This is a genomic window from Nocardioides sp. BE266 (assembly GCF_031457855.1).
Lineage (GTDB): Bacteria > Actinomycetota > Actinomycetes > Propionibacteriales > Nocardioidaceae > Nocardioides.
In genome coordinates this window covers 168,298-276,780 of record NZ_JAURTI010000001.1, presented here as the reverse complement: position 1 = coordinate 276,780, position 108,483 = coordinate 168,298, and the positions used below count along the sequence as shown (strand labels likewise).

Here is a 108,483-nt window from a genome sequence, read left to right as displayed (position 1 = left end):
CCGCGTCCGCGCCCACCACCGTGACCATCACGGTGGGGGAGAAGCCCAACGCGGCGCCGGTCGCGGTGGACAACGCCTACGAGGTCATCGCCGGTCAGGAGCTGGTGCTGGGTGCGCCGGGCGTGCTCGGCAACGACACCGACGCCGACGGTGACAGCCTCACCGCCACCAAGCTCAGCGACCCGATCAACGGGTCGGTGGTCCTGGCCGGCAACGGAGGGTTCACCTACAAGCCGGACGGTGGCTTCACCGGCAAGGACACGTTCACCTACCGGGTGAGCGACGGCACCGCCACCTCCGGCATCGCCACGGTCAGGATCACCGTGAAGCCGGCCGGCGGTTCGGGCGACGGGCCGGCAGCCTCCGCGGTGGCGGGCGCCTCGGCACCCTTCACCTACGGCACGGTCGGCTCGGTCGCGGTCGGGGTCTCCCCGGCAGCGGCGACCGGCAAGGTCGAGCTGGCGGACGGCACGCAGGTGCTCGCGTCCGGCACCCTGGCCTCCGGTCAGGCGCGTCTGGAGCTGGCGGCCAAGGGCCTCCTGCCCGGCACCCACCAGCTCACCCTGCGCTACCTCGGCGACAGTGCCCACAAGGCGTCGTCCGCCCAGGTGCAGGTGGTCGTGGAGAAGGTCGTGCCGCGGATGACCGTCAAGGTGCCCGACACCGTCAAGAAGGGCAAGAAGGCGGCCGTGAAGGTCTCCCTCACGGCTCCCGACGGCGTGCCGGTCACCGGCAAGGTCTCCGTCGCGGTCAAGGGAGGTGGGACGGTCACCGGGACGCTGGTCAACGGCAAGGTGGTCGTCAAGCTGCCCAAGGCCACGAAGGGCAAGCTCCGCCTGACCGTCACCTACCTCGGCAGCGACCTCGCCGAGAAGGTGGTCGACACGGCCACCGTCAAGGTGACCAAGAAGAAGTCGAACCGCAAGCGGTAGGCACAGCAACAGCGCGGGCCCGGAGGATGATCCTCCGGGCCCGCGCTGCGTGTCGGTCTGGCGAGAGCCGCTCAGTCGTCCGCGAGGGCGGCGACCACGCCGGCCCGGCTGTCGTCCTCGCTGGCGAGGACCCCGCCGTTGGCGACGATGTCGGCGGTGATCTCGGTGAAGACCATGCGGACGTCCTGGCGACGGGCGCCGAGGATCTCCACGGCGCTGTCGGCCACGGCCTTCGCGAAGTCCCGACGCTGCTCGAGGGTGCGGCCGCGCAGCAGCTCGACGGTGATGTTGGGCATGGGATGGATCCCTTTCTGGGGCGGCCGCTCGGTGCGCGTTCACACGCGGGACCTGGATTCAGTGACTTGAATCACCGTACGCCCAGTTCACATCCTTGACAACAGTTCGACAGGCTGGTTGTGTGAGCACGGTCACCCTCGTCACCCCCGACCTCCTCCTGACCCCCCACTGGAGCGCCCATGAACGGCACGCGCGCGAGCCTCGGCGCCGCTGCGGCCGGCGCGGTGCTCCTCGTGGTGGCGGCTCCGGCGGCGGCGCACGTGACGCTTTCTCCCTCGAGCACGACCGCGGGCTCGACCGCGCTCGTACGCCTCGTGGTGCCGCACGGCTGCGAAGGCTCGGCCACGACCGAGGTCGCCGTCCGGATGCCCGATCAGGTCAGTGAGGTCGAGGCCGCGAGCACCGAGCGCTGGGAGGCCGATCATGCCGACGGCACCCTCACCTACCGCACCGACGACCCGCTGCTCGACGGTGTCGAGGACGCGGTGCAGTTCTCCGTCCGCCTGCCCGAGGAGGCGGGCGTGACGCTCGTCTTCCCCGTCGTGCAGCGCTGCGAGGGCAGTGAGGCCGCCTGGACCGAGGTGGCCGCCGACGAGGCCAGCCGCGAGCAGCTGGAGATGCCCGCGCCGGTGATCGTGGTGACCGCCGGCGCCCGCTCCGAGCGCCTGATGACCCTGGGCGCCGTGGGGCTGGTCGCCGCCGGATGCGTGGCCAGCGGTGGGGTCCTGGCGCTGCGCCGCCGACGCGCATGACCTCCGTTGTGGTCCGGCGGGCGGCCGGGTGGCTCCTCCTGCTGCCGCTGGCGTGCGTGCTGCTGCTCGGTGCCGCTGCGCCCGCCTCCGCCCACGCGACCCTGATCGGCACCGACCCGGTGGAGGGTGCCGTCCTCGACACGGCGCCCGACGACGTCACCTTCACCTTCAACGAGTCGGTGATCGGGGTGCCGGCCGGCATCCGGGTCTTCGACGCGACGGGGGAGGAGGTGGCCTCGTCCGCGACCGTCCGCGACGCCGAGCTGGTGGTCCACCTCGACGAGGAGGTGGATGAGGGCACGCTCGTGGTCGTCTGGCGCCTCGTGTCGGAGGACGGCCACCCGATCGGCGGCTCGCTCACCTTCTCGGTGGGAGCGCCGAGCGACGTCGTCGACGTACCGACCACGAGCGCGGACGCCGACACCACCGCACCGCTGCCCCTCAGCGTGGTCCGCTGGCTGGGCTACCTCGGGCTGCTGGTTGCGACCGGGGCCGCCATCTTCGCGGTGCTGTTCCTGCCCGCCGGACGCGACGCCGACGGGTCGCGCCGGCGGCTGCGTGCCGCCGTGCGTCCCGCCGCCGGGCTGGCCGCGCTGGGGTGGCTCCTCGCCGTGCCGCTCGTCGCGCTCTACCAGCTCGGCGTGGGCGCCTCGGCGCTCGGCGACGGCTCGACCTGGTCGGCCCTGGCGCCGATGGAGTACGTCGTACCTGCCGCGGTGGTCGCTGGGCTGGTGCTCGTCGCCCTCGCCCTCCCGGTGCGCGAGCCCGACGGTGCCCGCCGGGCGCTCGTGCTCGCGGGGTGCGTGGTTGCGCTCGCCGCGCCCGCCTTCACCGGGCACACCCGGGCGGCCTCGCCGGAGGCGCTCGTGGTCGCCGTCGACGTGCTCCACCTCGTCGCCGGCGCGGTGTGGCTCGGTGGGCTCGTGGCGGTCGCGCTCGTGCTGGCCGACCTCGCGGCCCGTGACGACTCTGGCGCGGTGGCGCTGAGCCGGTTCTCGACCTGTGCGTCCGCCGTGCTGGCGGTGCTGCTGGTCACCGGCACGCTCGGCGCCTGGCGGATCGCCGGCTCGTGGGGCGCGCTGCTCGACACCGGCTACGGCGGGCTGCTGCTCGTCAAGTTCCTGCTTGTCCTGGTCGCCGTCGCGATCGCGGCGTGGAACCGGTTCTCCCTGCTCCCGGGGCTCCGTGACGCGTCCCGTCGGCGCGAGCGCCGCGACGCCGCCGGCCTCCTCGTCCGTACGACGCTCGCCGAGGCCGGCGTCCTGGTCGCCGTGCTGCTGGTGACCGGCTTCCTCGTCGACCGGAGCCCCGAGGTCGCGGTCGCGGCCGATGCCTCGAGCCCGGGTGCGGCCAGCGCGGGGGAGTCCGTCGAGCTCGGCGAGCTGACGGGTGAGGTCACCCTCGAGCCGGTCGCGGTCGGGCCGACCACGGTGACGATCGAGCTGACCGACGACGCGGGCCGCCCTGCGGAGGGCTTCGAGGCGCCGCGGCTCAGCCTGTCGACGGACGGCGTCGACCTCGGCGCGGTGTCGCTGAGCAACCAGGGTCCGGGCGTCTACTCCGGCGACGTGGTGATCCCCACCGCCGGCGCGTGGGAGGTGCAGGTCTCCCTGCGCACCACCGAGTTCGACAACCCGGTCAAGACGATCGTCTTCGACGTGCGCTGAGCCGGCTCAGCCCCGCAGCACCTTCTCCATCGGCCGCCCCTTGGCGAGCTCGTCGACGAGCTTGTCGAGGTAGCGGATGCGGCGCATCAGCGGGTCCTCGACCTCCTGCACCTTCACGCCGCACACCGATCCGGTGATCTGGTCGACGTGCGGGTTGAGGGTGGCGTCGGCGAAGAAGCCTTCGAAGGTCGTCCCGTTGTCGAGGTGCGTCTGGAGCGCCCCCTCGTCGAAGCCGGTGAGCCACTCGATGACCTCGTCGAGCTCGGCCTGCGTCCGGCCCTTGCGCTCCACCTTGGCGACGTAGTGCGGGTAGACCGACGCGACGCTCGTGGTGAAGATCCGGTGCATCCTCAGAGGATAGGCGGCTCGTAGGTCAGGGCAGGCGCGAAGTAGAGCTCCACGCCGTCCGGTGCTTCTGTCATGGCGGACGCTTGTCGGTCCGTGAGCCTGGTCGTGCCGGAATGGTCCACGAGGTAGGCCAGCCCGTGCGGCGTACGCCAGAGGTGGCGCCCGGGACCGACCACGCGGGTGGTGAAGCCGCCCAAGGTCTTGGTGCGGTGATGTCGTCGCCGAAGCGGTCCGGAGTTGTGCGGCCCCGTCTGACCCGGCGGGCCGGTGTCGTCGTACGGCACGGCGTGGTCAAAGTCCACCGTGTCACGGGTCGCCGATCGCGGGGTGAACGGGAAGCAGTCACCGCCTGACTGGGACCAGACGTGGTCCTTGATCATCTCCGGGTGCTCGTAGGCGTCGGAGCGTCTGCGCAAGCGGAGGTCGAGCACAGGGGTCACGGAGACGTGTGCATGACCGAGGACGTCGGCCAGCGCGGTGACGTCGATGGGGCCGACGCCCTCGATGCGGGCGACGCCCTCGCGAGCGCGCAGGGCTTCTTCGGTGACGTGGACGAAGAGTCGGCCACGACCACGGAGCCGCGCCAGCTGAGAAGCGGGGAGCGCGCAGAGTCGCTCGACGGTGTGGGCGAGGTGATCGGGTGCCCAGGCCGGCTGGGTCGACTCGGTCGTGTTCGGGTCGGTCTTGGGCTGGGTGTGCTCGAGGAGCAGCTTCAGCAGCTCGACGGGACGGGCCAGCCACCCGAGGGCGAGCGACCTGAGCTCGTCGTGGTTGTGGTCGTGACCGTGCTCGAGGGCGAGGATGTCGGCGACTCGGTCGACCATGGCGTCGATCCACGCTGCGTCGCCGGCTGTCACGCGGGCGATCACGTGGCGGTAACCGAACTCATCAGCGCGCGAGAGTCGCACGTAGCGCTCGTGCCGCGACCGCTCACGCTCGCCACGGTGGGTCTCCGGGTCTGCCTCGATCGTCTTCGCGCGGGCGATCTCCAGCACGGTCGAGGGTGCGTGACCCGCGACGGCCCGTGCTGTCGCTCGATCGACGCGGGCGACCTGGTCGGACAGCAGCCCACGACTGATCACGGCGACCTTGCGCGCCACCCACGGCTCGCAACGGCCGGCCTTCACGACCTGCCAAGTGAGCGGGAACCGGTGGACCAGGTCGAGTCCGTCGGCGATGAGAGCACGCGTGGTGGCGGGATGGGTCTCTCGCGCCATGGCGAGCTCGGGGATCGAATGGTCGCGGACCGACGGCGTGCCGTCGCCGCCCGGAGTGACCATCGGGTCGCGCTCATCCCTTGGGTGTCCGTTGACCACCGCCCACTCGATCGCGAGCTCCAGCTCCGCCACCTCCGCCAGGCGGCGCGTCCGCAGCGCCTCGGTCGCGAAGTCCAGCAGGTCCCTCCCCGTCGCCCCACGAGGCGCCTGGCGTGGCTCGGCTCGGAGAGTGGTGATGGACATGCTTCATTGTATCGAACACATGTTCGAACATCAATGGCTGATGGTGGTTGTGAAGACTGGTCTGCTCGAACTGTTCGGGACACGCCGCTCAGAGGATCAGGCCGCGTTGCCGGCGTTGCTCCTCGAGCTGTTCGATGGCGGCGTCGAAGGCCCACTCGGCGATCACCATTGAGCCTGCCTCCCACAGGTGATGGTGCTCGTCTGAGTTGGGATCGCTGGTAACGACGTACCTCGCCGAGCTGAGCTCCTCGGTGGGGGTGAGGCCGGCCCCGGTCGCACGTTGGTGCCACGCGGGGACTTCGGTGCCGAGGGGGTCTGCAAATCCGATTCGATCGCGCGGCGTCAACCCCAGCCCGGCGACGAGCAGAGGCGGCTCGATGTCACGCGCCGTCAGGACGAGCTCGATCGCTTCGGGCATGGGGATCGCCAAGGCCGCGGCGACCATCGTCAGCTGAGCCTCCTCGTCGAAGGTGATCTGTTTGTCGGCCCAGGCCGTGACAGCCAGAGCAACGAAGTAGCCGCGATGAATGTGGTCGAGCCGATCCGCAGGCAGGTTCAGCTCGGTCGCGACCGCCGCAAGTTTGGAGCGCTCGAAGGAGGCAACGAATCCATCCACCAGGGCGGCGTCGAGGTGGTCGACATACGCCGCGACGCGCATGCTCGGTTTCATGTCCGGCATGGTGGCACGCTCGTCGGACAGAATCCGCCGAATCATGGATGGCCTCTCCGCAACGCGTCGGTCCGGATGAGCCGGATGCAGTTGTCACTCACCGAGTGAGCATGGCGCAGGTCGGCCGGGAGTGAACGCTGATCGGGCTGAGCGGGCGGTACGCGACGCAAAACCCCGGTCAGACCGAGTCCTCCCGCAGCAGCCACCAGCCGGCGAGCCAGGCCGCGGCCGCCGCGACGAGCTCGAGGTGCAGGTCGTTGATCGCCATCGCGATCATCGAGGTGGCGGCGACGGATGCGAACGCGTCGTTCGCGATCACCGGGCGACCGCCTGGGAGGACTGCACCGCCGCCCGCCGCCGCGCGTCCAGAGCCGAGGACCGCCGCGACAGCCGGCCGTCGAGCACGGCGGCGGCCTCGGCGTTGCGCCCGGCCATCGCCAGCGCGTGGACGAGGGTGTCCTCGACGACCTCGCGCTGGGCCTTGCTGCCGCCCAGCGGGTCCATCGTCGCGACGACCGAGGTCAGGGTGGCCGAGGCGGCGTTCCAGCGCTCCTCGACGACCGAGACGAGCCCGGTGCACAGCGGTGCGACCACGTCGCGGAAGACCCGGTCCTCGCTGCGCGCGGCGTGCTCGCCGAGCCGGGAGAGGCCCGCGGCGTCGCCGGCGGCTGCGAGCAGGACCGCGCCGTGCGTCGCGGCGAACGGCGTCGTCGGGGCGGTGAGCCACTCCTCCGGAGCCGCAGCGCGTACGGCGTCCACGGGCTGGTCGTCGGTCCAGGCGCCGGTGACCCGGCCGCGCCACAGCAGCGCGCCGCTGTCGACGACGATCCGGCTGCCGCTGACGACGGACGGCGCGAGCTCGCGGGCGTAGCGACGTCGTACGGCATCGACGTCGTCCTGCATCAGCTCGTGGAGGGCGGCGTGCCACGAGAAGTGCGAGCGGTGGTTGGCCTCGGGGCCGCGGGTGCGGATCCACTCGTCGAGCCACGCCAGGCCGGCGGCGTGCTGACCGGTTTCGTAGAAGACGTGGGCGCGGGCGTGGACGGCGTGGCCGGAGGCCGGCTCCACGGAGAGGGCGTAGGAGGCCAGGTCCTCGGCCTCGGACCAGCGCTCCTGGTCCTGCCGGACGAACGCGAGCTGGCCGGCGTACCACCAGTCGTCGCCGTAGGAGCGGCCCAGCGACTCCACCAGCTGGGCGGTCTGCGAGCCGCTGGTGAGGCCGCCGAACGCGACGGTGGGTACGGCGACGCTGACGGCCAGGGCGTCGCGCGGGAAGAGGCGCACGTGGCGCAGCAGGGCTGCGGCGCCGGTGGCCTCGTCGGTGCGCAGCCGTGTGGTCACGGCGTCGAGGAAGGAGGACTCGCGGTCGTCGAGGTGCCGGTCGGCCGCGGCGCGGTGCGCGGCCCGCAGCGACGCCTGCCAGTGGGTGTTGGTGCCCCACTCGTGGCCGAGGAGCGCCAGCGCCGCGTGCGCCTGGACGAAGCCCTCGTCGGCGGCGACGGCCTCGGCGAGACCGTCCTCGACGCCGCCCTGGAGCCGCAGCAGCCGGCCGAGCGCGTCGTTGTAGAGGTCCGCGGCACCCGTGCTGGTCGAGAGGGTGAGGCCGTAGGGGTCGACCGGACGGCGGTGCGACTCGCCGTGCATCGACCGGCTGACGATCCGCGCGACGTCGTAGGCCTGCTCGCGGATCTCGGGCATCGCGGTCGACTCCCAGAGATTTCCCCGCCGCAGGGAGCCGACCGCGAGGAACGGGAGCGCCTCGGGGAGCGTGCCGACGATGCGGCCGTCGTCGGCGGTGTCGATGCCCAGGCCGGCGGGGCCGGGGCGCACCAGGCCGGTCTGCGCGAGGCGGGTGAGCAGCGGGTCGGCGGCGATGGAGCCGACCGGGCCGGTGCAGTTGACCACGGCCGCCACCCGCAGGGTGGTGCCGTCATCGAGGGTGACGCGCAGGGCGCTGGGGTCGGCCTGCACGGCCGCGATGGTGCCGCGGTGGCGCTCGAGGCGACCCTCGGCCGCGATCGCGTGGAAGCGGCGCGCGGTGGCCGGGGCCATGCGGTGGCGGTGCACGTCCCAGGCGCGGGCGTCCTCGCCGATGAAGCGGCGCTTGTCGGCCTCGGAGAGACCGCGCCAGAGCTGGGCGGTGACGGGACGGAGGCCGTCGATCGCTGCCCGCCAGTCGCCGGTGGCCTCCACGGTCTCCTCGACGTGCGCGGCCAGCGTGGAGCGCAGTGTGTCGAGGTCCTGGGTGCGGGTGATGCCCGGCGGCGGCGGGACCGGGGGAGTCGTCGGCAGCACGTGCGGGCGGGGTACGGCGTCGTTGCGCGAGACCACGTGGACCGTGCGGTCGGGCCGGTCGGCGCTGATGGCGAGGTCGACCATGGTGAGGCCCGAGCCCAGCATCAGCACGTCGCCGACCCCGGGGATCCCCTGCGTCCACGGGTCGGCGACGAGTCGGGGGTCGGCCGCGAGCTCGGGCGGCGCCCAGCCGGTGCCGGGGCGGCTGCTGGTCGCGAGCACGACCGCGCGCGCCTCGATGGTGTCGCCGTCGGAGAGCTCGACGACGAACCTGTCGCCGGAGCCGGCGATGTCGACGACCTCGGCGCGACGTCGTACGAGCCGGGCGTTGCCGGGGAACTCCGTCGCCGTCGTGAGCAGGCTCTCGAGGTAGCGGCCGAAGACGGCACGGGGTGCGAAGTCGTGGGGCTGGAACCTCGGGTCGTGGTGGTTGCGCAGCCAGCGGAGGAAGTGCTCGGGGTCGCGGGGGAACGCGCTCATGCCCGAGGCGGGGACGTTGAGGAGGTGGCGCTCGTCGGTGGTGGAGTACGCCTGGCCGCGCCCGGTCGTGGGGGCGGGGTCGACGAGCTCGACGCGGAAGCGCGAGGAGAGCGCGGTGACCAGGTGGGTCGCGACCAGCGTGCCGCCGGCGCCCGCTCCGACCACCACGACCCGACAGTCGCCCTCGTTCGTCCTCATCGCCGACCTCCTACTTTTAGTACAGTGAATTACTGGACTAAGGTAGCAAGATGTCGGCCCGGAGCACGAGTCGGCGCCGGCGTGTCAGGTGTTCGTGCGCATGATCACGCGCGGGAAGCCCGCCGAGGTCGCCTCGGTCGAGCCGGCCAGCTCGAAGCCGGCGTCCTCGAAGAGCTTGCGGGTGCCGACGTAGGCCATGGTGAGGTCGACCTTCTCGCCCCGGTTGTCGACGGGGTAGCCCTCCACGACGGGCGCGCCCCGCTGCGCGGCGTAGGCCACCGCTCCGTCGAGCAGGACGTGGGAGATGCCGCGGCCACGGTGCCCGGGCCGCACCCGGATGCACCACACGGACCAGGCCGGCTGGTCGTCGACGTGGGGGATCTTCGTCGAGCGCGCGAACGGCAGGTCCGCACGGGGCGCGACCGCGGCCCAGCCGACGACCTCGTCGCCGTCGTAGGCGAGCACGCCGGGCTTGGTGCGCTTGCGGGTCAGGGCCTCGACGAAGGCACCGCGCTCAGGACCGGCGAGCGACGTGTTGTCCTTGGCGGGGATGCGGTGGCTCAGGCACCAGCACACGCTCGACGTGGGGTTCTTCGGCCCGACCATGGTGCGGACGTCGTCGAAACGCGCGTGGGTCGCCGGGAACACCCGGATGCCGTCAGACTCCGCCAGGGGCTTGGTGGCCATGGCTCGCACGCTAGACCGGGTCACCGACACCTCGCCGTGTTCAATGGCGGACATGAGGAAGATCGGTCTGCTGGGCGGGATGAGCTGGGAGAGCACGGCGCTCTACTACCGGCTGCTCAACGAGGACGTCCGCGAGCGGCTGGGCGGCTTCCACTCCGCCCGGATCGTGATGGCGTCGGTCGACTTCGCCGACATCGAGGCGATGCAGGTGGCCGGCGACTGGGACACGGCCGGCGTCGCGCTCGCGGAGGAGGCCCGCTCGCTCGAGGCGGCCGGTGCCGAGTGCGTGGTGCTCTGCACCAACACGATGCACAAGGTGGCGGACGCGATCGAGGCGGCCGTGACGATCCCGCTGCTCCACCTCGCCGACGTCACCGCCGATGCAGTGAAGGCCGCTGGGCTCGACCGGGTCGCGCTGCTCGGCACCCGCTTCACGATGGAGCAGCCGTTCTACGCCGACCGGCTCCGATCCCACGGCCTCGAGGTGCTCGTCCCCGAGGGCGACGACCTCACCCTGGTCCACGACGTGATCTACGACGAGCTGGTGCTCGGCGCGGTCCGCCCCGAGTCCCGGACGTCGTACGTCGACGTGGTGCGGCGGCTCGTCGAGCGGGGCGCCGGGGGAGTGGTCCTCGGCTGCACCGAGATCGAGCTGCTCATCGGCCCGGACGACGTCGACGTCCCGGTCTTCGCGACCACGGCGCTCCACGCGCGGGCCGCCGTGGACTTCGCCCTCAGTTGAGGCGGCCGACGACGAGGTCCAGCCACTCGTCGAGGCCCTCGAGCTGGTCGGGCCGGCCGAACATCGGCGGCCTGCCGGGTGGTGGGAGGTAGCCGACGGCGTCCATCACGAGCCAGTGGGCGTCGTACGGACTCGCCGCGACTTGGGCGTAGGCCTCGAGGAACGACTCGCCGCGCGCGGTGTCGGACATGATGGCGAGGTTGGACGCCGCGTGCGCCGCGTCGAGCCACGCCGGCCCGGTCGAGGTCTCCACCCAGTCCACGACCCCGCTGATCGCGCCGTCGAGCCACAGCAGGTTGCGGTGGCCGAAGTCGCGGTGCAGGAACGTCGGCTCGTAGGCGGGCGCAGGACTCGCGAGCACCTCGAAGGCGCGGCGCCACGAGCCGGGGTGGCGGGTCCACGACGGGACGACCCACTTCGCCTCCCACGCCCACGACTGGAAGGTGCGGAACGGCGGGTCCGGCCGCTGGGCGTGCAGGGTGGCGAGCAGGTCGGCCATCGCGCGGAGGGCGTCGTCGTCGAGGTCGGCGAGCGGTGCGCCCGGGAGCCGGGACATCAGGTGGGCCGCGACCCCGGCGACCGCGCCCTCGGCGTCGAGTGCCAGGCTCGTCGGCGCCGGGACCGGGGTGCCGGCCATCGCGCGCTGGGCGTCACGCTCGCGCGTGGTCAGCTCGGCGCCGTGGGTGCGCCACGGCTCGTTGGTCATCAGCCGCAGCACGGTGTCGGACCCGTCGTCGTGCTGCAGTCGGAGGATCGTCGAGGTCGCCCCGCCGTCGAGGGGGTCGTGGGTGGTGACCGGCGAGCCGACCGCCGAACCGGCCCACGCGAGCGCAGAGGAGAGGTCGACCACGCCGCGAGGCTAGCGATCGGCGACGCGAGGCGCAGAGCTGCACACGTGTCCGGGATGTCGCCCCGCGGGCCTGGTCCTGAGGGCCATATCGCGGACACGTGTTGATGGACGGGCCCCTCGACAACCGCTCAGAAGGAGTAGGGGCCGAAGCGACCCCACGCCACGAACGCCGCGAGCGCGAGCAGCACTGCGTTGACCACGACCATCTGCGGCTCCTTGCGGCGCAGGTGGGTCACCGCGGCGAGCGCCATCGTGACCGCGAGGCCGGTCGCGGCGAGCGGGGTGAGGATCTCGGCGACACCGACGAGCGGCGGCAGCACGAGCCCGATCGCGCCCAGCAGCTCCATCGCGCCGATGAAGCGGATCACGGGCTGGGAGAAGTCCTCGGCCCAGGCCAGGCCCTGCTCGACGATGGCCTCCTTCGGCTTGGTGGACTTGAGCACGCCGGCCATGGCGAAGGCGCCGGCCAGCAGGATGGCGACCACCCAGAGGGCGATGTTCATGAGGACTCCAGATGTAGAACTTGACGGTTCAACAATCATGACGCCACAAACTTGAACCGTCAAGTGATCGGCTACGATGCCGCCATGAGCGGTGAGGAACAGGTGCGCTGGCTCACGCCCGACGAGCGTGCGGCCTGGCTCGCCAGCGCGGCGCTCATGGTCAAGCTGCCGGCCACGCTCGACGCGCGGCTGCAGCGTGCGGCCGACCTCAGCCTCTTCGAGTACATGGTGCTCGCCGTGCTCTCCGAGCAGGAGGGCCGCACGATGCAGATGAGCGAGATCGCGGCCGCCTCGTCCGCCTCGCTGTCCCGGCTCTCACACGCGGTGAAGCGCCTGGAGAAGCTCGGCCTGATCGCTCGATCGCGCTGCGCCGGCCGCGGTCGGCGGACCAACGCGACCCTCACCGAGGCCGGCTACGCCAAGGTCGTGGACGCGGCGCCCGCCCACGTGGCCGACGTGCGCGACCTGCTCATCGACGTCATCACGCCCGAGGAGCGCGAGGTGCTCCGCCGTGTGGGGGAGAAGGTCGTGTCCCGGCTCGACGGGGGCTGCCCGGGCGGGTGAGCGCTCAGCCCTGCGCCGGCCAGAGCGAGTGGTAGGCGTTGATCGCCGGCTGCCCGCCGAGGTGGGCGTAGAGCACGTGCGAGTCGCGCGGGATGTCTCCGTCCTTGACGAGGTCGATCAGCCCGGCGAGCGACTTCCCCTCGTAGACCGGGTCGGTGATCATCGCCTCGAGCTGGGCGCCGAGCGCCATCGCCTCCATCGTGGAGTCGACCGGGACGCCGTAGAGGTCGCCGGCCCAGCCCTCGAGCACGGTGACCTCGTCGTCGCGCAGGTCGCGGCCGAGCTCGATCAGCTCGGCGGTGTGGCGCGCGATCCGGCCGACCTGGTCGCGGGTCTTCTCGAGCGTCGCGCTCGCGTCGATGCCGATCACCCGGCGGCGTACGCCCGTCAGGTCCTCGAGCGCCGCGAAGCCCGCGATCATGCCCGCGTGCGTCGAGCCGGTGACGGTGCAGACCACGATCGTCTCGAAGGTGAGCCCGAGCGCCTTCTCCTGCTCGGCCACCTCGAAGGCCCAGTTCGCGAAGCCGAGGCCGCCGAGGCGGTGCTCGCTGGCGCCCGCCGGGATGGCGTACGGCGTCCCGCCGGCCTCCTCGACCTCGCGGATCGCGTCCTTCCACGAGTCGCGGATGCCGATGTCGAAGCCGTGGGGGTCCAGGCGCGAGTCGGCGCCCATCATCCGGCTGAGCAGGATGTTGCCCACCTGGGTGTTGGTCGGGTCGTCCCACGGCACCCACTTCTCCTGCACCAGTCGGCACTTGAGGCCGAGGTGCGCGGCGACCGCGGCGACTTGGCGGGTGTGGTTGGACTGGTAGCCGCCGATCGAGACGAGCGTGTCGGCGCCGGAGGCGAGCACGTCGGGGACGATGTACTCCAGCTTGCGCACCTTGTTGCCGCCGAACGCCAGGCCGCTGCTGACGTCCTCGCGCTTCGCCCAGACCGTGGCGCCGCCCAGGTGCTGGGTCAGCCGCTTGAGCTCGTGGACAGGGGAGGGGCCGAAGGTGAGCGGGTGGCGGGGGAACTGATCGAGGATCACGGGGTCTCCTGGGAGTCGGGCTGGGAGTCGGGCTGGGTGTCGGGGATGAGGTCGGCGAGGTTCTGCCAGGTGCGGTAGGCCACCTCGGCGGCGGCGTCGGCGTCGCCCGCGGCGCAGGTCTCGACCAGGCGGTCGTGCAGGGCGACCGACTCGGTGCCGGCGAGGGAGGCGAAGCGGAGCCGCTCGAGGCGGCGCACGACGGGGCTGAACTGGTCGAGCACGGTCGCCAGCGCGCGGTTGCCGGAGACCTCGACCGCCACAGCATGGAAGTCGTCGTCGGCGGCGAGGGCGGCGTCGGTGTCGGTGGCAGCGATCGCGGCGGCGAAGCGCTGGTTGGCCGCCCGCATCGTGTCGAGGTGCGCCGGCGTGAGCCGGGCGACGGCCTCCGCGACCGCGAGCCGGTGCATCGTGACGACCACGGCGTGGGCCTCGCGGACCTCGGCGAGGTCGATCTCGGACACGACCGTCGAGCGTCCGGGTGCAGCCCGGACCAGCCCGGACTCGCCGAGGCGCAGCAGCGCCTCGCGCACCGGCGTACGACTGACGCCGAGCCACGTCGCGAGCTCGGTGTCGCGCACCACCTCGCCCGGCGCGAGCGTGCCGTCGACGATCAGGTCGCGCAGCCGGTCGTGGACGGTGTCGCGCAGCAGCGAGGTGCGGATGGGAGCGTGGTCCACCGGGATCGGCATGCAATATATTGCACATCGGAGACGGTCGCGCGTCAAGGCCCGGGCTGGCAGGCTGGACACGTGCTCACCGTCGTCATCGCGCTGGCCGCCAACACGATCCTCGCGATCCTGAAGAGCGTCGTCGCGGCCGTCACCGGATCGGCGTCGATGGTCGCGGAGGCCGCGCACTCGTGGGCAGACGCCGGCAACGAGGTCTTCCTCGTGATCGCCGAGCGCCGGGCCGAGAAGCCCGCCGACGCCGAGCACCCGCTCGGCTACGGCCGCGAGGCCTACGTCTGGTCGATGATCGCCGCCTTCGGGCTCTTCGCCGTCGGCGCCGCGGTCTCGGTGATCCACGGTGTCCAGTCGCTCGGTGCGGAGGAGGAGGAAGCCAACTACCTCTGGGCCTACGTCGTCCTCGGTGCCGCGTTCGTCCTCGAGGGCATCTCGTTCGCCCAGGCCCGCCGGGAAGTACGACGCGGGGCGCGCGACGCCGACGTCAGCCGGGCGACGTTCCTCGACACGACCTCGAACCCGACCCTGCGGGCGGTCTTCTTCGAGGACGCCGCCGCGCTCGTCGGCATCGTCATCGCCGTGAGCGGGCTCGCGCTGCACCAGGCGACCGGGCAGCCGGTGTGGGACGCGATCGGCTCGATCCTGGTCGGCCTGCTCCTCGGCTTCGTCGCGGTCTACCTGCTGCGCCGCAACATGGCCTTCCTCGTCGGCCAGGTCGCCGACCCGCGGGCGTACGACACCGTGCTCGGGTGGCTCCAGGGGCGGCCGGAGGTGCAGACGGTCAACACCCTGCACCTGGAGTACGTCGGCCCCGACAAGCTGTTCCTCGTCGGGTCCGTCGACCTGGTCGGCGACGACCCGGAGAGCGAGGCGGCCGAGGAGCTCCAGCGGCTCGAGGACCACCTCGAGGAGCGGCCCGAGATCGCCCGGGCAGTGCTGTCGCTGGCCGCGCCCGGGAGGCCGCCGAGCGTGGGCAGGGTCATCGGGAACAACCAGAGTGGTTGAGCGTTGAACCAGTCATGAAGAAGATCGGGTTCCTGAACTTCGGCCACTGGACCGACTCGCCGCAGTCGGCGGTCCGGACCGCGTCCGACACCCTCCTGCAGTCGATCGACCTCGCGGTCGCGGCCGAGGAGCTCGGCGCCGACGGGGCGTACTTCCGGGTGCACCACTTCGCGCGCCAGCTCGCCTCGCCGTTCCCGCTGCTGGCCGCGGTCGGTGCGCGCACGAGCCGGATCGAGATCGGCACCGGGGTGATCGACATGCGCTACGAGAACCCGCTCTACATGGCCGAGGACGCCGGCTCCGCCGACCTCATCTCCGGCGGCCGGCTCCAGCTCGGCATCAGCCGGGGATCACCGGAGCAGGTCGTCGACGGCTGGCGCTACTTCGGCTACCAGCCCGCCGAGGGCGAGGACCAGGCCGACATGGCGCGCCGCCACACCGAGGTCTTCCTCCAGGTGCTCGAGGGCGAGGGCTTCGCCCAGCCGAGCCCGCGGCCGATGTTCCCCAACCCGCCAGGCCTGCTGCGGGTCGAGCCGCACTCCGAGGGCCTGCGCGACCGGATCTGGTGGGGCGCCGCGTCCGACGCGACAGCCCGCTGGGCGGCCGAGCGTGGCATGCACCTGATGAGCTCGACCCTGAAGGCCGACGAGACCGGTGAGCCGTTCCACGTCCAGCAGCGCAAGCAGATCGAGGTGTTCCGGGAGGCCTGGCGCGAGGCCGGCCACGAGGGCGAGCCGCGCGTGTCGGTGAGCCGCTCGATCATGCCGATCACCACCGACCTGGACCGGATGTACTTCGGCCACGAGGGCCAGAGCTCCGACCAGTTCGGCCAGATCGAGGCCAACCTGCGGGCGGTCTTCGGCCGGACGTACGCCGCCGAGCCGGAGATCCTGGTCAAGGAGCTCGCCGACGACGAGGCGATCGCCGCCGCCGACACCGTGCTGCTCACGGTGCCCAACCAGCTCGGCGTCGACTACAACGCCCACATCCTCGAGTCGGTGCTCACCGACGTGGCGCCAGCCCTCGGCTGGCGCTGAACCCTCAGGGAGCGGCCGCCCGCAGCTTGTCGAGCAGCGGGCGGGCCGCCTCGGCGAGGAAGCGGTCCTGCCCCTCGTCGCCGATCTGCACGAGCGCGACGTCGGTGAAGCCCGCCTCCCAGTAGGCCGACACCGCCTCGACGATCTTGTCGAGGTCGGGCCCGCAGGCGATCGACCCGGCCACGTCCTCCGGCCTGACGTACGTCGTCGCCCCCGCGAAGCCGGCCGGAGTGGGCAGGTCGGCGTTGACCGACCAGCCGCCGCCGAACCACCGGAACTGCTCGTGGGCGCGGGCGATCGCGGTCTCCTCATCGGGGTCCCAGCAGATCGGGATCTGGCCGATCCCGCGGGCGTCCTTGCCGACCTGCGCCGCTCCGTCGACGTCGTTCCAGGTCGCGATGATGTCGGCCTCCGGCTCCACGGCGATGCAGTGGTCCGCCAGAGGAGCGAAGCGCTCGATCGCCCGGTCGCCGGCGACCGCGACGCCGATGTCGACGCCGTCGTCCGGCAGGTCCCAGATGCGTGCGGAGTCGACCTGGAAGTACTCGCCGCGGTGGTCCACGAGCTCGCCGGTGTGCAGCGCACGGATCACCTCGATCGCCTCGGCGAGCAGCTCCTGCCGCTCCGCGATCGCGGGCCAGCCCTCGCCGACGACGTGCTCGTTGAGGTTCTCGCCGCTGCCGAGGCCCAGGGTGAAGCGCCCCTCGGCCAGCAGCTGCAGCGTCGCGGCCTTCTGGGCGACCACGGCGGGGTGGTAGCGCAGCGTCGGGCACGTCACGTAGGTCATCAGCCCGACGTGCGAGGTGGCCTGCGCGACCGCGCCGAGCGTCGTCCAGGCGTAGGGGGCGTGCCCCTGCTCGGTAAGCCACGGCGAGAAGTGGTCGCTCATCACCTCGAAGTCGAAGCCGGTCCGCTCGGCCGCGACGGCGTACTTCACCAACTCGCGCGGGCCGCTCTGCTCGGTCATCAGGGTGTATCCGAAGCGGGTCATCCCTCGACCGTAACCACGGGCTGACGCAGGCCCACCACCCGTTGAGGCGGGTTCGCAGGAGCGTCCCGCTCGGGTAGAACAGTCGCCATGAGCAGACCAGTGATTCTCGTGGTGGGTGCCGGTCCGGGCGTGAGCGGCTCGGTGGCGCGCAGGTTCGCCGACGAGGGGTACGACGTCGGGCTGCTGGGCCAGGACCAGTCCGTGCTCGACGACCTGGTCACCGACCTGGAGGCCAGGGGCGCCGCGGTCGGCCACGCGGTGGTCGACATCACCGACGAGGCGGCCGCCCGCGACGCCGTACGACGCATGGGCGAGCACACCGGGCGCGTCGACGTGCTGCACTTCAACCCGAGCGCCTACCGCGAGAAGGACCCGCTGTCCCTGACGGTGGCCGAGCTCCTCGAGGACGTCGCGCTCGGGGTGGGCGCGCTGCTGACGGTGGTGCAGGCGGCCCGGCCGTTCATGTCGGCCGGCGGCCGGATCAGCGTCACCGGCAGCATGGCCGCCGACCAGCCGTGGGAGGGCGCTGCGTCGCTGGGCGTGCAGAAGGCTGGCGTGCGCAACCTCGTGCACAGCCTCGACAAGACGCTGGCCGACGACGGCATCCGCGCGGTGTCGGTGACGGTGCGGGGCACGCTGTCGCGCGAGGGCGCCTTCACGCCCGACCGGGTTGCCGACGCGTTGTGGGACGCGGTCACCGCCGACGAGTCGTCGTGGCGCAGCGAGGTGCCCTACGCGGGCTGAGGCCTCAGGCCGACACCGTCTCCCGCAGCGTCAGGAACACCACGCCCAGCGCGAGCACGGGGACCACGATCGTCCACGCCGTAGCGATGATCCCCATCAGGCTCCCGACGCAGACGAGCCCGCGCCCGACGTGCGGCTGGCGGGTGGTGAGCGCCAGGCCGATGAGCACCAGCGCACCGGCGGTGACCAGGGTGCCGAGGGCGAGACCGCCCTCGCTCGACGAGGCCTCCGCGACCTTCCCGATCCCCGCAGCGACGTAGAGCGCGCCGAGCGACAGGGTCGCGATCCTGGTGAGGCGCTCGAGGGCCATGCGCAAATGTATGGGCGCACGGGGCTCGTGCGCCTCGTGCTCCAGACCAGCAGTCAGGCGCCGCCGAGTCCGTTGAGCAGGAACCAGAACACGGCGATGCCGGCGAACGAGGCCAGCAGGCCCCACCACGCGCCCGTGAGCGCGCGCCGGCCGGTCGACGCACCGGCGCGCGCGAGAGCCGGGAGCCCGATCGTCGCCGCCGCGCCGATCGCCATCGCGGCGAACAGGCCGATCGGGATGAGCCAGTTCTCGTGGTCGTCGAAGAAGAAGGCCGTCACCGGCCACACCAGTCCGCCGAGGACCAGCAGGACCACGATGCCGACGACTCGTTGTGCAGCAGGCGTCATGGCCAGACGCTAGTGCTCAGGCCTCCTTCTTGTCCTGCTTGGCCACCAGAGTCAGCACGTCGTAGGTCGCGACCGGCTCGTCGTCGCCGTTGGTGACCAGCGCGTCCCAGCGGACCTCGCCGTAGTCGGCTGACGAGCGCGGGGTGATCTGCTTGACCGTCAGCGTCACGCGGATCGAGTCGCCGGCCTTGACCGGGGTGAGGAAGCGGAGGTGGTCGACGCCGAAGTTGGCCAGCACCGGACCGGGCGCCGGGTCGACGAAGAGACCGGCGGCCATCGAGACGATCAGGTAGCCGTGGGCGACGATCCCACCGAACAGCGGGTTCTGTGCCGCAGCCTCGGGATCGGTGTGGGCGTAGAACGTGTCGCCCGTGAACTCCGAGAAGTGGTCGATGTCGTCGAGGGAGATGACCCGCGGCTCCGACGCGATCGTGTCGCCGACCTTCAGCGTCGCGAGCGAGTGGCGGAACGGGTGCTCGGGAGTCATCGTGCGCTGCGAGCCGCGCGTCCAGCGACCGGTGATCGCGGTGAGCATGTCGGGGGAGGCCTGGATCGCCGAGCGCTGCATGTGGTGCAGCACGCCGCGCACGCCGCCGAGCTCCTCGCCGCCGCCGGCCCGGCCCGGGCCGCCGTGGACGAGCATCGGCAGCGGCGAGCCGTGACCGGTGCTCTCGGGGGCATCGTCGCGGTCGAGCACCAGGATGCGGCCGTGCCACGGCGCGAGGCCGAGCACGAGGGTGCGGGCGACCTGCGGGTCGTGGGTGACCACGGAGCCGACGAGCGACCCCTTGCCGCGGGCGGCGAGCGCGACGGCCTCGTCGAGGGTGTCGTACGACATCACGGTGGAGACGGGGCCGAAGGGCTCGACGTCGTGGGGCTCGACCGCACCGGCCCGCGCCTTGAGCAGCACCGGCGCCATGAACGCGCCGCGCTCGCCGTCGCCGGCGATCGTCGAGATGTCCGTGGGGTCGCCGTGCACCACGTCGGCCGAGAACCGCAGCGCCTCGACGGCCTTGCGGACCTCCTCGCGCTGGCCGAGCGAGGCCAGCGGGCCCATCCGGACGGACTCGTCGCCGGGGTCGCCGACGGTGATGGTGGCCAGCTTCGCGGCGATCGCGTCGGTCATCTCGTCTGCCACGGCAGCAGGCACGATGACCCGGCGGATCGCGGTGCACTTCTGGCCGGCCTTGGCGGTCATCTCGGTGACGACGCCCTTGACGAAGAGGTCCCACTCGGGGTCACCGGCCGCGACGTCGGGGCCGAGCACGGAGCAGTTGAGCGAGTCGGCCTCGACCTGCAGCGTGACGCCGCCGTGCAGCACCGACGGGTGCTGGCGCAGGATGCCGGCGGTGTGGGCCGAGCCGGTGAAGGCCACCGAGTCCTGGACACCGAGGTGGTCGAGCAGGTCGCCGGCGGAGCCCGACAGCAGCTGCAGCGAGCCCTCGGGGAGGATCCCCGACTCGATGATGCGGCGGACCACCAGCTCGGTGAGGTAGGCCGTCTGGCTGGCCGGCTTCACGATCGAGGGGAGGCCGGCGATGAAGGCCGGTGCGAGCTTCTCGAGCATGCCCCAGACCGGGAAGTTGAACGCGTTGATCTGTACGGCGACGCCCGGGCGCGAGGTGTACACGTGCTGGCCCAGGAACACCCCGGTGCGGCCGAGCTGCTCGAGGTCGCCGTCGCACACCACTGTGTCGTTGGGCAGCTCGCGGCGGCCCTTGGAGGAGAAGCTGAACATCGTGCCGAAGCCGCCGTCGATGTCGATCATCGAGTCGCGTCGCGTCGCGCCGGTGCGCAGGGAGACCTCGTAGAGCTCGTCCTTCAGGCCGGTGAGGTGGGTCGCCAGCTCCTTGAGCAGCAGCGCACGCTCGTGGAACGTCAGCTCGCGGATCGCCGGGCCGCCCACGGAGCGGGCGTGGTGGGTCATCGCACCGAGGTCGAGCCCGGCGCTGGAGATCCGGGCGACCTCCTCGCCGGTGGCGGCGTCGAGCAGCGGGTCGCCCTCGGCAGGGGCGGCGTACCAGCGGCCGGCGGCGTAGCTCTCGAGCAGACGGGTCACGGTGGTCTCCCTAGTGGGTCGAGCGGTGGGTCGAGCTGGTGGATCGGTGGCTGTTTGCGTGCCAGAGTGACTGGTGACACACTAATACCAGACCGATCGGTCAGTAAATGTGGTGAAGGGGTGCCCATGACGCTCACGGAGACCGCCCTCGACCCGCAGTCCGAGGAGGCGCTGCAGGGTCATTTCGAGGCGACGATCGCGCGCAACGACCGGATCGAGCCGCGTGACTGGATGCCCGAGGGCTATCGCAAGACGCTGGTGCGCCAGATCGCCCAGCACGCGCACAGCGAGATCATCGGCATGCAGCCGGAGGGCAACTGGATCACCCGTGCCCCGAGCCTGCGCCGCAAGGCGATCCTGCTGGCGAAGGTGCAGGACGAGGCGGGCCACGGGCTCTACCTCTACTCCGCCGCCGAGACGCTCGGCGTCTCCCGGCTCGAGCTCACCGAGCTGCTGATCGCGGGCAAGCAGAAGTACTCCTCGATCTTCAACTACCCGACGTTGTCCTACGCCGACGTCGGCACGATCGGCTGGCTGGTCGACGGTGCCGCGATCTGCAACCAGGTGCCGCTGTGCCGCACCTCCTTCGGCCCCTACGGCCGCGCGATGATCCGGGTCTGCAAGGAGGAGTCCTTCCACCAGCGCCAGGGCTACGAGCTGCTCACCACGATGATGCGCGGCACCGACGAGCAGCGCGCGATGGTGCAGGAGTCGGTGGACCGCTTCTGGTGGCCCGCGCTGATGATGTTCGGCCCGCCCGACGCCGACTCGCCCAACACCGCGCAGTCGATGGCGTGGGGGATCAAGCGCAACACCAACGACGAGCTGCGCCAGAAGTTCGTCGACATGTCGGTCCCGCAGGCCGAGGCGCTCGGCGTGACCTTCCCCGACCCGGAGCTGAAGTGGAACGAGGAGCGCGGCCACTACGACTTCGGCTCGCCGGACTGGGAGGAGTTCATGGAGGGCGTGAAGGGCAACGGCCCCTGCAACGCGCAGCGGATGGCCCACCGCCGCCGCGCCCACGAGGACGGCGCATGGGTGCGCGAGGCCGCGACGGCGTACGCCGCCACGCAGCAGGCGGCGATCGCATGAGCACCGTCGAGCCCCACCTCAGCCCCGAGTGGCCCCTCTACGAGGTCTTCGTCCGCGGCAAGCGCGGCCTCAACCACGTCCACGTCGGGTCGCTGCACGCCGCCGACGACCGGATGGCGCTGCTGCACGCGCGCGACGTCTACACGCGCCGCAACGAGGGCGTGAGCATCTGGGTGGTGCGCGCCGACGCGATCACGGCCTCGAGCCCCGACGAGAAGGACCCGATGTTCGCGCCGAGCGGCGACAAGGTCTACCGCCACCCGACCTTCTACGACATCCCCGACAACGTCCCCCACATGTGATGAACGACCACGTGCACACGACGGAAGAGGACGAGCACGAGAGCGCCTACTCGGGCCTGCTCGTCAACGACGCCCACTGGGCCTTCGGCACCGACTTCGAGGACCCCCTCGCCGGTGTCGACACGACCATCCCTGAGGGCGTCGACGCGCCCGCGCTGGCGGCGTACGCCCTGATGCTGGGCGACGACGCGCTGGTCATGTCCCACCGGCTCTCGGAGTGGACGAGCAACGCGCCCGACCTCGAGGACGACATCGCGCTGTCCAACATTGCGCTCGACCTGCTCGGCCAGGCGCGGCTGCTGCTGGCCCGCGCGGCGAAGGCCGACGAGTCCGTGGTGCCGGTCCTGCCCGAGGGCTCGCCCGCGCCGCCGGAGGACGCGCTCGCGTTCTTCCGCGAGGCCCACCAGTTCCGCAACGTGCGCTTCGCCGAGGTCGTGAACGGCGACTTCGCCGAGGCGACCGTGCGGGTGCTGCTCTTCTCGATCTGGCGGCTCGCGACCTTCGAGCGGCTGCGTGCCAGCCGCGACCACGTGCTGGCGGCCGTGGCCGCCAAGGGCGTCAGGGAGCTGGCCTACCACCGCGACTACGCCGCCCGCTGGTTCGTCACCCTCGCGCAGGGCACGGACGAGTCGCGGCGCCGGCTGGTCGCCGCGCTCGACTCGCTGTGGCCGCTGTGGCCCGAGCTGTTCGACACCCACGCGGTCGAGGCGGCCGCCGCCGAGGCCGGCGTCGGCGTCGACCCCGCGTCGGTCCGCGAAGCCGCCGAGGCGACGCTCGACCAGGTGCTCGCCGCCGCCGAGGTGCCGCGGTCCGAGGCCCCGCGCCGGGCGGGCGTGCTCGGTCGCCACGGACGCGACGGGATGCACGGTGAGCCGCTGAGCCGGATGCTCGCCGAGATGCAGTCCGTCGCCCGCGCCCACCCGAGGGGCCAGTGGTGAATAAGAACGCGAGTCGGTTGTCGAGTAGTCGCGAGGGACGAGCGATGTATCGAGACACCTCACGGGCTACTCGATCACCGGGTCCCCGGGTGACCGAGCGGGCGCGGGCAGTTGCTGCGCGGGTCACCGACCCCGAGCTGCCGATGCTCACGCTGGTGGACCTCGGTGTGCTGCGCGACGTCGACGTGGTCGCCGACTCCCACGTGGTCGTCGACATCACCCCGACCTACTCCGGCTGCCCGGCCATGGCCGCGATGCGCGACGACCTCGTCCGCGAGCTCACCGGCGCCGGCTTCGACCGGGTGGACGTCCGGGTCAGCCTGCATCCCGCCTGGACCACCGACTGGATCACCCCGGAAGGCCGGGCCGCCCTGGCCGAGGCCGGCATCTCACCGCCGGGCCCCGCACCGTCGCACGACGGGCCCATTCCGCTGACGCTGCTGCCCACCGCCCGCCAGGTGCGGTGCCCGCAGTGCGACTCGCCCGCCACCGAGCTGGTCTCGGAGTTCGGCTCGACGGCGTGCAAGGCGCAGTACCGCTGCACGTCCTGCCTCGAGCCCTTCGACCACGTCAAGGAGATCTGATGGCTGCGACCTTCCATGCGCTGAAGGTCCGCGACGTCGAGCCGCTGACCGACGACTCCGCGGCGGTCACCTTCGACGTGCCCGACGACCTGCGCGAGCTGTTCGCCTTCGAGCCGGGGGAGTCGCTCACCCTGCGCCGCGTCGTGGACGGCGTCGAGCACCGTCGTACCTATTCCATCTGCGCGCCTGCCGGCGCCGCGCCGCGCATCGGCGTGCGCGAGATCCCGGGCGGGATGTTCTCCTCCTGGCTGATCCACCAGGTCGCGCCGGGGGAGACCGTCGAGGTCGCCGAGCCCTCGGGCAGCTTCCGCGCCGACCCCGCGCTCGCCGGCCGGCACCTGTGCATCGCGGCCGGTTCGGGCATCACCCCGATGCTCTCGATCGCCGCGTCCGTGCTGGCCAACCCGGACAGCTCGGTGACGATGCTCTACGGCAACCGCGAGACCACCTCGGTGATGTTCGCCGAGGAGCTCAGCGACCTGAAGAACCTCCACGGCCCGCGCTTCGACCTCGTCCACGTGCTCTCCCGCGAGCCGCGCGACGTCGAGCTGTTCTCCGGTCGCCTCGACGCCGACCGGTTGCGCCGCCTGCTGCCGGTCAAGGTGCCGCTCGCCGCGGTCGACCACGTCTGGCTCTGCGGCCCGCTCGGCCTGATCCAGGACGCCCGCACCGTGCTCGAGGAGCTCGGCGTGCCGAAGGAGAAGGTCCACTTCGAGCTGTTCTTCGTCGACGAGCCGCCGCCGACGCTGCGCCACGCCGACCGCGTGGTCGAGGGCGTGACCAGCGACGTCACGGTCGTCCTCGACGGCCGTACGACGACGACGCCGATGCCGCGCGACACGACCGTGCTCGACTCTGCCCAGGCGGTGCGCAGCGACCTGCCGTTCGCCTGCAAGGGCGGCGTGTGCGGCACCTGTCGCGCCAAGGTCACCGACGGCGAGGTCGAGATGGTGCGCAACTACGCCCTCGAGCCCGACGAGGTGGAGCAGCAGTTCGTGCTCACCTGCCAGACCTTCCCGGTGAGCGCCGCCGTCACCGTCGACTTCGATGCCTGAGCCCGTGACCGATCCCGCGCTGGTCATGTGGTCGACCGACCGCGCGAGCGCCCTGCTCGGGATGCAGGTCGTCTCGACCGGTCCGGGCGTCGCCCGGGTCTCGATGCTGGTGCACTCCGGCATGGTCAACGGCCACGACCTGTGCCACGGCGGCCTGATCGCCAGCCTCGCCGACTCTGCCTTCGCGCTGGCGTGCAACTCCCACGGCACCGTCACCGTGGCGGCCGGCTTCACGGTCGACTTCGTCGCACCCGCCCGCCTCGGCCAGACGCTCTACGCCGACGCCCGCGAGGTCTCGCTCCGCGGCCGCTCCGGCGTCTACGACGTCACCGTCCGCGCCGACGACCCGGAGTCCGGCGAGGTGGTCGCTGAGTTCCGCGGCCGCAGCCGCTCGCTGGGGCGGCCCATCACCGGGACCTAGGGCCCTTCCCGCGCGCCCCGCGACTCCCTACCGTCGGAAGGCACACGGTTGCCCGCCCCAGGGAGGTACGTCATGAGGACTCCGCGACTCCTGGTCCCGCTGCTGGCGCTCGCGCTGGCACCCGCGCTCGTCACCGCACCGAGCGGGCAGGCGGCGTACGACACCTCGGCACCGCCGGGCAACCCGGTGCTGGTCGCCGTACGGGCGCGGCACGTCGGTGCCGTGGACCGCGTGGTCTTCGAGTTCCGCGGCGGGCTGCCCGCCGACCGTCAGGTCGACTTCGTGGACCGCCTCTTCGCCGACGGGTCCGGCCGTCGCGTGCACGTCGCCGGGCAGGCACTGCTCGAGGTGCGCTTCCGGCCGGCGCAGGCGCACGACGACGACGGGTCGTCGACGGCCGCGCCGCGCCGCGTGGCCTTCCGCCTGCCCAACGTCCTGACCGCGGTGCGCACCGGCGACTTCGAGGGCGTGACGACGTACGGCATCGGGCTCGCGAGGCGCACCAGCGTCCGCGTGACGACCCTGCAGGCCCCGCCGCGCGTGGTGGTCGAGGTGGGCGCGGGCTTCCCGACCGTCGAGCGCAAGGTGTGGTTCTTCCACCGCCAGCGCTTCGTGGACAACCGCCCACCTTTCTTCGTCCCGGTCCGGCGACTGATCCGTGCCGGCGCGCCCGCCACCGGCGTGATGGACCGGCTGTTCGCCGGCCCGCTGCCCGGGGAGCTCGCTCGCGGGCTGCGGCTGTTGCGCTCGGGTGCCAACGGCTACGACGACCTGTCCGTGTCCGGCGGCACCGCAGACCTGCGGCTCACCGGGCGCTGCTCCAGCGGGGGCTCGACGGTCACGATCGCCGGCGAGGTGCTGCCGACCCTCAAGCAGTTCGCGACCGTCGACCGGGTGGTGCTCCGCGACGCGGCCGGCGGGACGCTCGACCCGGGTGGGACGGGGGACTCGACACCGGGCTGCCTCGAGCCCTGACGGCCGGGTGGCCTAGCTGTCCTGGCGGGCCAGCCCGTCGAAGCCGAGCGCGGTGACGGCGTCGGCCAGCGCCTCGGCGTCGAGGTCGGTGCGCACCCACTCGGTCAATGAGTTGACCATGCCGAAGAGCAGGCGGCTGATCACGAGCGGGTCGAGGTCGGAGCGGACCACGCCGTCGTCGACGGCGAGGCGGACCATGTCGGCGAGGCGCTGGTCGATGGCGCGGCGACGGGCGAGCGCCGCCTGCTCCACCGGGGTGTTGCCGTGCACGCGCAGCAGCAGGGTCACCGCCGGCAGGTGCTCGACGAGCACGGTCACGCTGCTGCGTACGGCGGCGCGCAGGCGCTGTCCGGCATCGAGGTCGGTGGCCGCCGAGACCTCGTCGAGCGCCGCGGTGAGGGCGTCGAGCGCCTCGTCGATCGCGCTGCGGAGGAGGTGCTCCTTGCTCGGGACGTGGTGGTAGATCGCCGACTTCGTCAGGCCGAGCTCGCGGGCCACGTCGCCGACGCTGGTGGCGTCGTACCCCTGGCGGTTGAAGAGGTCGACCGCGACCCGCAGCACCGCACGCTGGTCGTGGCCGGGGCGGCCGCGTCGCGCGCCGGTCTCGGTGCCTGCCTCCACAGCCCCCTGCGTGCCGCCCTCCATGGGGACACCGTCTCACGCCGACCACGCCGATGTGGGGAACAGTTACCGGCTCGGGACGACCGGGGGTTACAGTGGACGCAGCGTCCAGACGCCGTGCCCCACTGATCGCCCAGATCCACCGGCCACGCCACCGACGCCCGCTCCAACCTCCACGCCGTGGTGTGCAGGTCAGCGCCGACACAGGCTCGCCTGCTCCGCGACGCGTATCCAGTCAGGCCCAGTCCGGGAGGACACCTTGGCCCAGCGCCAACGCCAGCGCGGCAGTCGCCGCACCCCTGCGCATGCCCGTCACAAGGACAACGAGGGCATCGTCCCCGTGCTCGCCCGTGCCGTGCGCGAGCTCGAGTCCGCCGTCCAGCGCGGACCGCTCGCCCCGGGCCAGCGCGTCCGCTTCCAGGTCGTCGCGCTGCTGGCGCGCGAGCACCGCAGCGACGTACGCGCCTCGGCCGAGCTGACCGACGCGCAGAAGGCCGACGAGCTCAAGCGCCTCGACGGCATCGCGACGATCCTCGCCAAGACCGCGACCCGCGACCCCTCGCTGTTCGGCCTGCTGTCCGAGGAGGCGATGGTCACCGACAGTGCCCGGGACCTCCGCCTGGAGATGCTCCGCAAGGCGGGCATCGAGGCGCCGGTCGAGGAGCCGAAGCCCGACGACGAGGCCGGCCCCGGGCTGGGCGAGCGCCGGGTCATCCCGCAGTCGGTCGCGCAGCACCAGCTCGCCAACCCGTTCCTCGTCCCCGACTTCGAGATCGGCCGCGAGCGCCGCAGCACCCACGGCCGGCTGACCACCTGGGAGCTGCTCGGCCCGCTCTTCCGCTCCTTCGAGCTCGGCGGCTCCTCGTCCTGCATGGACCTGCCCGAGGCCACCTCGCTGAACGCCCCCGGCAAGCTCGAGCTGATGCCGCACCAGGCCCGGATGATCGCCTCGGCGGCCGAGGGCCACCGCACCTTCCTGCTCGCCGACGAGCCCGGCCTCGGCAAGACCGCGCAGGCGCTGCTCGCCGCGCAGGCCGCCAACGCGTTCCCGCTGCTCGTGGTCTGCCCCAACGTCGTGAAGACCAACTGGGCCCGCGAGACCGAGCGCTGGACCCCGCGCCGCCGCGCGACCGTGATCCACGGCGACGGCGACCAGGTCGACGCCTTCGCCGACGTGATCATCGTCAACTACGAGATCCTCGACCGCCACGTCGACTGGCTCGGCACGTTCGGCTTCCGCGGCATGGTCGTCGACGAGGCGCACTTCATCAAGAACAAGACCTCGCAGCGCTCGCGCCACGTGCTCGAGCTCTCCGAGCGGCTCCGCTCGCGCACCGCGCGCCCGCTGCTGATGGCGCTGACCGGCACGCCGCTGATCAACGACATCGAGGACTTCCGCGCGATCTGGCAGTTCCTCGGCTGGATCGACGACAAGAAGCCGATGGCCCGCCTGATGGAGGCGCTCGAGGAGACCGACCTGACGCCGGCCGACCACGCCTTCTACCCCGCGGCCCGCAAGGCCGTGATCGACATGGGCATCGTGCGTCGCCGCAAGGTCGACGTCGCCGAGGACATCCCCGCCCGCCGCATCGCCGACATCCCGGTCGAGCTCGACGACGAGGACACCCGCTCGATCCGCGCGGCCGAGCAGGAGCTCGCCCGCCGGCTCGTCCAGCGCTACAAGGCCGCCCTCGAGACCCGTCGTACCGGTTCCGTCGTCGACGGCATCGACCACGAGCTCGTACGCCGCGTGGCGACGTGGGAGCGCGAGGAGATGGACACCGGCACCTCGGGCGAGAACGTCTTCTCGATGTTCCGCCGCATCGGCCAGGCCAAGGCCGGGCTCGCCGCCGACTACGCCGCGCAGCTCGCGCGCAACGTCGGCAAGGTGGTCTTCTTCGCCCGCCACGTCGACGTCATGGACATCGCCGAGGAGACCTTCACCCGTCGCGGGCTGAAGCACACCTCGATCCGTGGCGACCAGACGCCCAAGGCGCGCGAGAAGGCCATCCACGGCTTCGTCAACGACCCCGACGTGCAGGTCATCGTCTGCTCGCTGGCCGCGGCCGGCGTCGGCGTGAACCTCCAGGTGGCCTCCAACGTGGTGCTCTCCGAGCTCTCGTGGACCGACGCCGAGCAGACCCAGGCGATCGACCGTGTGCACCGCATCGGCCAGAGCGACCCGGTCACCGCGTGGCGCATCATCGCCGCGCAGACCATCGACACCCGGATCGCGGAGCTCATCGACTCCAAGGCCGGCCTCGCCGCCCGGGCACTCGACGGGTCCGACGAGGAGGTCTCGTCCTCGGCCAACATCCAGACCGAGGCCCTGGTCGCGCTGCTCACCGACGCCCTGGAGCGCGAGCTCGGCCTCGCCTGACACGCCGGGGTCCTTCGCCCCTTGTCCTGACGTGCCCTGATCGGTACGAAGGAGGCATGAGTGAGGACCGCGAGTACTACGGCGACCAGTCGATCGACGACGAGGACCAGCTCCAGCCGGGGGACACCCTGGACGACGGCGACCTCGACGACGTGCTCGACCGCGGCTACTCGCCGCCCGACCGTCCGCCGAAGGGCTACGACGACTACCCGACCGAGGCCGAGCGCCGGCAGGGCGAGTCGCTCGACGAGCGGCTGTCGGAGGAGGAGCCCGACGTCGACCCCTACGCCGACGACGACGAGGACGACGACCACGAGGACGAGAACGCCCTCGACGAGGAGCTCGGTCTCGACGAGCCCGACGCGCGTGCCGGGCGGCTGATGGCCCCGGACGAGGGGCTCGGTGAGGACGTCGACAAGCAGGAGCTGGCCGTCGACGTCGGCATCGACGGGGCCGGCGCCTCCGCCGAGGAGGCAGCGATGCACCTCACCCGCGAGCCCGAGCCGGAGTCGGGGGACGACTACTGACCCGCAGGGGTGGCCGCGTGGGCATCCTCCACTGACCAGTGGGTACCCCCTCAGTACGTCCGCGTGAGAGCCATGGACCTCATGCCGACGAGGCCCGGGCGGTCAGGAAGCGGCCGTCCGGGCCGACCTGTGCGTGAGGCTTGGGCTGATGCACGCCCGGGACATGTGCACCGAGGCCACACGCGACCACTGAGCACGTCGACCCCCTCTGGTCCAGACCGCCGGAAACGCTGCGTGACCCCTGCGCCCGCGGCGTCGTTGGCCAGACGTCCGGAGCACGAGGCTCTCGACGGGGGAGGACACCATGACAACGACGCACACCCTGCCCGGCAGCAGGATCGAACCGCTGGCGCTCCGGCGGGTGGGGCAGGAGCGCCGGCGGCTGCTGGCGGATAGGTCCACCGACACGACGGTGTACGTCCCGCGGCACCGCGCCGACGTACCGGTCGACTCGGCCGCCTGAGACCGGGCGCGGGCATGATCGACATCGGCCCGGACTGGTTCCAGCCGAGCGGTGCCACGGGCCAGGCCGACGCCGACCCCTCGGACTCGTGTGGCGGTTCTCGCCCCGACACCGCGGATCTGGGGTCCAGGACTCGGACACGTGTGGCGGAGGCGGCCCTGACGCAACGTCCGGAGCCCCTACCGTTGCCGCGTGGACACTCACTCCGGGCCGGCTGACGACCAGCGGACGGCACCCGGCGTACCGCCGCTGCGGGTCCACCAACGTGAGGCGCTCGACGCGCTGGCGGCGGCGTGGGAGGGCGCGGACCACCCGCGAGCGTGGGTCGTGCTGCCCCCGGGAGCCGGCAAGACCCGCGTCGGCCTCGATGCGGTCGCGGCCCAGCTCCGGGCCGACGCCGACACGCGGGCGGTCGTGCTCGCGCCCAACACCGCGATCCAGTCCCAGTGGGTCGCCGAGGCGCGCGCGATGGGGCTCGAGGCGGGCGACGACCGGTCCCTCGCCAGCCCGCTCACGTGCCTGACGTACCAGTCCCTGGCGGTCTTCGACTCCGAGGCTGCCGACGACGCCGACTCCACGACGACGGTCGTCGACCGGCTCCACCCCAACGGCGCCGCCCTCTTCGACCTGATGCGCACCCAGCCGCGCCTGGTGCTCGTCCTCGACGAGTGCCACCACCTGCTCGAGGTGTGGGGACGGCTGCTCGCCGAGCTGCTGCAGGCGATCGAGGGCGCCCACGTGCTGGCGCTCACGGCCACGCCGCCCGACAGCCTCGCGGGGGAGCAGCTGGCCCTCGTCGAGAAGCTCTTCGGGAGCATCCTCTACCGGGTCTCGGTGCCGGCCGTCGTCCGGGAGGGCCACCTCGCGCCGTTCGACGAGCTCGTCTGGCTGACCACGCCGACCCCAGTCGAGGAGGACTGGCTCACCGACGAGGCGCTCCGCTTCACCGAGCTGACCACCCTGCTGACCACGCCCGGCTTCGGGTCGGTCGGGTTCTACGAGTGGCTCACGGCCAGGTTCGTCGCACCGGTCCCGGCCACGACCACCTGGGCTGGCCTCGACGCTCGCGAGCCCGACCTGTGCGACGCCGCTCTGCGGATGCACCACGCGGGCCTGCTCGAGCTGCCGTCCGGAGCCCGGCTGCGCGAGGAGCACCGGCACGCTCCGTCGGCTGAGGACTGGGTCGCCCTGCTCGGCGCCTGGCTGCTCAGCCACGTCGCGGTCTCCGAGGACCCGGGCGACGCCGCGGTCCTGGCGGTCGTCCGGAAGGCGCTGCCGTCCGTCGGCTACCAGTGGACCCGTCGAGGCGTACGACGCGGCCGGTCGACCGTCGACCGCGTCCTGGCCCGTTCGGCCGCCAAGCCAGTCGCTGCCGCCCAGATCGTCGGTGCCGAGCACGCGGCCATCGGCGACCGGGCCCGTGTGCTGGTGCTGTGCGACCACGAACGTGCATCAGCCACTGTGCCGGTGTCCCTCGACGGTGTCCTCGACGCGGAGGCCGGGTCCGCGCTCGCCGCGCTGGACACGTTCCTCACCGACCCCGACGCCGCCGTCCTCCACCCCATGCTGGTCACCGGGTCCGTCGTGGCCTCGTCCGAAGCCACGCTGCTCGACCTCGTCGACTTCGTCGCCACCCGCGACCCGGACCTCGCGGCCGGGCTCGTCGTCGAGACCGGCGACGGCGCGATCGCGACCTGCACGTCCGGCTGGGCGTCGCGCACCTGGGTCGGGCACGTCACCGCGTTCTTCGAGGCCGGTCGGACCCAGGTCCTCATCGGCACCCGCGGTCTCCTCGGCGAGGGCTGGAACGCGCGCAGCGTCTCCACGCTGATCGACCTCACCACCGCCACCACGCTGACCGCCGTCGTGCAGACGCGGGGTCGGGCGCTGCGCACGGATCCGACGTGGCCTGACAAGGTCGCCACCAACTGGACGGTCGTCTGCGTGTCGGAGGCGCACCCCAAGGGCGACAACGACTGGACCCGCCTGGTCCGCAAGCACACCGGGTTCCACGGCGTGGACGCCGACGGCGACATCGTCGACGGCGTCGCCCACATCGACGCGTCCTTCTCGCCCTTCGCGCCGCCTCCGGTCGCCGACTTCGACCGCCTCAACGTCCGCATGCTCGCCGCTGCCGGCGACCGGGACGCCATCCGCGACGCGTGGGCCGTCGGGACGCCGTACGACGACCTCACGCTCGCGTCGCTGCGGGTACGACGCGCGCCCGGCGCCTCGGCCGCCGTCGAGCCTCGGCCCGTCGGACCGATCACCCCCGTCGCGCCGACGTGGCGGCTGACGCCCACCGGCATGACCACGGCCGACGAGGTGCCGTCGATGAGCTGGCGCTCGTCGCTGTCGCTGGGTGCGGGGACGTTCGGCGCCGCTCTGGCTGCCGCCGTCGCCGCGGGCGAGGTCGCGGCGGTGTCCGCCGGTGTCGTCGGCGGTGTGGCGACCCTTGCCGGGGCGCTCGTCACGGGCCGACGCAACCGGGACGAGCTCACGCGGTGGGTGCACGAGCAGCTGACCGCGACCACCGGCACGCCGCCACTGGAGGCGGTGGCGGCGGCGGTCGCGGACGCGCTCGAGGCGGCCGGGCTGACCAGCATCGGCGCCGCCGGCCTCGCCGCCGAGCTGCACCCCGACGGCGAGTACCGGTTCCGGCTCGTCGGCACCGAGGACGACGCCACGACGTTCGCGGTCGCGTTCGACGAGGCGATCGGACCGGTCGGCGCTCCGCGCTACGTCGTGTCCCGCTACGCCGCCGCGCAGCTCGCCGACCCCGACGCGTCCGTCCGGACGCGCGCCGGCGCACGCAAGGCGCTGGCGGCCGTCCGCCCGGCCGCCGAGGCATGGCACCCGGTCCCGTCGGTCCTCGGCCGCAACGCCACCCGCGCCGGTCACTACGTCCGCGCGTGGAGCGCCTGGGTCGGGGACGGCCGCATGCTCGCCACGGCCACCCCGGAGGGCGCCGGGGTCGTGGTCGCGGTGTCGGGGGAGGACCCGTTCGCCGCCATGACCCTGATGCGGCGCCAGTGGTCCTGACCGAGCGGGTCAGCCCATCCGGCGCAGCACGCCCACCGGCACCCGCTTGACCACGAACCCGAGCGGCGCCCAGGGCCAGGCGGGCACGCGGGCCGAGGCCTTCTCCTTCTCGATCGCCGCCACCATGGCGCGCACACCCTTCTCGGTCGAGGTCATCAGCGGCGTCTTCGCGGACGTGCCGGACATCTCGGAGACGATGTAGCCCGGGTAGAGCACGGTCACCTTGATCGGCGTGCCGTGCACGTCGGCGCGGAAGCCCTCGGCCAGGTGCGCGACGGCAGCCTTGGTGGCGGCGTACGTCGTGATGTTCCTCGGCATCCCGCGCAGCGCGGAGAACGACGACACCATCACCAGGTGGCCTGCATTCTGCCGCCGGAAGATCGCGGCGGCGGCCTCGGTCTGGGCCAGCGCGCCGATGAAGTTGGTCTCGGCGGTCTGCTTGTTGGCGTCGAAGCGGCCGGTGCCGAGCGGCTGGCCCTTGCCGAGGCCGGCGTTGACGACGACGCGGTCGAGCCCGCCGAGCTCGTCGGCGAACTCCTCGAAGACCCGGAAGACGGCGTCGTGGTCGTTGACGTCGAGCGCCTTCACCGCGACCCGCGCGGTCGGGTTGGCGGCGGTGATCTCCGCGGCGAGCTCGTCGAGCCGCTCGGTGCGGCGCGCGCAGAGGGCGAGGTCGTGGCCGAGGGCGGCGAACTGGCGGGCCATCTCGGCGCCGAGGCCGCTGCTGGCGCCGGTGATGAGGATCGTGGACATGCGGGTCCTAGCGGTAGGTGATCAGGTCGGGGGAGAGGTGGTCGTGGGCGTTGAAGGCGACGAGCGTGGTGCCGCGCGCGCCGCACACGACCGTCGACGTCCCGGTGTTGACCGAGACCGGGTTGAGCCGCAGCCACAGGTCGGTCCGCGCGTCGGGACGGTCGGCGAGCAGCGCCGCGCAGGCCCACGCGATCGGGCCGCCGCTGGTGAGGACGACGGCCGTGCCCTTGCGGGGGAGCGTGTCGACGAGTCGAGTCATGGCCGCCTCGACGCGGGACGTGAAGGCGCCGAAAGACTCGTCGTACGACGCGTCGTGCTCGCCGGACGTCCAGCGAAGCGTCGCCTCCTCGAACCACCGCTGGAAGGCCGCCTTCTCCGACTCGCCCTCGGCGGTGGACGGCTGGTCGTGGACGGCCAGCACCTGGAGGTGGTCGAACTCGTTCCAGCCGTTGTCTAGGTCGACGTCGGCGCTCCAGCCCGCACCCTCGAGGACGCCGGCGGCCGTCTGGGCGTGGCGGCGCATCTCGCCACCCACCACGACGTCCGCCATCACGCCACGAGCGGCCAGGGCCGCGCCCAGCACGCGCGACTGCTCGTGGCCGGTCGGGGAGAGGTTGTCGTAGTCGGCCGCACCGAACGACGCCTGGCCGTGCCGCACCAGCAGGATGCTGCTCATACGGGGTCCCCGCGGCGTTGTGTGGAGGAGCGCAGCGGGGGAGCAGAACGTCGTGGGGTGTTCACGCGAGCAGCTCCGCGATGCGGCGGTCGAGGATCTGCACGCCCGGCCCGAAGAGGGCGAACATCTCGTTGGTGGTCTGGCCGTGGAAGTAGCGGTAGTAGATCTGCTGGGCGATCACCGCGTTGCGGAAGAGGCCGAAGACCTCGTAGAAGCGCCACCGCTCGGGCGTCATGTCGAAGCCCATCCGGTCGCAGTAGGCCGCGACGAACTCCTCGCGGGTGATCATCCCGGGCAGGTCGGTCGGCACCCGCTTGGTCATCTTGAGCTCGTCGGAGTCGTCGGCCTGGATCCAGAAGGCCAGCGCCCCACCGACGTCCATCAGCGGGTCGCCGAGGGTCGCCATCTCCCAGTCGAGCACGCCGACGACCCGGGTCGGGTCGTCGTGCGCGAAGACCATGTTGTCGACCTTGAAGTCGTTGTGGATCACGCACGTCGTGACGTCGTCCGGCTGGTTCGCCTCGATCCAGGCCATCACGTCGACGAAGTCGGGGTTGTCGGGCGTCTGCGCGTTGCGGTAGCGCGTGGACCAGCCCTCGACCTGGCGCCGGACGTAGCCGCTGCCCTTGCCCAGGGCGCCCAGTCCCGCCGCGTCGGCGTCGACGCTGTGCAGCTCGGCGTAGACCTCGACGACGTTGAGGCACAGCTGCCGCGCCTGCTCGGGTGTCAGCGGCACGTCGGCGGGCCACGTGCTGCGCGGGATGAGCCCGTCGATGCGGCCCATCGCGTAGAAGTCGCCACCCACCACGGAGGCGTCGTCGCAGAAGCCCACCATCGGGGCGACGTAGGGGAAGACCGGCGCCAGCGCGGACTGGATCGTGTACTCCCGGCGCATGTCGTGCGCGCCCTTGGCCTTCGTCCCGCTGGGTGCGCGCCGCAGGATCAGGTCGCGGTTCGGGTAGCGCAGGAGGTAGGTGAGGTTCGAGGCGCCACCCGAGAACTGCCGCACCTCCGGCTCGTCCTCCAGTCCGGCCGGTTCGTCGGCGTTCTCGCGCAGCCACGCCGCCACCCGCGCCACGTCGAAGGCGTCCTCCTCGCGCACCTCGCGGGCGCCCGGCACGGCGGTCACAGGGCGTCCAGCTTGGCGGCCTGGTCGCGCATCACGGCGTCGTACGCAGGACGGTCGGCCCACTTCAGGAAGTACGCCTGGCGCGCGGCCTCGTCGGGCACGATCACGTCCTCGCCGGCGTCCATCCCGGCCAGCACCGCCGCAGCGATGTCGTCGGCGGTGACCTGCGAGCGCTCGACGAGTCCCGCGACGACCTGGCCGACGACCTCGTCGGTGCCCTGCATGGAGTCCATCAGGTTGGTGCGGAAGTACGACGGGCACACCACGCTCGCCCGGATGCCGTACGACGACAGCTCGTGGCCGCACGTCTCGGTGAACGCCACGACGGCGGCCTTCACGGCGTTGTAGGAGCCCATCCCTCCCGGGTGGACGAGGCCGGCGAGCGAGGCGACGTTGACCAGGTGCCCGGAGCCCTGCTCCTTGAGCATCGGCACGAAGGCCCGGGTGCCGCGCACGACGCCGAAGAGGTTGATGTCGGTGATCCACTGCCACTCCTCGAGCGTGCAGAGGTCGACCCGACCGCCACCGGCCACGCCGGCGTTGTTGACCAGCACGTCGAGCCCGCCCCACCGCTCCTGCACGGCCGCCACCGCGGCCGCCCAGTCGGCGTCGGAGGTGATGTCGAGGACGAGGTCGATGCCGTCGGCGTCGACGCGGTCGGTGGCCAGCACCTCGTCGCCCCGCGTGCGGAAGGCCGCGACGAGCGCGGCGCCGAGCCCGGATGCGGCGCCGGTGACCAGCACCCGGTTCACCGGGTGTACTTCCCGAGCTCGATCTTGGCGATCACGTTGCGGTGCACCTCGTCGGGACCGTCGGCCAGCCGCAGCGAGCGGGCACCCACCCACGCACCGGCGAGCGGGAAGTCGTCGGTCATGCCGGCGCCGCCGTGCAGCTGGATCGCCATGTCGATCACGTCGAGCGCCATCGCGGGCACCTCGACCTTGATCTCGCTGACGGCGGAGTAGGCCTCGCGGCTCAGCCCCTGGTCGAGCAGCCACGCGGCATGCATGACCAGCAGGCGGGAGCGGTTGATCGCGATCCGGGCGTCGGCGATCCGCTCGCGGTTGCCGCCGAGGTTGGCGATCGGCTTGCCGAAGGCGGTGCGGGAGACCGCGCGGGCGCAGGCCAGCTCGAGCGCCCGCTCGGCCAGGCCGATGGCGCGCATGCAGTGGTGGACCCGGCCCGGGCCGAGCCGGCCCTGGGCGATCTCGAAGGCGCGACCCGGGCCGAGCAGCACGTTGGACGCCGGCACGCGCACGTTGTCGAAGGACACCTCGCCGTGGCCGAGCGGCTCGTCGTAGTAGCCCATCGTGGTGAGCATCCGCTCGACCTTCACGCCCTCGGCGTCGCGGGGGACCAGCACCATCGTGTGCCGCGAGTGGCGGTCGGCCTCGGGGTCGGAGAGCCCCATGAAGACCAGGATCTTGCAGTCGGGGTTGCCGATGCCGGTGCTGAACCACTTGCGGCCGTTGATCACGATCTCGTCGCCGTCGACCTGCGCGGTCGCGGCCATGTTGGTCGCGTCGGAGGAGGCCACGGCCGGCTCGGTCATGCAGAACGCGCTGCGGATCTCCGCGCGCAGCAGCGGCTCGAGCCACTGTTGCTTCTGCTCGTCGGTGCCGTACTTCAGCAGCACCTCCATGTTGCCCGTGTCGGGCGCGTTGGAGTTGAAGACCAGGGGAGCGAGGAAGGAGCGACCCATCGCCTCGGCCACCGGCGCGTAGTCGACGTTGGAGAGGCCCTCGCCGCCGTCGGTGCCGAAGTCTGCGGCGTACGAGCCCGCGTGGGCCGCGGGGAGGAACAGGTTCCACAGGCCCTGCGCCCGCGCCTTGGCCTGGAGCTCGGCGATCACCGGGTCCGGCGTCCAGCTGTCGCCCCCCGACTCCCGCAGCCGGGTGATCCGGTGGTGCGCGGCGGTCTCGATCGGCTCGATCTCGTCGGTGACGAACGCGCGCACCCGGTCGCGGAGGTCGGCGGCGCGCGGGGAGAGGGAGAAGTCCATGTGATTGACCTTCGCACACTGTTGAGCAATGCTCAATAGTGTGCCCGACCACACCGCCCCTGAAGCCGCGCCGCCCGTTCGACGCCGGCTGAGCGCGCAGGAGCGCCGCCGGCAGCTGGTGGGCATCGGGCTCGCGAAGATCGTCGAGAAGCCGATCCAGGACCTCTCCATGGACGACATCGCCGCCGAGGCGGGCATCTCACGGGGCCTGCTGTTCCACTACTTCCCGACCAAGACCGACTTCTACCTCGCCTGCATCGCCGCCGCCGGGCGACGGATGCTGCGGACGACGGCCCCCGACGAGGACCTGCCGGGGGAGCAGCAGGTCGAGATGGTGACGCGCCTGATGGTCGAGCAGATCGAGCGGCGGCGCGACTTCTACCTAGCGCTCGTGCACGGGCACGGCGTGGCAGACCCGCGGGTCAGCGAGGTGATGGACTCGGTGCGCGACGGCAGCACCGAGCGGGTGATGGTCGCGCTCGGTGTGCCGGAGTCGCGGCGCGACGTCGTACGTGCCTGGTGGGCCTACACGGAGGACCGGGCGCTCACCTGGTCGGCAGTGCCGACCGGCGAACGCCCGGTCCCGTTGTCCGTGCTGGTCGAGGAGTGCGTCGCCGCGCTCCACGCGCTGGTGGCCCTCAGGCCGTGACCGTCAGCGCTTGACGACGCTCCCGGTCACCGAGAAGCGCTCCTTGTCGTCCTTCGGCAGGCCGCCGCAGGCGAGCACGGTGCGCTTGTTGCAGGTGTAGCGCGTCGAGCCATTGACCAGCGTCACGGAGACCGCGGCCACCTTGCGGCTGTCGAAGCTGACCTTGGCCCGGCCGTCGCCACCGCGGTTGAGCTTGACCAGCTTGGTCTGGCGCTTGCCGTTGGCGAGGTGGACCACGACCACGGCGTACGGGGAGGTCGCCTTGACCGGGCCGTTGACCGCGACGGAGAGCTTCCACTTCTTGGCACCGACGCCCTTGCCGGGGACGTAGACGTAGGAGGCCGAGGACAGGTGGTTGATCTTCACCGCGAAGCGCTTGTGCTTGCCCTTGTTGAGCTTCTTGCCACCGCGCACCTTCGGGAACGGGTATTCCGCACCCTCGGGGAAGTTGGCGGCCGGGGTGAGGTTGCCGGCGGCGTACTTGGCGTAGACCTTGCCGAAGCCACCCTTCTTCTTCAGGACCTTCTGCAGGGCGGTGATGGAGTACTTGCCACCGTCCTTCTTGAGCGAGCCGGCCTGGTCCCAGGCCTTTTTGACGATGCCGGTGCCGTACTTGTTGGAGAGGTACTCCCAGAAGACCCAGTTGCCGTACTGGTAGCCCTCGTTGCGGCTGAACAGGTCGAGCGGCAGGTAGGGGGCGTAGATCTGGCTCCAGGGGAAGTACTGGCGGTTGTCGTTGACCGCCGTCGCGATGCGCTCCTCCATCCACGTCGCCGTGGACTCCATCATCCAGGGGTCCTCGTTGAAGTCGTAGGCGTACTGGATGGCATGGAAGAACTCGTGGGCCGCGGTGACCGTCAGGTTGTCGGTCGGCGTGCCGTTGGGGAACTGGGCCGCGGCGAAGTCGTTGTCGAGGACGCAGTAGCCCGAGCCGGTGCTCTTCTTCACGCGCGTCTCACCGGCGCAGAAGCCGTAGATGTCGCCGCCGAGGTCCTTGAGGTAGACGTCGAAGAGCGGGCTGCCGCCCTTGACGCCGTCGGTGAGGGGCGCGCGGTAGCCGAGGCCGTCGATCTCCTGGCTCCACACGGAGTCCATGACCGCCAGGTTGGTGGCCGGCCAGTCGGGCGACGGCGGGGCGTCGGCGCCGGTGGCGACGTAGTGGATGCACAGCCGCGTGTTGCAGATCGGCGCGGCCTCGGGGACGGTGTAGCCGAAGCCCTGCGGGTCGCCGGCACCGTCGGTGGGGCGGGCCAGCAGCCGGTCGGCGAGGCGCCGCTCGCTGCCGCGCAGCTTGGTCTTGTTGAGCCAGAGGTCGCGCAGCGCGAGCGTGGCGGAGGGGTCGCGTGGCAGCGCGTTGCCCGTCATCACCCGGCGCGCGGTGGCGAGCATGTCGGACGGGGTGGCCTCGCCGAACTCGGGCAGGGCCGGCTCGGGAGCGAGCTCGAGGGCCTCGGCCGGGGACGGCACGGACAGGCTGCCCGGGCCGGAAGGACGGTGGGAGCCGCCGGTCTGGTCGGCAGCGACGGCGGGGGCGGACAGTGCCGCGCCACCCATCAGTGCCACAGCCACAGCGGTGGTGACGATTCTGCGCATGTTTCCCCTCGTGGTTGTCATCTCGGATGTGACCCTAACCCAGCGCTCGGACGCCGAAACCCGTTACCGCTGGGCGGGCAGGACGCTCAGAGGTCGGCGATGTGCTCGATGATCGCCGTGGTGGAGATGGCCGGCGTGCGCTCGAGGTAGACCACCTCGCACACGTCGCCGAACTCGTCGAACTTCCCGGCCCAGTCGTCGCCCATCACCAGCACGTCGGCGCCGTGCTCGACGATGTAGTCGCGCTTCTGCTCCAGGCTCTCCTCGACGAAGACCGCGTCGACGACCTTGAGCGCGCCGACGATGGCCAGCCGCTCGCGCTGGGTGAACACCGGCACCCGGCCCTTCTTGCGCTCGTTGAGCGCATCGGCCGAGACCCCGACGACGAGTCGGTCGCCCAGCGCCGCCGCGCGCTCGAGCACGCGCAGGTGTCCGACGTGGAACACGTCGAACGTTCCGAAGGTGATCACGGTGCGAGGCATGCGCCGCATTCTGGCATGGTCGGGGAGGATGGCTGACATGCCCGATCAGGCCACAGCCACGTCGCCGACGATCTCCCTCATCACGCCCGATCCCGGGGCCGACGAGGCGCGCCGACGCGGCCTGCGGCGGATGCGCACGGTCGCGGTCGGCCTGCTCCTCCTCGCCGCCTGTGTGTACGTCGCCACGCTCGGGCGCGACGGCTTCTGGGGCTTCGTCAACGCGGGCGCCGAGGCGTCGATGGTCGGCGCGATCGCGGACTGGTTCGCGGTGACCGCGCTCTTCAAGCACCCGCTCGGCCTGCCGATCCCGCACACCGCGCTGATCCCGAAGCGCAAGGACGAGCTCGGCAAGGGCCTCGAGGAGTTCGTGGGCGAGAACTTCCTGCAGGAGGACATCATCCGCGAGCGCGTCGCCGCGGCGACGATCTCGGCCCGGGTCGGCGACTGGCTGGCCGACCCGGCCAACGCGCGGCGCGTCGTCGACGAGGCGTCCGAGGTGGCGGCCATTGCGCTGGGCAAGGTGCGTGACGACCACATCGCCGACCTCGTCACCGAGGCGCTGGTGCCGCGGTTCCGCGAGGAGCCGATCTCACCGCTGCTCGGCACCACGCTGATGGAGGTGCTGCGCGACGACCTGCACCACGGCGTGGTCGACCTCGCCGTGGAGGAGATGCACCGCTGGCTGATCGACAACCCCGAGACCTTCTCCCGGGTGCTCGAGGAGCGGGCCCCGTGGTGGGCACCGCCGCGGCTCAACGACGCCGTCACCTCGCGCCTGCACGTGCAGGCGCTGGCCTGGCTGGAGGACATCCGCGACGACCCGCACCACCGCGCCCGTGAGGCGCTGGACTCGATGCTCGGCCAGCTGGCGCACGACCTCCTCAACGACGCCGAGACCCAGGAGCGGGCGGAGGGGTTCAAGAACCGGCTGCTGGAGCACCCGCAGGTCGTCACCACCGCCATCTCGCTGTGGAAGGCGATGCGCTCGGCGCTGCTCGGCTCCATCCAGGACCGCGAGGGCGCCGTGCGCCAGCGCCTGCTCGTCGAGCTCAACCTGTTCTCCGAGCGGCTGCGCGACGACGCGGCCCTGCGCGAGCGCCTCGACCGGATGGCCGCCGACCTGACGGTGTTCATGGTCGAGCGCTACGGCGCCGAGGTCACGACCGTCATCACCCACACGATCGAGCGCTGGGACGGCAAGGAGGCCGCCCGGCGCATCGAGCTCCACGTCGGCCGCGACCTCCAGTTCATCCGGATCAACGGCACGATCGTCGGCGGGCTCGTGGGCGTGCTGATCCACGCGGTGAGCCTGCTGGTGTCCTGACGAGTGCTGGTCAGCGGCAGGGCTTCATCACGGGCATGACGCCCGAGCGGCTCTGGTGGCTGTGCGCCCACGCGTCCTCGAAGTGGGCGACGTACTGGTCGTGGACCCACCGGTTGTCCACGACGCGCACCATCACCTCGTCGTTGTAGAGCAGCCCGCCGCACGTGGTGTTCGACGTGCCGGTCACGGTGAGGAAGGTCGGCTTCCCGCGGAACCGGGCATGCACGGCGAGCATCTTGTCGTGGGTCAGTGTCGTCCGGACCGCCGACCTCGGGAGCCGGCCCTGGGGGAGCTTCGCCTCGAGCCAGTTCTCGACCGTGTCGCGGGTGGTGATGATCCGCACCCGGCAGCCCTTCGTGGACAGCCGCACCAGCTCGGCTCGTACGTCGGCGCGCTGGATCACCGCGAACATCGCCGACACGTCGCGCGCGCCCGGCCGGCAGGAGATGTCGCGCAGCGTGGAGAGCAGCAGGTCGCGCCGTGTCGGGTAGACGGTGGCGGTGACGGAGCCGGACGCGAAGGTCTTCCTCCGGTCGTTCCACGTGCGCCCGCCGACGGTCAGGCTCTGGTCGAAGAGCCGCGCGAAGTACTGCGTGCCGAAGCGGTAGAGCGCCGGGTCGTCGATCTTGAGGAACGAGTTGTACTGCCGGAACTGGCGGTCCTCGAGGTTCGCCGAGCTGGTGATGAACGACTGCACCCCGCCGATCTCGGTGACGTAGAACTTCAGGTGCTGGACGTTCTGGCTGTCCGGGAACGGCCCCGGTGCGCGCCACGGCAGGCAGGCGCCGCGGCAGATGGTGACGTTCTTGCGGGCGGGGTCCTGGGCCTCGATCTTCTCGATCAGCCGCCGACCGCGGGAGTTGAGCCGGAGGTCGTCGTCGCCGACGAGGTAGACGGTGGCGCCGCGGCGCTGGGCGGCGATCAGCGCGGCGGTGGGCGCCTGGATGTCCCACCGGAACATCGCGACCCGGATCGTGTCACCGGGCCCGGCGGAGTCGAACAGCTTGCTCGGACGGGCGAGCACGGTCGGGTCGTCGCGCCGCGTGGGAGGCGACGAGAAGCAGACCTCGATGCCGCCGCTCGCCTCGCAGCCGGACTTCCCGGCCCGTCCCGCCGACCGGGTGTCGTACGCCGCTGCCGGCAGGGCCAGCCCGACGGCGAGCAGCAGCGCGAGCAACAGCAACGGACGGCGCATGCGTGGATCTCCCCCTGAGGTCGGCCGCGGACGGCGCGGTGGTGGTGCCCACCTTGGCATGCCCGGGCGCGGGGCGGGGACGGACGGTGTTCACTGGACCCATGCCTCCCGCCAGCGAGCCCATCGACGTGCCGATCCGCGACGAGTCGATCCGGCTCGGGCAGTTCCTCAAGCTCGCCAACCTGGTGGAGACCGGTGCCGAGGCCAAGCCTGTCATCGCCGACGGCGCCGTCACCGTCAACGGTGAGGTCGAGACGCGACGGGGCCGCCAGCTCGCCCCGGGTGACGTGGTCACGTTGGGCGGGCTGGCGGCCAGGGTCGCGACCGGAGAGGTCGAGATCGACGTCCCCTGGTGAGGGGGCGACCCCCGAGGTGAGGCGTCCCCCGACTACTTCACCTCGCGCTTGAGGACCCGGTAGGTGCCGATCGTCAGCGGCAGGAGCACCCACACCGCGACCGCGGTGCCGAGCTGGGCCCACTCCTTGCCGCCCATCTCGCCGGCGAACAGCGGCGTGGTGACCGAGTCCAGGTTCAGCCACTCGCCGGCGTCCTGCAGGGCGGAGATGGCCGCCGTGGCGATCGACCACGCGGTCGGCAGGACCAGCACGGAGACGATCGCGACCGGGGTGTTGAGGAACAGCAGGCCGAACGCCACGCCCTGGAGGACGTAGATCAGCAGCGCCAGCACGAGACCGGCTCCTGCGGCGGCCGTCAGGTCCCACTCGCCGGTGCCGCCCACGACGTTGGCGAGCGCCGACGCCGCGACGGCGGCGGCGAGCACGATGACCGCGAGCGCCAGGGCCGCGAGCGCCTTGGCCAGCACCACCCGGCCGCGGCGCGGCTCGAGGGTGAAGGTGACCAGTCCGGTGCGCTGGGTCCACTCGGCGGTCGCGGCCATGATGCCCAGCACCGGCAGCAGCATGGCGAGCGGCAGGGTGGCGAGCTCGAGCAGTCCCTGGAACGAGGCGTCCTCGGCGGGACCCCAGATCACGAAGGCGGCCAGCACCAGCACCGCGATGGCGGCCATCACGATGACCATCCAGCGGCCGGCACGGGTGTCGACCATCTTGCGCAGCTCGGCCTGCAGCGTGCGACCGAAGGGCACGCCCGGTCGACCGGGGAGGGCGGTCACGGTCGGTACGTCGTCGGTGCCGCCGACGACGGGGGCGAGGGTCTGGTCGGTGCTCATCTCCGTGCTCATGCGGCGTCTCCTTCGCGCGAGGTGGCGGCCGTGAGGCCGAGGAACATCTCTTCGAGGCCTTCGGAGCCCCCGGACCGCAGCTCGAGGAGCACGACGCGCTCCTCGGCGGCGACCCGGCCCACGACGCCGGGCTCGGCGTCGACGACCAGTCCCGAGCCGGTCCGCGTGACCGGCACGTCGGCGGCCTCCAGCAGGCCGGCGAGGCGGGCGTCGTCGGTCGAGCGGACGGTGGTGCCGCCGCGGCTCAGCAGCTCCTCCTTGGAGCCCATCGCGACGATGCGGCCGCGGCCGATCATGACGAGGTCGTCGGCGACGATCTGCACCTCGTGCAGGAGGTGGCTGGACAGGAGCACGGTGCCGCCGCCGTCGGCGAAGCGGCGCAGCAGGCCACGCATCCAGTGGATGCCCTGCGGGTCGAGGCCGTTGGCCGGCTCGTCGAGGATCAGCACCTGCGGCTCGCCGAGCAGGGCCGCGGCGATGCCGAGGCGCTGGCGCATGCCGAGGGAGTAGTTGCGGACCCGGCGGCCCGCCTCCTCCTCGGTCAGCCCGACGAGGGAGAGCACCTCCGCCACCCGGGCCTTCGAGACGCCGACGGAGACCGCGGCGACCATGAGCACCTCGCGGCCCGTACGACCGGGGTGCTGGGCCGACGCGTCGAGCATGACGCCGACCTGGCGGCCGGGGTTGTGCAGCTCGCGGTAGGGCTGGCCCAGGATCGTCGCCCGGCCGGAGGTGGCCGGGGTCAGCCCGGTCATCATCCGCATGGCGGTCGACTTGCCCGCGCCGTTGGGGCCCAGGAAGCCGACCACGCTGCCGGGACGCACCTGGAACGAGATGTCGTCGACGGCGGTGAACCCGCCGTAGCGCTTGGTGAGGTTCTCGACTGTGATCATGGCTCCAGCCTCCGGGGGAGGACGGGGCCCGGGCATCGGGCACAGGGGTCGCCCGCATCCGACTCCGGTATCGGCTGCGAGCCGACGGCGACACCTTGGTCTGACGCGGCGGCGACGTCGGTACCTCTAGCCTCGGGGCCATGCCCCCGGAGCCCGTGACCGTCGAGGGAGGAGCGCCGCCTCCCACGCGGATGGCCTCCCTGTGGCGCTACGCGCTCGCCCTGGCGATCACCCTCGTCACCTGGGTCACGCCGCTGGTCGCGGTCGCCGACACCGACATCTCCGACCGCGCGATGGCCTGGTTCCTGTTCGGCGACCCGGCCCTGGGCCTCCTCTCCTTCGTGCTGATCCGCTGGCGCCACCGCCGGCCCGCGCTGGTCGCCGCCGTGCTGGGCGCCTTCGCGTTCGTCTCGGCGTCGAGCTCGGGCCCGGGGTCGTGGATCATCGGCTCGGTCGCCTCGCACCGGCGGTGGCGGCTGCTCGCCGTGGTGGCCCCGCTCAACGTGGTCGCCGGCGTCGTCCACGAGCGCATCGGCCCCAGCGAGGACACCCTCCCGCTCTGGGCGTCGTCCGCCTTCGGCGCGCTCGTCGTCGGCATCCTCGTCGCGACGGGGTACGCGATGGGCTCCCAGCGCCAGCTCGTCGACTCCTACCGCGACCGGGCCGAGACGGCCGAGCGCGAGCAGCGGGCGCGGGTCGCGCAGGCGCAGGCCGCGGAGCGCAATCGGATCGCGCGCGAGATGCACGACGTGCTGGCCCACCGGATCTCGCTGGTCGCGATGAACGCCGGGGCCCTCGGCTACCGCACCGACCTGTCCGCCGACGAGCAGACCGCTGCCGCCAAGGCCATCGAGGAGAACGCCCACCGGGCCTTGTCGGACCTGCGCGCCGTGCTCGGCGTGCTCCGCGACCCGACCCGCCCGACGGAGAGCGACCCCGAGCGACCGCAGCCCGGCCTCGACGACGTCGCCGGCCTGGTCGCGGAGGAGTCGGCGGGCGGGATGCGCGTGCGCCTGTCCAACCGCGTCGACGACGACCTGCCCGCCGGCACGGGCCGGACGGCGTACCGCATCGTGCAGGAGGCGCTCACCAACGCCCGCAAGCACGCCCCCGGCACCGCCGTGACAGTCGACATCGCCGGCACTCCCGAGGACGGCCTCGTGGTCGCGGTGCGCAACGCGGCGCCGGTCGGGCCGCCGGCACGCGCGACGCTCCCGGCCTCCGGGCTGGGCCTCCTCGGCCTCGCCGAGCGGGCCGCGCTCGCCGGCGGTCGCATCAACCACGGCGTCGACGCCGGTGGTGGGTACGCCGTCCGGGCATGGATACCGTGGCAGACGTGACCAGCCAGGACACCGTCTCGCTCGCCGTGGTGGACGACGACCCGATGGTGCGCGCGGCGCTCGGGATGATGCTGGGCGGCGCGTCCGGGATCACCGTCGTCGCCGAGGCCGGTGACGGCGAGGAGGCCCTGACAGTGGTGCCGCGCTCGGGCGCCGACGTGGTGCTGATGGACATCCGGATGCCGGTGCGAGACGGCCTGAGTGCGACCGAGGCGCTGCTCGCGGCGCACCCCGAGCTGAAGATCATCGTGCTGACGACGTTCGACACCGACGACATGGTGCTGCGGGCCCTGCGGATCGGCGCCGCCGGCTTCCTGCTCAAGGACACGCCGCCGGCGCGCCTCGTCGAGGCGATCCGGACGGTGGCCTCGGGCCAGCCGATGCTGTCGCCCAGCGTGACCGCCCAGCTGATCGCCGCTGTCACCCGCGACGAGCAGGCGGCCGGGGCGGACGAGCGGGTGCGTACGGCGCGAGCCGCGCTGGCCGGGCTCACCGAGCGCGAGCGCGACGTGGCCGACGGGGTGGCGCGCGGCCAGAGCAACGCCGAGATCGCGGCCGAGCTCTTCATGGGGGTGCCGACGGTCAAGACACACGTCGGGCGGCTCTTCACCAAGCTCGGCGTCGAGAACCGGGTGCAGGTCGCGATCCTGGTCCACGACGCGCAGGGCTAGTGCCTGTCTTGGGAAGAACCGCCCGACGTCAGGTGGTGCTGCTGGTCAGCGGACCTCGATCAGGTCGACCACGAAGATCAGCGTCTCGCCGGGCTTGATCACGCCGCCCGCACCGCGGTCGCCGTAGCCCAGGTGCGGCGGGATGACGAGCCGGCGGCGGCCGCCGACCTTCATGCCCTGCACGCCGGTGTCCCAGCCTGAGATGACCTGGCCGATGCCGAGGCGGAACTGCAGCGGGGCACCGCGGTTGTAGGACGCGTCGAACTCCTCGCCCGAGGAGTGGGCGACGCCGACGTAGTGGACCGAGACGGTCGAGCCGGCCGTGGCCTCGGCACCGTCACCCTCGACGAGGTCAGTGACCTCGAGGTCGGCGGGCACCTCGCCCATGTGCGGGTCGACGTCGGGCTTCTCGCTCACTGTGTTGCTCCAATCAGGTGGATCAGGGGTCAGGTCTGGTGGACGTAGCTGTCGAGCTGGTCGCGCTCGAACTCGAGCTCGCCGATGCGGTTCTTCACCACGTCACCGATGCTGATGATGCCGGTCAGCTTCTCCTCGGCCACCACCGGGACGTGCCGGATGCGGTGCTCGGTCATCAGCTGCATGAGGTCGGTGAGGTCGTCCGAGCCGGCGCACGTGCGCACCTCGGCGGTCATGATCGAGCTGACGGCGCTGTCGAGCACGGCCTCGTCGGCGTGCAGGCGGCGTACGACGTCGCGCTCGCTGACGATGCCGGTCACGCTCTCGCCGTCGTGGCTCACCACCAGGGCACCGACGTTGTGCTCGGCGAGCAGGGCGATCAGCTCGCGGACCGTGGCGTCGGGGCTGATGGTGACAACGGCCTGCTGGGCCTTGTGCTGGATGACGTCCTGGATCCTCATGGGCTCGACCTCTCCTCCGGCGACACTACGGATGAGTCACCGTAGCCAAGCCGGGCCGTGAGGGACAGGGCCGAACGGCCCCTCGCCCACCCTTCGGGTCCGGTCTCAGTCCAGGACGGGCGGGCCCTGGCGGTCGCGCAGGTTGCTCACCGAGCCGGGTCCGCGACGCGGCACGTCGGGGTCGAGGTCGTCGTCGGGCATGGCCCCGAGGAAGGACAGCGCGGCGTCGTGGAGGTGTCCGTTGCTGGCCAGCGCGTTGCCGCCCCAGGGGCCGTCGGTGCCGTCGAGGGAGGTGAAGCGACCGCCGGCCTCGCGCACGATCACGTCGAGCGCCGCCATGTCGTAGGGCGCGAGCTCGGGCTCGGCGGCGAGGTCGACCGCGCCCTCGGCGAGCAGCATGTAGGACCAGAAGTCGCCGTAGGCACGCGTACGCCAGCAGCGTCGCGTGAGCGACACGAAGTCGTCGAGCCGGTCGCGCTCGTCCCAGCCCGACAGGGAGGAGTAGCTCAGCGAGGCGTCCTCGAGGCGACGTACGTCGGAGACCTCGCACTTGGTCGCCTTGAGCAGCGAGCGGCCGGTCCAGGCGCCGTTGCCGACCGAGGCCCACCAGCGGCGCTGGAGCTGGGGTGCGGAGACGACGCCGAGGACGACCTCGTCGTCGACCGCCAGCGCGATCAGCGTCGCCCAGACAGGCACGCCGCGGACGTAGTTCTTCGTGCCGTCGATCGGGTCGACGATCCAGCGGCGCTGGCTGTGCCCGGTGGTGCCCTGCTCCTCACCGATCACCGCGTCGCGCGACCGCACCCGCGAGAGCGTGCGGCGGATGCCCTCCTCGACGGCCTTGTCGGCGTCGGTGACCGGGGTCAGGTCGGGCTTGCTCATGACGTGCAGGTCGAGGGCCTTGAAGCGGGCCTGCGTCAGCGAGTCGGCGTCGTCGGCGAGGACGTGGGCCAGGCGCAGGTCGTCGGTGTAGTCGGCGGTGCCGCCGGTGATGGGCATGTCCACAGGCTATTCCCAGCAACGCCCCCTACCCTGCACGCATGGAACTCAACGGTGTGCCGTTGCACCCGCTCGTCGTCCACGCCGTGGTGGTCCTCGGACCGCTCGCGGTCCTCACCGGTCTCGTGTACGCCGCCGTGCCGAAGTGGCGGTGGCTGCTCCGCTGGCCCCTCGTCGTGCTCGCCGTGCTCACTGCGGTGACCGCGTTCATGGCCACCTTGTCGGGAGAGAACCTCCTGGAGTCGCGGCCCGAGCTCGAGCCGCTGGTCGAGGAGCACGAGGAGCGCGGCGAGCTGCTGCGCAACGTCGCTCTGGGCTTCGTCCCCGTGTCGCTGCTCGCCGCCTGGGCGCTCGGCGGGGTCTCCGCCCTGGCGTCCGGGCGCGGTGCGCGCGAGTCGCGGTGGCAGGTGCCGGTGGCGCTCCTGCTGGTGGCGGGATCGATCGCCCTGGCAGTGGCGCTGTTCCTCGCCGGGGACTCCGGCGCGCGGGCCGTCTGGGGCTGACAGCCCTACCAGTCGCTCGCGCCTTCGCGGGCGGCCAGCAGCCGCCGGAAGGAGTCCACGCGGTCGGGGTCGGCCTCGCCGGCCGCGATCGCCTCGTCGAGCCCGCACTCGGGCTCGCCGGTGCCGTGCGTGCACCCGCGCGGGCAGTCCTCGGTCATCTCGTCGAGGTCGGGGAAGGCCTCGATCAGCCGCTCCGGCTCGACGTGGGCGAGCCCGAAGGAGCGGATGCCGGGAGTGTCGATGATCCAGCCGTCGCCGTCGGGGAGCTCGAGGAGGTAGGCACTGGTCGAGGTGTGGCGGCCGCGGCCGGTGACCGCGTTGACGATGCCCACCTCGCGCTTCGCGTCCGGAACCAGGGCGTTGACCAGGGTCGACTTGCCGACGCCGCTGTGCCCGACCAGGACGCTCGTGCGCCCGCGCAGGCGCTCGCGCAGCTCGGTCAGGTCGCCGGCGCCCTCGCCCTTGAGCTGGGTCACGACCCACGGCACGCCCAGGGAGCGGTAGGTCGACAGCAGTGTCTCGGGATCGGCCAGGTCGGCCTTGGTGAGGCAGAGGAGCGGCGCCATCCCGGCGTCGTACGCCGCCACGAGGGCGCGGTCGATCAGGCGCGGGCGCGGCTCGGGATCGGCCAGCGCGGTCACCACGACCAGCTGGTCGGCGTTGGAGACGATGACGCGCTCGACGGGATCGTCGTCGTCGGCCGTGCGCCGCAGCGTCGTGCTGCGCTCGACCACCTCGACGATCCGGGCCAGCGACCCGTCGTCCCCACTCGTGTCGCCGACGACCCGCACGTGGTCGCCGACCACCACGCCCTTGCGGCCGAGCGGACGTGACTTCATCGCCATCACCCGGCGGCCCTCGAGCAGGAGGGTGAACCGGCCACGGTCGACCGTGACGACCCGCGCGTCGACGGCGTCGTCGTAGGTCGGTCGGTCCTTGGTGCGCGGGCGGGTGCGGCGGCGTGGTCGCTCGTAGTGCTCGTGGTCGTGCTCCGAGTAGCGACCGGTCACTGGACGGCCCCGGCTGCCCGCCCGTGCACCGCGGTGCTCCACGCGGTCGCGAAGTCCGGGAAGGTCTTCGAGGTGGTGGCGATGTCCTCGACGAGCACGTCGTCGACGGCCAGGCCCAGGATCACGCCCGCGTGGGCCATCCGGTGGTCGGCGTAGGTGTGGAAGGTGCCGCCGTGCAGGGCGGCCGGCCGGATCGAGAGCCCGTCCTCGCGCTCGGTGACGTCGGCGCCCAGCCGGCCCAGCTCGGTCGCGAGCGCGGCGAGCCGGTCGGTCTCGTGGCCCCGGATGTGGGCGACCCCGCGCAGGTGCGAGGGGGAGTCGGCCAGTGCGCACAGGGCCGCGATCGCCGGGGTGAGCTCGCCGACGTCGTGCAGGTCGAGGTCGACGCCGCTGAGCCGCACCGGGCCCACGACGGTCAGGTCTCCGTCGGCGAGGGTGACCTCGCACCCCATCCGGGCCAGGATCTCGCGCAGCTCGTCGCCGGGCTGGGTGGTCTCCGACGGCCAGTCACGCACCGTCACGCGACCACCGGTCGCGGCGCCGAGGGCGAGGAACGGGGCGGCGTTGGAGAGGTCGGGCTCGATCTCGTGGTCGACCGCGGCAACGGGTCCGGGGCTCACGGCCCAGCGGTTGGCGTCGCCGTCGTCCACCTCGACACCGTGCCGTCGCAGCATCTGCACGGTCATCTCGATGTGGGGCAGCGACGGCACCGGCTTGCCGACGTGGCGTACGTCGACGCCGTGGTCGTAGCGCGCGCCGGCGAGCAGCAGCGCCGAGACGAACTGCGACGAGGCGCTCGCGTCGATGGTGACCGTGCCGCCCGGCACCGCGCCGTCACCGTGCACCGCGAACGGCAGCGCCCCGCGCCCGCCGTCGTCGATCCGCACGCCCAGCGCGCCGAGCGCGGCCAGCATCGGCCCGACCGGCCGCAGCCGCATGTGGGGGTCGCCGTCGAAGGCGACCGTGCCGCGCGCCAGGCCGACGACCGGAGGCACGAAGCGCATCACCGTGCCGGCGAGCCCGCAGTCGACCTCGGCGTCGCGGTCCCAGGCTCCTGGGGTGACGGCCCAGTCGCCGTCCTGGTCGGCCACCTCGGTGCCGAGCGCCGACAGGGCGGCGGCCATGAGCAGGGTGTCGCGCGAGCGCAGCGGACGTCGTACGACACTCGGTCCGTCGGCGACGGCTGCGAGCAGCAGCGCCCGGTTGGTCAGCGACTTGCTGCCGGGCAGCGAGACGACGCGGTCGACCGGGTCGAGGGGGCGCGGCGCCGGCCACAGGTCGGTCGGCGGCACGTCGTGCGTCGCGGGCTCACTCACCCGCGCACCCTATCGAGAGAACCGCCCTGGCTCAGGTGAGCTGCGCTCGCGCGAGCTTCGCCTCGCGGCGGGCGTCCTTGGCGACCTGCTTGGCCTCACGTCGTACGTCGGCGGCGGCGCGGCGGGCCCGCCACGCCAGGCCCGGCTGGCCCTCGGTGTCGACCGCGGCGAGCAGGAGGCCGCCGAGGACGGAGGTGTTCTTGAAGAACTGGAGGCGCTGGGTGGCCTTGGCCTGCGGGTCGGACTCGTCCCAGAAGGCGTGCCCGGCGAAGGTCGTGGGGACCAGCGACGCGGCGAGGACTGTGGCGCTCAGTCGTGGAGCGCGGCCGGTCGCGAGCGCGGCTGCGGCGAGGAGCTGGGCGCCGGCGTTGATCCGCACCAACGTGGCCGGGTCGCTCGGGATCGGGGCACCGGGCGCGGCCTGCTGGGCTAGCGGCACGACCCGGTCGGTGACCTTCTTGGCCTTGGCCGCGTGCGACTCGGTGTTGCGGAGGGCGTTGATGCCTCCGGCGACGAAGATCGAGGCCAGCATCGGCCGGGCGAGCAAGCGGGTGATCGTCATGCCTCTTGTCTACACGATGGGCCGAGGCAGGCGCCTCGTCCGCAGGGGTGCAGGGCTCAGTCGAGTACGGCGCGCCAGGTGTTGTTGCTGAGGTCGGGGTCATCGGTGACCGGGACGAGGCGGGCGCTCAGGGTGGTGCCCCTCTGCGCGAGCACGACCAGGCGGACCCGGGTGTTCGAGGCCGAGACCTGGCAGGTCGCACCGCCCGTGTGGATGTCGCACCGCGGGTCGCTGACGATGGGGACGATCACGCCGTCGACGTCGACCTCGATGCGGGCCGCGTCACCGCTGGCGAGGCCGGCCGCCCGCACCACCACGAAGAAGATCTGGTCCAGGCTGCTGACCGAGCCCGTGAGCGACGCGTCGGCGCTCGTGGGGGTCGGGTCCGTGGGCGTCGGATCTGTGGGCGTCGGGTCCGTCGGGGTCGGGCCCGTCGGGGTCGGGTCCGTCGGGGTCGGGTCCGTCGGGGTCGGGTCCGTGGGCGTCGGGTCGGTCGGCGTCGGGTCCGTGGGCGTCGGGTCCGTGGGCGTCGGGTCCGTGGGCGTCGGGTCCGTGGGCGTCGGGTCCGTGGGCGTCGGGTCCGTCGGGGTCGGGTCCGTCGGGGTCGGGTCCGTGGGCGTCGGGTCCGTGGGCGTCGGGTCGGTCGGGGTCGGGTCGGTCGGCGTCGGGTCGGTCGGCGTCGGGTCCGTGGGCGTCGGGTCCGTGGGCGTCGGGTCCGTGGGCGTCGGGTCCGTGGGCGTGGGGTCGGTCGGCGTGGGGTCGGTCGGCGTCGGGTCGGTCGGCGTCGGGTCGGACGGGGTGGGACCCGTGGGCGGCGGCCCCGTGGTGGGGGGCGACGGGGTCGGAGTCGACGAGTTCGTGGTCGTGGGAGTGGGTGTCGGGCTCTGCGTGGGGTCCTGGGTCGGGTCCTGCGTCGGGTTCGAGGTCGGGTTCGACGTCGGGCTCGGGTCGTCGGTCGGGTCGTCGGTCGGGTCGTCGGTCGGGTCGTCCGTCGGAGACGGGTCGTCGGTGCCCTGGGTCGGATCGGTGCTGGGGTCGGTCGTCGACGCGGTCGTGGGGTCGGTGGTCGGCGCGAGGGGTGGGGCGACGACGTCGTCGGGCGCGTCCGTCTCCACCGTGTCGTCGGTGGCGTCGGAGCCATCCCCCGAGCCGGAGCCGGAGCGCAGCGAGCTGCCGCCCGGGTCGGCGGGCGCGCTGACGCCGGGGTTCTTCACGGGTGGGTCGGCCACGGTGCGGTCGGCGTTGTTGAGCCCGACCACGATCGCACCACCCACCACGGTGACGGTCGCGGCGACGCCTGCGACCGCGACGGCCCCAGTGTTGCCGACCACGAGGTCGCGGATCCTGCCCACGACCGCACCCACGCCCACCGGGACGGACGCGCCGCCGGCCGCGGCAGCGCCGACGTAGGTCGCGGCGAGCCCGCCGAGCAGAAGAGGCGCCAGGATCGCGCCGAGGTTGGAGTTGACCTCGGTGAGCTCGAGGTAGATCGCCATGCAGGACCGGCACTCGCCGAGGTGGCTCTCGACCTTCGCCCCGTCGCGGCGCGAGGTGGCGTTGCGGATGTAGGCACCGAGCTGGCCGTGCGTCCAGCGGCAGGTGTCCTCCTCGAGCTCCGTGACGTGCTGGGTGAGGAAGGCCTGGCGGAGGCCCTCGCGGGCCCGGTAGGCGAGCGCGGAGACCGAGTTGGCGCTCATCCCGAGCAGGGGAGCGATGTCGGCGGGCTTGTCGCCCTCCACCTCCATGTGCCACAGCACCAGCTGCCAGCGCTCGGGGAGCGAGGCGAACGCGCGCGCAGCCGCGGCGCTCTCGAAGCCCTCCACGGCGGTGTCGCGGAACGGCACCCCGGGGTCGAAGGCCTCCATGTCGTCGGTCGTGTGGAGCTTGGCGTTGGCGCGGAAGCGGTCGACCTGGAGGCGTCGTACGGAGGTGAGCAGGTAGGCGCGGAAGGCGACGTCCGGGCCGCCCCCGCGCTGGAGCACCCCGAGCACCTTGATGAAGGCGTCGGAGACGAGGTCCTCGGCGTCACCCGCGGGCACGAGCTGGCGGGCGAGGCGCCGGGCGGCGTCGGCGTGGCGCTCGAAGAGCGTGCCGTAGGCGTCGACGTCCCCACCGCGGACCGCCGAGATCAGCTCGGCGTCCCCCAGTGGTTCGACGCTGGTGGCAGTGCTCATGTCGAGGCTCCGGACGCGCGCCTGACCCGGGTGCCAGGCAGACGTGACTCTAGACCTCGGGGGTGGCATCGCGGCCGCGAAGCAAATAAATCCAAATTCCTGGTCTGGTCCGCGTCATGGGGTGGCATGAGCCGCGTCACATCGGTGAGCAGGACGACCAGTGAGGGGTATGCCGTGAAGATCTTCGCCGCACGCGTGCGACGGATCTCGGCGTCCGATCCTGGGGCGAGCAGGCCAGAGTCTCCCGAAGCGCGGTTGGGGTTGCCGCACCGGTTCGAGGCTGTGGGGGAGGCGCTCGCCTCAGGGTCGGGTCTCGTGGACGCGTGCGCGGTCGCCGGGCAGGACCTGGCCCGCGACGGCGCATCCGTGCAGGAGGCCCTGGAGTCGCTGCGCGCCACGTCGCACCGGATGGCGGGTGGGGATCCGTCGTTCGATGCGGTGGCGGCGCTGCTCACCGCGTGGAGCGAGACGACGCTGGGCTACCTGCACCAGCTCTCCTGCGACGACCCGCTCACCGGTCTCTCCAGCCAGGCCCACCTCCGGAGCCGGCTCTCGGAGCTCCACCGGCTGCCGCTCGCCGAGGGGGCCGTCGCGGCCCACGCGCTCGTCGTGTGCGCCCTCCCGTTCGGCGACGACCCGTCGGAGCAGCCGGTCGACCACTTCACCCGCGCCATGCGCCTGGCCCGCGCCGGCGAGATGGCGCGCACGGTCTTCGCCCGCGACGAGACCGTGGCACGGGTGGGCATGCACCGCGTCGTGGTCCTCACTGCTCGCGACGACCGGCTGGGTCGGCGCGTCCGGGTGCTGCGCACCCTCCTCGACGGCGCCGAGGGCGGACGCTCCGGTGCTCCGCCGGTCCGGGTGTGGATCGAGGGGCTGCCCGACTCCGACCCGGCCACCGGGATGCTGCTCGACGAGCTCGCCCGCGGCTGACGCCCGAGCCGGACGTCGTACCCGACCCCTAGGGTGGGCGCTATGTGCGGCCGCTACGCCTCCTCCCGGAGCCCCGACGACCTCGTCGACGAGTTCGAGGTGGTCGAGAGCCGGGTGAGCGGGCCGCTCGCCGCCGACTACAACGTGGCCCCCACCAAGGAGGTCTACGCCGTCGTCGAGCGGCCGCCCTCGCGCGAGTCGGAGGAGCCGCCCCAGCGCCAGCTGCGGGTCTTCACCTGGGGCCTGGTGCCGTCGTGGGCCAAGGACCCGTCCATCGGCAACCGGATGATCAACGCCCGGATGGAGACCGTCGCGGAGAAGCCCGCCTACCGCAAGGCCTTCGCCTCGCGCCGCGCGCTGCTGCCGGCCGACGGCTACTTCGAGTGGTACCCGACGTCCCAGACCAACTCGAAGGGCAAGCCGGTCAAGCAGCCCTTCTTCATCCGTCCCAAGGACGGCGGGGTCCTCGCGATGGCCGGGCTCTACGAGATCTGGCGCGATCCGACCAAGGCGGAGGACGACCCCGACCGGTTCCGCTGGACCTGCACGGTGCTCACCACGCAGGCCGAGGACTCGCTCGGCCACATCCACGACCGGATGCCGCTGATGGTCGAGCGCGAGCGCTGGCACGAGTGGCTCGACCCGACGACCGGCGGCGACACCTCGCTGCTCGTCCCCGCCGCCCCGGGCCGGCTCGAGGCGTACGCCGTGCCGACCCTGGTCAGCAACGTCCGCAACAACGGTCCCGAGCTCGTCGAGCCACTGGAGGCGACCTCGTGAAGGAGCGCTCGTGAAGAAGGCCACGGTCCGCAGCATCGACACGCCCCACGGCGAGGGTCGGCTGCACACCCGCCGCGCGACCAGCCCGATGGCGACGCTGCTGCTCAGCCACGGCGCCGGAGGCGGCGTCGAGTCGCGCGACCTGTGGGCGCTCGCCGACGCGCTGCCCGCCCAGGGCGTCTCGGTGGTCCTCTTCGAGCAGCCGTGGCGGGTCGCCGGCCGCAAGGTCGCGACGGCGCCGCCCACGCTCGACGTCGCGCTGCGGTGCGCGGCCGACGTGATGCGGGTCCGCACCCCGCTCGTGGTCGGCGGACGCTCGGCCGGAGCCCGCTCCGCAGCCCGTACGGCGAAGTCGCTGGGCGCGACCGGCTGCCTGGCCCTGTCGTTCCCGCTCCACCAGCCCGGCAGGACCGAGCCGACGCGGCTCCCGGAGCTGATGGGCGCCGGCCTGCCGACGCTCGTGGTCCAGGGCGAGCGCGATCCCATGGGCCGGCCCGAGGAGTTCCCGGGCGACCTGCCCGACCTCGACATGGTCGTGATCCCCGCCGGCGACCACGGCCTCAAGGTGCCGGCACGGGGCGAGGTGACGCAGGACGAGGCGATGGGGATCGTGGTCGAGTCCACGCTCGAGTGGCTGGTGCGCGAAGTGGTCGGGAATCCTCCGGCGGGGTGAGGTGTTGGGGTCTGTGTGCAGGCAATGACCCTCGAAAGACCCACGGCGGTACTGTGGGAGGCGATGACTGAGTCGCTCAAGGACGAGATGTCCGACCACGAGACCGTGCCCGCGGAGGAGACCTCCGAGGAGCGGTCGGCGCGCTTCGAGCGCGACGCCCTGCCCTTCCTGGACCAGCTCTACGGCGCGGCGATGCGGATGACCCGCAACCCCGCCGATGCGGAGGACCTGGTGCAGGAGACCTTCGCGAAGGCCTACAGCGCGTTCCACCAGTTCAAGCCCGGCACGAACCTCAAGGCCTGGCTCTACCGGATCCTGACCAACACCTACATCAACTCCTACCGCAAGAAGCAGCGCCAGCCGCAGCAGTCGATGTCCGAGGACGTCGAGGACTGGCAGCTCGCGCGCGCCGAGTCGCACTCGTCGACCGGCCTGCGGTCGGCGGAGATGGAGGCGCTGGAGCACCTTCCCGACTCCGAGGTGAAGGACGCGCTGCAGCGCCTGCCAGAGGAGTTCCGCCTCGCGGTCTACCTGGCCGACGTCGAGGGATTCCCCTACAAGGAGATCGCCGAGATCATGGACACGCCGATCGGCACCGTGATGTCCCGCCTCCACCGCGGACGCCGCCAGCTGCGCGACATGCTCGCCGACTACGTCCGGACCAACGACCTCCTCCCGGCCAGCTCGCTGCCGGGCGCGACCGAGGGGAGCGGATCGTGACCACCCACGAGCACGACAGCCACGAGCACGGCAAGGACGACTGCGTCGACTACATCGAGCGCATCGTCTACCTCATCGACAACGAGCTCGACCAGGCCGACTGCGCCGTCGTCGAGCTGCACCTGCGCGAGTGCGGTCCCTGCCTGGAGAAGTACGACCTCCAGAAGGCCGTCAAGCAGCTCGTCGCCCGGTCCTGCTCCGAGTCGGCGCCGGAGTCCCTGCGTGACCGCGTACGCCTCCAGCTGCGCGAGGTGCGGGTCCAGATCACCGAGGGTGGCAGCTGAGCCGATTCGCCGCGCCCCGGCGATTTTGAGACACTGCTCCGAGCACCGATTCCAGGAGGACGACCATGGGCAAGACCGGACGCAAGCGCCGCGCTCGCAAGAAGAAGGGCGCGAACCACGGCAAGCGCCCCAACGCCTGACCGTCACCGACGCGTCACGCCGCCGAAGTCCCCGCCAGTGGCGGGGACTTTTGCATGTCCCGGGGGCCTGCGCGGCCCGTGCGTAGGGTGTGGCACGTGGCCGACAACGTCCTGTGGATCGTCACCGACGACCAGATGCGCTCGACCCTGCGATCGATGAACCGCACCTGGAAGCGGCTCGTGCGCAAGGGCGTGCACTTCCGGCAGGGCTACAGCGCGATGCCGTTGTGCGGGCCGGCGCGCGCCTCGATCCTCACCAGTCGCTATCCGCACAACCACGGGTGCGACACGAACATGACCCACCAGCCCTTCGTCGCGCGAGGACTCGACCAGGACACCGCGGCGACCAGGATGAAGGCGGCCGGCTACAGCACCGGTTACTTCGGGAAGTACATGAACGGGATCGCCCAGGACCCGACGTACGTCGCCCCCGGGTGGGACCGCTGGGTGACCCTGCTCGACGGCATGATCGACGACCCGAGGGTGAACGTCGACGGCACCGTCCGGCGGGTCGCCTCGCAGAGGAAGTTCGACGCGTTCGCCGCCAGGCGGCTGCGCCGCTTCATCCGTCGCAACGAGGACACCGGTCCGTGGTTCGCCGTGTTCTCGCCGACCGCGCCCCACGGTCCCTACACGCCGAGCCCCGAGCATGCCGACGACTTCGACGGCGAGCCCTGGGACCCGCCGGCGTTCAACGAGGCCGACATGAGCGACAAGCCCGCGAAGCTGCGTGACCTGCCGAAGCAGGACCGTCGCCGGATGCGGAAGATCCACGAGGGCAAGCTCGAGGAGCTGCAGGACGTCGACGACCAGGTCGAGAAGGTGCTGGACGTCCTGCGGCGGACCCGGCAGCTCCGGAGGACGTGGATCTTCTTCGTCTCCGACAACGGCTTCCTGCTGGGCGAGCACCGCCTGTTCTCGAAGTCGCAGCCCTACGAGGAGGCGGCGGGCGTCCCGTTCGTCGTACGCGGGCCCGGGGTCGCGCCGCGGACGGTCGACGCGCTCGTCTCGCAGGTCGACCTGATGCCCACCACCCTCGACATCGCCGGTCTTGATCCCGACGCCGGGCGCGAGCTCGACGGCCGGTCCATGCTCGGGCCCCTCAGGTCCGGCGAGTGGTCCTCGTGGCGGCGTCGACTGATCATCGAGAACACCCACCTCGACTGGTCGCTGCTCCGCGAGGGCTCCCACGCCTACATCGAGCACCAGCGCACCGGCGAGTTCGAGCTGTACGACCTCGAGCGCGACCCGCACCAGCTCACCAGCCTGGGCGACGCCGACGTCTCGGACTGGGCGCGGAAGACCAGCGAGCTCACCCAGACCCAGGGCCGCGCCCTGCGCCGGTTCGAGCAGTAGTCGGCAGTCCACGGTCTCTTGTTTCATCGTGCGTGCCGGCGGGATGATGGATCCTTCACGAGCAGCCTCCCGGTAGCTCTCTGGGGGCGATCCCATGTCAGACACCCACCCAACGGCCCCGTCAGGGCTGCCGTGGATCCGTCGGCCGGGCGCCCTCGGCCTCACCCTCGGCACCGTGGTCGCCGTGGCGAGCGGGCTCCCGACGCTGATGCTCGAGCAGGCGCCGCTCGGAGTGATGCTGATCCTGCTCGCCCTCGACGTCCTCGCCCTGTACGCGATGGTCGAAGGATTCCTTCGGCTCCGATCCACGAGTGAGCAGGCGGACGCGGCCGCCGCCCAGGGCCGCGGCTGGTGGCGGTGTGAGCTGCCCGTCTTCGAGCACCGCTACCGGCACGTCCGCGCGAGCGAGGGCCAGACCGAGCAGTGGATCTGCCGGCGATGCGGCCACCGTCGGTACACGGCGCCGAAGTCCTTCGCCGACACCGTGTCGCAGGGCGCGGCCGAAGGCAGCTGGGTCCGCCGGGACCACGAGCTGTAGCAGGGGCGGCGTCGTACCGGGACCTAGTCGATCGGTTCGCGGTGCATCCAGTCGATGAGCTCGACGGAGGCGAGGGTCCGCACGCGGGTCGCGTACCGGGCCCGGTCGGCGTCGTCGAGCAGCTCGTGCCACTGGCCGCTGACGCCGCGGTGGAAGAACGCGGCGGGGTCGATCCAGTGCTCGCGCCCGCCGGCGGGCGCGGTCGTCTCGGCCCTGCTGCGCATCGACTCGAACGTCGCCGCACCGACGAGGCGCGGCCATCGGCGCTCGTCGACCTGGATGTCGAGGCGCACGGCCAGCTGTCGCATCTGCCGCTCCAGGTCGTCCTGCAGGTCGTCGTAGTGCAGGTGTACGACGTCGAGGTCGGCCGCAGCGTCGCGGAAGGTCTCGACGTGCTCCAGGGTGCGCCGCAGCGACGACCCGACACGCGTCGCTGGCGTCTCGTCGTCGACCCACTGCCAGAACCGGTCATGCGCGCCTTCGGGGCGCGGCGACCCTCGCAGCACGGCCTCGAGCTCGATGCCGTCGATCGCTGCCGCCCGTTCGCGCGCTGCCAGGAAGGCGTCGACGTCCGTGTTGTCGATGTGGTGGTCGATCGACAGTGCAACGTCGCGGGGATCACGCCCGACACAGATGTAGGTGACCGCAGGATCGTGGGGCAACCCGTCGAGCGGCGTGTGGGTCTTGAGGAAGCGGCGATGCGTCTGGGCCCGCAGGTCGGCGAACACCTCGGAGCGGGCGCGGGTGACCATGTCGATCCACGGCGAGAGCCTGTCCAGGGGGAGCGGGAGCTCCGGTTCCTGCAGGACGAGCAGCGCGCAGATCATCTGCGTCCACGTGGTCCCGCACTTGGGCGGCGGCGCGATGATGATGTCGCCGGGGCGAAGCTCGAAGCCGTCCCAGCGGCTGCTGTCGTAGACAGTCCCCTCATAACGACGCATGGCGCTCGCGACCCAGGGGGTGGTCCCAGCCCACAGCGATCTGCACCTCGGCCAGCTCGATCACGGCTTGTTCCTCGTCAGGCGATGCTCCCGAACCTACAGCGAGCACCGGTCATCGGGCCTGGCCTATCTGCGTCGATGGAAGCGGAGCTTCACCGTTGTGGCGCACTGCCTCACCCGGTGCGGCCCGGACTGCCGGAGGCACTGACGTCGAGAGTCTCGACGGTCTGCCGGACCAGTCGTTCGCTGAAGCCCGCTGGTATCGCCGCGAGGATGGTCCAGGCCTGCCCCGCGTCTGCCAGGGTGGATTGGGCCGCGGCGACCACCAGGACGCCCGATGATGCACCGATCGCCAGCCGCGCCGCCGGCACGGCGACGTGCGCGAATGCCAGCTCGTAGATGCGCCGCCCCACCAACGAGGCGCTGTTGGTGTCGAGCGTGATGCTCAGCATGGATCCAAAGGCTCCCAGCACCATGGCGCCGCCGAGGAGTCCCCGGTCCGTGAGCACGAAATCGGCGCGCTCGCCTTCCAGGCTGGCGAACCAGCCATTCCAGACGGCGACAATCAACAGCGCGAGGATGACGGACAGCAACCCCGCCGCGATGGGTAGCGCCACGCCGCCCATGCGGAGCTTGAGGTAGACGTTGGCACTCTCCTCGTCCATCAGTCGGATGGCCTCGATGAGGCTTTCGCGAGACACGGTCGGAGTGGTCGGAGTAGTCGCGGGTTGCGCCGACGCCTTGGGCAGCAGGTCGGTGACTGCTTGGCGCCGCCACCCAGTGAGCTTCTTGTCGGCTTCGAGGCGTCGAGACGCCGCAACGGTCTGCACCTCGTCGTCCGACAGGTCGAGCAGCGCCAGCCTCTTGGAGGCGTGCAGTGTCTCCCACGCGGCGTCGATGTCCTCCTTCATCGCGAGCTGCTTCGAGAGCTCCAGGAGACGGTCTCCCGGAGCTCGCCACGCCGCCGCCCTCGGGTCGACAGTGGATCGTCCGCGAACCGCAACCATCTCGTTGGCGAAGACGTCGATGGCGGTGGAGATACGTTCCAGGCGTGCCGCTCCCGGACGGAGGGTCGCAAGACGGCGCCGCTTCAAGGCGATGGCCAGAGGTGAGGCCGGGGACACGTTCGGGGATGGCTTCGTCACGGACAGGAAGAACTCACGAAGGTCGTCGTGGGTGAGGAGCTCGCCGGCGAGCTCGCGCGGCAGCCATCGTGTCTGGAGGACGCCATCAAGTGCGTGAGGTGGATCGACGGCTCCGGCGTAGGTGCCCATGAAGTAGTGCACCTGACGCGCGTCACTGTCGGTGCGGTAGCTGAAGACGCCGACTGGGGCCATGGCCGTGACGTGGATGCCCGCCTCTTCGTCGAGCTCGCGGATGGCGGTCGCCTCCAGGTCGACGTCCGTGTCTTCCCGATGCCCCTTCGGCAGGGTCCAGTCGTCCGCGCGTTGGATCACCAGGTAGCGCGCGACCCCTTCGACATCTCTCGCCACCGCGATGACGCCTGCTTCTACTGCGGAAGCTGCCCGTTCCACCTGCTCAAGCATCCTCTGACCGGATTGTGGTGCCAAGGGTTGCCGGAGCCGCCTAGACCAATCGGTGCGAGGATCGCGGCATGGCAGACGACGGCTCGCTGGCGATGACGTTCGACTCGGCGGCGGACCTCTACCAGCAGGCGCGACCCGACTACCCGGAGGTGATCTTCGACAGCCTGGTCGAGGTGGCCGGTCTGGAGCCTGGAGACCGGCTGCTCGAGGTCGGGTGCGCCACCGGCAAGGCGACCCTGCCGCTGGCGCGCAGAGGGTTCGCGATCCACTGCATCGAGCCGGGGGACGCGCTCGTCGAGGTCGCGCGGCGCAACCTCGCGGGCTTCCCCGTCGAGGTGAAGCACGGCAGGTTCGAGGACCTGCTGGCGGCCGACCACGAGCCGTACGACCTCGTCCTCGCGGCGACCGCCTGGCACTGGATCGACCCCGACGTCCGCTACCGGCGCGCGTGGGAGCTGCTGCGGCCGGGCGGCCACCTCGCGTTCTGGAGCGCGAGCCACGTCTTCCCGGACGGTGGCGACCCGATCTTCAGCCAGCTCCAGGAGGTCTACGACGAGATCGGCGAGGGTCTCCCCGACGGCGTGACGCAGCAGCGGCCGGGCGAGCTGCCCGACCAGCGTGACGAGATCGAGGCGACCGGGCTGTTCGAGGACGTGCAGGTGCGACACGTCGACTGGGAGGTGGCCTACGACGCCGAGCGCTACCTGGCGCTGCTCGACACCTTCTCCGGCCACATCGCGATGCAGGCGTGGCAGCGGGACCGGTTGTACGGCGAGGTCCGGCGGCTGCTCGCCGAGCGACCAGACGGTCTCCTGCGTCGCGGGTGGGGCGCCGTCCTCCACGTCGCCCGCAGGCGCGACGACGCGAGCTAGAGCCGGGACAGGAAGCGCTCGGCGTCGACCACGACGCGGGTGATCTCACCGGCGCCGAGGACCTTGCCGGAGGAGGCGTCCCGGGCGCTGACGGTGAAGCGGTGCAGCCGCCCGTCGACGTACGCGCTGGACGCACTGACCTCGACGGAGGCACCGACGGGGCTGGCGGCGAGGTGCTCCACCTGGACGCGGGTGCCGACGCTGGTCGAGCCCTCCGCGAGGTCGGGCGCGAGGCTCGCGCACGTGGCCGCCTCGAGCCAGGCGAGGAGCCGTGGGGTGCCGAGGACGGGCAGGGACCCGCTGCCCAGGGCCGCCGCGGTGTCGTCGTCGGTGACCGTGAAGGTCAGGGTCACGGGGTTCGGCATGGCGCGGCCTTCCGAGAAATCGGCGGGGGAGTGAGGCAACCTGAGTGGTCCCCACACGTCTACCAGACATGAGCACGAGGACCATCGGCATGGAGCCAGCAGTGGACATCACTGAGCTCTACGCCGCCCACCGCCTGTCGCTGGTACGGCTCGCGGTGCTGCTGGTGGACGACTTCGCCTCGGCCGAGGACGTCGTGCAGGACGCGTTCGCGGCCCTGGCCCGGCGCCCGGAGGCGGTCCGGGACCCCTCGAAGGCGCTGGCCTACCTGCGGGTGTCGGTGGTCAACACGGCGCGCTCGGCGTTGCGGAGACGTCGTACGGCGCGGGCGTACTCGCCACCCCACGACCTCTCCCCGCCCTCGCCCGAGGACGCCGCGGTGCTGGCGGAGGAGCACCGCGAGGTGATCGTCGCGCTGCACCAGCTCGCGGCGCGGCAGCGCGAGGTGCTCGTGCTGCGCTACTGGTCGAACCTGTCCGAGGCCGAGATCGCCCAGACCCTCGACATCAGCCAGGGCACCGTGAAGTCCACCGCCAGCCGCGCGTTGGTGGCGCTCGAGAAGGCCATGCAGAAGAGCAGTCCGTCGAGCTCGGGGAAGGAGGAGCGATGAGCACGCCCGACACCATGTCCGCGATGGAGGACCGCCTGCGCGCGGCCCTCGCTGCCCGCGCCGAGCTGGTCCGGCCCGAGGACCTCGCCCCGCTCGCCCCCGTCGTGCCGCTGCGGCCCCGCTGGCAGTCGCCGTGGGTGCTGCTCGCCACCGCGGCGGTGGTGCTGCTGATCCTCGGCGTGGTCTTCCAGGGCGTCACAGGCCGGCAGCGGTCCGACGACGTCGCCCCGAAGCCCGATGCCCCGCAGGTCACGCTGCCGGCCGACGTAGGCCGCGACTGGAAGACAGACGACCTCTCCTCGACGCCGCGCCTCGACCTCGACGGTGACGGCATCAAGGAGAAGGTCGCGTTCCTCGCCGAGCCCACGAAGGAGCACGACGGCCGGATCCGGCTCCAGACCACGCTCAGCAGCACGGGGGAGGAGTCCTGGGGCATCGCCCAGCTGCAGTCCACGATCGGCACCTACACGCTCGACCCGATCGACGCCGACGGCGACGGCGACCAAGAGCTCGTCCTCCCGTACGACGACCTCCAGGGTGGGCCGGATGCACCCGGGCACCCGCTGGTGTTCGACCTGCGCGACGGGCTGCTGGTGCAGCTCGGGGTCGACCAGCCCGAGCTGCTCCAGCTCGGCAACGTCCAGGTGCCCGGCAGCGAGACGGAGTTCTACGACCTGGTCCGCAACTTCAGCTACGGCGTGGAGGACGGCCGACTGGTCTCCACGCGCTCGGTGCGCTCCTTCGCGCGGGGCAACATGACCGTGCTGCGGCCTGGGACCATCGTCCGCGACTCCTGGACCTGGTCGCTCGACGAGGCCGGCGTGCTGCACCCGGAGCCCGCGGGGTGCCTGCTCGAGACCCCCGACGGTCGTACGACGCCGTGCCCGGACGGCGCCCGCGACGGGATCCCCGACCTGGCGCCGGCGTCCACGTCGACCCTGGGCGTCGGTGAGACTGCCGACTTCACCGAGGGCTACCGGTTCAGCGCCCGCATCCAGCCGGGCGACCCGATCCTGGCGGTCGACGGTTCCGACGGGCGTGCCATGGCCACGGTGCTCGACGTCCCCGACCCGCGGCTGGCGACCGTGCAGCCGACCGCGGTGTTCTACGACGGCGCCTCGGTCGTGGTGACGTCCGCCTCGGACCCGTCACGCGTCGAGGTACTGGCCCAGCGCGGGAACTTCATGCCCGAGCTCGACCGGGCCGGCGACATCCCGCTGGAGAACACCGCCGACAACCGCACCTGGCTCGCCGAGGACGGCACCCTGCTGACCGCGACGGCCGCCGGGGACGGCACGTGGGAGCTGTGGCAGTGGCAGCTGGTGTCCGGCGACCGGATCACGGCACTGCCCTGGGGACCGGTCTGCTTCGACGACGTCGAGGACCCGTCGACGGGCCACGCCTGCTGATCCTCAGAACACCTTGTGGAAGGCGATCAGGTCGACGCCCGGCAGCGGCGACCAGTCGCGGGACGGGTCGCGCGTGTAGCCCAGCCGACCGTAGACCCGGTGGGCCGACGTCATGGCCGCCAACGACGACAGGGCCATCCCGGTCGCGCCCTCCGCACGGGCCCGCTCCTCGCACAGCCGGGCGAGGGCGGTGCCCGCACCGGCACCCTGGGCAGCCGGGTCGACCGCCAGCATCCGGAACTCGCCCTCCTCGTCGCGTGCGATCTCGCGCCACGGCGTCCCCGGACGGCAGAAGGTGACGTTGCCGAGCACGCGGTCGTCGTCGACGGCCACCCACACCTCGGCCTCGGCGTCGCGTCGCGCCACGTCGTGGAGCCGGTCGCGGTAGTCGTCCTCGGCACCGGTCAGGAACGGCTCGTAGGCCGCCACGCAGACGTCGCCCGCGGCGGCGTACTCCTCCGGGTGGATCCGGCGCAGCTCCATCAGATGGTCAGATCCCGAAGGTGTTGCGCGGGTAGGCCGCCTCGACGTCGGTGATCACGTTGACGAGGTAGGGCACGCCGGAGGCGTAGGCGCGGTCGAGCGCCGGACCGATCTGCTTCGGGCCGGTCACCGTCTCGCCGGCGCCGCCGAGCGCCTTCACCACGTCGTCGTACGGCGTGCGCTGGGCGAGGTCGGCGGCGACGTCGTAGCCGTAGAGCATCTGCATCGGGCCCTTCTCCAGGCCCCAGGCGGAGTTGTTGCCCATGACCATCACGACGGGCAGGTCGTGGCGGACCAGGGTGTCGACGTCCATCAGCGAGAAGCCCGCGGCACCGTCGCCGAGCAGCAGGGTCACCTGCGCGCTCGGCCGGGCGATGCGGGCCGCGATGGCCGCGCCGAGCCCGGCGCCGAGGCAGCCGTAGGGGCCGGGGTCGAGCCAGCCGCCGGGCCGCTTGGGCTCGACGTACTTGCCGGCGAAGGAGACGAAGTCGCCGCCGTCGCCGATGACCACGGAGTCGTCGGCCAGGCGGGGGACCAGCTCGCCGTAGATCCGGGCGGGGTGGATCGGGTCGGCCTCCGCGGTCAGCAGCTGCGCGTCGCGCTCGGCGGCGGCCTTCACCTGGTCGGCGAGCTGGTCGGCCCACGCCGTCCAGTCCGGCTTCGAGCCGCGCTCGAGCGCCGCCTGGAGGCCGTCGAGGACCGTGGTGAGGTCGCCGGAGACCGAGCCGGCGAGCTCGGCGTGGCCGGACACCTGGCCGGGGGAGTCGGCGATGTGCACGACCCGGGCGAAGGCGCCCTCGGGGTTCTTGTCCGGGCCGCCGAACACGCCGTAGCCGAGGCGGAAGTCGAGCGGGGTGCCGACCACGACCACGAGGTCGGCGCCGGAGAGCGCGGCGCCGCGGGCCTTGGTCACGAGCGAGCGGTGGCCGCCGGGGATGACCCCGCGACCCATGCCGTTGGTGAGCGTGGGGATGCCGAGGTCCTCGACGAAGCGGAGCGCGGCGGCCTCGGCGTGGTCGGCCCAGACGTCGGTGCCGAGGATCAGCACCGGGCGCTGCGCCTCGGCGAGCAGGCGGGCAACCGCCTCGATCGCGTCGGCGTCGGGCTCGATGCGGACGCCCTCACCCGAGCCGGCGACGCCGGTCGAGGAGTTGAAGAACTCGTCCATCGGTACGTCGACGAACACCGGCCCGCGGTGGCTCGACCGGGCCAGCGTGAACGCCTCGTCCATCCCCGCGGCGACCTCGCCGGCGGTCATCAGGGTCTTCGCCGACTTGGCGACCGGCGCGATGATGGGCGGCTGGTCGAGCTCCTGGAGCGAGCCGCTGCCCCAGCGGTTCTGCGGGGCGCGGCCGCCGACGACCACCATCGGCGAGCCCGCGAACTGCGCCTGGGCGATCGCGCTGATGCCGTTGGTGACGCCCGGACCGGCGGTCAGCACGGCCAGGCCGGGCACGCGGGTCAGCTTGCCGGTCGCCTCGGCGGCGAAGGCGGCCGTCTGCTCGTGGCGCACGTCGAGCAGGCGCATCTGCGGGTCTGCCTTGACCGCGCCGTCGTACATCGGGAAGACGTGGGCGCCCGAGAGGGTGAACATGGTCTCGACGCCGTGCGCGCGGGCGACGTGGACGGCCAGCTCGCCGCTGTGGCCTGTGATCAGGCTCATGCGCGTACTCGCTTCGCTCCGTGCGCACATGAGGCACTGGATCGGCTGTGCTCGTTGATTCGCTCGCTGCGCTCGCTCATGGAGGGAAGGCTAGTCGGTGGCTACTCGCAGGTAGGGAAGGTTGGTCATGCGGAGGGCCTCGATGACCACCAGGAGCAGGTCGGGCCGGACCGTGGGTGGCCGCGGCCCGAGCGAGAGCTGGAGGAACAGGGCGCGCAGGAAGGCCTGCGGCGCGGCGGTCGGCGCGTAGGGGTCGTGGTCGACCGGTCCGCCGAACGGATTGCCCGCGGCGCCGAGGCGGTGGACCCACGGCTCGAGCGCGTCGGTGCCGAGCGTGTTGCGGCGCAGGATCTGCATCACGGCGGCCGCCATCCGGTCGGGCTCGCCCGCGTCGAGGGGGATCTCGGCCGGCTGCGACAGGAGCCGCTCAGCCAGCACGTCGAGCAGGACTGCGTGCTCCGCGCCGGCGAGGTGAGGCGACTCGCCCAGGGCGCCGATGGCGTCCGCCCCGTGGGCGATCGCGTGCGCCCAGCCCTTGTCGACCACGAACCCGCGGGTGTCGCGCTCGGTGAGGAACCACGTGGCGAGGCGGTCGCCCCACTCCATGATCTTGCCGCCGGGCAGCAGGTGCTGCGTGTTGTCGCGCTCGAGGCAGACGCCGAGGATCAGCGAGCTGAAGCTGCGCCGGAAGACGGTGTCGGTGCCGACCTCGCCCAGGCCCACGGCGAGCCCGGCGACCATCCCGTCGCCGAGGCCGGCGAGCAGGTCGTCGTAGACGCCGCGCTCGATCCAGGTCGCGAGGGCCGGGAACGCGGTGCCGTCGCGCACCTCCGGGCGGGTGGAGCCCAGCATGGTCGTGAGCTCGGCGGTGAGGTCGTCGAGCGGGCGGTCCGAGGGGACCTCGAACCCGGCTGCTTGCACCTGGTCCCAGTACCCGAGCGACATGAGGGCCATCCTGCCAGCCGCCCCTGACACCACTCCAGCCCGGGCCGGGACAGCCCCTAGGCTGGCCGCGTGCCGTCACTCCACGAGCTCGTGAGAGCCCACACCGACCTCGTGGACGACGACGTCGCGTGGCTCCAGCTGCTGATGGCGGACTGGCAGATCCTGGCCGACCTCTCCTTCGCCGACCTGGTGCTCTGGCTGCCCGACCGCGAGGGCAAGGGCTACTGGGCGGGCGGCCAGATGCGCCCCACGACGGGTCCCACCGCCCTGGTGGACGACGTGTTGGGCACCTTCATCCCGGCCGGGCGTCGCCGGATGCTCGACGAGGCCTTCCTGACCGGGCGACTGGTGCGCGAGGGCGACCCCGAGTGGCGCGACGCCGTGCCTGTGCGCGTGGAGGTGATCCCGGTCCGGCGGGCCGGCCGGGTGATCGCGACGATCGCCCGCAACACGAACCTCCTCGGCATCCGCACGCCGAGCCGGCTCGAGCTGAGCTACCTCCAGACCGCCGCCGAGCTCACCCAGATGATCGCCGGCGGCTACTTCCCGTTGCCCGGGCAGCGCGGCGACCACGCCGACTCCCCGCGCGTGGGCGACGGGTTCGTCCGCCTCGACCCGGCCGGCAAGGTCGTCTACGCCAGCCCCAACGGGCTCTCGGCCTACCGCCGACTCGGCCTGCAGGGCGACCTCGCCGGGCTGGTCCTGGCGGACCTCACCCGCGACCTGGTCCCGGCCCGCAAGCGCCCCGACGAGGAGACGCTCAGCGCCGTCCTCGGCGGCCGCGACGGCCGCGCGACCGAGGTCGGCACCGACGAGGTCACGTTGATCGTGCGCAGCATCCCGCTCCGGCCGCAGGGCGACCGCAGCGGCGCACTGCTGCTCATCCGCGACGTCAGCGAGTTGAGGCGGCGCGATCGCGAGCTCGTCACCAAGGACGTCACGATCCGCGAGATCCACCACCGCGTGAAGAACAACCTCCAGACCGTGGCCGCCCTCCTGCGCCTGCAGGCACGTCGTACGCATGCCGAGGACGCCAAGGCGGCGCTCGAGGAGGCCGTGCGCCGCGTCGGCTCGATCGCGATCGTCCACGAGACGCTCAGCCACGCGGTCGAGGAGACCGTCGACTTCGACGAGATCGCGGACCGCCTCGGCTCGATGGTGGTCGACGTCAGCGGGGTGGAGGTGCCCGTGCGGGTGGTGCGCGAGGGCTCCTTCGGCAAGCTCTCCTCGGAGGCCGCGACACCACTCGCGATGGTGCTCACCGAGGTGCTGCAGAACGCCGTCGAGCACGGGTACGCCGACCTGGCGGAGGACGCCGAGCCGCGCACCGGTCGCGTCGTGGTGACCGCGCGCCGGATCGTGGGCCGGCTGCACGTGGTCGTCGAGGACGACGGCCGCGGCCTGCCCGAGGACTTCGACGTCGACGGGTCGACCCAGCTCGGCCTCTCGATCGTGCGCACGCTCGTCGAGTCCGAGCTCGGCGGCGTCTTCGAGATCGGCCCCGGCGTGCGTGGCACGCGCGTGCAGGCCGACGTACCCCTGGACTGAGGGATCAGACCGTCCTGATCAGGTTGATCAGGCGGTGCGGATGCGGGCGCGGGCGTTGCGCCGCTTCAGCGCACGCCGCTCGTCCTCGCTGAGGCCACCCCAGACGCCGTGGTCCTGTCCGGCCTCGAGCGCCCAGGCGAGGCACTGCTCGCGCACCTCGCAGCGTCGGCACACCTGCTTGGCCTCCTCGATCTGGAGGATCGCGGGGCCGGTGTTGCCGATTGGGAAGAACAGCTCGGGGTCCTCGTCGAGGCATGCAGAGCGGCTGCGCCAATCCATGGGGTGGGGGATCCCTCTTTCTCATTCACAGGCAGGTGCTGTTGTCGGACGTCTCAGCTGGCCCGGGCACCACGCGGCAGTACCAACGTGGGCAGCGACAAGACTCGCAAGACTTGAACGTTCACACAACCCCAAACCGCCGCAAATGATCGTCGTGTCCGTCACAACTAAACTACCTCCGTGCCTGTTACGCCCTCCGGTCCTGACCGTGCCGTCCCGCCGCCGCTCGTGGTCGCCGCCTCGCTGGCGGGCCTCGAGGCCTTCGTCCTCGCCGCACTCGGCCTGCTGGAGGTGGCCAACCTCCGCTCGGCCAGGCTCACGATGGGCGTCACGACGACGCTGTTCTTCCTCGCCGCGGCCGCCGGTCTCGCGTGGTGCGCCTGGTCCCTGTGGAAGGTACGACGCTGGGCCAGGGGCCCGGTCGTGATGGTGCAGCTGATCCAGCTGGGGCTCGCGTGGAACCTGTGGGCCGGCTCCACCAAGCCGCTGTCGATCGGCCTGGCGGTGGTGGCGCTCGTCGTCATCGCCGGCCTCGTGCACCCTGCCAGCACCGCGGTGCTGGAGGAGGACGCGCGGGTATAGCGCTCAGTCCTGCTCGAGCGAGGTGCGCAGCTGCGCCAGCGTGCGGGTGAGCAGCCGCGAGACGTGCATCTGCGAGACGCCGATCTCCTCGGCGATCTGCGACTGGGTCATGTTCTTGAAGAAGCGCAGCAGCAGGATCCGCTTCTCGCGCTCGCCGAGCCCCTCGAGGAGCGGCTTGATCGACTCGCGGATCTCCACGTGCTCGATGTTGCTGTCCTCCACGCCGAGCGTGGCGAGCATGGCCGGAGGCCCGTCGTCGGAGTCGTCGGAGGCGTCGAGCGACAGCGTGGCGTAGGCGTGGCTGGACTCGATGCCCTCCATGATCTCCTCCACGCTGCAGCCGATGACCTCGGCGAGCTCGCGCGGGGTCGGGGAGCGGCCCAGCTTCTGGGTGAGCTCGCCGGTCGCGCCGCCGATCTGCATGCGGAGCTCCTGGAGGCGCCGCGGCACCCGGATCGCCCAGCCCTTGTCGCGGAAGTGGCGCTTGATCTCGCCGATGACCGTCGGCGTTGCGTAGGTGGAGAACTCCACGCCGCGGTCGGTCTCGAAGCGGTCGACGGCCTTGATCAGGCCGATCGTGCCGACCTGGACGAGGTCCTCGAAGGGCTCGCCGCGGTTGCGGAACCGTCGGGCGCAGTGCTCCACCAGCGACAGGTGGAGGTGCACCAGGTCGTCGCGGGCCACCGACCGTTGGGCGTCGCTCGCGTCGTCGCCGCGCAGCACCCTGAACAGCTCCGCGCTGCGGGCGCGCACGTGCTCGAGCCCGCTGGGCCCGACCTCGTCGGACCCGCGGTCCACGGCGGCCCCCGCCGCCTCGTCCCCCGTGTGTGCGCTCATGTCAGGCGCTCGGCACCTGTCGATCCCGCAGCGACCTGCGAGGTCACCGTGAACCGGACGCGGAAGCGCCCGTCCTCGGATCCTGCGGCAGCGTCCTGCGCCATCGTGTCCAACACCTGCCAGGCGAAGCTCTCGGTGTCGAGCTGCGGATTGTCCATCGCCTCGGTCTCCAGGGTCACGGTCATCGTGCCGGGGCCGAAGTAGAAGCAGGCGACCAGGTCCGTGCCCGGGTCGGCCTCGGGGATCGCGAGGGCCGAGGCCTCGCCGATGGCGATGCGCAGGTCCTCGATGTCGTCGATCGTGAAGTCCAGGCGCGCGGCCAGGCCGGCGGCGGTGGTGCGGACGACCGTGGCATAGGCACCCTCGGCTGGAAGTCGGAGCTCGACGTCGGCGCGGCCCCCGTGCTGATCTGCCATCTGCGTCAACGTCTCCGTCCTCCGAGTGTGTGCTCGCCACACCCTAGGCCATCTTTTCGGACGGACCGGGAGGGTCAGCTGAACCAGGGGCAGACCTGGTCGCGCGTGCGCAACGCGTGCCGGTGCACGGGGTCGCGCAGCATCGGCGCCGGCCGACGAGCGTGCGGCACTGCAGTCGTGGGCGGCGCGACCGCACCCGTCTGCGGCAGCTCGACGACGACGCCACACACGCCGTACCCCTCGTCCTCGACGGTCGTGGGGCCGAGCCGGCGCAGCATCCGCAGCGACGCGGGGTTGTCCTTGAGCACCTCGGTGACGATGCGTACGACGCCCGCCGGCCGGTGCCGCATGAGCACCTCGAGCAGCACGGTGGCCACGCCGCGACCCTGCCAGGCGTCCTTCACCGTGACGGCGAGGTCGGCGGCGTCGGGGACGTCCTGGTAGCGCACGATCCGGGCCAGCGCGACCGGGTCGTAGACGTCGGGAGCCGTCTCGACGCACAGCACCAGCGCGACGTGGTCGACGCCGTCCACGTCGTCGACGAGGTGGTGGAGCATCGCGTCGCTGAGGTGCACCACGGGGGCGAGAAACCTCCGCCGCCGCGACTCGGGCGCGAGCGTCTCGAACTCCGCGACCAGCGCCGCCTTGTCCGTACGCCGCAACGGCACCACGAACGCGTCCGTGCCGTCGGGCAGCCGCACCTGCTCGATCATCCGCATCCCTCCCGGTCAGGATTCAAGCAGGCCGGACGCAGCAGGACCCGGCCGCCTCGAAGGGCGACCGGGTCCTGGCTGTCCGGGGTTCAGACGCGAAGCCGCAAGCGGCTCAGGAGAAGTCCTGAGCAACCGCGGCTGCGCCGCGTCTGTTCAGGCCTTCTTCGTCTCCCAGAAGATCTCCGCGATCTCGTCGATCTTGGCGAGCAGCTCGTCGGCCTTGGCCGCGTCGAGCTCGCCCTTGGTGCCGCTCGCGCCGGCCAGCTTGGTGGCCTCGTTGACGAGCGTGTGGAGCTGGGGGTACTTCTCGAAGTGCGGGGGCTTGAAGTAGTCGGTCCAGAGCACCCACAGGTGGTGCTTGACCAGCTCCGAGCGCTGCTCCTTGATCAGGATGGCGCGGGTGCGGAAGTCGGGGTCGTCGTTGTCGGCGACCTTGGCGATGATCGCCTTGATGGACTCGGCCTCGATGCGTGCCTGGGCGGGGTCATAGACGCCGCAGGGCAGGTCGCAGTGGGCGGAGACCTCGACGGTCGGGGCAAGCAGGTGGCGAAGCATCGGGTTCCTCTCGATCGGGACGATGAGCGTCTGGCTGCGACACTACTCCGCGTGCAACGGCGTCGGCAGCGGGGTCTCGCCCGGTGGGGTGAGGGCTCCCGCGCGCCCTTCGGGACCGCTGTCGTGCGTGGTCGCTCGATGCTCCCGACGCTGCGTGAGGGCGACCTGCTGCTCGTGCGGTACGCCGCCCGGCCCCGGCCCGGCGATCTCGTCGTCGCGCGGTTCGCGGACGGCACGCTGACGGTCAAGCGGGCGGCGGAGGAGCGTCGTACGCGCACGGGCGGGGCGGGGTGGTGGCTGCTGAGCGACAACCCCGGCGAGGGCGTCGACTCGCGCCACCGGGGCGTGGTGCCGGTCGACGCGGTGCTGGGCGTCGTACGGCTGCGCGTGTGGCCTTCCCCACGTGTGGGACGGCGGCTCCGACACCCCTGAGCTGTGCCAGTATCGCCCGCATGGCTTCGCACCCGCACTCCGGCGATCCTGTGTTCGACCTGCACGTCGGCGGCAAGATGGAGGTCGTCTCGACGGTCGCCCTCCACGGCCCCGATGAGCTCTCCCTGGCCTACACCCCCGGCGTAGCACGCGTGTGCGAGGCGATCGCCGCCGACCCGTCGCTGACCCAGCACTACACGTGGGTGCCCAACACGGTCGCCGTCGTCACCGACGGCACCGCGGTGCTCGGCCTCGGTGACATCGGGCCGGCCGCCGCGATGCCGGTGATGGAGGGCAAGGCGGTGCTGTTCAAGCAGTTCGGCGGCGTCGACGCCGTGCCGATCTGCCTCGACACCACCGACGTCGAGGAGATCATCGAGACCGTCGTACGGCTCGCGCCGAGCTTCGGCGGCATCAACCTCGAGGACATCTCCGCCCCGCGCTGCTTCGAGATCGAGGCGCGGCTCAAGGAGCGGCTCGACATCCCGGTCTTCCACGACGACCAGCACGGCACTGCCGTCGTCGCGCTCGCCGCGCTGACCAACGCGCTGCGCCTGACCGGCCGTGACGCCGCGACCGCCCGGGTCGTCGTGCAGGGCGCCGGTGCCGCCGGCGTCGCTGTCGCGCGCATCCTGCTCGAGGCCGGCGTGCGCGACATCGCGGTCCTCGACCGTCAGGGCGTGCTCAACTCCGAGCGCGCCGACCTCACCGAGGTCAAGGCGGCCCTGGCCCGCGACACCGCCGACGTGTTCGGCCGCCGCGGCAGCCTGGCCGACGTGATGGCCGGCGCCGACGTCTACATCGGCGTCTCCGGCGGGCAGGTGCCCGAGGAGATCGTCGCCTCGATGGCCGCCGACGCGATCATCTTCGGCCTGGCCAACCCGACGCCGGAGGTGCACCCCGACCTCGCGCACAAGTACGCCCGCGTCGTCGCCACGGGTCGCTCCGACTTCCCGAACCAGATCAACAACGTGCTCGCCTTCCCCGGCATCTTCCGCGGCGCCTTCGACGTGCACGCCACGGCCATCACCGAGGGCATGAAGGTGGCCGCCGCCACCGCGCTCGCCGAGCTCGTCGGCGACGACCTGCGCGAGGACCTCGTCATCCCCTCGCCCTTCGACCCGCGGGTCCCGGGTGCCGTGCGCTCGGCCGTCGCCGAGGCCGCCCGCCGCGACGGGGTCGCCCGCCGCTGATCGCCCGGCGCGTCCGACGACCACAACCTGTGTCCGTACGTCGCGCCCACGCTGCGGCCGTCTGCCGGCCCGTACTTCTGGTCGTCCGACGCGCCGACAGCCTCGTCGGGGTCGTGCGGCGGTCGGCCTAGTCGCCGAGCTTGGCGCCCGGCGTGGTGCCGAGGCGGGCCGTGAGGCCGGCGAGCGCGGTGTCGAGGTCGTCGGCCACCACCACGTCGTCGAGGACCTCGGGCCGGATGAACCCGGCGTCGACCAGCCCGCGCAGCGAGTCGAGGAACGGCGTCCAGACGCCGCCGAGGTCCAGGAAGGCGACCGGGTCGTCGTTGAAGCCGATGTAGCGCCAGCTCCACACCTCGATCACCTCCTCGAGGGTGCCGAGGCCACCGGGGAGGGTCAGGAAGGCGTCGGCCAGCTCGGCCATCATCGCCTTGCGCTCGTGCATGGTGTCCACGACGTGCAGCTCGGTGAGGTCGTCGCGACCCCACTCGCGCTCGATCATCGAGCGCGGGATCACGCCGATGACCTCGCCACCGGCGTCGAGCGCTCCCTGCGAGACCTCGCGCATCAGGCCGTGGCCGCCACCGCCGTAGACGAGCCCGATGCCGCGCTCGGCCAGCCCCCGCCCGACGTCGTACGACATCCGGGGGAGGGTGGGGTCGACACCCGGGCTGGAGGCGCAGAAGACGGCGACGCGGCGCAGGGTTCGGCTCACGACCCGCAGTCTAGGAAGCCGGGTGGACGGGGCTACGCGAAGAGCGGCCGGAGGTGTTCGTTGAGGAAGACGCCCTCGGGATCGAGCTCGCGGCGCAGGGCGATGAAGTCCTCGGCCCGGGGGTAGAGCGCGTGCAGCCGCTCCGGCGTCATGAAGTGCAGCTTGCCCCAGTGCACGCGGGCGTCGTACTCCGACAGGAGGGCGTCGACGGAGCGCAGGTAGGCCCAGTAGTCGGTGCCCGGCGTGCCGGAGACCGAGATGACCACCGTCGGCATGCGGTACTGCGGGGACAGGAACGCCTCGTCCGGGCCGACCGTGCGCACCTCGAGCGGGTAGACGGAGTCCGGGAGGCTGCGGAGCATCAGCTCGCGCATCGCGCGCAGCGCCTCCGGCGCCCGGTCGAGGGCGACGAAGTACTCCAGCTCGTGGAAGTTGGGGTCGTAGACCATCGGGAAGATCCGGTAGCACCGATCGACCCGACGGCCCACGGTGTCGTCGTCGGGCACGTCGGGACCGACCTCGTCGAAGACCTTGACGTAGCACTGGTCCTCGAGCCGCTCGCCGTGCCCGTCGAGGTTGTAGAGCGCGCCCGACTCCTCGGTCGGCAGCCAGAACATCCCGAAGTGGCGGTGCTCGGCGACGAGCTGGTCCCAGCGCTCCATCACGTCGTCCCAGGCACGCAGGCTGACGTGCTCGCGGAGCCGGTAGGCGTCGGTGACCTCCAGCTCGAGCTGCGTCATGACGCCGAGCATCCCGACCGAGACCTGCGCAGCGTGCAGGAGATCGGGCTCGTCCTCGCCGATCTCGCGCACCTCGCCGCGTGCCGTCACGAGGCGCACGTCGCGCACGACCCCCGACAGGCTGGTGTAGCGGGTGCCGGAGCCGTGCGTGCCGGTGGCGACGGCGCCCGCGATCTGCTGGGTGTCGATGTCGCCCTGGTTGCGCAGCGCCAGCCCGTCCGCCCAGAGGGGCTCGTAGAAGTCACGGATGAGCGTGCCGGGGAGGGCGGTCGCCCGCTTGGCGGCGGCGTCGGTGCCGATGACGCCTCGCATCGCGGACACGTCGAGCAGCAGCCCGTCGGTCCGGACGACCGGGGTGAAGGAGTGGCCGGCGCCGGCGACCCGGACCCCCTGCCCTCGCTCGGCGGCCGTTCGCACCAGGGCGGCGACCTCCTCCTCGTCGCGCGGTGCGGCGGTCGAGGCGGGGGAGAAGGACTGGTTGCCCACCCAGTTCGTCCACGTCATGGAGGTCAGCCTGACCAGCGCGACGTACGCCGTCAACGGCTCGGCTCAGAAGCCGATCGAGGGCTCCGGTGCGACGAGCGTGCGCATCGACCGTGCGAGCTCGGCGTAGGCCCCGGGGCGGTGCTCGGCGACGAGCCCGGCGCGCAGGCGGGCGCCGATCGGGTGGCCGAGGTAGCCGGCACCGAGGACGTTGACGTCGAGGGTCAGGTCGGCAGCGTCCTCGGTGCGCTCGGCCGAGCCCGCGCCGGCGGAGACGGAGAGGCGCCAGCGGCCGGCGTTCCATGGAGCGTGGCGGTCCTCGACCTCGACGACCACCTCGCAGTCGTCCTCGTAGCGGCGCAGCGCCCAGGCGGCCTCGAGGTCGACGAGGCGGATCCAGGTGCTGTCCCACGTCTTGAGGTCACCGGTGCCGCGCGGCCCGCCGACCCATGCCAGCACCGGGTCGTCGACGCCGACGTTCTCCAGCTTGGTGCTGCCCATCAGGTCGAGGTCGACGAACCGGCGGGCGAGGGCGAGCCGGGCGGCCGGCCCGCCGCACAACGTGCCGACGGTGACGGTGCCGGAGGGGCGGGCGTTGTCCCACTTGTGCTCGCGGCGCAGCCCGACGAAGCCGACGTCCTCCCCGTCGCGCCGTGCGAAGAGGATCCGGCGCGGCTCCTTGTCGCGCAGCTGCTCGGCGGTCTCGTGGCCGAGCAGCTCGAAGAAGTCGGCGGAGCCGACGATCGTGCCCGGGAAGGCGGGGGCCTGTGCCAGCTGGCAGGCGCGCATCCGCTCGCGGACGCCCGGAGCGGACATGGTCACGAGCTGGGTGGTGATGCCGGCGACCTCGTCCTCGAGGTGCGGCGCGGTGAACGTCGTACCCCGTCCGAGGTCGACCTGGTGGGTGATCACGGCGAGGCCGTAGCCGAACCGGCCGTAGATCGCCGCCTCGCTGGCGTGCAGCGCCGAGATCGCCGTGCCGGCGTCGCGGCTGCGGGCGAGGTGGTCGGTCATCATCGCGGTCAGCACGCCGCGGCGCCGCGCGTCAGGGTGTACGCCGACCCACGTGAGGCCCGCGATGGGCACGAGGTCGCCGCCGGGGAGCGCCATCTCCATGGGCCGGACGCCGTAGATGCCGCTGTGCAGGTCGTCGGGCCCGTCGGGCAGGTCGACCGCGAACCGCTGGTCCTCGGGCAGCCCGAGCCGCAGGTGGTCGGCGTCGGCGTCGGTGACCTCGCCGAACCACACGAGCTGGTCGGTGGCGAGGAACTTGTCGGCGTCCTCCGAGGGACGTACGTCGATGCTCACCGAGCCAGCCTTTCGTCCGTGCTGGGGACGTGCAACCGGATAACGGAGCGGCCCTCGCTAGGGTCGTCAGCATGTTCGCCGTCTATGCCGAGTCCTTCTCCTCCGACGACCCGCTGAGCGGCCTGGTGGTGGGGGAGCGCCCCGACCCGGAGGCCCCCGACGGATGGGCCACCGTGAGCGTCAAGGCGGCCAGCCTCAACCACCACGACCTGTGGTCGCTGCGTGGCGTGGGCCTGCGCCAGGAGGCACTGCCGATGATCCTCGGCTGCGACGCCGCGGGCCTCGACGAGGACGGCAACGAGGTCGTGGTGCACGGCGTCATCGGCGACCCGGCGTGGACCGGCGACGAGGCCGACGACCCCGGCCGGTCGCTCCTGTCCGAACGCCACCAGGGCACGTTCGCCGACCAGGTGGTCGTGCCGCGCCGCAACCTGGTCCCCAAGCCGGCGTCGCTGTCGTTCGAGGAGGCCGCCTGCCTGCCGACCGCGTGGCTCACGGCCTACCGGATGCTCTTCGTGCAGGGCGCGTGCCAGCCCGGCGAGACCGTGCTCGTGCAGGGCGCCGGCGGCGGCGTCGCGACCGCTCTGATCACCCTGGGCCGCGCCGCCGGCCTCACGGTGCTGGCCACGAGCCGTGACGAGGCGAAGCGCGCCCGCGCCCTCGAGCTCGGCGCCCACGAGGTCTTCGAGTCCGGCGCCCGGCTCCCGGTCAAGGTCGACGCCGTGATGGAGACCGTCGGCAAGGCGACGTGGGACCACTCGATCCGGTCGCTGCGACCCGGCGGCCGCATCGTCATCAGCGGCACCACGTCGGGCCCCGACGTCGCCGACGCCGGCCTCACCCGTGTCTTCTTCCTCCAGCTCTCGATCATCGGCTCGACGATGGGCACCCGGCAGGAGCTCGACCAGCTCGTGAAGTTCCTCCACGCCACCGGCACCAAGCCGCTCATCGACCACACGCTGCCGATGGAGCAGGCGCGCGACGGCTTCGCCGCCATGGCGGGCGGCGAGGTGTTCGGCAAGATCGTCTTCACCCGATGAGGCACGTCGTCACCGGCGCCGGGTCGGGGATCGGCCTCGCGCTGGCCCACCGGCTCGCCGACCGCGGCGACGACCTCGTCCTGCTGGCGCGCAGCGACGCCCGGGCGGCCGAGCTGGGCGCCCTCTTCCCGCAGGCCCAGCTGCTGGTCGCCGACCTCGCCGACCCCGGCACGCTCAACGGCCTCGGCCGGCAGGTGGATGGCGCGGTCGACACGCTGCTCCACGTCGCCGGGGTGGTCGACCTCGGTCGGGTCGAGCGGCTGCGCCTGGCCGAGTGGGAGGAGCAGCTCGCCGTGAACCTCACCGCGCCCGCCGTGCTGAGTCGCGAGCTCCTGCCGCACCTGCGCGCGAGCCGCGGCACGATCGTGTTCGTGAACTCCTCGGCCGGCCTGTCCGCGAGCCCCGAGTGGTCGGCGTACGCCGCCTCGAAGTTCGGCCTTCGCGCCTTCGCCGACGCGCTGCGCGCCGAGGAGGTCGAGCACGGCGTGCGGGTCAGCACGGTCTACCCCAGTCGCACCGCCACCCCGATGCAGGAGAAGGTGCACGAGCAGGAGGGCAGGGCGTACGACGCCTCGCGCTGGATCAGCCCGGGGACGGTCGTCGACACGATCCTCCACGTCGTCGACCTGCCCGCCGACGCGACGATCCCCGACGTGACGGTCCGGCCGGTGGTGCCGCGGCCCGGCACCTGACCGGCGGCCTCAGGTCTCGAGCATGAACGCCCGCACCCTCCGGCTCTCGCCGATCCGCTCGCGGTAGTTGAGGTAGCCGGGGTAGAACTCGCCGGCCAGGGCGAAGATCTCCTCCGCCTCGGCAGGCGTCGCGGGCCGCGCGGTCACCGCGCGCGTGACGTTGCGGTAGGTCACCTCGGCGTGCGGGTCGGCCTCGAGGTTCAGCGCCCACGCAGGGGTCGAGGACTGCCCGAAGTTGGTGCCGAGCAGCGCCAGCGTGCCGGCGTAGGGCGTCGCGATGAGGTGGCTCGTGCGCCGCTGGCCGGACCTGCGTCCGGTCGTCGTGACGTCGAGGACCGCCAGCCCGGCGAGCAGCCCCGGCGCGCTCTGCCTGCCCTTGCTGGCCCGGCCGACGACGTCGTCGAGGTGGCGCAGGACGCGGGAGAAGACCCAGCCGCCCGGGCGGGTGCCGGCGCCCCACCGGACCACCCGGTGCAGGGGGTTGGCCGAGGAGTGCGCGTAGCCGAGGTCGTCCGCGAGACCCATCGTCCTCACGCCCTCTCCGCGGGCTCGCGCGAGCGCCAGTTGAGGGCACCGACCAGCAGCATCCGCAGCTGGGTGCGGGCCTGGGCGAGGGTGCGGGCCTCGGAGTCGGGGTCGTCCACGAGCCGCTCGGCCATGGTCACCACGAACGACACGATCAGGTCGGCGAGCAGGCCGATGTCGGTGCTGGAGTACTGCTGCGCGGCGCCGCTGCGGGCGATGTCGGTGGCGAGCTCGCGGGTGATCAGCTCGATCTCGTGGCCGATCGCTTCGCGGACGCGCGGGGGACCGGCGGTCCGCTCGCGGGCGATGAAGGCGTAGTGGGAGCGGTTCTCGCGCACGTGCTGCGCCACGATCGGGAGCGAGCCGTCGATGAAGTCGGTGTACTCCGGGGCGTGGCGCCAGACGTCGAGCAGCATCTCCCGCAGCGACCGGAAGCTCTCGTCGACCAGGGCCAGGCCGAGCAGCTCCAGCGAGCCGAAGTGCCGGTAGAACGCGGTCGGCACGACCCCGACCTGCTTGGCGACCTGGCGCAGCGAGATCGCCGCCAGGTTGGAGTCGGCGGCGAGCGCGAGCGCGGCGTCGAGGATCGCGCGGCGGGTGCGCTCCTTGCGCTCGGCGCGCGACTCGCCGTCCTCGGGCTCGGTGGGCATGGCCCGAGCCTAGGGCACGCCGACTGCCCGCGAGGTGCACGAGTGTTCACGGAAAGTGCCCCGCATCACGTGGGTGACCGTTGACGTGCGGCCGCGCCCCGGGGATAGTTGAGTGCACAAGCGTTCACTAAACGAACGGAGGCAGCGATGATCGTCCTCGACACCATCGCCCGCTCACGCACCGTCGCCGCGCTCGCGTCGCCGCACGGTGTCGACCACTACCTCTCCCGGATCAACCCGATGTGGGCGGCGCACGAGGTGCGCGCCCGCGTCGTCGACGTACGCCGCGAGACCCGCACGCCCGGCGCCTCCGTCGCCACTCTCACTCTCCAGCCCACCAGCACGTGGCGCGGCCACCGCGCCGGACAGTACGTCCAGGTGGGCCTCGACCTGCCGGGCTCGGCCCGACGGATGACCCGGTGCTTCTCGATCTCGTCCGCCGCCTCGGGGGCGGGGGAGGAGATCACCCTGACCGTCCGCTCCCACGCGGAGGGCCAGGTCAGCAAGTACCTCGTCGACGCCGAGCCCGGCCAGGTGCTCCACCTCTCGCAGGCGCAGGGGGAGTTCACGCTCCCCGTCAGCCCGGCCACGCCGGGCATCGACCCGCTGCTCTTCATCACCGGCGGCTCGGGCATCACGCCCGCGATGTCGATGGTGCGCACGCTCCTGCGCGACGGGTACGACGGCCGCGCCGGGCGCCCCGTCACGTTCCTCCACTACGCCCGGTCGCCCGAGGACCAGATCTACGCCGAGGAGCTCGCCCGGATCGCTGCGGACGACAACGACGTCACGGTGCACCTGCGCCACGGCGACGCGGTCTTCAACGAGCTCGAGCTGCAGCGCCTGGCCCCCGGGTTCCGCGACACCGACACCTGGGCCTGCGGCCCGGCCGGGATGATCGACCTCGTCCGGGCGGCGTACGACGAGAGCCCGAGGCTGCGCCTCGAGCACTTCAAGCCGCCGAGCACCGCGACTGGCAGCGCCGAGGGCGACCTCACGTTCGCCGGCAGCGACCGGCAGGTCGCCAACAGCGGCGCCTCGATCCTCGCGCAGGCCGAGCAGCTCGGCCTGAAGCCCGAGTTCGGCTGCCGGATGGGCATCTGCTTCTCCTGCACGACCCGCAAGTCCGAGGGCACCGTCCGCAACGTGCTCTCCGGCTCCGAGTCCTCGCTCCCCGACGAGGACATCCAGATCTGCGTCTCTGCTCCCGTCGGCGACTGCGTCGTCGACCTCTGACAGTCGCCAGGTTTCGAGGCTCGCCCCGCTCGCACCTCAACCAGCGACGAGAAAGGACTCTGCATGACCACCACCAAGCTCACCCCTGACCAGCTCGACGAGTTCGGCAAGGAGATGGACGCGCTGCGCCAGCGCATCCGGGCCGACCTCGGCGAGGACGACGCGGCCTACATCCGCGGCATCGTCAAGCGCCAGCAGCAGCTCGAGGTCCTCGGCCGCGCGCTGTTCTACCTCCCGCCGGCCTGGCCGCTCGCCGTCGCCGCGCTCTCCGCCTCCAAGATCCTGGAGAACATGGAGATCGGCCACAACGTGATGCACGGCCAGTACGACTGGATGGGCGACCCGCACCTCAACTCGCGCATCTACGAGTGGGACAACGTCTGCCCGAGCGAGCAGTGGAAGTATTCCCACAACTACATCCACCACACCTTCACCAACATCCTCGGCAAGGACCGCGACATCGGCTACGGCATCCTCCGCATGGACGAGGACCAGAAGTGGCACCCCTACTACCTCGGCAACCCGGTCTACGCCTTCTTGCTGATGGTCTTCTTCGAGTGGGGCGTCGCCCTGCACGACCTCGAGGTCGAGAACATCGTCAGGGGCACCCGGAAGCTGGAGGAGAACAAGGCCCTCCACGCCGGCATCATGCGCAAGGTCCGTCGCCAGGCGCTCAAGGACTACCTGCTGTTCCCGGCGCTGACCGGCCCGAACTTCTGGCTGACCTTCGTCGGCAACGCGACCGCCAACCTGGTGCGCAACATCTGGGCGTTCAACATCATCTTCTGCGGTCACTTCCCGGCCGGTGCCGAGACCTTCAGCCAGGAGGAGTGCGAGGACGAGTCGCGGGGCCACTGGTACTACCGCCAGATCCTCGGCTCGGCGAACATCTCCGGCGGTCGGCTGTTCCACATCATGTCGGGCAACCTGAGCCACCAGATCGAGCACCACCTGTTCCCCGACCTGCCGGCCAAGCGCTACCCCGAGATCGCGCCGGAGGTGCGCGAGATCTGCGCGAGGTACGGCATCGAGTACACGACCGGCCCGCTGCGCAAGCAGCTCGCGAGCGTCGCCCGGAAGATCTGCCGCCTCGCCCTGCCGGACCGCACGGCGCCGCAGCCGGAGCGGCCCGAGGCCGTCCGACCGCTGGCTGCCTAGTCCTCCGGGTCGTCGAGCCTGGCCAGCCAGGTGGCCAGCCGCTCGACCGGGACCTCGAAGTCCGGGTGGGCGTCGACGAAGGCCTGGAGCTGCTCGGCGAGCCAGGCCAGGGTGACCTCCTCGTCACCCCGGCGCTTCTCGAGCTCCTCGATGCCCCGGTCCGTGAAGTACAACCGCGGACCTCAGTAGTCGTGGCCGCCGGCGCGCGGCGACTCGAACGCCGCGTCGAGGAGCGTCTTCTGCTCCTCGGTGTGGCGCTTGACGGTGCCGACCGACGGGGAGGCCGACGACGGGCGGGTGATCGGCTCGACCGGACGGTCCAGCTGGGGCCAGACGTTGAGCTGGTAGTGCGGCCACGGGCCCATGTTGCGCGGCTCGTCCTGCACCCAGCGGATCGCCTTGAGGTTGGGGTACTTCGCGACCTCGGCCTTGATCTCCTCGACCGGGTTCGGGTAGAGCCGCTCGACGCGACCGATGGCGAACTTCGCGCCGTCCTCGCGCTTGGAACGCTCGACCATGAGGTCCCACGTCACGCGGCCCGAGCACATGATCAGGGTCTCGACCTGCGAGGCGTCGGCGGCGTCGTCGCCGATGAAGGCACGGAACGTCGTGTCGCCCACGAAGTCGTCCGGCTGCGAGGCCGCCTCCTTGCGCTTGAGCATCGACTTCGGGGTGAAGACGATCAGCGGGCGGTGCTCCTCGCCGAGCGAGTGGCGGCGCAGCAGGTGGAAGTACGACGCCGGGGTCGAGGGCTGTGCCACGACCATCGCGTCCTCGGCGCACATCGTCAGGAACCGCTCGATGCGGGCCGAGCTGTGGTCGGGACCCTGGCCCTCGTAGCCGTGGGGGAGCAGCAGCACGACGCCGGACTGCTGGCGCCACTTGGTCTGGCCGGCGGAGATGAACTCGTCGATCACGGTCTGCGCGCCGTTGACGAAGTCACCGAACTGCGCCTCCCAGAGGACGAGCGCCTCCGGCCGCGCCACGGAGTAGCCGTACTCGAAGCCGAGGGCGGCGTACTCGGACAGCAGCGAGTCGTAGACGTGGAACTTGGCCTGGTCCTCGGTGAGGTTGGTCAGCGGCGTCCACTCGTCGGCGTTGGTGCGGTCGATGATCGTCGCGAACCGCTGCACGAACGTGCCGCGGCGCGAGTCCTGGCCGGCCAGGCGCACCGGGCGACCGTCCATCAGCAGCGAGCCGAAGGCGAGGATCTCGCCGGTGCCCCAGTCGATCGGGCCCTCGGTGATCGCGGCCGAGCGGCGCTGCAGCTGCGGCATCACCTTGGGGTGGACGGTGAAGCTGTCCGGCGGGGTGACGTAGCTGTCGGCGATCCGCTTGAGCACCTCCGGCGTGACCGCGGTGGAGAACTCGCCGGCGGGCTTGTCGGGGTAGTCCGGGACGGTCGTCCACTCGGTCGGCGCCTCGGAGCTGGCCTCGCGCACCTCGGTGAAGACCCGCTCGAGCTGCTGCTGGTAGTCCTTGAGGACCTGCTCGGCCTCCTCGATCGTGATGTCGCCACGACCGATGAGGGACTCGGTGTAGAGCTTGCGCACCGAGCGCTTCTGCTCGATCAGGTCGTACATCAGCGGCTGGGTGTACGACGGGTCGTCACCCTCGTTGTGCCCGCGGCGGCGGTAGCAGACGAGGTCGATGACGACGTCCTTGTTGAACGCCTGGCGGTAGTCGAAGGCGAGCCGGGCGACGCGGATGCACGCCTCCGGGTCGTCGCCGTTGACGTGGAAGATCGGCGCCTGCACCATCCGCGCCACGTCGGTGGCGTACAGGGAGGAGCGAGACGAACCCGGTGCGGTGGTGAAGCCGACCTGGTTGTTGATCACCACGTGCACGGTGCCGCCGGTGCGGTAGCCGCGCAGCTGCGAGAGGTTGAGCGTCTCGGCCACCACGCCCTGGCCGGCGAACGCGGCGTCGCCGTGGACCAGCAGGGGGAGGACCGGGAAGTTCTCGCCCTGGTCGAGGAGGTCCTGCTTGGCGCGGGCGATGCCCTCGAGGACCGGGTTGACCGCCTCGAGGTGCGAGGGGTTCGCGGCCACGGAGACCTTGATCTTGTCGCCCGAGCCGGCGACGAACTCGCCCTCGGCACCGAGGTGGTACTTCACGTCGCCGGAGCCCTGGACGGTGCGCGGGTCGATGTTGCCCTCGAACTCGCGGAAGATCTGGCTGTACTTCTTGCCGACGATGTTGGCCAGCATGTTGAGCCGGCCGCGGTGGGCCATGCCGATGGTGACTTCGTCGAGGCCCTGCTCGGCGGCGGCCTCGCAGATCTCGTCGACCAGCGGGATGGTCGTCTCGCCGCCCTCGAGGCTGAAGCGCTTCTGGCCGACGAACTTGGTCTGCAGGAAGGTCTCGAAGGCCTCGGCCTGGTTGAGCTTGAGCAGGATGCGCAGCTGCTCCTCGCGGGGCGGCTTCACGTGCGGCTGCTCCACGCGCTCCTGGATCCACTTGCGCTGCTCGGGATCCATGATGTGCATGTACTCGATGCCGGTGGTGCGGCAGTAGGAGTCGCGCAGGATGCCGAGGATGTTGCGCAGCTTCATGAAGCGCCGGCCCTCGCCGCCGAACGAGCCGGTGGCGAACTCGCGGTCGAGGTCCCACAGCGTCAGGCCGTGCGACTCGACCTCGAGGTCGGGGTGGCTGCGCTGGCGGTACTCCAGCGGGTCGGTGTCGGCCATCAGGTGGCCGCGGACCCGGTAGGCGTGGATCAGCTCGAGGATGCGCGCCTGCTTGACGATGTCGTCGTCGTGGCTGGCGACGATGTCGCGGGCCCAGCGGATCGGCTCGTAGGGGATGCGCAGCGAGCGGAAGATCTCGTCGAAGAAGTCGTTCTCGCCGAGCAGCAGGCTGTGCACGCGCTTGAGGAACTCACCCGACTGCGCACCCTGGATGACGCGGTGGTCGTAGGTCGAGGTCAGCGTCATCGCCTTGCTGATGGCGTTGCGGTTGATCGCCTCGTCGGAGGCGCCCTGCCACTCCGGCGGGTACTCCATCGCGCCGACGCCGATGATCGCGCCCTGGCCGGCCATCAGGCGCGGCACCGAGTGCACGGTGCCGATGCCGCCGGGGTTGGTCAGCGACATCGTGGTGCCCTGGAAGTCGGCCACGGTGAGCTTGTTGTCGCGCGCCTTGCGGACCATCTCCTCGTAGGCGGTCCAGAAGGCGGCGAAGTCCATCGTCTCGGCGCCCTTGATGTTGGGGACGAGGAGCTGGCGGGTGCCGTCGGGCTTCTGCATGTCGATCGCGAGGCCCAGGTTGATGTGGGCCGGGGTGATCAGGTTCGGCTTGCCGTCGACGACCTCGTAGCCGACGTTCATCTCGGGCATCGACTTCAGCGCCTTGACGAGGGCGTAGCCGATGATGTGGGTGAACGAGACCTTGCCGCCGCGGGCGCGGGCGAGGTGGTTGTTGATGACCGTGCGGTTGTCCCACAGGAGCTTGACCGGCACCGAGCGCACCGAGGTGGCCGTCGGGACCGCCAGCGAGGCGTCCATGTTGGCGGCGGTGCGGGCCGGGGCTCCGCGCAGCACGGTGTAGGTCGGCTCGTCGCCGACCTGGGCGGGAGCCGCGGGCTTCGGGTCCTTCGCGACCGGGGTGCTGGTGCCCTTGGCGGGCTCGTCGGCGGCGGCGGCCGGGCGCGGCGTCGACTTCGGCGCGGGCGACTCGGCGGGCTTCGCGGGCGCGGCCTGGGTGGCGGCCGGAGCCGCGGCGGCGGGGGCGGCGGGGGCCTTCGCAGGCGCCGCTGCCGGGGCCTTGGTGGCGGTGGCGGCAGGCGCCGCGGCCTTGGCGGGGGCAGCGGTGGTGGCGGCCGGAGCCGTCCCGTTGCCGAAGTACGCCGCCCACTCGGGGCCGACGCTCCCGGGGTCCTTGTCGTACTGCTCCTTCATCTCCTCCACGAGCCACTCGTTGGCTCCCAGGTCGGATGATGGTGCAACCGGGGACTGGTTGCCGGACTGCCCGTTCGGGGACTGCGCCACGCTTGTTTCGCCTCTTCCAGATTCATCGCGCAAGGGTTGGACACTGTGCCGGTCTAATGGCGCCTTCAAGGCTAGTCGCACACGCGCGCAAATGCAGGGGCGGGCCCGTCCTTTGAGGCATGGTGTCGACCACACCCGTCACCGCCCGCTCAGACCACCTGCTGGAGTCGTCATGCCACGCCCCTCACCGGGCCGCACCCCGCGGGCCCGCCTCGCTGCTCTCGTGCTCGTCCTCGTCCTGCCCCTGTCCGCCGCCTGCTCCTCGAGCTCCGACCCCGAGGCCGCGCCCGAGCGCCTCAGCCGGGGTGACGACCAGGTCTCCCTCGCCTCGCACCCGGTGCAGACGAAGACGAAGATCCACCGGGTCTACGGCCGCCTCGGCGACGCCAAGCGCAAGGCCGTACGACGCCAGGTGGGCAAGGCCGTCGACCGCTGGTGGGAGGCCGCCTACCTCGGTGGCACCTACCCGCGTAGCAGCTTCCCCTCGGCCTTCCCCGGCTTCACCAAGGGCGCCGAGAAGCGCGCGCGGTCCGACAAGGCGCTGCTGACCAACGAGACCGGCGGCCACCGCATCGACGCGGTCGAGGCCAAGCACCGCGCGGTCACCCTCGACATCCTCGCCACGCGCAGGCAGGCCCGGTCGGTCACCGCGCACTTCACGCTGCGCTTCGACACCCGCGGCGACAAGACCGGCACCACCACGGTGCGCGGCCGGCTGTTCCTCGTCCGCAGGCAGGGCGCCTGGCGGATCTTCGGCTACGACGTCGCGAAGGGAGCCCGGTGATGACCGAGCGCACCCCCACCCCCCACGTCGTACGTCGTGCGCGTCGCGCGGTGAAGGCAGTGGTCCTGGCCGGCGTCCTCGCCGTCACGGCGCTGGTCGTGCCGCAGTCGGCCGTCCAGTCGACCGAGGTGAGCCTGGTCAAGATCCGCCATGCGCAGGGCGTCTCCGTGGGCGACGACGTCGTCTGGATCCTGGCGGTCGGCTCCGACGCCCGCCCGGGCCAGGACATGACCCGCTCGCGCGGCGACGCGCTCCAGCTGGTCGGCATCAACACCCGCACCGGCGCGGCGACCGCGATCGGCGTGCCCCGCGACTCGTGGGTCGCGATCCCCGGGCACGGCCGGGAGAAGATCAACTCGGCCCTCTACTTCGCCGGCCCGCGCGGCATGGCCGGCGCGATGCGCAACCTGGTCGGCATCGAGCCCGACTACGTGATGGTGACGCGCTTCCCGTTCTTCGAGGACATGGTCGACGACATCGGCGGCATCACCGTGACCAACCCGCGCCGCTTCTACGACCCCTACCTGAAGAAGGAGGGGTTCCGGAAGGGCCGCATCCACCTCGACGGCTACAACGCGATGGCGTTCTCCCGGATCCGCAAGGGCCTGGCCGGTGGCGACTTCGACCGCTCGGCCAACCAGCAGCGCACCCTGCGCGGCATCCAGGCCCGGATCCGCTCGCAGGCCGACCGCCCGGGCTTCATCGAGCGCGGCGTGATGACGGTGATGGCCCACATGGCGACCAACGCCGACCCGGGTGAGCTCTACGAGCTCGCGCAGGCGGTGGCGCAGGTGGACCCGCGCAAGATCACCACGTGCGTCGTGCAGGGCCGGGTGGGCTTCGTCGGCGCCGCCAGCGTGGTCTTCCCCGACGTCGCGCAGGCCCGTCGCCTGGGTCGGGACGCCCGTTCGGACGCCCACCTCAACCGCTGCTGAGACGACGCGACGCCAGGTCGAACCCCATGGCCGACCCGGCGTCGCTGACCGTGAGCGTACTCAGCGTGGGTAGATGCGTCCCGACGTGCGGGCGAGGTCGATGACCACGGCCTCCGAGTAGAGCGTGATCCGCAGGGCGATCACCTGCGAGCCGCGATAGCCGGTGTCGACCAGCTGGCGCTGGATCTCACCGACCCCGTTGGGCAGCTCGACGACGCCGCCCGGTGCCGGTACGGCGATGGGCTGGCCCGCGACGGTGATCGACCCGACGCCCGTCGAGACCTTCGAGCCGACCCGCTTGCCGGCCTTCTGGCGCATCGCCGCGCGGGAGGAGACGTCGGTGATGACGAGCTGGGCGCTGGGGACGGTGAACGAGCCGATCGCGGTGCGCGACCAGCCCTTGGCCACCGACTTCTTCCGGAACTGGTCGCCGTGGACCTGGTAGACGACGCCGTCGAGGGTCACGGGCACGGGCACCAGCTGGCTGGCGTGCGGGACCTTGTAGGTCTGGGTGCGGCCGCGCGAGCCCTGGCAGGGGAGCGCCTTGTGCTCGACGTTGCCGAACTTCAGCGCGCCCTCGAGCGCCTGGTAGTCCATCGCGGTGCCGCCGGAGCGGAAGACGCCGACGGGGGCCGGACCGCCCATCCGGACCCGTGCGGTGCCGAGCTCGACGAGCTGGCGGCGGTCGCCGGCGGTCACCTCGATGCGGAGCGCCGAGGCCTGCGACTGGGCGTTGTTGCCGTTGGCGCGACCGTTCTCGTAGCCGAGCGCGATGCTGCCCAGGCCGGGGATCTGGATCGGCTTGGTGACGTCGCTGAGCACCTGGAACACCTGCTGGGCGACCTCCTGCGTGCCCGTGAAGACCGTGTCGGTGACCTGGTCGAGCGGGGCGAGCAGCTCCTGGAGCTCCGGCGGTAGCTGCTGGACGACGGTGTTGTCGAGCAGCTCGAGGGAGATGCTGGCGAAGGTGAAGTCCTCCGCGTGGCCGTAGCCCTGCGGGGTGTTGAACGCGTTGGCCGTCGTCTGCAGGCCCTTGATCACCAGCTTCGGGGTGGTGAGCGTGCCGACGGTGCCGCCGATGCTGATGTCGCCGATCGTGCTGGTGCCGCGCACCCCGTGCGTGCTGCCGTCGGTGTAGGTCTCGGTGCGGCTGGTGCTGGCCGAGACGTGGATCAGCGGGTTGTCGGGGACCGACGCCACGGACTGCCGCTCGACGACCTGCCCGACGGCGCGGGTGCACAGCTGCTGGGCGTGCGCGTCCTTGAGGTTGAGCGCCTCGACGCTGTCGGTCACCAGCTTCACGCCGTAGACGTCGCCGCGGTAGCCGAAGTCGGTGAGCTTGTCCTGGGCGCGGGCCTGCGTGGAGCCGGTCGCCTGCGCCGGTGCGGCGAGCGCGGCGGACAGCGCCAGCCCCGCCGCGAGGACGACGCTCGTCGCGGTCGTCGTACGGCGCCTGGTGGTGCGGTGCATGGGGTTCCCTCCCGAGTCGCGGGGAGCCGACCAGGAGCCGATCCCCTCAGACCGGCGCGTGCTCCCTCGAGCGCTCAACGAGACGGTCGCCACAGGGTTACGTGCCAGTAGCAACGTCCGCCGGAAATGACGGACGGACCCCCACTCGTGCGAGTGGGGGTCCGTCCGGTGGCGCCTCCGGCAGGATTCGAACCTGCGGCACCTGGTACCGGAAACCAGTGCTCTATCCCCTGAGCTACGGAGGCCTGCCCTGTCCCCGTACGACGCCGGGGCTGGTGCGCGGTGAAGACTACCGGTCCCCCGACGAGGTCGTGAAACCGCCCGAGGTTCAGCGCAGGGCGAGGGAGCCGGAGGTCGCGGCAGGGAAGGGGAGGCCTGCGTGCTCGGCGATCCGGGCGTCGAGCTTGCTCGCCACGTCCTCTGGCCAGGGCGCGGTCAGGCGGGTCGAGAGGTCGATGTGCAGGAAGATCTCCTCCACGACGCACGCGACGGCCTGCTTGGTCTCGTCGAGCACGTAGACGAGGGCGTGCGCGGCGCGCTCGGAGCGACCGAGCAGGCGGACCCGCGCCGACATCGCGTCGCCGGTGCGCAGCTCGCTGAGGTAGGTGACGTGGTGCTCGGCGGTGAAGCAGGCGTGCCCGTGGGTCAGCGGCCACATCTGCGGGATCCCGACCTCGACCAGCGACTCGTCGAGGCCCTCGCTGGCGATGCCGATGTAGTGGCGCACGTTGAGGTGGCCGTTGATGTCCTCGAAGGGCATCGGGACCGGCTGCTCCACGTAGGCCGGGAGGTCGATGAGCTGGGCGTAGGTGGGGTGGGTCGTCACAGGCAGGACCTTAGGGCAGGTCGAGCACGCGGCCACGGCGTGAAACCGGTTCGAGCAGGTCGACCGGCCGCCGATAGGCTTGCCCGGTGAATCCTGAGCAGCTCTCCGCGACCATCGTCGATGCGCTGGCGGCCCTCGTGGCCGACGGTGCGATCACGCTGCCTGACGGCGTGCCGACCCAGGTCACGGTGGAGCGACCCCGGCAGAAGGGTCACGGCGACTACGCCACCAACGTCGCGATGCAGCTCGCGAAGAAGGCCGGCACGAATCCCCGTGCCTTCGCCGACCTCGTGGCCGAGCGGCTGCGCGCGTCCGACGGCATCTCCGAGGTCGAGGTCGCCGGTCCGGGCTTCCTCAACGTGAGCGTGGAGGCCGGTGCCCAGGGCCAGGTCGCGGCCGACATCGTCGCGGCAGGGTCGTCGTACGGCTCCGCGGGGACGCTGGCCGGGCAGAAGGTCAACCTCGAGTTCGTCTCCGCCAACCCCACCGGCCCGCTGCACCTCGGCGGCACCCGCTGGGCCGCGGTCGGTGACGCCCTCGCGCGGGTGCTCGAGTTCTCCGGCGCCGAGGTCACCCGGGAGTACTACTTCAACGACCACGGCGCGCAGATCGACCGGTTCTCCGGATCCCTGCTCGCCCAGGCGCGCGGTCGCGACGTGCCCGAGGACGGCTACGGCGGCGACTACATCAAGGAGATCGCCGACCAGGTCATCGCCCAGCGGCCCGACGTGCTCGACCTCTCCGACGAGGACGCCCAGGAGGTCTTCCGCGACGTCGGGGTCGACCTGATGTTCGAGGAGATCAAGTCCGACCTGCACGACTTCGGGGTGGACTTCGACGTCTACTTCCACGAGAAGTCGCTGCACGACTCGGGCGCGGTCGAGAAGGCCATCGCGCGGCTGACCGAGATGGGCAACACCTACACCGAGGACGGCGCGCTCTGGCTGCGCACCGAGAAGTACGGCGACGACAAGGACCGCGTGATCGTCCGGTCCAACGGCACGCCCGCCTACATCTCCGGCGACCTCGGCTACTACCTCGACAAGCGCGAGCGGGGCTTCGACCGCTGCTTCATCCTGCTCGGCGCCGACCACCACGGCTACGTCGGCCGGATGATGGCGATGTGTGCCGCCTTCGGCGACACCCCCGGCGAGAACCTCGAGATCCTCATCGGCCAGATGGTCAACCTGCTCCGCGACGGCCAGCCGCTGCGGATGTCCAAGCGCGCCGGCACCGTGATCTCCATGAACGACCTCGTCGACGCCATCGGCGTCGACGCGAGCCGCTACGCGCTGGCCCGCTACACCAACGACACCACGATCGACATCGACTTGGATCTGTGGGCCAAGGCGTCCAACGACAACCCGGTCTACTACGTCCAGTACGCCCACGCCCGCACCTGCCGGATGATCGGCAACGCGACCGACCTCGGGATGAAGCTGCCCGACGACTTCGACCCGTCGCTGCTCGCCCACGAGAGGGACGGTGAGCTGCTGCGTGCGCTGGCCGAGTTCCCGCGGGTGGTCGCCAGCGCGACCGACCTGCGCGAGCCGCACCGCATCGCGCGCTACCTCGAGGACACCGCCTCGGTCTTCAACAAGTGGTACGACACCAAGGAGTGCCGCATGCTGCCGATGGGCGACGAGCCCGTCACGCCGACCAACGAGGCCCGCCTGGTGCTCGTGCACGCCACGCAGACGGTCATTGCCAACGGCCTGCGCCTGCTCGGCGTCACCGCTCCCGAGAGGATGTGATCGGGCGTGCCGACTGCGCACCCGTCCGGCTGGGCGCACGCGGACGGCGCGCTGCGGGGCCCCCACTGGCTGCGTGAGCCCGCCGATCCCAACGCCCTCGTGGCGCACCTCTGGTCGCGGACGGCCAGCAAGACCGACGGCGTGCTCGCCGTCGGGGGAGTGCCGCTGCCCGAGCTGGTCCGCGAGCACGGGTCGCCGGCCTACGTCCTCGACGAGGACGACTTTCGCACCCGGGCCCGCGCCTTCCGTGACGCGTTCGCGGCCTACGACGTCTTCTACGCCGGGAAGGCCTTCCTCTGCACGACGGTCGCCCGTTGGCTGGCCGAGGAGGGGCTCTCGCTCGACGTGTGCTCCGGCGGCGAGCTGTCCGTGGCCGTGCGCGCCGGCTTCCCGATGGAGCGGGTGGGCTTCCACGGCAACAACAAGACCCTCGGCGAGCTCGAGCGCGCCGTGGAGCTCGGCGTCGGCCGCGTCATCGTCGACTCCTTCCACGAGATCGAGCGGCTGGCCGGCATCACGACCGAGCTCGGCCGCACCGTCGGCGTCATGGTGCGCGTGACCGCGGGCGTCGAGGCCCACACGCACGAATACATCGCCACCGCCCACGAGGACCAGAAGTTCGGTTTCTCCATCGCCAGCGGCGACGCCCTCGACGCCGTACGACGCGTGCACGAGGCACCGGGCCTGCGCCTGCTCGGCCTGCACTCCCACATCGGCAGCCAGATCTTCGACACCTCCGGGTTCGAGGTCGCGGCCCGCCGGGTCCTCGCCCTGCACGCGCAGGTCAGCCAGGAGGTCGGCGTCGAGATGCCCGAGATGGATCTCGGCGGCGGCTTCGGCATCGCGTACACGACCCAGGACGACCCGTCCGACCCCTCGCAGCTGGCCACCGAGATGACCAAGATCGTCGAGCACGAGTGCCGCGCCCTCGGCGTGGCCGAGCCGCGGCTCTCGATCGAGCCCGGCCGGGCGATCGTGGGTCCGGCGATGTGCACGGTCTACGAGGTCGGCACCGTCAAGGAGGTCGCGCTCGACGGCGGCGCCCGGCGCACCTACGTCTCGATCGACGGCGGGATGAGCGACAACATCCGCACCGCCCTCTACGACGCCGACTACTCCGCGACCCTCGCGTCCCGTGCCTCGGAGAGCGGACCCGCCCTGGCCCGCGTGGTCGGCAAGCACTGCGAGGCCGGCGACATCGTGGTGAAGGACGAGTTCCTGCCCAGCGACGTGCGTCCCGGCGACCTCGTCGCGGTGCCCGGGACCGGCGCCTACTGCAGATCCATGGCGTCGAACTACAACCACGCCCTGCGTCCTCCGGTGATCGGAGTTCGGGACGGGAAGACTTTCACCGTCCTTCGACGGGAGACTGAGGCCGACCTGTTCGCGACCGATGTGGGTGTTCTCTGATGAGCGAAGGTGACAAGCGCACCTTGAAGGTGGCGGTGCTCGGCTGCGGTGCGGTCGGCTCGCAGGTGGTGCGGCTGCTGACCGAGCAGCGCGACGACCTGGCCGCGCGGGTCGGCGCGCCGGTCGAGCTGGTCGGTGTCGCCGTACGACGCCTCGACGCGCCCCGCGAGGTCGAGGTCGCCGACGGGCTGCTCACCACCGACGCCGCCGGTCTCGTCGCCCGCGACGACGTCGACCTGGTCGTCGAGGTGATCGGTGGCATCGAGCCCGCGCGGTCGCTGATCCTGTCCGCGCTCGAGAACGGTGCGAGCGTCGTCACCGCCAACAAGGCGCTGCTCGCCGAGGACGGCCCGACGCTCTTCGAGGCGGCCGCCAAGGCCGAGCGCGACCTCTACTACGAGGCCGCCGTCGCCGGCGCGATCCCCATCCTGCGGCCGCTGCGCGAGTCCCTCGCCGGTGACAAGGTCACCCGGGTGCTCGGCATCGTCAACGGCACCACGAACTTCATCCTCGACAAGATGGACACCTCCGGCGCCGGCTTCTCCGAGGCGCTCGAGGAGGCCCAGGAGCTCGGCTACGCCGAGGCCGACCCGACCGCCGACGTCGAGGGGTTCGACGCCGCGGCGAAGGCCGCGATCCTGGCCAGCCTGGCCTTCCACTCGCGGGTGACCGCCTCCGACGTCTACCGCGAGGGCATCTCCGAGGTCACCGCCGCCGACGTCGCCAGCGCCCGCGACATGGGCTCGGTGGTCAAGCTGCTCGCCATCTGCGAGCTGCGCGGCGACCAGGTGGCCGCCCGCGTGCACCCGGCGATGATCCCGCGCTCGCACCCGCTCGCGAGCGTGCGAGAGGCCTACAACGCGGTCTTCGTGGAGTCCGAGGCCGCCGGCCAGCTGATGTTCTACGGCCCCGGCGCCGGTGGCGCGCCCACGGCCAGCGCCGTCCTCGGCGACCTGGTGACGGTTGCCCGCAACCGCCTCGCGGAGGTCCGCGGCGCGGGGGAGTCGGCGTACGCAGACCGGGCGGTGCAGCCGATGGGGGAGACCCGCACCCGCTACCACGTCGCGATCGACGTCGACGACCGCGCGGGCGTGCTCGCCGCGGTGGCCAACGCCTTCGCCGACCACGACGTCTCGATCCAGACCGTGCGCCAGGAGGGCCGCGGCGCGGACGCCCAGCTCGTCGTCGTCTCGCACGCGGCGCCCGACGCCGCGCTGAGCGCCACGGTGCAGCAGCTGCGCAACATGGACATCGTCCGCGAGGTCACCTCGGTGATGCGGGTCGAGGGAGGCGACGAGTGAGCGCGCTGACCCACCAGTGGCGCGGAGTCATCGAGGAGTACCGCGACCTGCTCGACCTGCCCGAGGGCCTCGAGGCCGTCACCCTCCGCGAGGGCGGCACCCCGCTCGTGCACTCCGAGTGGCTCTCCGGCGTCACCGGCGCCCAGGTGTGGCTCAAGGTCGAGGGCGACAACCCCACCGGCTCCTTCAAGGACCGCGGCATGACCGCGGCGATCTCGCACGCCAAGCACCTCGGTGCGCAGGCGGTCGTGTGCGCCTCGACCGGCAACACGTCCGCCTCGATGGCGGCCTATGCCGCGAAGGCCGGGCTCAAGCCGCTCGTGCTCATCCCCGAGGGCAAGATCGCGGCCGGCAAGCTCGCCCAGGCGGTCGTGCACGGTGCGCAGGTGATCATGGTGCGCGGCAACTTCGACGACTGCCTCGCGATGGCCATCGGGCTGTCCAAGGACTATCCCGTCGAGCTGGTGAACTCGGTCAACCCGGTGCGCCTGCAGGGGCAGAAGACCGCGTCCTTCGAGATCGTCGACTTCCTCGGCGACGCCCCCGACTTCCACCTCCTGCCGGTCGGCAACGCGGGCAACATCTCGGCGTACTGGCTCGGCTACCAGCAGTACGCCGAGCTCGGCCGCGCCACGAAGCGGCCACGCATGCGTGGCTTCCAGGCCGAGGGCGCCGCACCGCTCGTGACCGGCGAACCGTTCCCGCACCCGGAGACCAAGGCGACCGCGATCCGCGTCGGCAACCCGGCCTCCTGGCACCTCGCCGAGCAGGCGGCCAAGGAGTCCGAGGGCGGCTTCGCGGCCCTGTCCGACGAGCAGATCCTCGCCGCCCAGCTCGAGCTCGCCCGCAACGACGGCGTCTTCGTCGAGCCGGCCTCGGCCGCGGGCGTCGCCGGCCTGCTGGCGGCGATCGCCGGCGGTGAGTCCTTCGCCGGCTCGACCGTCGCGATCACGGTGACCGGCCACGGACTCAAGGACACCGCGACCGCGCTCGAGTCGTGCGGCGACATCGTCGACACCGTCGTGGACGCCGACGTGGCCACCGCCGCCGCGGCTGCCGGACTCGCCTGATGCCCCAGTTCGTCGACGGCCCGGTGCGGGTCACCGTCCCGGCGACCTCGGCCAACCTCGGGCCGGGCTTCGACTCGCTCGGGCTGGCGCTCTCGCTGCGCGACGAGCTCGAGGCCGAGGTGCTCCCCGGGGGCCTCGTCGTCGAGGTCGAGGGTGCCGGCGCCGACGGCGTGCCCCGCGACGAGTCGCACCTCGTGGTCCGCGCGATGCGTGCTGCCTTCGACCTGATGGGCGCGCAGCCACCCGGCCTGCGGCTGTCCTGCCACAACGTCATCCCGCACGCGCGCGGGCTCGGCTCGTCGTCCGCGGCGATCGTGGCCGGGGTGGTGCTGGCCCGGGCGCTGGTCGCCGGCGGCCAGCTGCTCGCCTCCGACGACGCGCTCTTCGACCTCGCCGCCGACCTCGAGGGCCACCCCGACAACGTGGCACCCGCCTTCTACGGCGGCTTCGTCATCTCCGGTCGCGAGGACGAGCACTGGTACGCCGTCCGCGTCGGCGTCGACCCCCGCATCACGGCGGTCGCCTTCGTCCCGCCGGACGGGGTCGAGACGACGGTCGCCCGCGGGCTGTTGCCGGCGACCGTGCCGCACGCCGACGCCGCCGCCAACTCGGGCCGGGCCGCGCTCCTGGTGGCCGCGCTCACCGGCCAGCCCGAGCACCTGCTCGCGGCGACCCGCGACTGGCTCCACCAGGACCAGCGCGAGCCCGCGATGCCCGCGACGCTCGCGCTCGTACGCCGCCTGCGTGCCGACGGCGTACCCGCCGTGGTGTCCGGCGCAGGCCCGACGGTGCTGGCCTTCGGGTCGACCGACACCACGTCGTTGACCGCCCGCTGTCCCGACGGATGGGTGTGTCACGACCTCGTGATCGAGCCGACCGGGGCTCTCCTCGCCTGACACCCGCCCTGAATGAACTTCCACGCGCTCGGGTGGAAGTTCAGGACGCAGACGAGCGGTTCACGCTCAGCTCGGGATGAACTTCCACGCGCTCGGGTGGAAGTTCAGGACGCAGACGAGCGGTTCACGCTCAGCTCGGGATGAACTTCCACGCGCTCGGGTGGAAATGCATCGGCTGCCCGGTGTGCAGGTGCACGCCTGCTAACCTGACGGCGCGCCGTTCGGCGCACCCGCCCGCCCCGACGTCCCGTCGAGCGCAGGGCGCCACCATCCGCCTCGCGGACCGCTCGACCGGTCACGCAGGCGACGCAACGTGCGAAGGATCCACGTGACCGAGACTCCCTCCGCCACCGCGGAGAACGCTGCCCCCGAGGCAGCCGAGACCAGCAAGCCGGCCAAGAAGGCCGCCGCGAAGTCGGGCGGCCTCAGCTCGATGCTGCTGGCCGACCTCAAGTCCATGGCCGGCGGCCTCGGCATCGCCGGCGCCGGCTCGATGAAGAAGGCCCAGCTCGTCGACGCGATCAAGGCGGCCCAGTCGGGCTCGTCCGGCGGCGGCGCGAAGGCCGAGAAGACCCCCGCCCCGGCCGCCGAGCCTGCTGCCGAGCCTGCTGCCGAGACCCGCTCCGACGAGCCGGCTGCCCAGACGACGGTGCGCACCCGCACCCGCAAGCAGCGCCAGGCCGAGCAGGCCGCCGACCGCGCGGCGGACGGCGACAGAGCTGACCAGAAGTCCGAGCAGAAGCCTGACCAGAGGGCTGACCAGAAGGCCGACCAGAAGGCCGACCAGAAGCAGGCCCAGCGGGGCGAGCAGAAGAACGAGCAGAAGCAGGCCCAGCGGGGCGAGCAGAAGCCGGACCAGAAGCAGGACCAGCAGAAGCAGGGCCAGCAGAACAAGCAGGGCAACCAGGGCGGCCAGCAGGGCAACCAGGGCGGCCAGCAGCAGAACCAGAACCAGCAGAACCAGAACCAGAACGTCCAGGACGACGACGAGGACGGGGAGGGCGGCAGCCGCCGCAACCGCCGCCGGCGTGGTCGCGACCGCACGACGGCCCGCACGGGTGGGCGCAACGAGCCCGACACCACGATCCTCGAGGACGACGTCCTGGTGCCCGCCGCCGGCATCCTCGACGTGCTCGACAACTGCGCGTTCGTGCGCACCTCGGGCTACCTGCCCGGCCCCGAGGACGTGTACCTCTCCCTCTCGATGGTCCGGAAGTACCACCTGCGCCGCGGCGACGCCGTCGTCGGGCAGGTACGCCAGCCGCGCGAGGGCGAGCGTCGGGAGAAGTTCAACCCGATGGTCCGCATCGACAGCGTCAACGGCACCGAGGCGGAGGGTGCCAAGGAGCGTCCCGACTTCGCCGCCGCCGTGCCGGTGCACCCGCACCAGCGCCTGCGCCTGGCCACCGACGACGCGAACCTGACCGGCCGCGTGATCGACGTCGCCGCTCCGGTCGGCAAGGGCCAGCGCGGTCTCGTGCTGACCCCACCGCGTACCGGCGCCACGTCGCTGCTCCAGTCGATCGCCCAGTCGGTCACGGCCAACAACCCCGAGTGCCACGTGATGGTGGTGCTCGTGGACGCCCGTCCCGAGGAGGTCACCGACTTCCAGCGCGCGGTGAAGGGCGAGGTCGTCGCCTCGACCTTCGACCGGCAGCCCGCCGACCACACCCTGGTCGCCGAGCTCGCCATCGAGCGCGCCAAGCGACTGGTCGAGCTCGGCCACGACGTGGTCGTGCTGCTCGACTCGCTGACCCGCCTGGGCCGGGCCTACAACCTCGCGGCGCCGGCCAACGGCCGCGTCCTGGGCGGGCTCGTCGACGCCTCGGCGGTCCACCCGACGAAGGAGTTCTTCGGCGCCGCTCGGAAGATCGAGGACGCCGGCTCGCTGACCATCCTGGCCACCGTGGCGGTGGGAACAGGATCGGCGACCGACGCGTTCTTCCTGGAGGAGCTGGCGGGCACCGCCAACCTCGAGCTCGTGCTCAGCGCGGACCGCGCGGCCAAGGGCATCGTCCCCGCCGTCGACGTCGCCGCCTCGGGCACCCGCCACGAGGAGAAGCTGCTCGCCCCGGCCGAGGGTGCCGTGGTCGGAGACCTGCGCAAGCAGCTCGCCGCCGCGGACTCCCAGCAGGCCGTGGTGAAGGTCGTCGGCGGCCGCTGACCCCTCGCCGGATCCCCGGGTTCCCAGGCGGGAATCTGGGGATTGGCGTCGTTGTTCACACCGGTGGCACACTTGTGCGTCGGTTCCGGTTCACGTCACATGCGATCCACGCGGACGACCCGGAGCAATTCGAGAGGACACCCATGAAGAAGGACACTCACCCCGAGTACGTCGAGACCCAGGTCACCTGCACCTGTGGCGCGTCGTTCACCACCCGCAGCACCGCGACCTCCGGCTCGATCCACGCCGATGTCTGCTCGCAGTGCCACCCGTTCTACACCGGCAAGCAGAAGATCCTCGACACCGGCGGCCGCGTCGCCCGGTTCGAGTCCCGCTACGGCAAGAAGGCTGCTGAGAGCAAGTAGCCCACGTCAGGCGCCGGTCGCCCGCATCCCGCGGGTGGCCGGCGCCTTGTCGTCTGTCCGGGTCGTGGTGAGCAGGAGGAGGAGCGATGTTCGAGGCCGTCGAGGGCATGCGCGAGGAGCACGCCGAGCTCGAGCAACGCCTGGCGCTCCCGGAGACCCATGCCGACCAGCGCCTGGCCAAGCAGCTCAACCAGCGCTACGCCGAGCTGACCGCCGTCGTGACCACCTGGCAGGAGTGGCTCCAGCTCGGTGACGACATCGAGGCCGCCCGCGAGCTCGCCGCCGACGACCCGGCCTTCGCCCAGGAGGCCGACGACCTCGCCGCGCGCCGCGAGGTCGCCGGCGAGCGGCTTCGCCGCCTGCTGGTGCCGCGCGACCCCGCCGACGGCAAGGACGCCCTGCTCGAGATCAAGTCCGGCGAGGGCGGCGAGGAGTCGGCGCTGTTCGCCGGCGACCTGCTGCGGATGTACTCCCGCTACGCCGAGCGGCGCGGCTGGAGCGTCGAGGTCCTCGACGCCACCGAGTCCGACCTCGGCGGCTACAAGTCGGTCACCGCGGCGGTCAAGGCGAAGGGCACCGTCGAGCCCGGCCAGGCGCCGTACGCCCTGCTGAAGTTCGAGGGCGGCGTGCACCGGGTGCAGCGGGTGCCGGTCACCGAGTCGCAGGGCCGCGTGCACACCTCCGCGGCCGGCGTGCTGGTGATGCCCGAGGCCGAGCAGGTCGACGTCACGATCGACGACAACGACCTGCGCATCGACGTCTTCCGCTCCAGCGGCCCCGGCGGCCAGAGCGTCAACACCACCGACTCGGCCGTGCGGATCACCCACCTGCCCACCGGCATCGTGGTGAGCTGCCAGAACGAGAAGAGCCAGCTGCAGAACAAGGAGCAGGCGATGCGCATCCTGCGCGGGCGCCTCCTCCAGGCGGCCCAGGACGCCGCCGACGCCGAGGCGAGCGACGCGCGGCGCTCGCAGGTGCGCACGGTCGACCGCTCCGAGCGGATCCGCACCTACAACTTCCCGGAGAACCGGATCTCCGACCACCGCACCGGATACAAGTCCTACAACCTCGACCAGGTGCTCGACGGCGACCTCCAGCCGGTGCTCGACTCCTGCGTCGAGGCCGACATGGCGGCACGCCTGGCCGCCCTGGAGGGTTGAGTGCGCGCCAGTGCGGCACGCCGCCAGGGTGCCGCCCGGCTGCGCGAGGCGGGCGTCGCCTCGCCCGAGCGCGACGCCGACCTGCTCCTCGCCCACGTCCTCGACGTCCCGCTGGGACGGCTGCCCCTCGTTGACGACCTCGGCACGGGGGAGGAGGAGCAGTACGACGCCCTCGTCGCGCGGCGCGCCGCCCGCGAGCCGCTCCAGCACCTGACCGGCACGGCCGCCTTCCGGCACGTGGAGCTGGCCGTCGGTCCGGGGGTCTTCGTGCCCCGCCCGGAGACCGAGCTGCTCGCCGGCTGGGCGATCGATGCCGCGCTCGCCCTCGGCCGACCCCCTGTCGTCGTCGACCTCTGCACCGGCTCGGGCGCGATCGCCAAGGCAGTGGCCGACGAGGTCCCCGAGGCCGAGGTCCACGCCGTCGAGCTCGACGAGGGCGCGCTGGCGTGGGCCGAGCGCAACCTCAGCGGCACCGGCGTCGACCTGCGCCACGGCGACCTCGCCACGGCGTTCGACGACCTCCGTGGCACTGTCGACGTCGTGGTCTGCAACCCGCCCTACATCCCGCTCGAGGCGTGGGAGTCCGTGGCCGCCGAGGCACGCGACCACGACCCTCACCTCGCGCTCTTCTCCGGCCAGGACGGGCTCGACGCGATCCGCGTCCTGGAGCAGCGCGCGGCGCTGCTGCTGCGGCCCGGGGGAGCGGTGGGCGCCGAGCACGCGGACGTCCAGGGGGAGTCTGCACCGGGCGTGTTCGCTGCCTCCGGGCGCTGGCTCGACGTGGCCGACCACCGCGACCTCGCGGGTCGACCCCGCTATCTCACCGCGCGGCTGGCACGATGAGCGCCGTGGACAGGCTTGCGACCTCGACCGAGGAGGAGCGGGAGGCGGCGGTGACCGCCGCGGCTGCCGCCGTACGACGTGGAGAGCTGGTGGTCATCCCGACGGACACCGTCTACGGGATCGCCGCCGACGCCTTCTCCCATGACGCCGTGAAGGGTCTCCTCGAGGCCAAGGGACGCGGGCGCGACATGCCCCCGCCCGTGCTGGTCTCGGCCGCCACCACGCTCGACGCGCTCGCCGAGGGCGTGCCCACCTGGGCGCGCACGCTGGTCGAGCAGTTCTGGCCCGGCCCGCTGACCCTCGTCTGCCGCCAGCAGGCCTCGCTGATGTGGGACCTGGGGGAGACGCGGGGCACCGTCGCCGTACGGATGCCGGACGACGAGGTCGCGCTCGCGGTCCTCGAACGGACGGGCCCGCTGGCCGTCAGCTCGGCCAACCTCACCGGCCGACCCGCCGCCACCGACGCCGACCAGGCCGAGGAGATGCTGGGCGACGCCGTGGCCGTCATCGTCGACGGGGGCACCTCGCCGGGCGGCGAGGCCTCCACGATCATCGACGTCACGATCCCGGAGGGTCGTGTGCTGCGGCTCGGCGCCCTCTCCCTCGACGCGCTCAACGCCGCGATCGAGGAGCACGGCGTCGTGCTGGCGGACGAGGGCTAGGTCGCGTGCGGGAGTACCTCCTCGTCTTCCTGGTCGCCGTGTCGGTGACCTACCTCCTCACCGTCATCGCCCGGGAGATCGCGCTGCGCACCGGTGCGGTCGCGGCGGTCCGCGACCGCGACGTGCACGCCGAGCCGATTCCCTACCTCGGCGGCCTCGCGATGCTCGGCGGCCTGTGCGCGGCCTACGTCGTGGCCCGCGAGCTCCCGTTCCTCGGTGGCCGCAGCGAGGTCTTCGTCTTCAAGGACGCCGGGGTGGTGCTCCTCGCGGGCGCGCTGGTGTGCGCGGTCGGCGTCATCGACGACATCTTCGAGCTCGACGCGCTCACCAAGCTCGGCGGCCAGGTGCTCGCCGCCGGCATCCTCTACGCGCTGGGTGTGCGGTTCTACTACTTCCCCAGCCCCGACGGGACGCTGTTCTCGCTCGACGACGCCCAGAGCGCGGTCCTCACCCTTGTCGTGGTGATCGGGACCATGAACGCCGTCAACTTCGTCGACGGCCTCGACGGCCTGGCAGCCGGGGTGGTCGGCATCGGCGCCGCGGCCTTCTTCCTCTACTGCTACACGCTCTCGGCGACCAACAACCTCAACCTGGCCACGACCGGAGCGCTGCTGAGCGCGGCCCTCGCCGGCGCGTGCGCGGGGTTCCTCCCGCACAACTTCCACCCGGCGCGCCTCTTCATGGGCGACTCCGGGTCGATGCTGATCGGTCTGGTCCTGTCGGCGAGCGCGCTCACGCTCACCGGCCAGTTCTTCGGGATGCCCAGCACCGAGGGCAACAGCCTCTTCGTCACGGTGCTGCCGCTGCTCCTGCCGATCTCCCTGCTGATGGTGCCGATGACCGACATGGTCCTCGCGGTCGTACGACGCACGCGCGCGGGCCGGTCGCCGATGAGTGCCGACAAGCAGCACCTCCACCACCGGCTCCTGGAGATCGGCCACTCGCAGCGCCGCGCGGTGCTGATCATGTGGATGTGGGCCTTCACGCTCGCCACCGGCGCCGTCATCGTCAGCCTCTCCGACGACCCGCTGGTGTGGGTCGGTCTCGGCACGATGCTCGCCCTGACGATCCTGCTGACCTTCGTCCTGCCCAAGGTGCACCGGCCGCGCAAGACCGGCCTCGGTGACACGGGCCTGCCCGAGAACGCCGCCCTGGAGGGTCGCGCTGACAGCCCGGATGCGGCATGGTCGGAGGCGCAGCACGAGCCCGAGGAGCAGGTCCCGGGACCCTGATTGGAGGGGGTCCGGGACTTTGTGATAGTTTTCACGAGCAGTCAGAACTGACCCACAACGGACAGGCCGCCGCCATGACGACCGAGTCGAAGCAGGACACCCGCAGAGGGTTGTCGCCGCTCCTCGGTGCGTTGGGCGCAGGTGCGGTCGCCGTCCTCGTCCTGGTGCTCGCCGCTGCGCTCGCCTCCGACCGCGCCGCGGTCGCCGGTGCCGCCGGCGGGGGAGTGCTGACGCTCGCGGTGTTCGCGCTCGGGGTGGCGGTGGTGACCGTGGTCGCCCGCCTGATGCCGTCAGCGTCGCTGCTGGTCGCCCTCATGACGTACGCCCTCCAGCTCCTCGTGCTGGGCCTCTGCATCGCTGCCATCGAGCGGGCCGACGTGGGCGCCGAGGACCTCTCGCGCGGCTGGTTCGCTGCCGGCGTCATCGCGGTGACGCTGCTCTGGGTCACCGGCCAGCTGGTGGCGGCCACGCGCCAGCGGATCCCGGCCTACGAGCTGCCCTCCGGGACGGCTCGCGACGCTGCCCCCGGCACCGCTCCCAGCACCGCTCCCAGCGACGAGTTGGTGGACCACCCCGGGGGTGAGCGATGACCGATTCCGCTGCTAGTGTGCGGACCGCGATGGCTCGACAGCTTCCCCCGACGGCCGGACCCGACGACACCCCCAAGGGCGACCCCTGGCACGCCTTCGGCTACGTCGTGTCGGGTGTGGCCCTCTACGGTCTCGCTGGCTGGGCACTCGATCGGTGGCTCGGTACGGAGTTCCTCGTGGCGATCGGCATCCTGATCGGTGCCGGCTTCGGGATCTACATGACATACGCACGGTTCAACAAGGCAAGCCAGTAGGAGACTGACTCGATGTTCGGCACCACGATGGCTGCGTCCGGCGACGAATTCGTCGCCCCGGGACCCAACAGCTTCGACTTCTCCGAGGTCGCGCTGTTCCACATCGGTGACACCGCGGTCACCAAGCCCATGGTCCAGCTGGTCCTCGGCGCGGTCGTGGTCTTCGTCTTCTTCTACGCGGCGTTCCGCCGCGCCACCCTGGTGCCGGGCCGCCTCCAGTTCGCCGGCGAGAGCGCCTACGGCATGGTCCGCAACTCGATCGGCCGCGACATCATCGGCAGCCACGACTTCATCAAGTTCGTCCCCTACCTGGTGACGATCTTCTTCTTCATCCTGGTCAACAACGCCTTCGCGTCGATCCCGGGCATCCAGTTCCCGACCTTCTCGCGCGCCTCGATGGCCTACGCGCTGGCCGCGCTCAGCTGGGTGATCTACAACGCCGTCGGCATCAAGAAGCACGGCCTCCTCGGCTACCTCAAGCTCCAGAGCGTCCCGAGCGGCGTGAGCCCGGTGATGTACCCGCTCCTGGTCCCGCTGGAGTTCTTCTCCAACATCCTGGTCCGACCGGTCACGCTGGCCCTCCGTCTCTTCGCCAACATGTTCGCGGGCCACCTGCTGCTCATCCTGTTCTCCACCGGCGGCCTCTTCCTGCTGGAGTACGGCGGCATCGGCTACGTCGCCGGTCCCCTCGCCTGGGTGCTCGCGATCGCGATCTCGTTCCTCGAGCTCCTGGTCCAGTTCCTGCAGGCCTACGTCTTCACCCTGCTCAACGCGATGTACATCTCCGGCGCCCTCGCCGACGAGCACTGAGCGCCGAGCACCACCCCGATTTCCCACTTCTCCACCCAGAGCCCAATCAGGGCTCGAGCAGAAACAACCGAAAGGAAAAAGCCGTGGAAGGCTCCCTCAACATGGTCGGTTACGGTCTCGCTGCGATCGGCCCCGGTGTCGGTATCGGCCTGATCTTCGCCGCCTACATCTCCGGTGTCGCGCGTCAGCCCGAGGCCCAGAGCCGCCTGCAGTCGATCGCCATCCTGGGCTTCGCCCTGGCCGAGGCGCTCGCCATCATCGGTATCGCGCTCGCGTTCGTCCTCTGACACGACCCGCTTGCACGACTGACGAAGGACTGCCATGCAGAATCTGATCTTCCTCGCGGAAGGAACCGAGCCCACCGAGGGCGGCCACGCCCCGGAGAACCCGCTCGGCTTCGTGCCCGTCGAGGCCGCCCTGTCGCTGGTCGTCTTCGGCCTGCTGCTGTTCCTCATCTGGAAGTTCGTGGCTCCGCGCTTCGAGCAGACCTTCGCCGAGCGCACGCAGGCGATCGAGGGTGGCATCGCCGCAGCCGAGTCCAAGCAGGCCGAGGCCGACGCCAAGCTCGCCGAGCTCGAGAAGCAGCTCGCGGACGCCCGCCACGAGGCGGCGCGCATCCGCGAGGAGGCGCGCGAGCAGGGCGCCCAGATCGTCGCGGAGATGCGGGAGGCGGCCCAGGCCGAGTCCGCCCGCATCGTCGAGCACGGCAAGACGCAGATCGAGGCCGAGCGCCAGCAGGCGGTCACCTCGCTCCGTGCCGAGGTGGGCTCCCTCGCGACCGGCCTGGCCGGTCGCATCGTGGGCGAGAGCCTCGAGGACGAGGCTCGCCAGAGCCGCGTGGTCGAGCGCTTCCTCGCCGACCTGGAGGCCCAGGGCGGCGCCACGTCGGGGAGCGTCAACTGATGATGCGAGGTGCGTCCGCAGACGCCTACGCCGCGGCGGCCCAGGTGCTGCCCGGCACGGGCGACCTGCGCAAGGTGGGTCAGGACCTGTTCGGCACTGCGGACCTGTTCCGCGCCGAGCCGGGCCTGCGCCGCGTCGCCACCGACGTGTCGGTCCCCGGTGAGGCCAAGGCCGGACTGGTCCGCGACGTGCTGAGCGGCAAGGTGGCAGACGAGGCCCTCGAGGTCGTCACCACCGCGGTCGCCCAGCGGTGGACCGCCGCCCGCGACCTCGCCGACGCGCTCGAGCAGCTCGGCGTGGTCGCCGTGGTCCGGTCCTCGGCCGACCAGGCCGACCGCCTCGAGGACGAGCTCTTCGCGGTGGGCCAGCTGGTCCAGGGCAGCCCGGAGCTGCGCGAGGCGCTCTCCGACCCGGCTCGCAGCCGGGAGGACAAGTCCGGTCTGGTGAGCGGACTGCTGGCCGACAAGGTCCTGCCGGCGACGGTCTCCCTGGTGCAGCAGGCGCTCTCGGGCAGCCACCGCACCGTCGGGGTCGCGCTCGGCGAGTACCAGAAGGTGGCCGCGGAGGTCCGCGAGCAGCGGGTCGCCACGGTGCGCGTCGCCCGGCCCCTGGCCGAGGCCGACCGCGAGCGGTTGCAGGCGGTGCTCTCGCGCACCTACGGCCGCACGGTGCACCTCAACGTCGTCGTCGACCCCGAGGTCATCGGCGGCATCCGGGTCGACATCGGTGACGACGTCATCGACGGGACGGTCGCGAGCCGCCTCGACGACGCCGGGCGCAAGCTCGCCGGCTGACCCACCAGATCCACAGACCCCACAAGTTCTTTCGAGCAGACCCAGAGAAACAGGTGAGTGAAATGACGGAGCTGTCCATCCGTCCGGACGAGATCCGGGACGCGCTGCAGCGCTTCGTGTCGGACTACAAGCCCGAGTCGGCGACCACGGAAGAGGTCGGCACCGTCGCGGAGGCCGCTGACGGCATCGCCCGCGTGAGCGGACTGCCCTCGGTCATGGCCAACGAGCTGCTCGAGTTCGAGGACGGCACGCTGGGCATCGCCCTGAACCTCGACACCCGCGAGATCGGCGTCGTCGTCCTCGGTGACTTCGACAAGATCGAGGAGGGCCAGTCGGTCCGCCGTACGGGCGAGATCCTCTCGGTCCCCGTCGGCGACGGCTACCTCGGCCGCGTCGTCGACCCCCTCGGCAACCCGATCGACGGCCTCGGCGACGTCGAGACCACCGGTCGTCGTCCCCTGGAGCTCCAGGCCGCGACCGTGATGGAGCGCAAGTCGGTCCACGAGCCGCT

General features: G+C 71.8%; 117 protein-coding genes and 1 tRNA gene (2 of these 118 cut by a window edge). 64 read left to right on the top strand and 54 right to left on the bottom strand.

The window, feature by feature from the left end; translation table 11 throughout:
* A protein-coding gene (locus J2X46_RS01400; RefSeq protein ID WP_310245967.1) for a LamG-like jellyroll fold domain-containing protein crosses the window boundary here: on the top strand, positions 1 to 932 show its final stretch. 4,873 nt of this gene lie to the left of the window's left edge; 932 of the gene's 5,805 nt are visible here — the last part of the coding sequence; the start codon falls outside the window, past its left edge; the stop codon is at positions 930 to 932.
* Positions 933 to 1,003: 71 nt separating this feature from the next.
* Here the strand turns inward: J2X46_RS01400 and J2X46_RS01395 are convergent, their stop codons facing one another.
* The gene (locus tag J2X46_RS01395) at positions 1,004 to 1,228 is read right to left on the bottom strand and encodes a tautomerase family protein (RefSeq protein WP_310245964.1); all 225 of its coding nucleotides are present in this window, start codon (positions 1,226 to 1,228) and stop codon (positions 1,004 to 1,006) included.
* A gap of 180 nt (positions 1,229 to 1,408) precedes the next feature.
* On the opposite strand from J2X46_RS01395, the gene J2X46_RS01390 reads away from it, so the two are divergent.
* Together J2X46_RS01390 and J2X46_RS01385 are read left to right on the top strand one after the other, a co-directional pair.
* Positions 1,409 to 1,981: a DUF1775 domain-containing protein gene (locus J2X46_RS01390; protein WP_310245962.1), complete on the top strand. Its 573-nt coding sequence runs from the start codon at positions 1,409 to 1,411 to the stop codon at positions 1,979 to 1,981.
* Positions 1,978 to 3,648 (top strand): CopD family protein, encoded by a 1,671-nt coding sequence (locus J2X46_RS01385; RefSeq protein ID WP_310245960.1) that lies wholly within the window; start codon positions 1,978 to 1,980, stop codon positions 3,646 to 3,648. Before J2X46_RS01390 ends, J2X46_RS01385 begins: the two co-directional genes overlap by 4 nt.
* Positions 3,649 to 3,654: 6 nt before the next feature.
* On the opposite strand, the gene J2X46_RS01380 is transcribed toward J2X46_RS01385, so the two are convergent.
* From J2X46_RS01380 to J2X46_RS01355, 6 genes are all read right to left on the bottom strand, one after another.
* The gene (locus tag J2X46_RS01380) at positions 3,655 to 3,996 is read right to left on the bottom strand and encodes a DUF2200 domain-containing protein (protein ID WP_310245958.1); all 342 of its coding nucleotides are present in this window, start codon (positions 3,994 to 3,996) and stop codon (positions 3,655 to 3,657) included.
* A gap of 2 nt (positions 3,997 to 3,998) precedes the next feature.
* Positions 3,999 to 5,456 (bottom strand): hypothetical protein, encoded by a 1,458-nt coding sequence (locus J2X46_RS01375; RefSeq protein ID WP_310245954.1) that lies wholly within the window; start codon positions 5,454 to 5,456, stop codon positions 3,999 to 4,001.
* Positions 5,457 to 5,544: 88 nt separating this feature from the next.
* Positions 5,545 to 6,171, bottom strand: a complete 627-nt coding sequence (locus tag J2X46_RS01370) for a hypothetical protein (protein ID WP_310245951.1) — start codon at positions 6,169 to 6,171, stop codon at positions 5,545 to 5,547.
* A gap of 133 nt (positions 6,172 to 6,304) precedes the next feature.
* Positions 6,305 to 6,445, bottom strand: a complete 141-nt coding sequence (locus J2X46_RS01365; protein ID WP_310245948.1) for a hypothetical protein — start codon at positions 6,443 to 6,445, stop codon at positions 6,305 to 6,307.
* Positions 6,442 to 9,099 carry an FAD/NAD(P)-binding protein gene (locus tag J2X46_RS01360; protein WP_310245946.1) on the bottom strand — a complete coding sequence of 886 codons (2,658 nt, stop codon included), beginning with the start codon at positions 9,097 to 9,099 and terminating at the stop codon, positions 6,442 to 6,444. The genes J2X46_RS01365 and J2X46_RS01360 overlap by 4 nt, the downstream gene beginning before the upstream one ends.
* 84 nt (positions 9,100 to 9,183) lie before the next feature.
* The gene (locus J2X46_RS01355; RefSeq protein WP_310245944.1) at positions 9,184 to 9,786 is read right to left on the bottom strand and encodes a GNAT family N-acetyltransferase; all 603 of its coding nucleotides are present in this window, start codon (positions 9,784 to 9,786) and stop codon (positions 9,184 to 9,186) included.
* A gap of 52 nt (positions 9,787 to 9,838) precedes the next feature.
* Here J2X46_RS01355 and J2X46_RS01350 point away from each other — a divergent pair, with 52 nt between their 5' ends.
* A complete protein-coding gene (locus J2X46_RS01350; RefSeq protein WP_310245943.1) occupies positions 9,839 to 10,528 on the top strand; it encodes an aspartate/glutamate racemase family protein in 690 nt (229 codons plus the stop codon).
* On the opposite strand, the gene J2X46_RS01345 is transcribed toward J2X46_RS01350, so the two are convergent.
* The gene (locus J2X46_RS01345; RefSeq protein WP_310245940.1) at positions 10,521 to 11,378 is read right to left on the bottom strand and encodes an aminoglycoside phosphotransferase family protein; all 858 of its coding nucleotides are present in this window, start codon (positions 11,376 to 11,378) and stop codon (positions 10,521 to 10,523) included. The genes J2X46_RS01350 and J2X46_RS01345 overlap by 8 nt on opposite strands.
* Before the next feature lie 128 nt (positions 11,379 to 11,506).
* Positions 11,507 to 11,881, bottom strand: a complete 375-nt coding sequence (locus J2X46_RS01340) for a DoxX family protein (protein ID WP_310245938.1) — start codon at positions 11,879 to 11,881, stop codon at positions 11,507 to 11,509.
* A gap of 84 nt (positions 11,882 to 11,965) precedes the next feature.
* On the opposite strand from J2X46_RS01340, the gene J2X46_RS01335 reads away from it, so the two are divergent.
* Positions 11,966 to 12,445, top strand: a complete 480-nt coding sequence (locus tag J2X46_RS01335; RefSeq protein ID WP_310245935.1) for a MarR family transcriptional regulator — start codon at positions 11,966 to 11,968, stop codon at positions 12,443 to 12,445.
* Positions 12,446 to 12,449: 4 nt separating this feature from the next.
* Here the strand turns inward: J2X46_RS01335 and J2X46_RS01330 are convergent, their stop codons facing one another.
* Complete coding sequence (locus J2X46_RS01330; RefSeq protein ID WP_310245932.1) at positions 12,450 to 13,478, bottom strand: 1-aminocyclopropane-1-carboxylate deaminase; 1,029 nt, start codon at positions 13,476 to 13,478, stop codon at positions 12,450 to 12,452.
* Positions 13,475 to 14,167 (bottom strand): GntR family transcriptional regulator, encoded by a 693-nt coding sequence (locus J2X46_RS01325; RefSeq protein WP_310245930.1) that lies wholly within the window; start codon positions 14,165 to 14,167, stop codon positions 13,475 to 13,477. The genes J2X46_RS01330 and J2X46_RS01325 overlap by 4 nt, the downstream gene beginning before the upstream one ends.
* Before the next feature lie 60 nt (positions 14,168 to 14,227).
* On the opposite strand from J2X46_RS01325, the gene J2X46_RS01320 reads away from it, so the two are divergent.
* Positions 14,228 to 15,166, top strand: coding sequence for a cation diffusion facilitator family transporter (locus J2X46_RS01320; RefSeq protein WP_310245926.1), 939 nt, complete (start codon positions 14,228 to 14,230; stop codon positions 15,164 to 15,166).
* 14 nt (positions 15,167 to 15,180) lie between these two features.
* Positions 15,181 to 16,203 carry an LLM class flavin-dependent oxidoreductase gene (locus tag J2X46_RS01315; RefSeq protein ID WP_310245923.1) on the top strand — a complete coding sequence of 341 codons (1,023 nt, stop codon included), beginning with the start codon at positions 15,181 to 15,183 and terminating at the stop codon, positions 16,201 to 16,203.
* A 4-nt stretch (positions 16,204 to 16,207) separates the two neighbouring features.
* Here the strand turns inward: J2X46_RS01315 and J2X46_RS01310 are convergent, their stop codons facing one another.
* Positions 16,208 to 17,194, bottom strand: coding sequence for an LLM class F420-dependent oxidoreductase (locus J2X46_RS01310; protein ID WP_310245920.1), 987 nt, complete (start codon positions 17,192 to 17,194; stop codon positions 16,208 to 16,210).
* Positions 17,195 to 17,281: 87 nt separating this feature from the next.
* On the opposite strand from J2X46_RS01310, the gene J2X46_RS01305 reads away from it, so the two are divergent.
* Positions 17,282 to 17,938, top strand: a complete 657-nt coding sequence (locus tag J2X46_RS01305; protein WP_310245917.1) for an SDR family oxidoreductase — start codon at positions 17,282 to 17,284, stop codon at positions 17,936 to 17,938.
* A gap of 4 nt (positions 17,939 to 17,942) precedes the next feature.
* Here J2X46_RS01305 and J2X46_RS01300 read toward each other — a convergent pair whose 3' ends face one another.
* From J2X46_RS01300 to paaZ, 3 genes are read right to left on the bottom strand one after another with little or no spacing between them, the layout of a single operon-like run.
* Entirely contained in the window at positions 17,943 to 18,248 is a 306-nt protein-coding gene (locus tag J2X46_RS01300; protein WP_310245915.1) for a hypothetical protein, read from the bottom strand.
* 53 nt (positions 18,249 to 18,301) lie between these two features.
* Positions 18,302 to 18,595, bottom strand: a complete 294-nt coding sequence (locus tag J2X46_RS01295; protein ID WP_310245913.1) for a hypothetical protein — start codon at positions 18,593 to 18,595, stop codon at positions 18,302 to 18,304.
* 16 nt (positions 18,596 to 18,611) lie between these two features.
* A complete protein-coding gene (gene paaZ / locus J2X46_RS01290; RefSeq protein ID WP_310245910.1) occupies positions 18,612 to 20,654 on the bottom strand; it encodes a phenylacetic acid degradation bifunctional protein PaaZ in 2,043 nt (680 codons plus the stop codon).
* 126 nt (positions 20,655 to 20,780) lie between these two features.
* Here paaZ and paaA point away from each other — a divergent pair, with 126 nt between their 5' ends.
* The 7 genes from paaA (at position 20,781) to J2X46_RS01255 (ending at position 26,021) form a co-directional block, all read left to right on the top strand.
* Entirely contained in the window at positions 20,781 to 21,746 is a 966-nt protein-coding gene (gene paaA / locus J2X46_RS01285) for a 1,2-phenylacetyl-CoA epoxidase subunit PaaA (protein ID WP_310245907.1), read from the top strand.
* The gene (gene paaB / locus J2X46_RS01280; protein ID WP_310245901.1) at positions 21,743 to 22,048 is read left to right on the top strand and encodes a 1,2-phenylacetyl-CoA epoxidase subunit PaaB; all 306 of its coding nucleotides are present in this window, start codon (positions 21,743 to 21,745) and stop codon (positions 22,046 to 22,048) included. The genes paaA and paaB overlap by 4 nt, the downstream gene beginning before the upstream one ends.
* Before the next feature lie 11 nt (positions 22,049 to 22,059).
* Positions 22,060 to 22,986, top strand: a complete 927-nt coding sequence (gene paaC, locus J2X46_RS01275) for a 1,2-phenylacetyl-CoA epoxidase subunit PaaC (RefSeq protein ID WP_310245899.1) — start codon at positions 22,060 to 22,062, stop codon at positions 22,984 to 22,986.
* A gap of 89 nt (positions 22,987 to 23,075) precedes the next feature.
* Positions 23,076 to 23,570 (top strand): 1,2-phenylacetyl-CoA epoxidase subunit PaaD, encoded by a 495-nt coding sequence (paaD, locus tag J2X46_RS01270; RefSeq protein ID WP_310245896.1) that lies wholly within the window; start codon positions 23,076 to 23,078, stop codon positions 23,568 to 23,570.
* Complete coding sequence (gene paaE, locus J2X46_RS01265) at positions 23,570 to 24,625, top strand: 1,2-phenylacetyl-CoA epoxidase subunit PaaE (RefSeq protein WP_310245895.1); 1,056 nt, start codon at positions 23,570 to 23,572, stop codon at positions 24,623 to 24,625. Before paaD ends, paaE begins: the two co-directional genes overlap by 1 nt.
* Complete coding sequence (gene paaI / locus J2X46_RS01260) at positions 24,618 to 25,046, top strand: hydroxyphenylacetyl-CoA thioesterase PaaI (protein WP_310245893.1); 429 nt, start codon at positions 24,618 to 24,620, stop codon at positions 25,044 to 25,046. Before paaE ends, paaI begins: the two co-directional genes overlap by 8 nt.
* 72 nt (positions 25,047 to 25,118) lie before the next feature.
* Entirely contained in the window at positions 25,119 to 26,021 is a 903-nt protein-coding gene (locus J2X46_RS01255; RefSeq protein ID WP_310245890.1) for a hypothetical protein, read from the top strand.
* Between the two features lie 12 nt (positions 26,022 to 26,033).
* Here the strand turns inward: J2X46_RS01255 and J2X46_RS01250 are convergent, their stop codons facing one another.
* Positions 26,034 to 26,666, bottom strand: a complete 633-nt coding sequence (locus tag J2X46_RS01250; protein WP_310245889.1) for a TetR/AcrR family transcriptional regulator — start codon at positions 26,664 to 26,666, stop codon at positions 26,034 to 26,036.
* A gap of 235 nt (positions 26,667 to 26,901) precedes the next feature.
* On the opposite strand from J2X46_RS01250, the gene J2X46_RS01245 reads away from it, so the two are divergent.
* From J2X46_RS01245 to J2X46_RS01230, 4 genes are all read left to right on the top strand, one after another.
* Positions 26,902 to 29,022, top strand: coding sequence for a DEAD/DEAH box helicase (locus J2X46_RS01245; protein ID WP_310245885.1), 2,121 nt, complete (start codon positions 26,902 to 26,904; stop codon positions 29,020 to 29,022).
* 56 nt (positions 29,023 to 29,078) lie between these two features.
* Entirely contained in the window at positions 29,079 to 29,549 is a 471-nt protein-coding gene (locus J2X46_RS01240; protein WP_310245883.1) for a DUF5709 domain-containing protein, read from the top strand.
* A gap of 304 nt (positions 29,550 to 29,853) precedes the next feature.
* Positions 29,854 to 30,012 (top strand): hypothetical protein, encoded by a 159-nt coding sequence (locus tag J2X46_RS01235; protein WP_310245880.1) that lies wholly within the window; start codon positions 29,854 to 29,856, stop codon positions 30,010 to 30,012.
* Positions 30,013 to 30,204: 192 nt separating this feature from the next.
* Complete coding sequence (locus J2X46_RS01230) at positions 30,205 to 33,054, top strand: DEAD/DEAH box helicase family protein (RefSeq protein ID WP_310245877.1); 2,850 nt, start codon at positions 30,205 to 30,207, stop codon at positions 33,052 to 33,054.
* A gap of 9 nt (positions 33,055 to 33,063) precedes the next feature.
* Here J2X46_RS01230 and J2X46_RS01225 read toward each other — a convergent pair whose 3' ends face one another.
* The 5 genes from J2X46_RS01225 to J2X46_RS01205 form a co-directional block, all read right to left on the bottom strand.
* Positions 33,064 to 33,807, bottom strand: a complete 744-nt coding sequence (locus J2X46_RS01225) for an SDR family oxidoreductase (protein WP_310245875.1) — start codon at positions 33,805 to 33,807, stop codon at positions 33,064 to 33,066.
* A 7-nt stretch (positions 33,808 to 33,814) separates the two neighbouring features.
* The gene (locus tag J2X46_RS01220; RefSeq protein WP_310245873.1) at positions 33,815 to 34,483 is read right to left on the bottom strand and encodes a histidine phosphatase family protein; all 669 of its coding nucleotides are present in this window, start codon (positions 34,481 to 34,483) and stop codon (positions 33,815 to 33,817) included.
* 61 nt (positions 34,484 to 34,544) lie between these two features.
* Complete coding sequence (locus tag J2X46_RS01215) at positions 34,545 to 35,612, bottom strand: phosphotransferase family protein (RefSeq protein ID WP_310245871.1); 1,068 nt, start codon at positions 35,610 to 35,612, stop codon at positions 34,545 to 34,547.
* Positions 35,609 to 36,364 (bottom strand): SDR family NAD(P)-dependent oxidoreductase, encoded by a 756-nt coding sequence (locus J2X46_RS01210; protein WP_310245869.1) that lies wholly within the window; start codon positions 36,362 to 36,364, stop codon positions 35,609 to 35,611. The genes J2X46_RS01215 and J2X46_RS01210 overlap by 4 nt, the downstream gene beginning before the upstream one ends.
* Positions 36,361 to 37,614 carry an acyl-CoA dehydrogenase family protein gene (locus tag J2X46_RS01205; protein WP_310245867.1) on the bottom strand — a complete coding sequence of 418 codons (1,254 nt, stop codon included), beginning with the start codon at positions 37,612 to 37,614 and terminating at the stop codon, positions 36,361 to 36,363. The genes J2X46_RS01210 and J2X46_RS01205 overlap by 4 nt, the downstream gene beginning before the upstream one ends.
* Before the next feature lie 40 nt (positions 37,615 to 37,654).
* Between J2X46_RS01205 and J2X46_RS01200 the strand changes: the two genes are divergently transcribed.
* A complete protein-coding gene (locus tag J2X46_RS01200) occupies positions 37,655 to 38,263 on the top strand; it encodes a TetR/AcrR family transcriptional regulator (RefSeq protein WP_310245866.1) in 609 nt (202 codons plus the stop codon).
* A gap of 3 nt (positions 38,264 to 38,266) precedes the next feature.
* Here J2X46_RS01200 and J2X46_RS01195 read toward each other — a convergent pair whose 3' ends face one another.
* Entirely contained in the window at positions 38,267 to 39,856 is a 1,590-nt protein-coding gene (locus J2X46_RS01195; RefSeq protein ID WP_310245864.1) for an MXAN_6640 family putative metalloprotease, read from the bottom strand.
* Between the two features lie 86 nt (positions 39,857 to 39,942).
* Positions 39,943 to 40,338 carry an adenylyltransferase/cytidyltransferase family protein gene (locus J2X46_RS01190; RefSeq protein WP_310245862.1) on the bottom strand — a complete coding sequence of 132 codons (396 nt, stop codon included), beginning with the start codon at positions 40,336 to 40,338 and terminating at the stop codon, positions 39,943 to 39,945.
* Between the two features lie 37 nt (positions 40,339 to 40,375).
* On the opposite strand from J2X46_RS01190, the gene J2X46_RS01185 reads away from it, so the two are divergent.
* Entirely contained in the window at positions 40,376 to 41,662 is a 1,287-nt protein-coding gene (locus tag J2X46_RS01185) for a DUF445 domain-containing protein (protein ID WP_310245860.1), read from the top strand.
* A gap of 10 nt (positions 41,663 to 41,672) precedes the next feature.
* Here the strand turns inward: J2X46_RS01185 and J2X46_RS01180 are convergent, their stop codons facing one another.
* Positions 41,673 to 42,857, bottom strand: a complete 1,185-nt coding sequence (locus J2X46_RS01180) for a phospholipase D-like domain-containing protein (RefSeq protein ID WP_310245858.1) — start codon at positions 42,855 to 42,857, stop codon at positions 41,673 to 41,675.
* Positions 42,858 to 42,958: 101 nt separating this feature from the next.
* Between J2X46_RS01180 and J2X46_RS01175 the strand changes: the two genes are divergently transcribed.
* Positions 42,959 to 43,213 (top strand): RNA-binding S4 domain-containing protein, encoded by a 255-nt coding sequence (locus J2X46_RS01175; RefSeq protein ID WP_310245856.1) that lies wholly within the window; start codon positions 42,959 to 42,961, stop codon positions 43,211 to 43,213.
* 32 nt (positions 43,214 to 43,245) lie between these two features.
* On the opposite strand, the gene J2X46_RS01170 is transcribed toward J2X46_RS01175, so the two are convergent.
* The gene (locus J2X46_RS01170; RefSeq protein ID WP_310245852.1) at positions 43,246 to 44,058 is read right to left on the bottom strand and encodes a hypothetical protein; all 813 of its coding nucleotides are present in this window, start codon (positions 44,056 to 44,058) and stop codon (positions 43,246 to 43,248) included.
* Entirely contained in the window at positions 44,055 to 44,951 is an 897-nt protein-coding gene (locus tag J2X46_RS01165) for an ABC transporter ATP-binding protein (RefSeq protein ID WP_310245850.1), read from the bottom strand. Before J2X46_RS01165 ends, J2X46_RS01170 begins: the two co-directional genes overlap by 4 nt.
* Before the next feature lie 140 nt (positions 44,952 to 45,091).
* Between J2X46_RS01165 and J2X46_RS01160 the strand changes: the two genes are divergently transcribed.
* Both J2X46_RS01160 and J2X46_RS01155 read left to right on the top strand, forming a co-directional pair.
* Positions 45,092 to 46,291 carry a histidine kinase gene (locus J2X46_RS01160; protein ID WP_310245849.1) on the top strand — a complete coding sequence of 400 codons (1,200 nt, stop codon included), beginning with the start codon at positions 45,092 to 45,094 and terminating at the stop codon, positions 46,289 to 46,291.
* Entirely contained in the window at positions 46,288 to 46,962 is a 675-nt protein-coding gene (locus tag J2X46_RS01155) for a response regulator transcription factor (RefSeq protein ID WP_310245846.1), read from the top strand. The genes J2X46_RS01160 and J2X46_RS01155 overlap by 4 nt, the downstream gene beginning before the upstream one ends.
* A gap of 45 nt (positions 46,963 to 47,007) precedes the next feature.
* Here the strand turns inward: J2X46_RS01155 and J2X46_RS01150 are convergent, their stop codons facing one another.
* From J2X46_RS01150 to J2X46_RS01140, 3 genes are all read right to left on the bottom strand, one after another.
* Complete coding sequence (locus J2X46_RS01150) at positions 47,008 to 47,349, bottom strand: FKBP-type peptidyl-prolyl cis-trans isomerase (RefSeq protein WP_310247315.1); 342 nt, start codon at positions 47,347 to 47,349, stop codon at positions 47,008 to 47,010.
* A 59-nt stretch (positions 47,350 to 47,408) separates the two neighbouring features.
* Positions 47,409 to 47,840: a CBS domain-containing protein gene (locus J2X46_RS01145; protein WP_310245843.1), complete on the bottom strand. Its 432-nt coding sequence runs from the start codon at positions 47,838 to 47,840 to the stop codon at positions 47,409 to 47,411.
* Between the two features lie 105 nt (positions 47,841 to 47,945).
* Complete coding sequence (locus J2X46_RS01140) at positions 47,946 to 48,839, bottom strand: inositol monophosphatase family protein (protein ID WP_310245840.1); 894 nt, start codon at positions 48,837 to 48,839, stop codon at positions 47,946 to 47,948.
* A 41-nt stretch (positions 48,840 to 48,880) separates the two neighbouring features.
* Here J2X46_RS01140 and J2X46_RS01135 point away from each other — a divergent pair, with 41 nt between their 5' ends.
* A complete protein-coding gene (locus tag J2X46_RS01135) occupies positions 48,881 to 49,342 on the top strand; it encodes a DUF2231 domain-containing protein (RefSeq protein WP_310245837.1) in 462 nt (153 codons plus the stop codon).
* Positions 49,343 to 49,347: 5 nt separating this feature from the next.
* On the opposite strand, the gene rsgA is transcribed toward J2X46_RS01135, so the two are convergent.
* From rsgA to J2X46_RS01115, 4 genes are read right to left on the bottom strand one after another with little or no spacing between them, the layout of a single operon-like run.
* Entirely contained in the window at positions 49,348 to 50,352 is a 1,005-nt protein-coding gene (gene rsgA, locus J2X46_RS01130) for a ribosome small subunit-dependent GTPase A (RefSeq protein ID WP_310245834.1), read from the bottom strand.
* Positions 50,349 to 51,668 carry a 3-phosphoshikimate 1-carboxyvinyltransferase gene (gene aroA / locus J2X46_RS01125; RefSeq protein WP_397212391.1) on the bottom strand — a complete coding sequence of 440 codons (1,320 nt, stop codon included), beginning with the start codon at positions 51,666 to 51,668 and terminating at the stop codon, positions 50,349 to 50,351. Before aroA ends, rsgA begins: the two co-directional genes overlap by 4 nt.
* 31 nt (positions 51,669 to 51,699) lie before the next feature.
* Complete coding sequence (locus J2X46_RS01120; RefSeq protein ID WP_310245832.1) at positions 51,700 to 52,230, bottom strand: DoxX family protein; 531 nt, start codon at positions 52,228 to 52,230, stop codon at positions 51,700 to 51,702.
* Positions 52,231 to 52,286: 56 nt separating this feature from the next.
* Positions 52,287 to 54,404 carry a sigma-70 family RNA polymerase sigma factor gene (locus J2X46_RS01115; RefSeq protein WP_310245829.1) on the bottom strand — a complete coding sequence of 706 codons (2,118 nt, stop codon included), beginning with the start codon at positions 54,402 to 54,404 and terminating at the stop codon, positions 52,287 to 52,289.
* 315 nt (positions 54,405 to 54,719) lie between these two features.
* Here J2X46_RS01115 and J2X46_RS01110 point away from each other — a divergent pair, with 315 nt between their 5' ends.
* From J2X46_RS01110 to J2X46_RS01080, 8 genes are all read left to right on the top strand, one after another.
* On the top strand, positions 54,720 to 55,337 hold the full coding sequence (locus tag J2X46_RS01110; RefSeq protein WP_310245826.1) for a hypothetical protein: 618 nt from the start codon (positions 54,720 to 54,722) through the stop codon (positions 55,335 to 55,337).
* A gap of 42 nt (positions 55,338 to 55,379) precedes the next feature.
* Positions 55,380 to 56,117: an SOS response-associated peptidase gene (locus tag J2X46_RS01105; protein ID WP_310245824.1), complete on the top strand. Its 738-nt coding sequence runs from the start codon at positions 55,380 to 55,382 to the stop codon at positions 56,115 to 56,117.
* Positions 56,118 to 56,127: 10 nt separating this feature from the next.
* The gene (locus tag J2X46_RS01100; RefSeq protein WP_310245821.1) at positions 56,128 to 56,790 is read left to right on the top strand and encodes an alpha/beta family hydrolase; all 663 of its coding nucleotides are present in this window, start codon (positions 56,128 to 56,130) and stop codon (positions 56,788 to 56,790) included.
* Between the two features lie 63 nt (positions 56,791 to 56,853).
* Positions 56,854 to 57,510, top strand: a complete 657-nt coding sequence (locus J2X46_RS01095) for a sigma-70 family RNA polymerase sigma factor (protein WP_310245819.1) — start codon at positions 56,854 to 56,856, stop codon at positions 57,508 to 57,510.
* Positions 57,507 to 57,794 (top strand): mycothiol system anti-sigma-R factor, encoded by a 288-nt coding sequence (rsrA, locus tag J2X46_RS01090; protein ID WP_310245816.1) that lies wholly within the window; start codon positions 57,507 to 57,509, stop codon positions 57,792 to 57,794. The genes J2X46_RS01095 and rsrA overlap by 4 nt, the downstream gene beginning before the upstream one ends.
* A gap of 65 nt (positions 57,795 to 57,859) precedes the next feature.
* Positions 57,860 to 57,934, top strand: a complete 75-nt coding sequence (locus J2X46_RS24095) for a 50S ribosomal protein bL37 (protein ID WP_369759046.1) — start codon at positions 57,860 to 57,862, stop codon at positions 57,932 to 57,934.
* 96 nt (positions 57,935 to 58,030) lie between these two features.
* Entirely contained in the window at positions 58,031 to 59,290 is a 1,260-nt protein-coding gene (locus tag J2X46_RS01085; protein WP_310245814.1) for a sulfatase-like hydrolase/transferase, read from the top strand.
* Between the two features lie 94 nt (positions 59,291 to 59,384).
* Positions 59,385 to 59,828, top strand: a complete 444-nt coding sequence (locus J2X46_RS01080) for a hypothetical protein (protein ID WP_310245812.1) — start codon at positions 59,385 to 59,387, stop codon at positions 59,826 to 59,828.
* Positions 59,829 to 59,851: 23 nt separating this feature from the next.
* Here J2X46_RS01080 and J2X46_RS01075 read toward each other — a convergent pair whose 3' ends face one another.
* The gene (locus J2X46_RS01075; RefSeq protein ID WP_310245810.1) at positions 59,852 to 60,769 is read right to left on the bottom strand and encodes a sulfotransferase domain-containing protein; all 918 of its coding nucleotides are present in this window, start codon (positions 60,767 to 60,769) and stop codon (positions 59,852 to 59,854) included.
* Positions 60,770 to 60,942: 173 nt separating this feature from the next.
* Positions 60,943 to 62,316, bottom strand: a complete 1,374-nt coding sequence (locus J2X46_RS01070) for an NUDIX hydrolase (protein WP_310245808.1) — start codon at positions 62,314 to 62,316, stop codon at positions 60,943 to 60,945.
* A gap of 68 nt (positions 62,317 to 62,384) precedes the next feature.
* Between J2X46_RS01070 and J2X46_RS01065 the strand changes: the two genes are divergently transcribed.
* Positions 62,385 to 63,188, top strand: a complete 804-nt coding sequence (locus tag J2X46_RS01065) for a class I SAM-dependent methyltransferase (RefSeq protein ID WP_310245806.1) — start codon at positions 62,385 to 62,387, stop codon at positions 63,186 to 63,188.
* Here the strand turns inward: J2X46_RS01065 and J2X46_RS01060 are convergent.
* Positions 63,185 to 63,553, bottom strand: coding sequence for a thioesterase, FlK family (locus tag J2X46_RS01060; protein ID WP_310245804.1), 369 nt, complete (start codon positions 63,551 to 63,553; stop codon positions 63,185 to 63,187). The two genes, J2X46_RS01065 and J2X46_RS01060, sit on opposite strands and share 4 nt — an antisense overlap.
* 89 nt (positions 63,554 to 63,642) lie before the next feature.
* On the opposite strand from J2X46_RS01060, the gene J2X46_RS01055 reads away from it, so the two are divergent.
* Together J2X46_RS01055 and J2X46_RS01050 are read left to right on the top strand one after the other, a co-directional pair.
* Entirely contained in the window at positions 63,643 to 64,161 is a 519-nt protein-coding gene (locus J2X46_RS01055) for a SigE family RNA polymerase sigma factor (RefSeq protein WP_310245801.1), read from the top strand.
* Positions 64,158 to 65,570, top strand: coding sequence for a hypothetical protein (locus tag J2X46_RS01050; protein WP_310245799.1), 1,413 nt, complete (start codon positions 64,158 to 64,160; stop codon positions 65,568 to 65,570). The genes J2X46_RS01055 and J2X46_RS01050 overlap by 4 nt, the downstream gene beginning before the upstream one ends.
* A gap of 3 nt (positions 65,571 to 65,573) precedes the next feature.
* Here the strand turns inward: J2X46_RS01050 and J2X46_RS01045 are convergent, their stop codons facing one another.
* The 3 genes from J2X46_RS01045 to J2X46_RS01035 form a co-directional block, all read right to left on the bottom strand.
* A complete protein-coding gene (locus J2X46_RS01045; protein ID WP_310245796.1) occupies positions 65,574 to 66,053 on the bottom strand; it encodes a GNAT family N-acetyltransferase in 480 nt (159 codons plus the stop codon).
* 7 nt (positions 66,054 to 66,060) lie between these two features.
* Entirely contained in the window at positions 66,061 to 67,716 is a 1,656-nt protein-coding gene (locus J2X46_RS01040) for an acetolactate synthase (protein ID WP_310245794.1), read from the bottom strand.
* 90 nt (positions 67,717 to 67,806) lie between these two features.
* The gene (locus J2X46_RS01035) at positions 67,807 to 68,661 is read right to left on the bottom strand and encodes a DUF2785 domain-containing protein (protein WP_310245792.1); all 855 of its coding nucleotides are present in this window, start codon (positions 68,659 to 68,661) and stop codon (positions 67,807 to 67,809) included.
* Between the two features lie 69 nt (positions 68,662 to 68,730).
* On the opposite strand from J2X46_RS01035, the gene J2X46_RS01030 reads away from it, so the two are divergent.
* Positions 68,731 to 70,209, top strand: a complete 1,479-nt coding sequence (locus J2X46_RS01030; protein WP_310245789.1) for a histidine kinase N-terminal domain-containing protein — start codon at positions 68,731 to 68,733, stop codon at positions 70,207 to 70,209.
* Between the two features lie 27 nt (positions 70,210 to 70,236).
* On the opposite strand, the gene J2X46_RS01025 is transcribed toward J2X46_RS01030, so the two are convergent.
* On the bottom strand, positions 70,237 to 70,488 hold the full coding sequence (locus J2X46_RS01025; RefSeq protein WP_056601527.1) for a WhiB family transcriptional regulator: 252 nt from the start codon (positions 70,486 to 70,488) through the stop codon (positions 70,237 to 70,239).
* A 180-nt stretch (positions 70,489 to 70,668) separates the two neighbouring features.
* Between J2X46_RS01025 and J2X46_RS01020 the strand changes: the two genes are divergently transcribed.
* Positions 70,669 to 71,070 (top strand): hypothetical protein, encoded by a 402-nt coding sequence (locus J2X46_RS01020; RefSeq protein ID WP_310245777.1) that lies wholly within the window; start codon positions 70,669 to 70,671, stop codon positions 71,068 to 71,070.
* Between the two features lie 3 nt (positions 71,071 to 71,073).
* Here the strand turns inward: J2X46_RS01020 and J2X46_RS01015 are convergent, their stop codons facing one another.
* The 4 genes from J2X46_RS01015 to sodN all read right to left on the bottom strand — a co-directional run bounded on the left by J2X46_RS01015 (position 71,074) and on the right by sodN (position 73,591).
* Positions 71,074 to 71,907 (bottom strand): RNA polymerase sigma factor SigF, encoded by an 834-nt coding sequence (locus tag J2X46_RS01015; RefSeq protein WP_310245775.1) that lies wholly within the window; start codon positions 71,905 to 71,907, stop codon positions 71,074 to 71,076.
* Positions 71,904 to 72,323 carry an anti-sigma factor gene (locus J2X46_RS01010; protein ID WP_310245772.1) on the bottom strand — a complete coding sequence of 140 codons (420 nt, stop codon included), beginning with the start codon at positions 72,321 to 72,323 and terminating at the stop codon, positions 71,904 to 71,906. Before J2X46_RS01010 ends, J2X46_RS01015 begins: the two co-directional genes overlap by 4 nt.
* Before the next feature lie 74 nt (positions 72,324 to 72,397).
* Positions 72,398 to 73,036 carry a GNAT family N-acetyltransferase gene (locus tag J2X46_RS01005; RefSeq protein ID WP_310245769.1) on the bottom strand — a complete coding sequence of 213 codons (639 nt, stop codon included), beginning with the start codon at positions 73,034 to 73,036 and terminating at the stop codon, positions 72,398 to 72,400.
* A 153-nt stretch (positions 73,037 to 73,189) separates the two neighbouring features.
* The gene (sodN, locus tag J2X46_RS01000; RefSeq protein ID WP_056601510.1) at positions 73,190 to 73,591 is read right to left on the bottom strand and encodes a superoxide dismutase, Ni; all 402 of its coding nucleotides are present in this window, start codon (positions 73,589 to 73,591) and stop codon (positions 73,190 to 73,192) included.
* A 51-nt stretch (positions 73,592 to 73,642) separates the two neighbouring features.
* Here sodN and J2X46_RS00995 point away from each other — a divergent pair, with 51 nt between their 5' ends.
* Positions 73,643 to 74,023 carry a S24/S26 family peptidase gene (locus tag J2X46_RS00995; RefSeq protein WP_310245764.1) on the top strand — a complete coding sequence of 127 codons (381 nt, stop codon included), beginning with the start codon at positions 73,643 to 73,645 and terminating at the stop codon, positions 74,021 to 74,023.
* Positions 74,024 to 74,043: 20 nt separating this feature from the next.
* Positions 74,044 to 75,216 (top strand): NADP-dependent malic enzyme, encoded by a 1,173-nt coding sequence (locus J2X46_RS00990; RefSeq protein ID WP_310245761.1) that lies wholly within the window; start codon positions 74,044 to 74,046, stop codon positions 75,214 to 75,216.
* A gap of 127 nt (positions 75,217 to 75,343) precedes the next feature.
* Here the strand turns inward: J2X46_RS00990 and J2X46_RS00985 are convergent, their stop codons facing one another.
* The 3 genes from J2X46_RS00985 to J2X46_RS00975 are packed head-to-tail and all read right to left on the bottom strand — an operon-like array spanning position 75,344 to position 78,459.
* Positions 75,344 to 75,928: a TIGR00730 family Rossman fold protein gene (locus J2X46_RS00985; protein ID WP_310245759.1), complete on the bottom strand. Its 585-nt coding sequence runs from the start codon at positions 75,926 to 75,928 to the stop codon at positions 75,344 to 75,346.
* A 32-nt stretch (positions 75,929 to 75,960) separates the two neighbouring features.
* Positions 75,961 to 77,172, bottom strand: a complete 1,212-nt coding sequence (locus tag J2X46_RS00980) for a D-arabinono-1,4-lactone oxidase (protein ID WP_310245756.1) — start codon at positions 77,170 to 77,172, stop codon at positions 75,961 to 75,963.
* 45 nt (positions 77,173 to 77,217) lie between these two features.
* Complete coding sequence (locus J2X46_RS00975; protein ID WP_310245754.1) at positions 77,218 to 78,459, bottom strand: GNAT family N-acetyltransferase; 1,242 nt, start codon at positions 78,457 to 78,459, stop codon at positions 77,218 to 77,220.
* Between the two features lie 71 nt (positions 78,460 to 78,530).
* On the opposite strand from J2X46_RS00975, the gene J2X46_RS00970 reads away from it, so the two are divergent.
* Positions 78,531 to 79,499 carry a zinc-binding dehydrogenase gene (locus J2X46_RS00970; protein WP_310245752.1) on the top strand — a complete coding sequence of 323 codons (969 nt, stop codon included), beginning with the start codon at positions 78,531 to 78,533 and terminating at the stop codon, positions 79,497 to 79,499.
* A complete protein-coding gene (locus tag J2X46_RS00965; protein WP_310245749.1) occupies positions 79,496 to 80,191 on the top strand; it encodes an SDR family oxidoreductase in 696 nt (231 codons plus the stop codon). The genes J2X46_RS00970 and J2X46_RS00965 overlap by 4 nt, the downstream gene beginning before the upstream one ends.
* Before the next feature lie 9 nt (positions 80,192 to 80,200).
* Here J2X46_RS00965 and J2X46_RS00960 read toward each other — a convergent pair whose 3' ends face one another.
* A complete protein-coding gene (locus J2X46_RS00960; protein ID WP_310247312.1) occupies positions 80,201 to 80,716 on the bottom strand; it encodes a nitroreductase family deazaflavin-dependent oxidoreductase in 516 nt (171 codons plus the stop codon).
* Positions 80,717 to 80,721: 5 nt separating this feature from the next.
* Positions 80,722 to 81,366, bottom strand: a complete 645-nt coding sequence (locus tag J2X46_RS00955; protein WP_310245746.1) for a TetR family transcriptional regulator — start codon at positions 81,364 to 81,366, stop codon at positions 80,722 to 80,724.
* Positions 81,367 to 81,513: 147 nt separating this feature from the next.
* Here J2X46_RS00955 and J2X46_RS00950 point away from each other — a divergent pair, with 147 nt between their 5' ends.
* Both J2X46_RS00950 and J2X46_RS00945 read left to right on the top strand, forming a co-directional pair.
* Positions 81,514 to 82,602: an iron-sulfur cluster-binding domain-containing protein gene (locus tag J2X46_RS00950; protein WP_310245744.1), complete on the top strand. Its 1,089-nt coding sequence runs from the start codon at positions 81,514 to 81,516 to the stop codon at positions 82,600 to 82,602.
* Positions 82,603 to 82,665: 63 nt separating this feature from the next.
* Positions 82,666 to 83,760 carry an acyl-CoA desaturase gene (locus tag J2X46_RS00945; protein WP_310245739.1) on the top strand — a complete coding sequence of 365 codons (1,095 nt, stop codon included), beginning with the start codon at positions 82,666 to 82,668 and terminating at the stop codon, positions 83,758 to 83,760.
* Here J2X46_RS00945 and J2X46_RS00940 read toward each other — a convergent pair.
* Together J2X46_RS00940 and J2X46_RS00935 are read right to left on the bottom strand one after the other, a co-directional pair.
* Entirely contained in the window at positions 83,757 to 83,933 is a 177-nt protein-coding gene (locus tag J2X46_RS00940) for a DUF6104 family protein (RefSeq protein WP_310245736.1), read from the bottom strand. The two genes, J2X46_RS00945 and J2X46_RS00940, sit on opposite strands and share 4 nt — an antisense overlap.
* 9 nt (positions 83,934 to 83,942) lie before the next feature.
* Positions 83,943 to 87,749 carry a multifunctional oxoglutarate decarboxylase/oxoglutarate dehydrogenase thiamine pyrophosphate-binding subunit/dihydrolipoyllysine-residue succinyltransferase subunit gene (locus tag J2X46_RS00935; protein ID WP_310245734.1) on the bottom strand — a complete coding sequence of 1,269 codons (3,807 nt, stop codon included), beginning with the start codon at positions 87,747 to 87,749 and terminating at the stop codon, positions 83,943 to 83,945.
* A 172-nt stretch (positions 87,750 to 87,921) separates the two neighbouring features.
* Between J2X46_RS00935 and J2X46_RS00930 the strand changes: the two genes are divergently transcribed.
* Complete coding sequence (locus J2X46_RS00930; protein ID WP_310245733.1) at positions 87,922 to 88,533, top strand: hypothetical protein; 612 nt, start codon at positions 87,922 to 87,924, stop codon at positions 88,531 to 88,533.
* The gene (locus tag J2X46_RS00925) at positions 88,533 to 89,468 is read left to right on the top strand and encodes an LCP family protein (protein WP_310245730.1); all 936 of its coding nucleotides are present in this window, start codon (positions 88,533 to 88,535) and stop codon (positions 89,466 to 89,468) included. The genes J2X46_RS00930 and J2X46_RS00925 overlap by 1 nt, the downstream gene beginning before the upstream one ends.
* A 60-nt stretch (positions 89,469 to 89,528) precedes the next feature.
* Here J2X46_RS00925 and J2X46_RS00920 read toward each other — a convergent pair whose 3' ends face one another.
* The 3 genes from J2X46_RS00920 to J2X46_RS00910 form a co-directional block, all read right to left on the bottom strand.
* Positions 89,529 to 90,938, bottom strand: a complete 1,410-nt coding sequence (locus J2X46_RS00920; RefSeq protein WP_310245728.1) for a choice-of-anchor P family protein — start codon at positions 90,936 to 90,938, stop codon at positions 89,529 to 89,531.
* Positions 90,939 to 91,107: 169 nt separating this feature from the next.
* Positions 91,108 to 91,183, bottom strand: a tRNA-Arg gene (locus tag J2X46_RS00915).
* Positions 91,184 to 91,266: 83 nt separating this feature from the next.
* Positions 91,267 to 91,764, bottom strand: a complete 498-nt coding sequence (locus tag J2X46_RS00910; RefSeq protein WP_310245726.1) for a thioesterase family protein — start codon at positions 91,762 to 91,764, stop codon at positions 91,267 to 91,269.
* Between the two features lie 86 nt (positions 91,765 to 91,850).
* Between J2X46_RS00910 and argS the strand changes: the two genes are divergently transcribed.
* The 18 genes from argS to atpA form a co-directional block, all read left to right on the top strand.
* Entirely contained in the window at positions 91,851 to 93,518 is a 1,668-nt protein-coding gene (argS, locus tag J2X46_RS00905) for an arginine--tRNA ligase (protein WP_310245723.1), read from the top strand.
* 6 nt (positions 93,519 to 93,524) lie between these two features.
* On the top strand, positions 93,525 to 94,928 hold the full coding sequence (gene lysA, locus J2X46_RS00900; RefSeq protein WP_310245721.1) for a diaminopimelate decarboxylase: 1,404 nt from the start codon (positions 93,525 to 93,527) through the stop codon (positions 94,926 to 94,928).
* Positions 94,928 to 96,229: a homoserine dehydrogenase gene (locus tag J2X46_RS00895; protein WP_310245716.1), complete on the top strand. Its 1,302-nt coding sequence runs from the start codon at positions 94,928 to 94,930 to the stop codon at positions 96,227 to 96,229. Before lysA ends, J2X46_RS00895 begins: the two co-directional genes overlap by 1 nt.
* A gap of 5 nt (positions 96,230 to 96,234) precedes the next feature.
* The gene (gene thrC / locus J2X46_RS00890) at positions 96,235 to 97,299 is read left to right on the top strand and encodes a threonine synthase (protein WP_310247309.1); all 1,065 of its coding nucleotides are present in this window, start codon (positions 96,235 to 96,237) and stop codon (positions 97,297 to 97,299) included.
* Complete coding sequence (thrB, locus tag J2X46_RS00885; RefSeq protein ID WP_310245715.1) at positions 97,299 to 98,195, top strand: homoserine kinase; 897 nt, start codon at positions 97,299 to 97,301, stop codon at positions 98,193 to 98,195. Before thrC ends, thrB begins: the two co-directional genes overlap by 1 nt.
* Positions 98,196 to 98,523: 328 nt before the next feature.
* Positions 98,524 to 100,359: a transcription termination factor Rho gene (gene rho, locus J2X46_RS00880; protein WP_310245713.1), complete on the top strand. Its 1,836-nt coding sequence runs from the start codon at positions 98,524 to 98,526 to the stop codon at positions 100,357 to 100,359.
* Between the two features lie 143 nt (positions 100,360 to 100,502).
* Positions 100,503 to 100,724: a 50S ribosomal protein L31 gene (gene rpmE / locus J2X46_RS00875; RefSeq protein ID WP_310245711.1), complete on the top strand. Its 222-nt coding sequence runs from the start codon at positions 100,503 to 100,505 to the stop codon at positions 100,722 to 100,724.
* Between the two features lie 86 nt (positions 100,725 to 100,810).
* Positions 100,811 to 101,884, top strand: coding sequence for a peptide chain release factor 1 (gene prfA, locus J2X46_RS00870; RefSeq protein WP_310245708.1), 1,074 nt, complete (start codon positions 100,811 to 100,813; stop codon positions 101,882 to 101,884).
* Positions 101,885 to 102,727 (top strand): peptide chain release factor N(5)-glutamine methyltransferase, encoded by an 843-nt coding sequence (gene prmC / locus J2X46_RS00865; protein ID WP_310245706.1) that lies wholly within the window; start codon positions 101,885 to 101,887, stop codon positions 102,725 to 102,727. It abuts the gene before it with no gap.
* Positions 102,724 to 103,389: an L-threonylcarbamoyladenylate synthase gene (locus J2X46_RS00860; protein WP_310245704.1), complete on the top strand. Its 666-nt coding sequence runs from the start codon at positions 102,724 to 102,726 to the stop codon at positions 103,387 to 103,389. Before prmC ends, J2X46_RS00860 begins: the two co-directional genes overlap by 4 nt.
* Before the next feature lie 5 nt (positions 103,390 to 103,394).
* Positions 103,395 to 104,621, top strand: coding sequence for an MraY family glycosyltransferase (locus J2X46_RS00855; RefSeq protein ID WP_310245701.1), 1,227 nt, complete (start codon positions 103,395 to 103,397; stop codon positions 104,619 to 104,621).
* 74 nt (positions 104,622 to 104,695) lie between these two features.
* The gene (locus J2X46_RS00850; protein WP_310245699.1) at positions 104,696 to 105,211 is read left to right on the top strand and encodes a hypothetical protein; all 516 of its coding nucleotides are present in this window, start codon (positions 104,696 to 104,698) and stop codon (positions 105,209 to 105,211) included.
* Positions 105,212 to 105,240: 29 nt separating this feature from the next.
* Entirely contained in the window at positions 105,241 to 105,465 is a 225-nt protein-coding gene (locus J2X46_RS00845; RefSeq protein ID WP_310245696.1) for an AtpZ/AtpI family protein, read from the top strand.
* Between the two features lie 12 nt (positions 105,466 to 105,477).
* On the top strand, positions 105,478 to 106,275 hold the full coding sequence (gene atpB, locus J2X46_RS00840; protein WP_310245692.1) for a F0F1 ATP synthase subunit A: 798 nt from the start codon (positions 105,478 to 105,480) through the stop codon (positions 106,273 to 106,275).
* Between the two features lie 101 nt (positions 106,276 to 106,376).
* A complete protein-coding gene (atpE, locus tag J2X46_RS00835) occupies positions 106,377 to 106,562 on the top strand; it encodes an ATP synthase F0 subunit C (RefSeq protein WP_236404967.1) in 186 nt (61 codons plus the stop codon).
* Between the two features lie 34 nt (positions 106,563 to 106,596).
* Positions 106,597 to 107,178 carry a F0F1 ATP synthase subunit B gene (locus J2X46_RS00830; RefSeq protein ID WP_310245687.1) on the top strand — a complete coding sequence of 194 codons (582 nt, stop codon included), beginning with the start codon at positions 106,597 to 106,599 and terminating at the stop codon, positions 107,176 to 107,178.
* The gene (locus J2X46_RS00825) at positions 107,178 to 107,972 is read left to right on the top strand and encodes a F0F1 ATP synthase subunit delta (protein ID WP_310245686.1); all 795 of its coding nucleotides are present in this window, start codon (positions 107,178 to 107,180) and stop codon (positions 107,970 to 107,972) included. The genes J2X46_RS00830 and J2X46_RS00825 overlap by 1 nt, the downstream gene beginning before the upstream one ends.
* A 62-nt stretch (positions 107,973 to 108,034) precedes the next feature.
* Positions 108,035 to 108,483, top strand: partial view of a F0F1 ATP synthase subunit alpha gene (atpA, locus tag J2X46_RS00820; protein WP_310245685.1) — the 5' end (the start) only. It continues 1,192 nt past the right edge of the window; only the first 449 of its 1,641 coding nucleotides appear in the window; it begins with the start codon at positions 108,035 to 108,037; its stop codon lies off the right edge, out of view.

What these genes read in the sequence shown, in the direction of transcription:
- thrB (WP_310245715.1), top strand. Translation starts at nt 97,299, where the DNA reads ATGCCCCAGTTCGTCGACGGCCCGGTGCGGGTCACCGTCCCGGCGACC.
- J2X46_RS01335 (WP_310245935.1), top strand. Translation starts at nt 11,966, where the DNA reads ATGAGCGGTGAGGAACAGGTGCGCTGGCTCACGCCCGACGAGCGTGCG.
- J2X46_RS01005 (WP_310245769.1), bottom strand. Translation starts at nt 73,036, where the DNA reads ATGATCGAGCAGGTGCGGCTGCCCGACGGCACGGACGCGTTCGTGGTG.
- J2X46_RS01165 (WP_310245850.1), bottom strand. Translation starts at nt 44,951, where the DNA reads ATGATCACAGTCGAGAACCTCACCAAGCGCTACGGCGGGTTCACCGCC.
- paaI (WP_310245893.1), top strand. Translation starts at nt 24,618, where the DNA reads ATGCCTGAGCCCGTGACCGATCCCGCGCTGGTCATGTGGTCGACCGAC.
- J2X46_RS01060 (WP_310245804.1), bottom strand. Translation starts at nt 63,553, where the DNA reads ATGCCGAACCCCGTGACCCTGACCTTCACGGTCACCGACGACGACACC.
- J2X46_RS01015 (WP_310245775.1), bottom strand. Translation starts at nt 71,907, where the DNA reads ATGAGCGCACACACGGGGGACGAGGCGGCGGGGGCCGCCGTGGACCGC.
- J2X46_RS00830 (WP_310245687.1), top strand. Translation starts at nt 106,597, where the DNA reads ATGCAGAATCTGATCTTCCTCGCGGAAGGAACCGAGCCCACCGAGGGC.
- J2X46_RS00930 (WP_310245733.1), top strand. Translation starts at nt 87,922, where the DNA reads ATGCCACGCCCCTCACCGGGCCGCACCCCGCGGGCCCGCCTCGCTGCT.
- prfA (WP_310245708.1), top strand. Translation starts at nt 100,811, where the DNA reads ATGTTCGAGGCCGTCGAGGGCATGCGCGAGGAGCACGCCGAGCTCGAG.
- J2X46_RS01390 (WP_310245962.1), top strand. Translation starts at nt 1,409, where the DNA reads ATGAACGGCACGCGCGCGAGCCTCGGCGCCGCTGCGGCCGGCGCGGTG.
- J2X46_RS01180 (WP_310245858.1), bottom strand. Translation starts at nt 42,857, where the DNA reads ATGCGCCGTCCGTTGCTGTTGCTCGCGCTGCTGCTCGCCGTCGGGCTG.
- J2X46_RS00970 (WP_310245752.1), top strand. Translation starts at nt 78,531, where the DNA reads ATGTTCGCCGTCTATGCCGAGTCCTTCTCCTCCGACGACCCGCTGAGC.
- paaB (WP_310245901.1), top strand. Translation starts at nt 21,743, where the DNA reads ATGAGCACCGTCGAGCCCCACCTCAGCCCCGAGTGGCCCCTCTACGAG.
- J2X46_RS01300 (WP_310245915.1), bottom strand. Translation starts at nt 18,248, where the DNA reads ATGGCCCTCGAGCGCCTCACCAGGATCGCGACCCTGTCGCTCGGCGCG.
- J2X46_RS01050 (WP_310245799.1), top strand. Translation starts at nt 64,158, where the DNA reads ATGAGCACGCCCGACACCATGTCCGCGATGGAGGACCGCCTGCGCGCG.
- J2X46_RS01070 (WP_310245808.1), bottom strand. Translation starts at nt 62,316, where the DNA reads ATGCTTGAGCAGGTGGAACGGGCAGCTTCCGCAGTAGAAGCAGGCGTC.
- paaA (WP_310245907.1), top strand. Translation starts at nt 20,781, where the DNA reads ATGACGCTCACGGAGACCGCCCTCGACCCGCAGTCCGAGGAGGCGCTG.
- J2X46_RS00965 (WP_310245749.1), top strand. Translation starts at nt 79,496, where the DNA reads ATGAGGCACGTCGTCACCGGCGCCGGGTCGGGGATCGGCCTCGCGCTG.
- J2X46_RS01140 (WP_310245840.1), bottom strand. Translation starts at nt 48,839, where the DNA reads ATGCCCATCACCGGCGGCACCGCCGACTACACCGACGACCTGCGCCTG.
- J2X46_RS01375 (WP_310245954.1), bottom strand. Translation starts at nt 5,456, where the DNA reads ATGTCCATCACCACTCTCCGAGCCGAGCCACGCCAGGCGCCTCGTGGG.
- J2X46_RS00920 (WP_310245728.1), bottom strand. Translation starts at nt 90,938, where the DNA reads ATGCACCGCACCACCAGGCGCCGTACGACGACCGCGACGAGCGTCGTC.
- J2X46_RS01065 (WP_310245806.1), top strand. Translation starts at nt 62,385, where the DNA reads ATGGCAGACGACGGCTCGCTGGCGATGACGTTCGACTCGGCGGCGGAC.
- J2X46_RS01010 (WP_310245772.1), bottom strand. Translation starts at nt 72,323, where the DNA reads ATGGCAGATCAGCACGGGGGCCGCGCCGACGTCGAGCTCCGACTTCCA.
- J2X46_RS01045 (WP_310245796.1), bottom strand. Translation starts at nt 66,053, where the DNA reads ATGGAGCTGCGCCGGATCCACCCGGAGGAGTACGCCGCCGCGGGCGAC.
- J2X46_RS01150 (WP_310247315.1), bottom strand. Translation starts at nt 47,349, where the DNA reads ATGGGCGAGGTGCCCGCCGACCTCGAGGTCACTGACCTCGTCGAGGGT.
- J2X46_RS01205 (WP_310245867.1), bottom strand. Translation starts at nt 37,614, where the DNA reads ATGGACTTCTCCCTCTCCCCGCGCGCCGCCGACCTCCGCGACCGGGTG.
- J2X46_RS00955 (WP_310245746.1), bottom strand. Translation starts at nt 81,366, where the DNA reads ATGCCCACCGAGCCCGAGGACGGCGAGTCGCGCGCCGAGCGCAAGGAG.
- J2X46_RS00850 (WP_310245699.1), top strand. Translation starts at nt 104,696, where the DNA reads ATGACGACCGAGTCGAAGCAGGACACCCGCAGAGGGTTGTCGCCGCTC.
- J2X46_RS01025 (WP_056601527.1), bottom strand. Translation starts at nt 70,488, where the DNA reads ATGGATTGGCGCAGCCGCTCTGCATGCCTCGACGAGGACCCCGAGCTG.
- J2X46_RS01325 (WP_310245930.1), bottom strand. Translation starts at nt 14,167, where the DNA reads ATGCCGATCCCGGTGGACCACGCTCCCATCCGCACCTCGCTGCTGCGC.
- J2X46_RS00950 (WP_310245744.1), top strand. Translation starts at nt 81,514, where the DNA reads ATGATCGTCCTCGACACCATCGCCCGCTCACGCACCGTCGCCGCGCTC.
- J2X46_RS01340 (WP_310245938.1), bottom strand. Translation starts at nt 11,881, where the DNA reads ATGAACATCGCCCTCTGGGTGGTCGCCATCCTGCTGGCCGGCGCCTTC.
- J2X46_RS01385 (WP_310245960.1), top strand. Translation starts at nt 1,978, where the DNA reads ATGACCTCCGTTGTGGTCCGGCGGGCGGCCGGGTGGCTCCTCCTGCTG.
- J2X46_RS01120 (WP_310245832.1), bottom strand. Translation starts at nt 52,230, where the DNA reads ATGACGATCACCCGCTTGCTCGCCCGGCCGATGCTGGCCTCGATCTTC.
- J2X46_RS01145 (WP_310245843.1), bottom strand. Translation starts at nt 47,840, where the DNA reads ATGAGGATCCAGGACGTCATCCAGCACAAGGCCCAGCAGGCCGTTGTC.
- J2X46_RS00925 (WP_310245730.1), top strand. Translation starts at nt 88,533, where the DNA reads ATGACCGAGCGCACCCCCACCCCCCACGTCGTACGTCGTGCGCGTCGC.
- J2X46_RS01255 (WP_310245890.1), top strand. Translation starts at nt 25,119, where the DNA reads ATGAGGACTCCGCGACTCCTGGTCCCGCTGCTGGCGCTCGCGCTGGCA.
- J2X46_RS01355 (WP_310245944.1), bottom strand. Translation starts at nt 9,786, where the DNA reads ATGGCCACCAAGCCCCTGGCGGAGTCTGACGGCATCCGGGTGTTCCCG.
- J2X46_RS01235 (WP_310245880.1), top strand. Translation starts at nt 29,854, where the DNA reads ATGACAACGACGCACACCCTGCCCGGCAGCAGGATCGAACCGCTGGCG.
- J2X46_RS01315 (WP_310245923.1), top strand. Translation starts at nt 15,181, where the DNA reads ATGAAGAAGATCGGGTTCCTGAACTTCGGCCACTGGACCGACTCGCCG.
- J2X46_RS01160 (WP_310245849.1), top strand. Translation starts at nt 45,092, where the DNA reads ATGCCCCCGGAGCCCGTGACCGTCGAGGGAGGAGCGCCGCCTCCCACG.
- J2X46_RS00845 (WP_310245696.1), top strand. Translation starts at nt 105,241, where the DNA reads ATGGCTCGACAGCTTCCCCCGACGGCCGGACCCGACGACACCCCCAAG.
- J2X46_RS01380 (WP_310245958.1), bottom strand. Translation starts at nt 3,996, where the DNA reads ATGCACCGGATCTTCACCACGAGCGTCGCGTCGGTCTACCCGCACTAC.
- J2X46_RS01225 (WP_310245875.1), bottom strand. Translation starts at nt 33,807, where the DNA reads ATGTCCACGATCCTCATCACCGGCGCCAGCAGCGGCCTCGGCGCCGAG.
- sodN (WP_056601510.1), bottom strand. Translation starts at nt 73,591, where the DNA reads ATGCTTCGCCACCTGCTTGCCCCGACCGTCGAGGTCTCCGCCCACTGC.
- rpmE (WP_310245711.1), top strand. Translation starts at nt 100,503, where the DNA reads ATGAAGAAGGACACTCACCCCGAGTACGTCGAGACCCAGGTCACCTGC.
- J2X46_RS01220 (WP_310245873.1), bottom strand. Translation starts at nt 34,483, where the DNA reads ATGAGCAGCATCCTGCTGGTGCGGCACGGCCAGGCGTCGTTCGGTGCG.
- J2X46_RS01185 (WP_310245860.1), top strand. Translation starts at nt 40,376, where the DNA reads ATGCCCGATCAGGCCACAGCCACGTCGCCGACGATCTCCCTCATCACG.
- J2X46_RS01295 (WP_310245913.1), bottom strand. Translation starts at nt 18,595, where the DNA reads ATGACGCCTGCTGCACAACGAGTCGTCGGCATCGTGGTCCTGCTGGTC.
- J2X46_RS00980 (WP_310245756.1), bottom strand. Translation starts at nt 77,172, where the DNA reads ATGACGTGGACGAACTGGGTGGGCAACCAGTCCTTCTCCCCCGCCTCG.
- J2X46_RS01115 (WP_310245829.1), bottom strand. Translation starts at nt 54,404, where the DNA reads ATGAGCACTGCCACCAGCGTCGAACCACTGGGGGACGCCGAGCTGATC.
- J2X46_RS00895 (WP_310245716.1), top strand. Translation starts at nt 94,928, where the DNA reads ATGAGCGAAGGTGACAAGCGCACCTTGAAGGTGGCGGTGCTCGGCTGC.
- J2X46_RS01305 (WP_310245917.1), top strand. Translation starts at nt 17,282, where the DNA reads ATGAGCAGACCAGTGATTCTCGTGGTGGGTGCCGGTCCGGGCGTGAGC.
- J2X46_RS01190 (WP_310245862.1), bottom strand. Translation starts at nt 40,338, where the DNA reads ATGCCTCGCACCGTGATCACCTTCGGAACGTTCGACGTGTTCCACGTC.
- J2X46_RS01310 (WP_310245920.1), bottom strand. Translation starts at nt 17,194, where the DNA reads ATGACCCGCTTCGGATACACCCTGATGACCGAGCAGAGCGGCCCGCGC.
- atpE (WP_236404967.1), top strand. Translation starts at nt 106,377, where the DNA reads ATGGTCGGTTACGGTCTCGCTGCGATCGGCCCCGGTGTCGGTATCGGC.
- J2X46_RS01360 (WP_310245946.1), bottom strand. Translation starts at nt 9,099, where the DNA reads ATGAGGACGAACGAGGGCGACTGTCGGGTCGTGGTGGTCGGAGCGGGC.
- J2X46_RS01170 (WP_310245852.1), bottom strand. Translation starts at nt 44,058, where the DNA reads ATGAGCACGGAGATGAGCACCGACCAGACCCTCGCCCCCGTCGTCGGC.
- J2X46_RS01175 (WP_310245856.1), top strand. Translation starts at nt 42,959, where the DNA reads ATGCCTCCCGCCAGCGAGCCCATCGACGTGCCGATCCGCGACGAGTCG.
- J2X46_RS01250 (WP_310245889.1), bottom strand. Translation starts at nt 26,666, where the DNA reads ATGGAGGGCGGCACGCAGGGGGCTGTGGAGGCAGGCACCGAGACCGGC.
- J2X46_RS01105 (WP_310245824.1), top strand. Translation starts at nt 55,380, where the DNA reads ATGTGCGGCCGCTACGCCTCCTCCCGGAGCCCCGACGACCTCGTCGAC.
- J2X46_RS01350 (WP_310245943.1), top strand. Translation starts at nt 9,839, where the DNA reads ATGAGGAAGATCGGTCTGCTGGGCGGGATGAGCTGGGAGAGCACGGCG.
- J2X46_RS01195 (WP_310245864.1), bottom strand. Translation starts at nt 39,856, where the DNA reads ATGCGCAGAATCGTCACCACCGCTGTGGCTGTGGCACTGATGGGTGGC.
- atpB (WP_310245692.1), top strand. Translation starts at nt 105,478, where the DNA reads ATGTTCGGCACCACGATGGCTGCGTCCGGCGACGAATTCGTCGCCCCG.
- J2X46_RS01240 (WP_310245883.1), top strand. Translation starts at nt 29,079, where the DNA reads ATGAGTGAGGACCGCGAGTACTACGGCGACCAGTCGATCGACGACGAG.
- J2X46_RS01055 (WP_310245801.1), top strand. Translation starts at nt 63,643, where the DNA reads ATGGAGCCAGCAGTGGACATCACTGAGCTCTACGCCGCCCACCGCCTG.
- J2X46_RS01035 (WP_310245792.1), bottom strand. Translation starts at nt 68,661, where the DNA reads ATGTCGCTCGGGTACTGGGACCAGGTGCAAGCAGCCGGGTTCGAGGTC.
- J2X46_RS01080 (WP_310245812.1), top strand. Translation starts at nt 59,385, where the DNA reads ATGTCAGACACCCACCCAACGGCCCCGTCAGGGCTGCCGTGGATCCGT.
- J2X46_RS00825 (WP_310245686.1), top strand. Translation starts at nt 107,178, where the DNA reads ATGATGCGAGGTGCGTCCGCAGACGCCTACGCCGCGGCGGCCCAGGTG.
- J2X46_RS00860 (WP_310245704.1), top strand. Translation starts at nt 102,724, where the DNA reads ATGAGCGCCGTGGACAGGCTTGCGACCTCGACCGAGGAGGAGCGGGAG.
- J2X46_RS01370 (WP_310245951.1), bottom strand. Translation starts at nt 6,171, where the DNA reads ATGATTCGGCGGATTCTGTCCGACGAGCGTGCCACCATGCCGGACATG.
- J2X46_RS01075 (WP_310245810.1), bottom strand. Translation starts at nt 60,769, where the DNA reads ATGCGTCGTTATGAGGGGACTGTCTACGACAGCAGCCGCTGGGACGGC.
- J2X46_RS01135 (WP_310245837.1), top strand. Translation starts at nt 48,881, where the DNA reads ATGGAACTCAACGGTGTGCCGTTGCACCCGCTCGTCGTCCACGCCGTG.
- J2X46_RS00990 (WP_310245761.1), top strand. Translation starts at nt 74,044, where the DNA reads ATGGCTTCGCACCCGCACTCCGGCGATCCTGTGTTCGACCTGCACGTC.
- J2X46_RS00945 (WP_310245739.1), top strand. Translation starts at nt 82,666, where the DNA reads ATGACCACCACCAAGCTCACCCCTGACCAGCTCGACGAGTTCGGCAAG.
- J2X46_RS01040 (WP_310245794.1), bottom strand. Translation starts at nt 67,716, where the DNA reads ATGAGCCTGATCACAGGCCACAGCGGCGAGCTGGCCGTCCACGTCGCC.
- J2X46_RS00960 (WP_310247312.1), bottom strand. Translation starts at nt 80,716, where the DNA reads ATGGGTCTCGCGGACGACCTCGGCTACGCGCACTCCTCGGCCAACCCC.
- paaE (WP_310245895.1), top strand. Translation starts at nt 23,570, where the DNA reads ATGGCTGCGACCTTCCATGCGCTGAAGGTCCGCGACGTCGAGCCGCTG.
- J2X46_RS01395 (WP_310245964.1), bottom strand. Translation starts at nt 1,228, where the DNA reads ATGCCCAACATCACCGTCGAGCTGCTGCGCGGCCGCACCCTCGAGCAG.
- J2X46_RS01095 (WP_310245819.1), top strand. Translation starts at nt 56,854, where the DNA reads ATGACTGAGTCGCTCAAGGACGAGATGTCCGACCACGAGACCGTGCCC.